This is a genomic window from Thermoanaerobacterium thermosaccharolyticum DSM 571, from assembly GCF_000145615.1.
Classification (GTDB): Bacteria; Bacillota; Thermoanaerobacteria; order Thermoanaerobacterales; family Thermoanaerobacteraceae; genus Thermoanaerobacterium; species Thermoanaerobacterium thermosaccharolyticum.
Map to the genome: position 1 here is coordinate 2,114,216 of NC_014410.1, position 115,343 is coordinate 2,229,558.

115 protein-coding genes, 3 tRNA genes and 3 riboswitches (1 of these 121 cut by a window edge) are annotated in these 115,343 nt (G+C 34.3%); of the genes, 20 read left to right on the forward strand and 98 right to left on the reverse strand.

Annotated elements, in window-relative coordinates; genetic code table 11:
• Nucleotides 1–12: 12 nt before the first annotated feature.
• Nucleotides 13–110, reverse strand: a riboswitch (purine riboswitch).
• Nucleotides 111–191: 81 nt separating this feature from the next.
• The 4 genes from groL to TTHE_RS10585 all read right to left on the reverse strand — a co-directional run bounded on the left by groL (nucleotide 192) and on the right by TTHE_RS10585 (nucleotide 4,097).
• Nucleotides 192–1,817: a chaperonin GroEL gene (gene groL / locus TTHE_RS10565; protein WP_013298560.1), complete on the reverse strand. Its 1,626-nt coding sequence runs from the start codon at nucleotides 1,815–1,817 to the stop codon at nucleotides 192–194.
• 13 nt (nucleotides 1,818–1,830) lie between these two features.
• Entirely contained in the window at nucleotides 1,831–2,115 is a 285-nt protein-coding gene (gene groES / locus TTHE_RS10570) for a co-chaperone GroES (RefSeq protein WP_013298561.1), read from the reverse strand.
• 198 nt (nucleotides 2,116–2,313) lie between these two features.
• Nucleotides 2,314–3,351 (reverse strand): hypothetical protein, encoded by a 1,038-nt coding sequence (locus TTHE_RS10575; RefSeq protein ID WP_013298562.1) that lies wholly within the window; start codon nucleotides 3,349–3,351, stop codon nucleotides 2,314–2,316.
• Nucleotides 3,352–3,911: 560 nt separating this feature from the next.
• Nucleotides 3,912–4,097 carry a hypothetical protein gene (locus TTHE_RS10585; protein ID WP_013298564.1) on the reverse strand — a complete coding sequence of 62 codons (186 nt, stop codon included), beginning with the start codon at nucleotides 4,095–4,097 and terminating at the stop codon, nucleotides 3,912–3,914.
• A gap of 298 nt (nucleotides 4,098–4,395) precedes the next feature.
• Here TTHE_RS10585 and TTHE_RS10595 point away from each other — a divergent pair, with 298 nt between their 5' ends.
• A complete protein-coding gene (locus TTHE_RS10595) occupies nucleotides 4,396–5,637 on the forward strand; it encodes a S8 family peptidase (protein WP_013298566.1) in 1,242 nt (413 codons plus the stop codon).
• A 21-nt stretch (nucleotides 5,638–5,658) separates the two neighbouring features.
• Here the strand turns inward: TTHE_RS10595 and TTHE_RS10600 are convergent, their stop codons facing one another.
• The 4 genes from TTHE_RS10600 to TTHE_RS10615 form a co-directional block, all read right to left on the reverse strand.
• On the reverse strand, nucleotides 5,659–6,183 hold the full coding sequence (locus TTHE_RS10600) for a hypothetical protein (RefSeq protein ID WP_013298567.1): 525 nt from the start codon (nucleotides 6,181–6,183) through the stop codon (nucleotides 5,659–5,661).
• Nucleotides 6,184–6,257: 74 nt separating this feature from the next.
• Nucleotides 6,258–7,049, reverse strand: a complete 792-nt coding sequence (locus TTHE_RS10605) for an ABC transporter ATP-binding protein (protein WP_013298568.1) — start codon at nucleotides 7,047–7,049, stop codon at nucleotides 6,258–6,260.
• A 15-nt stretch (nucleotides 7,050–7,064) separates the two neighbouring features.
• Nucleotides 7,065–7,925, reverse strand: a complete 861-nt coding sequence (locus TTHE_RS10610; RefSeq protein WP_013298569.1) for an ABC transporter permease — start codon at nucleotides 7,923–7,925, stop codon at nucleotides 7,065–7,067.
• A gap of 24 nt (nucleotides 7,926–7,949) precedes the next feature.
• Entirely contained in the window at nucleotides 7,950–8,939 is a 990-nt protein-coding gene (locus TTHE_RS10615; RefSeq protein WP_013298570.1) for an ABC transporter substrate-binding protein, read from the reverse strand.
• A 353-nt stretch (nucleotides 8,940–9,292) separates the two neighbouring features.
• Between TTHE_RS10615 and TTHE_RS10620 the strand changes: the two genes are divergently transcribed.
• From TTHE_RS10620 to TTHE_RS10640, 5 genes are all read left to right on the forward strand, one after another.
• Complete coding sequence (locus TTHE_RS10620; protein ID WP_013298571.1) at nucleotides 9,293–10,471, forward strand: ABC transporter substrate-binding protein; 1,179 nt, start codon at nucleotides 9,293–9,295, stop codon at nucleotides 10,469–10,471.
• A gap of 77 nt (nucleotides 10,472–10,548) precedes the next feature.
• The gene (locus tag TTHE_RS10625) at nucleotides 10,549–11,433 is read left to right on the forward strand and encodes a branched-chain amino acid ABC transporter permease (protein ID WP_013298572.1); all 885 of its coding nucleotides are present in this window, start codon (nucleotides 10,549–10,551) and stop codon (nucleotides 11,431–11,433) included.
• 9 nt (nucleotides 11,434–11,442) lie between these two features.
• Nucleotides 11,443–12,399 (forward strand): branched-chain amino acid ABC transporter permease, encoded by a 957-nt coding sequence (locus tag TTHE_RS10630; protein WP_013298573.1) that lies wholly within the window; start codon nucleotides 11,443–11,445, stop codon nucleotides 12,397–12,399.
• A complete protein-coding gene (locus tag TTHE_RS10635; protein WP_013298574.1) occupies nucleotides 12,380–13,180 on the forward strand; it encodes an ABC transporter ATP-binding protein in 801 nt (266 codons plus the stop codon). The genes TTHE_RS10630 and TTHE_RS10635 overlap by 20 nt, the downstream gene beginning before the upstream one ends.
• A 3-nt stretch (nucleotides 13,181–13,183) precedes the next feature.
• Nucleotides 13,184–13,885, forward strand: coding sequence for an ABC transporter ATP-binding protein (locus TTHE_RS10640; RefSeq protein ID WP_013298575.1), 702 nt, complete (start codon nucleotides 13,184–13,186; stop codon nucleotides 13,883–13,885).
• Between the two features lie 29 nt (nucleotides 13,886–13,914).
• Here the strand turns inward: TTHE_RS10640 and TTHE_RS10645 are convergent, their stop codons facing one another.
• From TTHE_RS10645 to TTHE_RS10730, 22 genes are all read right to left on the reverse strand, one after another.
• Nucleotides 13,915–15,231 carry a helix-turn-helix transcriptional regulator gene (locus TTHE_RS10645; RefSeq protein ID WP_013298576.1) on the reverse strand — a complete coding sequence of 439 codons (1,317 nt, stop codon included), beginning with the start codon at nucleotides 15,229–15,231 and terminating at the stop codon, nucleotides 13,915–13,917.
• Between the two features lie 103 nt (nucleotides 15,232–15,334).
• Nucleotides 15,335–16,984, reverse strand: a complete 1,650-nt coding sequence (locus TTHE_RS10650; protein WP_013298577.1) for an ABC transporter ATP-binding protein — start codon at nucleotides 16,982–16,984, stop codon at nucleotides 15,335–15,337.
• A 78-nt stretch (nucleotides 16,985–17,062) separates the two neighbouring features.
• A complete protein-coding gene (locus TTHE_RS10655) occupies nucleotides 17,063–17,590 on the reverse strand; it encodes a CPBP family intramembrane glutamic endopeptidase (protein ID WP_231292647.1) in 528 nt (175 codons plus the stop codon).
• A gap of 269 nt (nucleotides 17,591–17,859) precedes the next feature.
• Nucleotides 17,860–18,606, reverse strand: a complete 747-nt coding sequence (gene istB / locus TTHE_RS10660) for an IS21-like element helper ATPase IstB (RefSeq protein WP_013297222.1) — start codon at nucleotides 18,604–18,606, stop codon at nucleotides 17,860–17,862.
• 36 nt (nucleotides 18,607–18,642) lie between these two features.
• Entirely contained in the window at nucleotides 18,643–20,073 is a 1,431-nt protein-coding gene (gene istA, locus TTHE_RS10665) for an IS21 family transposase (RefSeq protein WP_013298579.1), read from the reverse strand.
• Nucleotides 20,074–20,150: 77 nt separating this feature from the next.
• Nucleotides 20,151–20,384, reverse strand: a complete 234-nt coding sequence (locus tag TTHE_RS10670; protein WP_013298580.1) for a hypothetical protein — start codon at nucleotides 20,382–20,384, stop codon at nucleotides 20,151–20,153.
• A gap of 35 nt (nucleotides 20,385–20,419) precedes the next feature.
• Nucleotides 20,420–21,247, reverse strand: a complete 828-nt coding sequence (locus TTHE_RS14925; RefSeq protein ID WP_013298581.1) for a CPBP family intramembrane glutamic endopeptidase — start codon at nucleotides 21,245–21,247, stop codon at nucleotides 20,420–20,422.
• Nucleotides 21,248–21,472: 225 nt separating this feature from the next.
• Nucleotides 21,473–21,637 (reverse strand): hypothetical protein, encoded by a 165-nt coding sequence (locus TTHE_RS14400; protein ID WP_013298582.1) that lies wholly within the window; start codon nucleotides 21,635–21,637, stop codon nucleotides 21,473–21,475.
• A 4-nt stretch (nucleotides 21,638–21,641) separates the two neighbouring features.
• Nucleotides 21,642–21,983 (reverse strand): SPASM domain-containing protein, encoded by a 342-nt coding sequence (locus TTHE_RS14025; protein WP_196793621.1) that lies wholly within the window; start codon nucleotides 21,981–21,983, stop codon nucleotides 21,642–21,644.
• A 14-nt stretch (nucleotides 21,984–21,997) separates the two neighbouring features.
• On the reverse strand, nucleotides 21,998–22,933 hold the full coding sequence (locus TTHE_RS10680) for a radical SAM protein (RefSeq protein ID WP_041587473.1): 936 nt from the start codon (nucleotides 22,931–22,933) through the stop codon (nucleotides 21,998–22,000).
• A gap of 228 nt (nucleotides 22,934–23,161) precedes the next feature.
• Nucleotides 23,162–23,305 (reverse strand): hypothetical protein, encoded by a 144-nt coding sequence (locus TTHE_RS14405; RefSeq protein WP_013298583.1) that lies wholly within the window; start codon nucleotides 23,303–23,305, stop codon nucleotides 23,162–23,164.
• Nucleotides 23,306–23,658: 353 nt separating this feature from the next.
• Nucleotides 23,659–24,075: a HutP family protein gene (locus TTHE_RS10685; protein WP_013298584.1), complete on the reverse strand. Its 417-nt coding sequence runs from the start codon at nucleotides 24,073–24,075 to the stop codon at nucleotides 23,659–23,661.
• Nucleotides 24,076–24,110: 35 nt separating this feature from the next.
• A complete protein-coding gene (locus tag TTHE_RS10690; RefSeq protein ID WP_013298585.1) occupies nucleotides 24,111–24,797 on the reverse strand; it encodes a DUF554 domain-containing protein in 687 nt (228 codons plus the stop codon).
• Entirely contained in the window at nucleotides 24,798–25,694 is an 897-nt protein-coding gene (locus TTHE_RS10695) for a DNA-3-methyladenine glycosylase family protein (protein WP_041587474.1), read from the reverse strand.
• A gap of 135 nt (nucleotides 25,695–25,829) precedes the next feature.
• Nucleotides 25,830–26,636, reverse strand: coding sequence for an Asp23/Gls24 family envelope stress response protein (locus TTHE_RS10700; RefSeq protein ID WP_013298587.1), 807 nt, complete (start codon nucleotides 26,634–26,636; stop codon nucleotides 25,830–25,832).
• 118 nt (nucleotides 26,637–26,754) lie between these two features.
• The gene (locus TTHE_RS14225; protein WP_155812177.1) at nucleotides 26,755–26,898 is read right to left on the reverse strand and encodes a hypothetical protein; all 144 of its coding nucleotides are present in this window, start codon (nucleotides 26,896–26,898) and stop codon (nucleotides 26,755–26,757) included.
• Nucleotides 26,899–27,081: 183 nt separating this feature from the next.
• Entirely contained in the window at nucleotides 27,082–27,891 is an 810-nt protein-coding gene (locus TTHE_RS10705) for a sensor histidine kinase (protein WP_231292648.1), read from the reverse strand.
• 63 nt (nucleotides 27,892–27,954) lie between these two features.
• The gene (locus TTHE_RS10710) at nucleotides 27,955–28,686 is read right to left on the reverse strand and encodes a LytR/AlgR family response regulator transcription factor (protein ID WP_013298589.1); all 732 of its coding nucleotides are present in this window, start codon (nucleotides 28,684–28,686) and stop codon (nucleotides 27,955–27,957) included.
• A 276-nt stretch (nucleotides 28,687–28,962) separates the two neighbouring features.
• Nucleotides 28,963–30,231: an Nramp family divalent metal transporter gene (locus tag TTHE_RS10715; protein WP_013298590.1), complete on the reverse strand. Its 1,269-nt coding sequence runs from the start codon at nucleotides 30,229–30,231 to the stop codon at nucleotides 28,963–28,965.
• A 44-nt stretch (nucleotides 30,232–30,275) separates the two neighbouring features.
• Nucleotides 30,276–30,935: a redox-sensing transcriptional repressor Rex gene (locus TTHE_RS10720; protein WP_013298591.1), complete on the reverse strand. Its 660-nt coding sequence runs from the start codon at nucleotides 30,933–30,935 to the stop codon at nucleotides 30,276–30,278.
• 80 nt (nucleotides 30,936–31,015) lie between these two features.
• A complete protein-coding gene (locus TTHE_RS10725; protein WP_013298592.1) occupies nucleotides 31,016–31,738 on the reverse strand; it encodes an OmpA/MotB family protein in 723 nt (240 codons plus the stop codon).
• Nucleotides 31,725–32,537: a flagellar motor protein gene (locus tag TTHE_RS10730; protein WP_013298593.1), complete on the reverse strand. Its 813-nt coding sequence runs from the start codon at nucleotides 32,535–32,537 to the stop codon at nucleotides 31,725–31,727. The genes TTHE_RS10725 and TTHE_RS10730 overlap by 14 nt, the downstream gene beginning before the upstream one ends.
• A 126-nt stretch (nucleotides 32,538–32,663) precedes the next feature.
• Here TTHE_RS10730 and TTHE_RS10735 point away from each other — a divergent pair, with 126 nt between their 5' ends.
• Nucleotides 32,664–34,556, forward strand: coding sequence for an ABC transporter ATP-binding protein (locus tag TTHE_RS10735; RefSeq protein ID WP_013298594.1), 1,893 nt, complete (start codon nucleotides 32,664–32,666; stop codon nucleotides 34,554–34,556).
• 9 nt (nucleotides 34,557–34,565) lie between these two features.
• On the opposite strand, the gene TTHE_RS10740 is transcribed toward TTHE_RS10735, so the two are convergent.
• The 29 genes from TTHE_RS10740 to TTHE_RS10880 form a co-directional block, all read right to left on the reverse strand.
• Nucleotides 34,566–35,516, reverse strand: coding sequence for a D-2-hydroxyacid dehydrogenase (locus TTHE_RS10740; RefSeq protein ID WP_013298595.1), 951 nt, complete (start codon nucleotides 35,514–35,516; stop codon nucleotides 34,566–34,568).
• 154 nt (nucleotides 35,517–35,670) lie between these two features.
• Nucleotides 35,671–36,684, reverse strand: coding sequence for a tRNA (adenosine(37)-N6)-threonylcarbamoyltransferase complex transferase subunit TsaD (gene tsaD / locus TTHE_RS10745; protein WP_013298596.1), 1,014 nt, complete (start codon nucleotides 36,682–36,684; stop codon nucleotides 35,671–35,673).
• Nucleotides 36,685–36,695: 11 nt separating this feature from the next.
• Nucleotides 36,696–37,142, reverse strand: coding sequence for a ribosomal protein S18-alanine N-acetyltransferase (rimI, locus tag TTHE_RS10750; RefSeq protein WP_013298597.1), 447 nt, complete (start codon nucleotides 37,140–37,142; stop codon nucleotides 36,696–36,698).
• A gap of 24 nt (nucleotides 37,143–37,166) precedes the next feature.
• Nucleotides 37,167–37,850, reverse strand: a complete 684-nt coding sequence (tsaB, locus tag TTHE_RS10755; RefSeq protein WP_013298598.1) for a tRNA (adenosine(37)-N6)-threonylcarbamoyltransferase complex dimerization subunit type 1 TsaB — start codon at nucleotides 37,848–37,850, stop codon at nucleotides 37,167–37,169.
• Nucleotides 37,850–38,308, reverse strand: coding sequence for a tRNA (adenosine(37)-N6)-threonylcarbamoyltransferase complex ATPase subunit type 1 TsaE (tsaE, locus tag TTHE_RS10760; protein WP_013298599.1), 459 nt, complete (start codon nucleotides 38,306–38,308; stop codon nucleotides 37,850–37,852). Before tsaE ends, tsaB begins: the two co-directional genes overlap by 1 nt.
• Nucleotides 38,309–38,431: 123 nt before the next feature.
• Nucleotides 38,432–39,016 (reverse strand): ECF transporter S component, encoded by a 585-nt coding sequence (locus tag TTHE_RS10765; RefSeq protein ID WP_013298600.1) that lies wholly within the window; start codon nucleotides 39,014–39,016, stop codon nucleotides 38,432–38,434.
• A gap of 61 nt (nucleotides 39,017–39,077) precedes the next feature.
• A riboswitch (FMN riboswitch) is annotated at nucleotides 39,078–39,204 on the reverse strand.
• A 64-nt stretch (nucleotides 39,205–39,268) separates the two neighbouring features.
• Nucleotides 39,269–40,225, reverse strand: a complete 957-nt coding sequence (gene arcC / locus TTHE_RS10770; RefSeq protein ID WP_013298601.1) for a carbamate kinase — start codon at nucleotides 40,223–40,225, stop codon at nucleotides 39,269–39,271.
• Nucleotides 40,226–40,338: 113 nt separating this feature from the next.
• Nucleotides 40,339–41,280 carry an ornithine carbamoyltransferase gene (argF, locus tag TTHE_RS10775; RefSeq protein WP_013298602.1) on the reverse strand — a complete coding sequence of 314 codons (942 nt, stop codon included), beginning with the start codon at nucleotides 41,278–41,280 and terminating at the stop codon, nucleotides 40,339–40,341.
• 38 nt (nucleotides 41,281–41,318) lie between these two features.
• Nucleotides 41,319–42,476: an amidohydrolase gene (locus TTHE_RS10780; protein ID WP_013298603.1), complete on the reverse strand. Its 1,158-nt coding sequence runs from the start codon at nucleotides 42,474–42,476 to the stop codon at nucleotides 41,319–41,321.
• 85 nt (nucleotides 42,477–42,561) lie between these two features.
• A complete protein-coding gene (locus tag TTHE_RS10785) occupies nucleotides 42,562–43,251 on the reverse strand; it encodes a TVP38/TMEM64 family protein (RefSeq protein ID WP_013298604.1) in 690 nt (229 codons plus the stop codon).
• 36 nt (nucleotides 43,252–43,287) lie between these two features.
• Nucleotides 43,288–44,031 (reverse strand): bis(5'-nucleosyl)-tetraphosphatase PrpE, encoded by a 744-nt coding sequence (prpE, locus tag TTHE_RS10790; RefSeq protein WP_013298605.1) that lies wholly within the window; start codon nucleotides 44,029–44,031, stop codon nucleotides 43,288–43,290.
• Between the two features lie 36 nt (nucleotides 44,032–44,067).
• Nucleotides 44,068–46,206, reverse strand: a complete 2,139-nt coding sequence (locus TTHE_RS10795; protein ID WP_013298606.1) for a Tex family protein — start codon at nucleotides 46,204–46,206, stop codon at nucleotides 44,068–44,070.
• Between the two features lie 82 nt (nucleotides 46,207–46,288).
• Nucleotides 46,289–47,387, reverse strand: a protein-coding gene (gene prfB / locus TTHE_RS10800) for a peptide chain release factor 2 (RefSeq protein WP_013298607.1) whose coding sequence is annotated in 2 segments (ribosomal slippage) — nucleotides 46,289–47,317 and nucleotides 47,319–47,387 — 1,098 coding nt in all. Because the reading frame shifts where the segments join, the coding sequence is not laid out codon by codon here.
• A 28-nt stretch (nucleotides 47,388–47,415) separates the two neighbouring features.
• Nucleotides 47,416–50,103 carry a preprotein translocase subunit SecA gene (gene secA / locus TTHE_RS10805; protein ID WP_013298608.1) on the reverse strand — a complete coding sequence of 896 codons (2,688 nt, stop codon included), beginning with the start codon at nucleotides 50,101–50,103 and terminating at the stop codon, nucleotides 47,416–47,418.
• A gap of 171 nt (nucleotides 50,104–50,274) precedes the next feature.
• Nucleotides 50,275–50,682 carry a bacteriohemerythrin gene (locus tag TTHE_RS10810; protein WP_013298609.1) on the reverse strand — a complete coding sequence of 136 codons (408 nt, stop codon included), beginning with the start codon at nucleotides 50,680–50,682 and terminating at the stop codon, nucleotides 50,275–50,277.
• A gap of 65 nt (nucleotides 50,683–50,747) precedes the next feature.
• On the reverse strand, nucleotides 50,748–51,260 hold the full coding sequence (locus TTHE_RS10815; protein WP_013298610.1) for a transcription repressor NadR: 513 nt from the start codon (nucleotides 51,258–51,260) through the stop codon (nucleotides 50,748–50,750).
• Between the two features lie 43 nt (nucleotides 51,261–51,303).
• Nucleotides 51,304–51,867: a DUF5317 domain-containing protein gene (locus tag TTHE_RS10820; protein WP_013298611.1), complete on the reverse strand. Its 564-nt coding sequence runs from the start codon at nucleotides 51,865–51,867 to the stop codon at nucleotides 51,304–51,306.
• Nucleotides 51,857–53,128: an HD-GYP domain-containing protein gene (locus TTHE_RS10825; protein ID WP_041587592.1), complete on the reverse strand. Its 1,272-nt coding sequence runs from the start codon at nucleotides 53,126–53,128 to the stop codon at nucleotides 51,857–51,859. The genes TTHE_RS10820 and TTHE_RS10825 overlap by 11 nt, the downstream gene beginning before the upstream one ends.
• 208 nt (nucleotides 53,129–53,336) lie before the next feature.
• On the reverse strand, nucleotides 53,337–53,978 hold the full coding sequence (locus TTHE_RS10830; protein WP_013298613.1) for a hypothetical protein: 642 nt from the start codon (nucleotides 53,976–53,978) through the stop codon (nucleotides 53,337–53,339).
• A 125-nt stretch (nucleotides 53,979–54,103) separates the two neighbouring features.
• Entirely contained in the window at nucleotides 54,104–54,643 is a 540-nt protein-coding gene (gene hpf / locus TTHE_RS10835) for a ribosome hibernation-promoting factor, HPF/YfiA family (protein WP_013298614.1), read from the reverse strand.
• Between the two features lie 176 nt (nucleotides 54,644–54,819).
• Nucleotides 54,820–55,542, reverse strand: a complete 723-nt coding sequence (locus TTHE_RS10840) for an amino acid ABC transporter ATP-binding protein (protein ID WP_013298615.1) — start codon at nucleotides 55,540–55,542, stop codon at nucleotides 54,820–54,822.
• A complete protein-coding gene (locus tag TTHE_RS10845; protein ID WP_013298616.1) occupies nucleotides 55,529–56,191 on the reverse strand; it encodes an amino acid ABC transporter permease in 663 nt (220 codons plus the stop codon). Before TTHE_RS10845 ends, TTHE_RS10840 begins: the two co-directional genes overlap by 14 nt.
• 27 nt (nucleotides 56,192–56,218) lie before the next feature.
• Nucleotides 56,219–56,995: a basic amino acid ABC transporter substrate-binding protein gene (locus TTHE_RS10850; protein ID WP_013298617.1), complete on the reverse strand. Its 777-nt coding sequence runs from the start codon at nucleotides 56,993–56,995 to the stop codon at nucleotides 56,219–56,221.
• A 192-nt stretch (nucleotides 56,996–57,187) separates the two neighbouring features.
• On the reverse strand, nucleotides 57,188–57,382 hold the full coding sequence (locus TTHE_RS10855; RefSeq protein WP_013298618.1) for a zinc-ribbon domain-containing protein: 195 nt from the start codon (nucleotides 57,380–57,382) through the stop codon (nucleotides 57,188–57,190).
• Nucleotides 57,383–57,526: 144 nt separating this feature from the next.
• Nucleotides 57,527–57,994, reverse strand: coding sequence for a flagellar export chaperone FlgN (gene flgN, locus TTHE_RS10860; RefSeq protein ID WP_013298619.1), 468 nt, complete (start codon nucleotides 57,992–57,994; stop codon nucleotides 57,527–57,529).
• A 6-nt stretch (nucleotides 57,995–58,000) separates the two neighbouring features.
• Complete coding sequence (fliS, locus tag TTHE_RS10865) at nucleotides 58,001–58,387, reverse strand: flagellar export chaperone FliS (RefSeq protein ID WP_013298620.1); 387 nt, start codon at nucleotides 58,385–58,387, stop codon at nucleotides 58,001–58,003.
• Nucleotides 58,388–58,424: 37 nt separating this feature from the next.
• Nucleotides 58,425–59,963 carry a flagellar filament capping protein FliD gene (gene fliD, locus TTHE_RS10870; protein ID WP_013298621.1) on the reverse strand — a complete coding sequence of 513 codons (1,539 nt, stop codon included), beginning with the start codon at nucleotides 59,961–59,963 and terminating at the stop codon, nucleotides 58,425–58,427.
• Between the two features lie 11 nt (nucleotides 59,964–59,974).
• The gene (locus TTHE_RS10875; protein ID WP_013298622.1) at nucleotides 59,975–60,304 is read right to left on the reverse strand and encodes a flagellar protein FlaG; all 330 of its coding nucleotides are present in this window, start codon (nucleotides 60,302–60,304) and stop codon (nucleotides 59,975–59,977) included.
• A 78-nt stretch (nucleotides 60,305–60,382) separates the two neighbouring features.
• Complete coding sequence (locus TTHE_RS10880) at nucleotides 60,383–60,565, reverse strand: aspartyl-phosphate phosphatase Spo0E family protein (RefSeq protein WP_013298623.1); 183 nt, start codon at nucleotides 60,563–60,565, stop codon at nucleotides 60,383–60,385.
• A 213-nt stretch (nucleotides 60,566–60,778) separates the two neighbouring features.
• On the opposite strand from TTHE_RS10880, the gene TTHE_RS10885 reads away from it, so the two are divergent.
• Both TTHE_RS10885 and TTHE_RS10890 read left to right on the forward strand, forming a co-directional pair.
• Nucleotides 60,779–62,053 (forward strand): putative DNA modification/repair radical SAM protein, encoded by a 1,275-nt coding sequence (locus tag TTHE_RS10885; RefSeq protein ID WP_013298624.1) that lies wholly within the window; start codon nucleotides 60,779–60,781, stop codon nucleotides 62,051–62,053.
• Between the two features lie 22 nt (nucleotides 62,054–62,075).
• Nucleotides 62,076–62,810, forward strand: coding sequence for a TIGR03915 family putative DNA repair protein (locus TTHE_RS10890; protein WP_013298625.1), 735 nt, complete (start codon nucleotides 62,076–62,078; stop codon nucleotides 62,808–62,810).
• On the opposite strand, the gene TTHE_RS10895 is transcribed toward TTHE_RS10890, so the two are convergent.
• The 17 genes from TTHE_RS10895 to TTHE_RS10975 all read right to left on the reverse strand — a co-directional run bounded on the left by TTHE_RS10895 (nucleotide 62,811) and on the right by TTHE_RS10975 (nucleotide 84,002).
• Nucleotides 62,811–64,106, reverse strand: coding sequence for a C40 family peptidase (locus TTHE_RS10895; protein ID WP_013298626.1), 1,296 nt, complete (start codon nucleotides 64,104–64,106; stop codon nucleotides 62,811–62,813).
• A 43-nt stretch (nucleotides 64,107–64,149) separates the two neighbouring features.
• Complete coding sequence (locus TTHE_RS10900; protein WP_013298627.1) at nucleotides 64,150–66,867, reverse strand: AAA domain-containing protein; 2,718 nt, start codon at nucleotides 66,865–66,867, stop codon at nucleotides 64,150–64,152.
• 134 nt (nucleotides 66,868–67,001) lie between these two features.
• Complete coding sequence (locus TTHE_RS13775; RefSeq protein ID WP_013298628.1) at nucleotides 67,002–72,425, reverse strand: glycosyltransferase; 5,424 nt, start codon at nucleotides 72,423–72,425, stop codon at nucleotides 67,002–67,004.
• Between the two features lie 11 nt (nucleotides 72,426–72,436).
• Complete coding sequence (locus TTHE_RS10910) at nucleotides 72,437–73,267, reverse strand: class I SAM-dependent methyltransferase (protein ID WP_013298629.1); 831 nt, start codon at nucleotides 73,265–73,267, stop codon at nucleotides 72,437–72,439.
• Complete coding sequence (locus tag TTHE_RS10915) at nucleotides 73,260–73,607, reverse strand: hypothetical protein (protein ID WP_196793623.1); 348 nt, start codon at nucleotides 73,605–73,607, stop codon at nucleotides 73,260–73,262. Before TTHE_RS10915 ends, TTHE_RS10910 begins: the two co-directional genes overlap by 8 nt.
• Before the next feature lie 471 nt (nucleotides 73,608–74,078).
• Nucleotides 74,079–75,350 carry a flagellin N-terminal helical domain-containing protein gene (locus TTHE_RS14845; protein ID WP_013298631.1) on the reverse strand — a complete coding sequence of 424 codons (1,272 nt, stop codon included), beginning with the start codon at nucleotides 75,348–75,350 and terminating at the stop codon, nucleotides 74,079–74,081.
• A gap of 123 nt (nucleotides 75,351–75,473) precedes the next feature.
• Entirely contained in the window at nucleotides 75,474–75,701 is a 228-nt protein-coding gene (csrA, locus tag TTHE_RS10925) for a carbon storage regulator CsrA (protein ID WP_013298632.1), read from the reverse strand.
• Entirely contained in the window at nucleotides 75,688–76,131 is a 444-nt protein-coding gene (fliW, locus tag TTHE_RS10930; RefSeq protein WP_041587476.1) for a flagellar assembly protein FliW, read from the reverse strand. The genes csrA and fliW overlap by 14 nt, the downstream gene beginning before the upstream one ends.
• 37 nt (nucleotides 76,132–76,168) lie before the next feature.
• Entirely contained in the window at nucleotides 76,169–76,726 is a 558-nt protein-coding gene (locus TTHE_RS10935) for a DUF6470 family protein (protein ID WP_013298634.1), read from the reverse strand.
• Between the two features lie 13 nt (nucleotides 76,727–76,739).
• Nucleotides 76,740–77,627 (reverse strand): flagellar hook-associated protein FlgL, encoded by an 888-nt coding sequence (gene flgL, locus TTHE_RS10940; protein WP_013298635.1) that lies wholly within the window; start codon nucleotides 77,625–77,627, stop codon nucleotides 76,740–76,742.
• Between the two features lie 17 nt (nucleotides 77,628–77,644).
• On the reverse strand, nucleotides 77,645–79,081 hold the full coding sequence (gene flgK / locus TTHE_RS10945) for a flagellar hook-associated protein FlgK (protein WP_013298636.1): 1,437 nt from the start codon (nucleotides 79,079–79,081) through the stop codon (nucleotides 77,645–77,647).
• Between the two features lie 35 nt (nucleotides 79,082–79,116).
• On the reverse strand, nucleotides 79,117–79,593 hold the full coding sequence (locus tag TTHE_RS10950; RefSeq protein ID WP_013298637.1) for a flagellar protein FlgN: 477 nt from the start codon (nucleotides 79,591–79,593) through the stop codon (nucleotides 79,117–79,119).
• Nucleotides 79,594–79,607: 14 nt separating this feature from the next.
• Nucleotides 79,608–79,886, reverse strand: a complete 279-nt coding sequence (flgM, locus tag TTHE_RS10955) for a flagellar biosynthesis anti-sigma factor FlgM (RefSeq protein ID WP_013298638.1) — start codon at nucleotides 79,884–79,886, stop codon at nucleotides 79,608–79,610.
• A 45-nt stretch (nucleotides 79,887–79,931) separates the two neighbouring features.
• On the reverse strand, nucleotides 79,932–80,339 hold the full coding sequence (locus tag TTHE_RS10960; protein ID WP_013298639.1) for a TIGR03826 family flagellar region protein: 408 nt from the start codon (nucleotides 80,337–80,339) through the stop codon (nucleotides 79,932–79,934).
• Nucleotides 80,340–80,347: 8 nt separating this feature from the next.
• Complete coding sequence (locus tag TTHE_RS10965) at nucleotides 80,348–81,037, reverse strand: ComF family protein (RefSeq protein WP_013298640.1); 690 nt, start codon at nucleotides 81,035–81,037, stop codon at nucleotides 80,348–80,350.
• 111 nt (nucleotides 81,038–81,148) lie between these two features.
• Nucleotides 81,149–83,362, reverse strand: coding sequence for an SF1B family DNA helicase RecD2 (gene recD2 / locus TTHE_RS10970; RefSeq protein WP_013298641.1), 2,214 nt, complete (start codon nucleotides 83,360–83,362; stop codon nucleotides 81,149–81,151).
• Nucleotides 83,363–83,429: 67 nt separating this feature from the next.
• Nucleotides 83,430–84,002, reverse strand: a complete 573-nt coding sequence (locus tag TTHE_RS10975) for a hypothetical protein (protein WP_013298642.1) — start codon at nucleotides 84,000–84,002, stop codon at nucleotides 83,430–83,432.
• A gap of 299 nt (nucleotides 84,003–84,301) precedes the next feature.
• On the opposite strand from TTHE_RS10975, the gene TTHE_RS10980 reads away from it, so the two are divergent.
• Entirely contained in the window at nucleotides 84,302–84,910 is a 609-nt protein-coding gene (locus TTHE_RS10980; RefSeq protein ID WP_013298643.1) for an HD-GYP domain-containing protein, read from the forward strand.
• Nucleotides 84,911–85,019: 109 nt separating this feature from the next.
• Here TTHE_RS10980 and metK read toward each other — a convergent pair whose 3' ends face one another.
• The 4 genes from metK to TTHE_RS11000 all read right to left on the reverse strand — a co-directional run bounded on the left by metK (nucleotide 85,020) and on the right by TTHE_RS11000 (nucleotide 87,920).
• On the reverse strand, nucleotides 85,020–86,207 hold the full coding sequence (metK, locus tag TTHE_RS10985; protein WP_013298644.1) for a methionine adenosyltransferase: 1,188 nt from the start codon (nucleotides 86,205–86,207) through the stop codon (nucleotides 85,020–85,022).
• Between the two features lie 75 nt (nucleotides 86,208–86,282).
• Nucleotides 86,283–86,385: riboswitch (SAM riboswitch) on the reverse strand.
• A 148-nt stretch (nucleotides 86,386–86,533) separates the two neighbouring features.
• Nucleotides 86,534–87,037, reverse strand: a complete 504-nt coding sequence (locus tag TTHE_RS10990; protein WP_013298645.1) for a rubrerythrin family protein — start codon at nucleotides 87,035–87,037, stop codon at nucleotides 86,534–86,536.
• Nucleotides 87,038–87,060: 23 nt separating this feature from the next.
• A complete protein-coding gene (locus TTHE_RS10995; RefSeq protein ID WP_013298646.1) occupies nucleotides 87,061–87,561 on the reverse strand; it encodes a peroxiredoxin in 501 nt (166 codons plus the stop codon).
• Nucleotides 87,562–87,834: 273 nt separating this feature from the next.
• Nucleotides 87,835–87,920: transfer RNA gene (locus TTHE_RS11000), tRNA-Tyr, on the reverse strand.
• 151 nt (nucleotides 87,921–88,071) lie between these two features.
• Here TTHE_RS11000 and TTHE_RS11005 point away from each other — a divergent pair.
• Nucleotides 88,072–89,514 (forward strand): transposase, encoded by a 1,443-nt coding sequence (locus TTHE_RS11005; protein WP_013297336.1) that lies wholly within the window; start codon nucleotides 88,072–88,074, stop codon nucleotides 89,512–89,514.
• A gap of 261 nt (nucleotides 89,515–89,775) precedes the next feature.
• Here the strand turns inward: TTHE_RS11005 and TTHE_RS11010 are convergent.
• Nucleotides 89,776–89,851, reverse strand: a tRNA-Val gene (locus tag TTHE_RS11010).
• A gap of 6 nt (nucleotides 89,852–89,857) precedes the next feature.
• Nucleotides 89,858–89,933 (reverse strand) — tRNA-Pro (locus TTHE_RS11015).
• A 477-nt stretch (nucleotides 89,934–90,410) separates the two neighbouring features.
• Between TTHE_RS11015 and TTHE_RS11020 the strand changes: the two genes are divergently transcribed.
• Complete coding sequence (locus TTHE_RS11020) at nucleotides 90,411–92,780, forward strand: phosphodiester glycosidase family protein (RefSeq protein WP_013298647.1); 2,370 nt, start codon at nucleotides 90,411–90,413, stop codon at nucleotides 92,778–92,780.
• 326 nt (nucleotides 92,781–93,106) lie between these two features.
• Here TTHE_RS11020 and TTHE_RS11025 read toward each other — a convergent pair whose 3' ends face one another.
• Nucleotides 93,107–93,748: a hypothetical protein gene (locus tag TTHE_RS11025; protein ID WP_013298648.1), complete on the reverse strand. Its 642-nt coding sequence runs from the start codon at nucleotides 93,746–93,748 to the stop codon at nucleotides 93,107–93,109.
• Nucleotides 93,749–93,822: 74 nt separating this feature from the next.
• Between TTHE_RS11025 and yyaC the strand changes: the two genes are divergently transcribed.
• On the forward strand, nucleotides 93,823–94,368 hold the full coding sequence (gene yyaC, locus TTHE_RS11030; protein ID WP_013298649.1) for a spore protease YyaC: 546 nt from the start codon (nucleotides 93,823–93,825) through the stop codon (nucleotides 94,366–94,368).
• Nucleotides 94,369–94,382: 14 nt separating this feature from the next.
• Here the strand turns inward: yyaC and TTHE_RS11035 are convergent, their stop codons facing one another.
• The 3 genes from TTHE_RS11035 to TTHE_RS11045 form a co-directional block, all read right to left on the reverse strand.
• The gene (locus TTHE_RS11035; protein WP_013298650.1) at nucleotides 94,383–95,837 is read right to left on the reverse strand and encodes a Gmad2 immunoglobulin-like domain-containing protein; all 1,455 of its coding nucleotides are present in this window, start codon (nucleotides 95,835–95,837) and stop codon (nucleotides 94,383–94,385) included.
• 102 nt (nucleotides 95,838–95,939) lie between these two features.
• Nucleotides 95,940–97,334: a sensor histidine kinase gene (locus tag TTHE_RS11040; protein ID WP_013298651.1), complete on the reverse strand. Its 1,395-nt coding sequence runs from the start codon at nucleotides 97,332–97,334 to the stop codon at nucleotides 95,940–95,942.
• A 9-nt stretch (nucleotides 97,335–97,343) separates the two neighbouring features.
• On the reverse strand, nucleotides 97,344–98,021 hold the full coding sequence (locus tag TTHE_RS11045) for a response regulator transcription factor (protein ID WP_013298652.1): 678 nt from the start codon (nucleotides 98,019–98,021) through the stop codon (nucleotides 97,344–97,346).
• A gap of 112 nt (nucleotides 98,022–98,133) precedes the next feature.
• Here TTHE_RS11045 and nagA point away from each other — a divergent pair, with 112 nt between their 5' ends.
• A complete protein-coding gene (gene nagA / locus TTHE_RS11050) occupies nucleotides 98,134–99,276 on the forward strand; it encodes an N-acetylglucosamine-6-phosphate deacetylase (RefSeq protein WP_013298653.1) in 1,143 nt (380 codons plus the stop codon).
• Nucleotides 99,277–99,285: 9 nt separating this feature from the next.
• On the opposite strand, the gene TTHE_RS11055 is transcribed toward nagA, so the two are convergent.
• From TTHE_RS11055 to TTHE_RS11060, 3 genes are all read right to left on the reverse strand, one after another.
• A complete protein-coding gene (locus TTHE_RS11055) occupies nucleotides 99,286–100,296 on the reverse strand; it encodes a LacI family DNA-binding transcriptional regulator (protein WP_013298654.1) in 1,011 nt (336 codons plus the stop codon).
• Between the two features lie 128 nt (nucleotides 100,297–100,424).
• A complete protein-coding gene (locus TTHE_RS14850; protein WP_013298655.1) occupies nucleotides 100,425–100,559 on the reverse strand; it encodes a hypothetical protein in 135 nt (44 codons plus the stop codon).
• A 63-nt stretch (nucleotides 100,560–100,622) separates the two neighbouring features.
• Nucleotides 100,623–101,444, reverse strand: coding sequence for a Cof-type HAD-IIB family hydrolase (locus TTHE_RS11060; protein WP_013298656.1), 822 nt, complete (start codon nucleotides 101,442–101,444; stop codon nucleotides 100,623–100,625).
• Between the two features lie 202 nt (nucleotides 101,445–101,646).
• On the opposite strand from TTHE_RS11060, the gene TTHE_RS11065 reads away from it, so the two are divergent.
• Nucleotides 101,647–102,318 carry a DUF421 domain-containing protein gene (locus TTHE_RS11065; RefSeq protein WP_013298657.1) on the forward strand — a complete coding sequence of 224 codons (672 nt, stop codon included), beginning with the start codon at nucleotides 101,647–101,649 and terminating at the stop codon, nucleotides 102,316–102,318.
• A gap of 5 nt (nucleotides 102,319–102,323) precedes the next feature.
• Nucleotides 102,324–102,707: a DUF4363 family protein gene (locus tag TTHE_RS11070; protein WP_013298658.1), complete on the forward strand. Its 384-nt coding sequence runs from the start codon at nucleotides 102,324–102,326 to the stop codon at nucleotides 102,705–102,707.
• Between the two features lie 35 nt (nucleotides 102,708–102,742).
• Here the strand turns inward: TTHE_RS11070 and TTHE_RS11075 are convergent, their stop codons facing one another.
• On the reverse strand, nucleotides 102,743–103,912 hold the full coding sequence (locus TTHE_RS11075; protein ID WP_013298659.1) for a DUF6612 family protein: 1,170 nt from the start codon (nucleotides 103,910–103,912) through the stop codon (nucleotides 102,743–102,745).
• A 95-nt stretch (nucleotides 103,913–104,007) separates the two neighbouring features.
• Nucleotides 104,008–104,586, reverse strand: a complete 579-nt coding sequence (locus TTHE_RS11080; protein ID WP_013298660.1) for an HDIG domain-containing metalloprotein — start codon at nucleotides 104,584–104,586, stop codon at nucleotides 104,008–104,010.
• Between the two features lie 291 nt (nucleotides 104,587–104,877).
• On the opposite strand from TTHE_RS11080, the gene TTHE_RS11085 reads away from it, so the two are divergent.
• The 4 genes from TTHE_RS11085 to panD are packed head-to-tail and all read left to right on the forward strand — an operon-like array spanning nucleotide 104,878 to nucleotide 107,741.
• A complete protein-coding gene (locus TTHE_RS11085) occupies nucleotides 104,878–105,723 on the forward strand; it encodes a Rossmann-like and DUF2520 domain-containing protein (RefSeq protein WP_013298661.1) in 846 nt (281 codons plus the stop codon).
• The gene (gene panB, locus TTHE_RS11090; protein ID WP_013298662.1) at nucleotides 105,716–106,540 is read left to right on the forward strand and encodes a 3-methyl-2-oxobutanoate hydroxymethyltransferase; all 825 of its coding nucleotides are present in this window, start codon (nucleotides 105,716–105,718) and stop codon (nucleotides 106,538–106,540) included. The genes TTHE_RS11085 and panB overlap by 8 nt, the downstream gene beginning before the upstream one ends.
• Nucleotides 106,537–107,388: a pantoate--beta-alanine ligase gene (gene panC / locus TTHE_RS11095; protein ID WP_013298663.1), complete on the forward strand. Its 852-nt coding sequence runs from the start codon at nucleotides 106,537–106,539 to the stop codon at nucleotides 107,386–107,388. The genes panB and panC overlap by 4 nt, the downstream gene beginning before the upstream one ends.
• The gene (panD, locus tag TTHE_RS11100; RefSeq protein WP_013298664.1) at nucleotides 107,388–107,741 is read left to right on the forward strand and encodes an aspartate 1-decarboxylase; all 354 of its coding nucleotides are present in this window, start codon (nucleotides 107,388–107,390) and stop codon (nucleotides 107,739–107,741) included. Before panC ends, panD begins: the two co-directional genes overlap by 1 nt.
• A gap of 25 nt (nucleotides 107,742–107,766) precedes the next feature.
• Here the strand turns inward: panD and TTHE_RS11105 are convergent, their stop codons facing one another.
• The 7 genes from TTHE_RS11105 to TTHE_RS11135 form a co-directional block, all read right to left on the reverse strand.
• Nucleotides 107,767–108,846, reverse strand: a complete 1,080-nt coding sequence (locus TTHE_RS11105) for a CapA family protein (RefSeq protein ID WP_013298665.1) — start codon at nucleotides 108,844–108,846, stop codon at nucleotides 107,767–107,769.
• Between the two features lie 117 nt (nucleotides 108,847–108,963).
• Nucleotides 108,964–110,181, reverse strand: coding sequence for a tyrosine--tRNA ligase (gene tyrS, locus TTHE_RS11110; protein WP_013298666.1), 1,218 nt, complete (start codon nucleotides 110,179–110,181; stop codon nucleotides 108,964–108,966).
• A 56-nt stretch (nucleotides 110,182–110,237) separates the two neighbouring features.
• Nucleotides 110,238–110,828, reverse strand: a complete 591-nt coding sequence (locus TTHE_RS11115) for an HD domain-containing protein (RefSeq protein WP_013298667.1) — start codon at nucleotides 110,826–110,828, stop codon at nucleotides 110,238–110,240.
• Between the two features lie 82 nt (nucleotides 110,829–110,910).
• The gene (locus tag TTHE_RS11120) at nucleotides 110,911–112,836 is read right to left on the reverse strand and encodes an aconitate hydratase (RefSeq protein WP_013298668.1); all 1,926 of its coding nucleotides are present in this window, start codon (nucleotides 112,834–112,836) and stop codon (nucleotides 110,911–110,913) included.
• Nucleotides 112,837–112,854: 18 nt separating this feature from the next.
• Entirely contained in the window at nucleotides 112,855–114,006 is a 1,152-nt protein-coding gene (gene nifV / locus TTHE_RS11125; protein WP_013298669.1) for a homocitrate synthase, read from the reverse strand.
• 135 nt (nucleotides 114,007–114,141) lie between these two features.
• The gene (locus TTHE_RS11130; protein ID WP_013298670.1) at nucleotides 114,142–114,618 is read right to left on the reverse strand and encodes a BglG family transcription antiterminator; all 477 of its coding nucleotides are present in this window, start codon (nucleotides 114,616–114,618) and stop codon (nucleotides 114,142–114,144) included.
• 97 nt (nucleotides 114,619–114,715) lie between these two features.
• On the reverse strand, nucleotides 114,716–115,343 hold the end of the coding sequence (locus tag TTHE_RS11135) for a methyl-accepting chemotaxis protein (protein WP_013298671.1). The gene runs 1,019 nt beyond the window's last position; the window shows 628 of its 1,647 coding nt (coding positions 1,020–1,647); its start codon lies off the right edge, out of view; its stop codon occupies nucleotides 114,716–114,718.

The following is a 115,343-nucleotide window of genomic DNA, read 5'->3' on the forward strand; positions in this document are numbered from 1 at the left end:
CAGGCAAAAAAGAGTACAACAATAACTCCCCATAGTAAAGAGTTACGGCTCTTTGTAGATACTCTAGTGCCTATTCACCAGATTATATGTGGATCAAATATTATAAAATTATTAAATTATTAAACAATATAACAGATTTAAGTGTCTATGTCAACAGGACAAAAAAATAACCGGGGATTGCCCGGTTATTTTTACATCATATCCATTCCTGCTCCTGGAGCTGGTGCTGGCGGATTCTTCTCTGGTATGTCTGCAACAACTGCTTCTGTTGTCAGTATCATCGATGCAACAGATGCAGCATTTTGCAGTGCTGATCTTGTAACTTTTGTAGGATCAACTATACCTGCCTTTAACATGTCTACAAAGTCTTCTTTGTACGCATCATAACCAAATGATGTATCTTTTGACTCTTTGATCTTCTCGATTATCACCGAACCATCTACGCCAGCATTTCTTGCAATTTGTCTTACAGGTTCTTCTAATGCTCTCAGCACAATTTGAGCACCTGTTCTGAAGTCACCTTCCAGTGAGTCAACAACCTTTTGCACATCTGGTATAACATCCAATAATGCTGTACCGCCGCCAGGTACTATACCTTCTTCAACAGCAGCTCTTGTAGCAGAGAGTGCATCTTCTATTCTGTGTTTCTTTTCTTTTAACTCTGTTTCTGTAGCAGCACCAGCTTGAATTACCGCAACACCACCAGATAGTTTTGCAAGTCTTTCTTGTAATTTTTCTCTATCGTAATCAGAAGTTGTTTCTTCTATTTGAACCTTTATTTGATTGATTCTATTCTTTATGTCTGCAGCATTTCCTGCGCCATCAACTATTGTAGTATTTTCTTTTGTTACTTTTACTTGTCTTGCACGACCAAGCATATCTAATTTTGCTTCTTTCAAATCGAGACCTACTTCTTCAGAAATTACTTGACCACCTGTTAAGATAGCAATATCTTGAAGCATTTCTTTACGTCTGTCGCCAAATCCCGGAGCTTTTACAGCAACACATGTAAATGTACCTCTTAATTTATTTACAACTAATGTTGCCAGTGCTTCACCTTCAACGTCATCTGCAATTATTAAAAGCTTCTTGCCTTGTTGCACAACTTGTTCAAGCAATGGCAACAAATCTTGAATGTTTGACAACTTCTTGTCTGTGATAAGTATTAGTGGATCGTCAAGAACAGCTTCCATCTTGTCTGTATCAGTTACCATATACTGTGAAATATATCCTCTGTCAAATTGCATACCCTCAACTATTTCAATTGTTGTATTCATTGATTTTGACTCTTCTACTGTTATTACACCGTCTTTACCGACTTTATCCATTGCTTCTGCTATCAAGTTACCGATCTCTTCATCTGCAGCAGAAATTGATGCAACATGTGCAATAGAATCTTTTCCTTCTACAGGCTTAGAAATATTCTTTAATCCTTCAACGGCAGCATCAACAGCTTTTGCCATACCACGCCTTAAAAGCATCGGGTTAGCTCCAGCAGCCAAGTTTCTCAAGCCTTCTAAAACCATAGCTTGTGCCAGCACTGTAGCTGTTGTCGTACCATCACCAGCAACATCATTCGTCTTTGTTGCAACTTCTTTTAAAAGCTGTGCACCTTGATTTTCAAAAGGATCTTCTAATTCAATTTCTCTTGCTATTGTAACACCATCATTTGTTATAGTTGGTGAACCGTACTTCTTATCTAATACAACATTGCGGCCTCTAGGTCCCAATGTAACTTTTACTGTATTAGCAACAGCATTAACGCCTCTTTCTAATGCCTTTCTTGCATCTTCACCGTATAATATTTTCTTCGCCATTTTTTCTACCTCCTTATTCAACTATAGCTAATATGTCGTTCTGTCTTAAAAGAAGATACTCTTCACCGTCTAATTTAACTTCTGTTCCAGCGTATTTCGAAAATATTACCTTATCTCCAACTTTGACTTCCAGCTCGACTCTTTTGCCATCTATGTATTCTCCAGAGCCGACAGCAAGCACTTCACCTTGTTGAGGTTTCTCTTTTGCAGTACCAGGTAATACGATACCGCCCTTTGTAACTTCCTCAGCTTCAGTAACTTTTACGACAACTCTGTCGCCAAGTGGTTTTAATCTCATAATATCCCTCCTTGAAATTTGTTAGCACTCATTCATGACGAGTGCTAATCATCACACTTTTTATATTAGTTTAATTACAAGTTCATGGCAAATCTCAAATTCCACTAATTTTTGCTGTTTTAAACGATTATTATAGATTTTTCCCATTTATCTTTTAATTATACCGTTAATATTCAATTTACGCAAAAAATGCAGGTTTTAGTTACCTGCATCATCTATATCCTTTTTATCGTTTATATCACTATTTGTATCGCCATTTGCACTTTGCTGTTTTAAATAATTAATCATATTGTACATAAACTGTTGCTGCTCCTTCGTAAGCATTGATTTCAGGCTATCTACAACAGCCGACTGCTGTGATGTCAAACCTAGATTTTGTTTTTCGCCATCTTCATTGCCATCGTCAGCATCCTCATGAACATCAGCAATTTCATTTAAATTATTTACATCCGACTCAATTTCTTCTGCTTTTTCAATGTTTTTAGGAGTATCCACTGAATCACTCCTTGTCTTGGATTCCGTATTGCCTTCTTTTTTATCTTTATCTACACTTTTTTTTGAATTCATTATGTTTTCTGCCTTATTTAAAGCCTCTACAAGTTTTATGTTTTTTATTATCTTCTCAGCCATGTCCTGTTTATCATCCGGAATAACTGGTTTTAAAGCTTCAAATATATCTAAAATTTTATCTATAACATTGTTTTTATTATCTTCTATCTCATATTTTTTCATCTTTTCATTGAGGTTTTGTATTCCTTCATGAAGCTTAATAAATTTATCTATTATTATTTGCTTGTCTTCTTTCATATAAGGTTTTACTGCTTTAAGCATTCCTATTTGGTCAAAATGGTCTTCTTGAATTTCTGTTCCTTGATTTTGATATTCAATCAACTGCTTATGGCACTCTAGTATTTCTGCTATCTTTGTAAAAATGTCTATATAATATTGTTCTCTTCTGTGCAAATATGGTTTTACACTTCCCATAAAGTTTTTCCCTTTTTCAATAATCTCAAATATATCTAAATTACTTTTTATTTCATCATCTGTTTTGCTTTCTAATTTATTATCTTGCTTATTCTGATATGTTTCTTCGTATTCAATCACTTCATTTTCTTCTTTTTTCTTTAAAAGCAGCTTTTCTTTCTCAAAGCTTATTCCGTCAAAAATTTGAAACCTAATAAAAAAAATTATAAACAGTTCAATTATTAACACCTTTAATAATCTTTCTTTATCCACAACCAATCCCCCACTTTTAAAATTATCTTCATAACCTAATATATGTATAGGGCAGGCTCATTATCACCTGCCCTATATTTTTTATTTCTCATCCAACACAAATATACCTGGGACGAGCAAGAAGATTATCAGGATCACAATGATAATCCAAATCCATCCGCCGCCCCACGCAGCTCCTTTCCCTTCAGGCATATGAAAACCCCCTTTATTTTTTGGCCTCATGGACCTAATACATTATACGTATTGAGTTTTATATTGTTACTAGATATTCATAGTCGCCAAAGACCATAAAAATCGTCTAGCTTTTTTGCGAGGTTTATCCTGTTGTAATACTACCAAAAGCACGAAAAAAAATAGTAAATCTTCAAATTCAAATTTGACATCTATTATAACTGTCAATATAACAAAGAAAAAAAGCAGTGAATTCCCTGATATAGTCATAAAATCAGCTCCAATTAATTAATTTTAATTCATTATATTCTAATTGCGACATTATTGATATTGATTTTAATTTTTATATGTAACAATAAATGGTCCTACCGTAAGATAGGACCATTTATTTATTTGACTTGATTTAAGAATAATCCCATTCCACCGTCCATAATTATGACTAATAATACGAAGAAGAACAGCAATGTTTCCATTGACCATGATCCGCCAAACCATCCGCCGCCCATTAGGACAACAAGTATTAAGAAGAAGAACAGCAAATTGCTCTCGCCAAATACTGAACTTGTTCCAGCCATAATAATCCTCCTTTAAAATTTTTAGATTTGTACTAAGCCTTAGGCTCTTCTAATATAAAACCAGGTACAAACAAGAAGATAAGAAGTATTATTAATATTATCCAAATCCATCCACCGCCAAACCATTCTGCACCTTTTTCTGTGGGCATATTAATATCCCCCTTTCGCAAGAATATATGTCAGGTCTTTTTGACCTAATACATAATATGACACCATCAATATTTGTGACACTTTTATTTTAAAAACTATCAAAAATTTGTCTTGAACATATTCTGATATAAGAAAGGGGGATTCAAGTATGGATATAGTTTCTGCTTTAATTTTGTCAGGCGCCATTAAAAACCTTTATCCGAAAAGTAAAATAGACAGTAGATTGCTTAAAAAATCTACCATATATAGAAACGAATGTGTAAGTGCAATTGTGTATTCCAACTTACCGTACGAAACCCTTAAAAAAAAGATAGAAACAATAGGAGGAACGATAAAATATGAATTGCCCATAGTAAATGGCTGGGCTGTTAACATACCATGCAACAAATTAAGCAACGTAGCATCAAACCGTGGAATCAAATTTATCGCTGAAGATTCAACTGTCAAAATGCAGTTAAACATCGCTACACAGGAAATAAAATCCAGAGAAGTAAACGAACAGGGTTATACAGGTAAAGGCATCACAATTGCCTTTCTGGATACCGGCATTTATCCACACGCAGATTTCACCAAACCAAAAAACAGAATAATTGCCTTTCATGATATTGTAAATGGAAAAAAGAATCCATACGATGACAACGGCCATGGAACACATGTAGCAGGTGATGCCGCTGGAAGTGGCTATATGTCAAGTGGAAAATATAAAGGGGTTGCACCTGAAGCAAATATAGTGTCAGTCAAAGTTCTAGATTCAAGAGGCAGCGGTTCTACATCTGATATACTGACAGGTATGCAATGGATACTGGACAACAAAGATAAATACAAAATAAGAATAGTATCACTGTCAATTGGCGAAACACCATCGTTGCCACCTTTTCTAGACCCTCTCGTTAAAGGCGTTGACAAACTGTGGAGAAATGGCATAGTTGTAGTAGTTGCAGCAGGGAATTCTGGACCTGCCCTAAACTCTATAACATCACCAGGAAACAGCATGAACGTGATAACCGTAGGCGCCGTAGATGATAAGAGGACTGTTGATGTTTCAGATGATGAAATTGCTAACTTCTCAGGCAGGGGATCTGCGTTTTTGCTAAAACCTGATATAGTAGCACCTGGTGTGAAAATTGTTTCAACAGCATCTGGAAATGTGCCTCTTGGCACTGATGACAGTATCCTTTTAAATAAGCCGTACAGAACTGCATCTGGAACATCTATGGCGACACCGATTGTAGCTGGTGCTGCTGCATTGCTAATTGAGAAAAACCCTTCTCTTACTAATAATCAGATTAAAAACATTTTGAAATCAACTTCAACAAATATTGACCACTACAGATATTACTCACAGGGATATGGAATGATAAATGTTGAAATGGCATTAAAAAAAGTATGAGGGCTGTAAGCTCTCATACTTCTAATTTGCTTTCACTATCATAGCAACATTTTTATCTGAATCTGCAGCTTCATTAAAAAAAATTGGCGGAAGGCCTTTTATCAAGTTAGCTGTTGCACTCGGTATAAAAGTATATGTTAATGCTGCATAAATTGCATATAAATATTGAAGATTAGAAAATCCCAGCAAGGTAAAAATTGAAAGCAATAAAAATCCAAAGAAAGATTCTTTTGTTATCCCTTGTGGAGGAGGAAACACCATCGGTGGTATCCTAGAATTTGTATCCGGCTTTTCTAATGAAATTGGCCCAGCTGAATAAATATTATATATTGCTGGGAAAAATGAAACAATATCAGACGCAGCAAGGAGTGCATTTAATGCAATAGAAGAGATTTTAGTGTCATTTACAAGAACAAACAAAAAGACAAATAGTATAAACTTCGCTATAAAAATCGGTTGTACGCCGCTTTCCATTTCATTTAAAAATGGTGATATAGCTTCTACAAGCTTCTCTACATCGTCTTTTTTCATTTCCTCCAGATCCATCAAAACACCTCATTTCCTGTTAAATCCTTTTTAATTATTATATTCACAACAGGAAATGTGTGTGATTATATACATTACGCCAGCATTACTCTATCATCAACAAATTCACTGCCATTAACCTCATTAAACATCTTTAAAAGCTTCTGTACTGTTAAATTTTTCTTCTCATCTTTTAAGTCGAGAATAATTCTTCCCTGATGCATCATAACGATTCTGTTGCCAAACTCTAAGGCATGTTCAAGATTGTGAGTAACCATCAACGTAGTAAGGTTATTTTCACTGATTATTTTATTTGTAATTTCATTTATAATGTTAGCTGTTCTTGGGTCGAGAGCTGCAGTATGCTCATCTAGCAAAAGCAGCTTTGGCTTTGCGAATGTCGCCATAAGAAGTGTCAATGCCTGTCTCTGACCACCTGACAAAAGACCTACTTTAGTCTTCATTCTATTCTCAAGCCCTAAACCAAGCTCTGCTAACTTTTCTTTAAATAAATCTCTATTCTTTTTATTAAGGCCCATCTTCAAACTTAAACCTGCACCTTTTGAATATGCAATCGATAGATTTTCATCTATTGTCATAGAAGGTGCTGTACCTAAAAGTGGATTTTGAAATACCCGCCCAATAAATTTTGACCTTTTAAACTCCGGATATGAAGTTACGTCTACATCGTCTATCATAATAGAACCACTGTCAACAGGATAAACTCCTGCAATCAAGTTAAGAAGAGTAGATTTTCCTGCTCCATTGCTTCCGACTATTGTAACAAAATCACCATCTTCTACTTCAAAATTTAAATCTTTAAATACTTGGTTTTCATTGGGCGTATTTTTATAAAATGATTTACTTACATTTTTAAGACTTAACACAATTTATGCCCCCTTTCAGTTAGAGCTTAGAACAATTTTCTTTAAGCCTGGCAGAGAAAGCGCTATAACTACCAGAATTGCAGTCAATAACTTAAGATCTGTCGGATTGAATCCTATAGTAAGGGCTACTGCTATTGCACCTCTATATACTATAGAACCCACAACAGCCGAAATTACTGCCCACAATATATTTCTCTCTCTAAATAAAACTTCTCCGATTATAACAGAAGCAAGACCTGCAACAAGTGTCCCTATACCCATTCCTGCATCAGCAAACCCTTGATATTGAGATACTAATGATCCTGCTAGCGAAATATAAGCATTTGATATTATAAGGCCCAATGTTATAGTCGTATTAGTGTTTATTCCCATGCTGCGAACCATCTGCTGATTGTTTCCAGTAGCTCTAAGAGCAAATCCTGTCCTGGTTTGTAAAAAATAGTTTGTTAAAAGCACCAAAAAAATCATTATAATTCCAAAAAACAATGTATTTCTATAGTTACCTGCAAAGTTGAAGTAATCAAAAATCGATTTATTGCTAAGCATTGGGATATTTGATTTCCCCATTATACGCAAATTTATAGAATAAAGTGCTGTCATCGTAAGTATACCAGCTAAAAGTTCAGTTATTTTTAACTTAGTATTTAAAAACCCAGTAATCAATCCAGCTAATCCTCCAGCTAAAAACGAAACCATAATTGAAAAAATAGGATTTACTCCGCTGGTAATAAGTTTTGCTGTGACGGCAGCTCCTAATGTGAAGCTGCCTTCAACAGTTAAATCAGCAAAATTTATAATTTTAAAAGATATATAGACACCAAGTGCCATTATACCATAAACTAGTCCCTGCTCTAATGTTGAAATGGCAAAAGACATACAAAATGACCTCCAATTTTATATCTATTTGATAACCTCTTGAGCCTTTTTCATTATCGAATCCGGAATTTTAAGGCCTATTGCATCTGCTTCTTTCTGATTGATAATAAGCTGCAAATTTTTTGCAGTTTCCACTTTTATGTTTGCCGGTTTTTCGCCTTTTAAAATTTTAATAGCCATCGAGCCGGCCTGATAGCCAAGATCACTATAGCTAATACCCAGCGTCGCCAGTGAACCTCCTTCTACCATTCCCTTTTCTGCTGCCACAACGGGTATTTTCGCAGAGTTGGCTACCTTTATTATAGCTGCAACGGACGAAGCTACTGTATTATCAGTTGGAAGCCAGATAGCATCCACCTTCCCTACGAGTGATTGTGCTGCCTGATTTACTTCGCTGCTGTTGGACACAGTCGCTTCTACTATGCTGTATCCGAGTGAGGCAGCATCATCCTTTGCAATCTTTACCTGTACAGTAGAGTTGACTTCTCCTGCATTGTATATAATGCCTATTCTCTTTGCACCTGGCACTAAATCTTTTATTAACTTAAGTTGATCATTTATAGGCTCCATATCAGACGTTCCCGTTACATTTCCGCCAGGTTTATCAAATGATTTTACAAGACCAGCAGCTACAGGATCTGTAACAGCAGTAAACACGATTGGAATAGTTGAAGTTGCTTTTTTAACCGCTTGTGTTGTAGGAGTAGCTATAGAAAATATTAAATCCACATTTTTATCGACAAATTTCTTTGCTATAGTCTGGGCTGTCGACATATCCCCCTGTGCATTTTCTTGGATAAATGTAACATTCTTTCCTTCTACATAACCATTGTCTTTTAAAGCTTTTATAAACCCTTCTCTAGCACTATCAAGTGCTGGATGTTCCACAATCTGCGTAATACCGATTGTTATCATCTTTTCCGTACTGCCACTTGATATTGTTCTACTTCCACAGCCAGATAGAACAACTGAGAAAATAAAAAAAGCTGCCAAAACAAAGATAAATCTTCTCATTGAAACTCCTCCCGTTACATGGCAACAAAAAGACATACTACCATGCTACCATGCTAAATTTCTATAGCGATTAATAATATGAAAAATTTATCAACGCTCACAAATTTCGCTTATGATAAATTTTTCATTTATTTAATAAAATAGTATGATAAAAACATTTATTAGTCAATAAAAGTTTTTTGTAATATTTATTAGAAAATTTGAATATGGCTTAAAATAAATAATCTTGAAGTGAATAATGAATTTAAAGTATAATTATAGTAAATTTATTGGCAGTATGTTTTTATTTTTACTACCGGTAGAGAAAAATTATATTAAAATTTTATTTATTTTTGAAAATGGGAGGATGTCTTATGAGAAAAAGGCTCAAAAAGTTGTCTTTACTCTTAATCGGTGTAATGCTGATTTCTTTATTTTCCGGATGCACGAAAAACACCAGCGCAACCAGCAGCAGCAAAATCAATGTGGGCGCCCTTTTTGAACTCACCGGACAAGTTGCTTCTTATGGCACATCCGAATACAATGCAGTAAAATTGTATATAGATAACATCAATAAAAATGGCGGTGTTCTCGGCAAGCAAATCAACCTAATAAAAGCTGATAACAAATCTGCGTCGGATGAATCAATAAACCAAGCTACAAAACTTATTGTAGAAAACAATGTTGTGGCAATATTAGGACCAGCTACAACAGGCAATACTAAAGCGGCTTCGTCAATTGCGTTAAGCAAAAACATACCGCTTATAACCCCGTCAGGCACGTCTTTAGATGTCACTGTTGATACCAACACAAACAAAGTAAAAAGTGAAATTTTTAGAGCGTGTTATACAGACCCATATCAAGGCAAAGTTATGGGAGAATTTGCGGCAAAAGACCTTAATGCAAAAACTGCTGTAATATATATTGATAATAAGAGTGACTACAGTAAAGGCCTTGCAAAAAGCTTCAAAGAGCAGTTTGAAAAGCTTGGTGGGAAAGTAATCGACCAGGAAGCATATGTAGCAGGAGATCAGGATTTCAAATCGACGCTTACAAAAATAAAAGGTATAAATGCCGATGTCATATTTATACCGGGATATTATCAAGATACGGCAAAGATAGCTAAACAAGCAAGAGAAATGGGTATAGAAGTACCTTTGCTTGGTGGAGATGGCTGGGATTCTCCTGATCTATTAAAGATAGCTGGTGCTTCTGCACTAAACAACGTTTATTACAGCAATCACTTTATATCAACAGACCCTGATCCAATAGTGCAAGATTTTATAAAGAAATATAAGGCAGCTTACGGCACAGAACCGGATGCTTTTGCAGCACTTGCATATGATTCAGCAGGCATGTTAGTACAGGCAATAAAAGATGCTAATTCAACTGATCCTGCAAAGATAACTGATGCCTTGGCAAATCTCAAAAATTTTAAAGGTGTAACTGGAACTATTTCAATAGATGCACAGCACAATCCTATAAAGCAAACAGTAATCATAGAATTGAAGGACGGCAAACAAACACTTAAGAAAAAAATAAGTGCTGAATAAATTTGTAAAACACGGCAATGCGGTCACATAGTGGCCGCTTATGTTCTTTTAATACATTTTAACTTGAGGTGATATTTATGAAGACATTTATTGAGCAGCTTATAAATGGTTTATCTTTAGGAAGTATATACGCACTTATCGCCCTTGGATATACTATGGTTTACGGCATAATGAAATTAATAAATTTCGCTCACGGTGATATATACATGGTAGGTGCCTTTACAGGATTCTTTGCATCCACTTACTTTCACCTTGGATTTATACCATCTCTCCTATTGGCAATGTTAGTAAGCCTTATACTAGGTGTGACAATAGAGCGAGTCGCATACAGGCCATTAAGGGATAAATCAAAAATCTCAATATTGATTACAGCCATAGGTGTCTCACTTTTGCTTGAAAACGGAGGCATAATCCTCTTATCACCGCAAGTCAGGACATATCCTCAGATCTTCAAGCAGCACATGTACTCATTTTTCAATGGAATAATCACAATATCCAATCAGCAAATTGTCATATTTGTCGTATCTATAATCATGATGGTTGGACTGCAGATAATAATCTACAAGACAAAGATTGGGAAAGCTATGAGAGCTGTGTCAACTGACGCAGATGCGGCAAAACTTATGGGGGTAAATGTAGATAGGACCGTTTCATTTACATTTGCAATAGGATCTGCCCTTGCTGCTGTTGCAGGTGTCTTAGTTGGCATATACTACAACTCAATAGATCCCCTAATGGGCATCATGCCAGGCTTAAAAGCATTCATCGCAGCAGTCTTAGGCGGAATAGGAATAATCCCCGGTGCTATGGTAGGAGGCCTTTTGATGGGTGTCATAGAAGCACTTGTTTCCGGTTACGGCAGCTCATTATACAGGGACGGTGTTTCATTTGCAATACTCATAATCATACTACTGATTAAACCAACAGGACTATTTGGCAAAAATGTAAGAGAGAAAGTGTAGGTGGTACAGTTGAAGCAAATATTGAAAAACAGATTGCTGATTTTTATAGGACTATTCGCCATTTACGGTATAATACAAATCTTGCTGTCAACAAGTATATTGAACGATTATTACGAAATAAACATAGTTCTTATGGGCATAAATATAATACTTGCTGTAAGCCTTAACCTTATCAATGGCTTTACAGGACAATTTTCACTTGGTCATGCAGGATTTATGTCAATCGGTGCATATACATCTGCCATCATAACTTACAAGCTAGGATTGCCGTTTCCTCTGGCTATATTAGTAGGTGGCATAGCAGCAGGTATAGCTGGAATATTGATAGGTATCCCATCATTGAGATTAAAAGGTGACTATCTTGCTATAACAACTCTTGGATTCGGAGAAATAATCAGGGTAATCTTTCTAAACACCGAATACGTCGGTGGAGCGAGCGGCCTTTCCGGTATTCCAAAGTACACAAACTGGACATGGGTATTCTGGATGGCAGTCATAACTATTGTATTAATCAGAAACTTCATAAATTCCAGCTACGGCAGATGCTGTGTTGCAATTAGAGAAGACGAGACAGCAGCCGAATCAATGGGCATAAACACAACTTTCTATAAGACATTGGCATTTACAATAGGTGCATTCTTTGCAGGAATAGGCGGTGCACTTTACGCTCACAACTTTTACATCATACAGCCAGAAACATTCAACTTCATGAAGTCATTCGATATCTTGACAATGGTTGTATTAGGAGGACTTGGAAGCATAACAGGATCTATCCTATCAGCAATTTTCCTCACATTCGTATACGCACTCTTGCAGGATTATGCTGCCTTAAGAATGGTAATATACTCACTCCTCTTAATTGTTGTAATGTTATTCAGACCGGAAGGATTGATGGGTACAAAAGAATTTTCTCTCAAAAAATTATTTAAGAAAGGAGAGAAAAGCAATGAGTTTACTCTCAATTAAAGATCTTTCTATAGATTTCGGCGGTATAAAGGCCTTGATAGATGTCAATATAGAACTGGAAAAAGGCTCTCTTACAGGTCTTATAGGACCTAATGGTGCAGGAAAATCAACAGTATTCAATATAATAACAGGAATATACAAACCAACATCAGGGAAAGTGATATTTGATGGAAAAAGCATATCTCAAAAGCCGTACAACAACACGAAGCTTGGCATAGCAAGGACTTTTCAAAACATACGATTATTTAAGAACTTAACTGTGCTTGACAATGTCAAAATAGCCCAGCACATTCATGTACAATACGGACTTTTTAGCTCCTTTCTGCAGTACAAAAAATACTTAGATGGAGAAAAATCGCAGAATATAGAGGCAATGAATTTACTTAAAATCTTCAATCTTGATAAACACGCCTACAATCTTGCTAAAAATCTGCCATACGGTGAGCAGAGAAGACTTGAAATAGCAAGAGCACTGGCAACAAAGCCAAAGCTTTTACTTCTCGATGAACCTGCAGCAGGAATGAATCCTCAAGAAACAAAAGAGCTTACAGACACAATCAGATTCATAAGAGACAAATTTGACATAACAATACTCTTAATTGAGCACGATATGTCGCTGGTGATGGACCTATGTGAAGACATATACGTCATGAACTATGGGAAAATAATCGCACATGGCACACCAGACGAAATCAAGAGAAACCCAGAAGTAATAGCAGCGTACCTTGGAGAAGAAGACATTGATGAAAAAGAAATTTTATCAATAGAAGGAGGTGCTTAAAATATGTTAGAGATAAAAAATCTAAATGTATCATATGGTATGGTTAATGCTTTAAAAGGCATAAACCTAAAAGTCAATGATGGTGAGATCGTGACTATAATTGGTGCAAACGGCGCAGGTAAAAGCACTACTTTAATGACAATATCAGGCATATTGAAGCCAAAAAAAGGCTACATCAAATTCGACGATGTAGACATAACGAAAAAACCTGCCCAAAATATAGTGGATATGGGCATCTGCCAAGTGCCAGAAGGAAGAAGAATATTTGCCAACATGACTGTGATGGAAAACCTTGAGATGGGAGCATATCTCAGGAAAGACAAAACTGTAAAAAGCGATATGGAAAAAGTTTTCCATCTATTCCCCCGCCTTCAGGAAAGACATAAGCAGATTGCCGGTACTTTAAGCGGAGGAGAGCAGCAAATGCTGGCCATAGGAAGAGCATTGATGGCAAAGCCAAAAATGCTTTTATTAGACGAACCATCGATGGGACTTGCGCCGATTGTAGTACAAGACATATTCAAGACAATAAAAAATATAAATGAAGACGGCACAACCATCCTTTTAGTAGAACAAAACGCTAAAATGGCACTATCTATTGCAGATAGGGCATACGTCCTTGAAACAGGAAATATCTCTCTTGAAGGTGCTGCATCTGTCTTAAAAAACGATGAAAGGGTTAAAAAGTCATACTTAGGAGGATAAGGGTATGTATTTACCCTTAACCTCCTATTTTAATGGTGTATTTCAGGAATTTTATCCACGGACCCGCTTATAATTTTATCAGCCTCACTCAAATGATTTTTACACTTGTCTACATTATCATCTTTTAAATACAATATGGATAACTTTATATGGACTTTTAGCAATTCTTTTATGCTGTTTATATTTTTGGCAATTTCTAATATTTTGTTGTATGTGTTTATTGCTTTTTCTCTATCGTTTAATTGCTTATAGATATCAGCCAATCTATAATTTCCCATTATGATGTATTCTATGTCATTGTTTTTATTAGCTATCGAAATGCCTTCTTCCATGAGACTTATAGATTTTTTGATATTTCCCATTTTAAATAACACATTGGCTTTTTCAATAAGTGTATGGGACAATAATTTTTCATCTTTGCTGCGCCTTATTTTCTCTGCTTTATCAAAATACTCTAAAGACTTTTCATAATCATTTATATCTGCGTAAATTTCGCCAATATTGCTGTAAATTAATCCTGCTAAAGAATTTTCATCAATAACATCGTTTAATAAATTTTTATATACGTCTATAGATTTTTCAAGAAGGCCCATCGCTCTAAAGCAATTGGCTTTTATAGAACTTGCATAAATATAGTTAATAAGTTCATCGGATTTATTACAATCTTTAAGAAATTTCTCAACATATTCTATTGCAACATCATATTTGCCAATGTGTTTATAGCATAATGAAGTATTATAAATCGCTTTATTTCTTATACTTTTATCGTTTGTTTCATCAGCAAAACTCATGGCTTTATCAAAGTAAAATATTGACTCTGCATAATCAGTTATATTCATCTTGCAAACGCCCAACATGTTATAAACGTATGGTATTTGTTCCTTGAATCCATACATCATCAATAGTTCAAGAGCCTTGTTGTAGTTTAGTATTGCATCTATATATTTATTTGCATTATACATTATGTCGCCAATTTTAATGTCAATTAGTGCGTTTACTCGATTTCTTCCGTATTTTTCTGCAATTTCAAGTAATTCATTTACTTTGCTTAAATCATCTTCATTGTTAATCTCTTTTAATTTTTGGATACAATAGTATTCGGCTTCTTCAGCAGGTGTCATTAAAAGGTATTTACCATCTATGTTTAGATTTATGCCAATTTCTTTGGCTCTTTTATTAAGTTTCTTTGCAATGGCAGAAGCTGTTTCTTTGCTCATAGTGCTTCTACCGCTTTCAATCATGCTTATAAAACCTCTTGTAATATTTTTATCCTGTAGTTCTCTTTGTTTCATCTTAAGCATTTTTCTGATTTTCTTTAGTCTTTCACCTTGAGTTAAAAATTCCATATAAATTTCCCACTTTCCTTCTTTATATACTGTCTTAAGTCTTAAATTAATATCTATTATACAATAAATGACTTCTAAAGACTATTATTTACCCTTTAACAAATCAAATATATTTTAATAATTCATACTCAATCTCTAATTCAAAGTCAACATCAATATATGGTACGTCTTCATGGGATATCAATATGATTATCTTATTTGCTCTTACCTCTTCTATGTATTTGCATAAATTCCTTTTTGACTCTTCATCTAAAAATGTCATTGCTTCATCAAGTATTATTATTTGAGGATCATGTATTAATCCTCTTAATATAGTTATTTTTCTCCTTTGACCACCCGATAAGTTTTCTCCATTATTTGCAAGCATGAGATTTAGATTTACTTTTTCACCATCAATAATATCATTAAATCCTAATTTATTTGCCAATGAAATTATTTCATTATCGTCTATGTCTCTTCCCAATTTAATATTGTTCTTAATTGTATCATTAAAAAGATATGTATCCTGAGGTATTATACCAATCAATTTTTTCATTGATGTATTTTTAATGTTATCAATATTTAAATCATCATATAAAACCATTCCATCCTTTGGTTTCAAAAGTCCGCATATTATATCAATTAATGTGGTCTTTCCCCTTCCGTTAGCACCAGTTATTCTTATTTCCTGTCCTTTATGAAATTCACATGATAAATTACTTATTATGTCGTTTTTCTCGTTGTACCCAAAGGTTATATTTTTTATTTTTATCTTATTTACATTTCTTTTCTCCATACGTGAAATATCATCTATTTCGGTATTTATATCAGCAATCTCCCTATATCTTCTAAAAGCTGCTAAAGATTTCTGTAAATCTATGTTTATATTTGCCAATGATTGTATCGGCTGAAAAAGTTGGTTTAAATACGATGATAAGGCTACAATACTGCCTATTGTTAATTTCCCTTGTATTACTAGCATACCGCCATATAATAGCAATACCATCGATGGTATAAAAAATAAAAATGAAAGAATCGAGTTGCTTATGCTTTGTATATAAAGATTTTCATACGTTTTATCTATATATTGATGCATCACAACTGAAAATCTTCTTTTGGAATACTTATATGTTTTTGTATATTTCAATAATTTTATGTTAGAAATATTTTCTTGTAAGACATTATTAATTTTAGCATATATGTGCATGAAGTCCATATTGATTTTCCTAAATATAGGGTTATAATATCTAAACAATATAAAAATAAACGGCGTTACTATCATTGAAATCAATGTTATTTGTTTATTTAAAATATACATAATGGAAAATGTTACTATCAATGTAACAACCTGAGTGATAATATTTATAAACGTTGCTGAAAATAAGTTTACTACGTTTGGCAGTTCATTTAATATTCTAGACATTATCTCACCTGTCTGTTTTTCGTTAAAAAATGTGATTCTTTGATTTATCACTGTTTCATACAATTTCATCCTTAAATTATACAACAACTTCTGCCCAATAAATGTAAAAATATAATTTTGGATTATTCCTAATAATGTTACTAAAATAAATATTGTAAAAAATATTAGATTAAATATAATCAAATTATGTACATTCTTTTGTGCTATAGAATTATCAATGATTAATTTTATTACAAATGGTTTAGCCAGAGATAAAACAGTCGATATTATGATCACTAAAAATCCAATAATCTCTTTAGCTATAAATGGCTTTATGATTTTAAATATGTACTTAAAATCACCTTTTTTCATAATAACGTGTCTTTCCTTTCTCGCAATATAAATAAACTTTTTAAAACTCAAAAAGCAATTACTTTAAATTGAAATTTTTTATTCATAGATTTTTTTATTGTAAAAATACTTGCAAATATTGTATATTTCAATTATTATAACAGAAATCACCATCATATTGTCTATAAAATATGCATAAATAGGCAATCTGTTATAAGTATAAATTCTTATAATCCTAGCATCTCCTATGAAATGCATGGCAGATGCGATATATATATTCCCCGTACGTAAATATAAATAACTTGCAAAAATACCTGAAATAAATACATTTAAAAAGTATGTTATATTCATATTTCCATGATGTACTAAATACGTTATGGGAAAATGTGATATCGAAAATATTGCATTTGTCAGAAGTATAGCAATTATTACTTTTAAAGCTTTATTCTTCAAAACAATTGTTTCCAAAACTTTATAATAAAGCACTATCCTAAATAAATATTCCTCTTCTAATGCTACAAGAACAAAATAAAAATTTTGAAATAATATCGTCACGAAGTTTCCAGTATTCCATACAAAATAATGTCCAATATGAAATGCATTTGATAATACTATTATAAGAATCATAAGCAACGTTGTATAGACAACCAATTCGAAAAAAGATTTTAAGGAAAACTTTATATATTTTATATAGTTAAATTTATTTGTGAATGTCAATAGAAATTTGAGCCACATGCTAATGAATTTTGAACCACTTTTGCTATTGAAAAGTGATCCATGTGCTAATGAATTTTTGAGCCATTACTAAAGGACTTTTCCCATGGTTGATACGTGTTCTTTTAAAAATAATTACTAAAATCGGTATTTGCAAAGTGACCATCTGAGCGGATAATAATCTACTCTATTTGCGAATTATCACGCCTGAAAGATTCTCCATTCATATTTAATACATGTGAACGGAAGGTTAGACGATCTACTAATGCTGCAACCATAGTAGTATTCTCAAACATTTCTGTCCATCTTGAAAATTCAAGGTTCGTAGATACTATTACACTTCCTTTTTCACTACGATCCGAAATTATCCTGAATAATAAATCAGCTTGGTTCCTATTAAAACATAGATATGATAGTTCATCTAGAATTAACAGGTCCACTTTTTCTAGCTGTTTTTCAAGTTTTAGAAGCTTTTTGTACTCTTGTGCTTCTGTAAGTTCTGTTACAAGATTTGCAACGGTATAGAATTTTACGTTATGCCCCTCTTTACAAGCCTTTAGCCCTAAGCCTATTGAAATATGAGTTTTGCCTGTGCCAGTGTTTCCTATCATAATGACATTTTGACGCTTGGATATAAATTCACATGTGGCAAGTTCCCATATAAAGGCTTGTTCGACGTATTTGAGTCTGGTATAATCAAATTCGTCAAGGGTTTTCAGGTAAGGAAATCCCGCTTTGTGTATGCGACGCTTTTGCTGATTTTCTTGCCTGGAAGCTACTTCTTTTTTCATTAATTCTATGAGAAATTCCTCATATCCCATATTGCTATCCATGCGTTTAATAATACTTGTGTATTGTGCAAAAGTAGGCAGTTTCAGCTGTTTGGCATAAAGTTTTATTGTTTCTTTAGCTACATTTATTTCACTCATTGTGCCACCCCGTATTGTCTATCGTATATACTTAAATCAACTTCTTCTACATTTACTGTGTCTATAATTTTTGTGTACTTTTTCTGGTATGCTGTGCTTTATTAGATAACTGCGGATTAAATCAACAGTAGGTGTAACACCTGCTGGAATTTGCTTTTTTATCTCTAGAAGCTTGTCTGAACCGTAGTCTACACAAAGTCTCAGAACTTTTACCATGTCTTTTGCTCCACCCGGAAGTGTTTGTCCCCACTCTAATAATTCTTGTTTTACATGGTCCTTTACGGGCTTCGCATTGAATACAGCTCTGGGTTTTCGTTCTAATAGATCTATGTAATGTTCTAGTTTGTAAGTTGTTTTGTTGGAACCATAGCTTCTGTTATGTTTAGCAATTTCCTGTCCACGATAAAAGATGGTTAATATATTCCCATATGCTTTGATACTGACATTTTTGCCTACATATTTTACTGGTACTGAATAATTGTTTCTATCAAAGCGCACTGTTGAATACTCGTCTACACTGACTGATATGCTTTTGCTCGAATCAAATACATATTTAGGAAGTGAGTATAATAATGATTTGTCTATTTCATACATTTGGCCGACTGTCTGTTCATGGCCGCGTATCTGATGGGAACGGTATTTCAAACAGTTTGTCATAAGAATCTGATTTAATTCATCAATATCCTTTACTCTTGGGACAGGAACTAAAATGTTGCGTCTTACCCAGCCTACCAGATTTTCTACCAATCCCTTTTCATTTCCTTTGCTTGGATTGCAGAATTCCATTTTAAATGCATAATGTGCACTCAATGCTTGATAACGGGCTTGAGGCTTGGCATGAGTTCCAAAACCTTCCTTTACTGCAACTCTCGCATTGTCAAAGATTAGTTTGTGTGGCACACCACCAAAATGTTCAAATGCTTTTACATTGCCTTCTAAAAATGATTCTTCATTTTGGCGATAAAATGCCATTACAAAAATATCACAACTATAGCAGAGTCGCATACAGAAAAGATTTATAGAAACTTTTTTGTTGTCAAGGTACACAGTAGCTTCACCCCAATCTACTTGTGCTGCTTCTCCAGGGTCGAATTGAAGTGGGATGAATGCTTTTGGCATCTCATCTTTAAGTTGTTGTACAGCCAATCTTACTGTGGATTCTCCACCTTTAAACCCTTTTTCTTCTACTAGACGATGATATATTCTTCTGGCTGTATGTCGTTGTTTTTTTATTCCTTCTGCTTCATCTTCTTTAATGCACTGTCTGATAAAGTCCATAACATCAGGAGTTAAGACATCAGGCTCACGGGAATATTCTTTTCTCTCCCAAGGAACATTGTCACCTTTGCAGTATTTTCTTACAGTATTCCTTGAAATTTTTAATTCCCTTGCTATAGCCCTTTGAGACATTTGATGTACTGTATACATTTCTCTAATCTTTTGGTATAAATTCACGTCGATAATCACACCTTCCAACCTCCTGTAAAATTTATCTTGTATAATAAATTTTACAGGTTTTTTATGAAAAGTGGATCACTTTTTCGTTAGCACAGAGCCACTTTTTGGCTCACTTTTATATTAGCATATACAAATTTATTTAACAAATATAATGCAATAACTAGCATCAAAAGCTGTATTCCATAATTCGTCATTGTTGTTAAATATAAGTTATTATATTTTAAGATGAAAATTTTCATTATGTATATAATTGAAAATACTATTGCGATAAAAGCACAAACTGTTAAAATTATTTTTGTTAATTCTTTTCCTTTTATCATATCAAATCCTCCATATCTTCATAAAAATAATATGGCTAACTCTGTTCGTATCTGCTAAATAGTCTAAGATAATAGTGTTTAACCATATAATAACTTTCTATTAACATAATCGAAATTATTAAAAGAATGATTTCCTCATAATAATATCCGATATTAACTGTTGTTAAAATCGGAAAGTCAAAACAAAAATGCATCATACAAGCTAAGTATATATTGCCAGTTCGTAAAAAAAGATAACTGAAATAGATACCTGTTATAAATATTTCAAAAAGTTTAGAAAAATTATAATGACGTATAGGATAATGGGCAATCGAGAATAAAATATTTGTTAATATTATACTAAATACTATTTTTAAGACGTTGCTTTTTAAATTTAATATTTCAGATATTTTAAAATAAAGAGTGACTCTATATAAATATTCTTCTGTTAAAGCAACTAAAATAAATAAAATCATTTGTGATATTGCAACAATATAGTCTATCTTGTTCCAACTTGCAATAATATTCTTAAAATCGGTCAACAAAAAAATATTATATATTTTAAATATATCTAGTATATACTTAGTAAATGTCAGCGATAATGACATAAATATGAATGCTTTGATTATAGATTTAAAAGACGTCTTAATATATTTTGTATAATTAAATTTTTTTAGTAGAAATAAAGCTAAAATTAACAACAAAATTTCCGTAATAAAATTGTAAACTAAATTACTACTTGTCATAACTAATGGATCATTATTTCTAATATTAAAAAAATAATATATACCTTCAAATAAATATATCATTATAAATTGATAAAAATATAAAGCCATGACAAAAATAAAAAATATTAAAATTAAAATATTAAATTTTTTAAACATATATTTCACCTCATTATTCAGTCTAATTTAAAAAAATACGGAATTTATTCGAGTGCACTGAAAAAATAGTTAATCTTTGAGTTGCTATACAATATGCGATATTATTTTAGATATTAATATCTATGCATTGTATGGCAAAACTATAAATTGACACTTTTTCAGGACTCTTTTATTCCGCTTTATTTATAAACAATAATACTTTGTTAAATCTTTAAATTTTCTCAATTATCCTCTGTATGCACACCAAGAACCACAAAAAGTACAATCACCACTGCCAATACCACCGTCTACCCAATCTAGCGGACAATAATAGACAGAACAACCTCCACCAGGACTTGGCTGTACCGATTCTGGCTTAACAATATCATTTGGTTTCATAATATACTCCATAATTTCACCTCCTTCCACTAATATCTTTAAATTGGTGATAATCTTTAAATAATTTTAATAAATTTATTATATTATACTTAATAGTGCTGCATTCATTATTATAAAATGTGTTATACGGACAACTGCTTTGACATATCGGCATAATTTCACATTTCAAGCATCTGTCTGGTAACTCCCAATTTGCCCATTCCAAAAATTCTTTTTGCTTAAACTTAATTCCATCCTTCAAATTGCCTATAGAAAACGATTTGTTACATACTACATTCCAGCATTTATATAAATATCCTTCTGGGTCTATTACAAATGAATTACTTGAAATCGAACTACATACAACAGGTTTGTACAATGGATAAAAATGATTTATATTAACTTTTTTTCTATTAAATATTTTATAAATTCTATTTCAATGTCTGCAAAATCACTTTTGTTAAGACACATGTATTGAATTTTTTTACTTTCAGTATTTTCTACACTCGAAACCGGAGCTATATAAATATGAATCTTATCTAAAATCCCTTCATCGTTCAGTATATCTAATAATTGAAATAATTGTTGATAATTATCTTTCGAAATATTAATTCTGATGGATACATTTAAAATTTCTATTATATTTCTTAAATTTTGAAAGATAACATCAAATGTACCTTGACCATTTTCTAACGGTCTATTAATATCATGAATCTCTCTTATCCCATCTAATGTTATCTGCACACTGCTAATTTTACATTCATCTTTTAATATTTGAGCTACACTTTTTGTCAATAAATAACCATTTGATATTATTCCTGACTCATATATAACATTATTTGCTTCTGCAATTTTTATTAATCTTTTGGATAAATCCCTTATAATAGATAGAGCTAATAATGGCTCACCACCATACCAAGAGACTGAAATATTTTTATACCTACTTATATTTTTAGTAACAAATTCAATCAATAATTTTTGTACATCATCAGACATAAATAAATTTTCGTGTATTTCATAACAATATTTACATCTGAAATTGCATTGCAATGTAGGGGCTATAGTCAAGCCTAATGAACTACTTCCATATCTCATAACTTTTTCAAAAAAATTCATATATCCAATTTCATCTTCATTATCATTAATGACAAATCCACCATTATATAAGTCTATCGACATTTTTTCGTCATAATCAGTATCATTATTCTTAATTTTTAAATATGTTTCATAATGGTCTTCATCAATTTTCGCATAAGCATTACTTAGCGAATTATATAAATATTTACTTCCATCAATATCAAGTTCAATTGTAAATCTTGATGGTTTCATTTATTATTCTCCTCACTCGTATAAATTCATTTATAATTTTGATTTTTAAACAAGGAGTTGTATTGATATTCATAAATGATTTTAGCTTAAAATTTAGCCAAGTCACTTTGGTAATTATTCATTAATCTATTTTAGTATTAAATAGTCGTACATAGTTCATTTCTATTTCTTAAAAAGTAATTAGTATCAAATTCTTTTCAATCACATATATTAGTGTTGTTTGTAGCACTATAATATGTCATAACCATTACAAACAATTGAATTATTCAATGTTAAAGCTGGTGGATCCTCCAATGGGTGTATATAAAATATTAGCACTAAAGACATGAACATCATTATAGATAAAATCAATATTTTCAATTTACTGTTCATTTGACATCCCCCTCCGACTAAAATTTTCTATTTGTTTATTATAATATCACTTATAAAAACAAAATGCAATATATTTTTAAAATTTTATTTCATTTTTAAAAGATATCTCATATTTTGAACGTTCAAAAACATCAAATCTGATAAATCAAAAATTAATTTTAACAAAGCAAAAATGCTTGTAAACCAATGATTTGCGTAACTTTCGTATGAAATAACAAAATCGTAGGCTTTCTTATAACCTACGATTTTTTCTTAAATTTGAAGAGATTTTTTCGTGGATCTCTAATGTAGCAATTTTATTATTTGCATCTACACTATGTAGATTGTATCACAAACACGGATACTTACAATTTTCAATACTTAAGAGATCTATGCCCTAATCCAATGGCAACTTCATTTAAATTTAACATTCCAACAGCAAAAAATGCACAGACGCACAAATGCTCACCATAAAATGCTATCCCAATTTTGCCACCTATATTAAGCCCCATAGCTTTATCTTTTATCTGCATTATGGCTTCATGTGTTGCACCTGCAACAGCGCCTTCACCCACATGGTTATCCTCCACAACACCTTCTCTTTTTGCCGCTACAACTGCCCTCTCTATTATCTTTGAAATTGAGTTAATGTATTCACCGCCATAATCTACTGCAGCTACCTTGATGCCTTCCTTTCCATACTCTTCCTTTAACAAAGCTTCATCCTCTCTCCTTGACATGGCCATCCTTATGGCTACTCTTGCAACATCTATGCTTCTTATTTCTTTCATACTAACAGCCCCTTAAAGGGCACCTCCTTCATCATTTAAAATATCTTTAGTATTGTTTCGTATACAATAGGTATAAATATTGACGGAAGCAGATTCCCAATCTTTATTTTCGTCAAATTCAGCATATTTAATGATATGCCTATTATCAAAACACCCCCAATGGCAGACATGTCCGCAATCACGTTAGCAGTCAGCAAGTCTTTAAGGATCGATGCGCATATAGTTATGAAACCTTGATACACAAGGACGCTAATGGATGATATCATGACGCCTATCCCTAATGTCGATGCAAATATTATAGATGATATGCCGTCAAGCATAGACTTAGCAAATAAAATACTGTGGTCTCCCTGCAAACCGTCTTTCAATGCGCCCACAATCGCCATCGCACCAACACAGTATATGAGGCTTGCTGTAACAAAGCCTTCGCTTATCTTATTTTCACTACTTCTCGCTAATCTTCTTTCTAAAAAATTTCCAAACTCATTAAGCTTTTTCTCAATATCTAATATTTCACCTAAAATACCGCCTATACTCAAACTTATTATCACAAGCAGTAAATTTTTAAATTTTAAGGCACTATCAAATCCTATTATCAATACACTTAAAGATATGGCATGCATAACTGTTGTTTTTACTCTCTCAGGAATACCAATCTTAAATAAAGTACCTGCAATACTTCCTGCAACTATAGAAGCTGCATTAACCAGCGTTCCTATCATTTAATTTTTCCTCTCTCTAAATATATCTTTTGAAACATGGTCTTTTGCATAGTTAAATAGATACTGCTGAGCAAAACCAGACAAATCTCCAAACTTCTCTTTGGCAAAACTTTGTACATCTGCATTATTTGTCTTTCTTTTAAGGTATAAAAACTCAACAACGCGCTTTATCCACACATCTGTTGGAAATGCTTCATATCTTCCGATTGAATAAAGAATTACACAGTCTGCAACTTTAGGCCCAACTCCTCTTATGCTCATAAGTATATTTCTTACTTCGTGTGTATCGTAAAGCTGCAGCTCAAAAAGATTGATTTCGTCATTAAATACTTTTAAAGCCGCATCAATTATATACTTTGATCTAAATCCGCACTTGCTGTTATTTAATGATTCTTCATCTGCCATTATTATGTCCTGCACTTTTGGAAATGTATAATAAGTCTTATTTTTATATACGATAGGATGCCCAAATGCCCTGCTTAAATTTTCTATGACTTTTTTTATCTGAGGTATTCTGTTATTTTGAGATATTATGAAGGATATGAGTGTCTCCCACGTATCCTGTCTTAAAATCCTTATACCTTCACCGTACTTTATAGCCGCTCTTAAGATTTCATCTTGCGAAAGGGCTTCTTTGATTTTTCCATAGTCTCTCCCTAAGTCAAAATAGTCATACCATATATCATTAAAATCTGCCAAAGTGGTATTATCAATCGTCAATATATCTCCATCTAATTTTACATTTATTACCCTGTCAAACGCAACCCCCGTATAACTTCCATCATCTTCTTCATTCCATCTGAAACATTGTCCACATTCTAATGTCTCTTTAAGGTTAAAATCCTTGATTCCATGCACTATAACCTTAGAACCGGACATTTCTACTAAATATCTCATTCTCCTCACCCACATATAGGTTTTTTACTTCCTTACTACATAATATTTACTGACCTCTACAAATATTATATAATTTTTTGAAGATAAAAAAAAGGCTTATTTGCCTTTATCAATATTTCTTATTCTATGCATTTTTTAATTATTGCTAATATAAAGTGCCTTTACATGAATTTTTATGTCCAGCACATTTAAAGACGTCATGTATTCAACGACACTTTTTATCTTCTTTATAGCTCCTCTTAAAACGCTGTTTATAGGTGTGCCATGTACCATGACAATCTCTATTTTTATTATTATCCCTTCAGGGTAGTTCTCTGTTATAACTTTATTTATTTTATAAATGCCATCAAATTTTTTTGCCTCGTTAACTACAATGCTGTTAATCACATTTTCAGATATTGTATATTTACCAAGATAACTGTAATATGGCCTTACTACCGTCTTTTCAAAATCCATCTCTTTGCGCCGAAATATCCTCAGTGGGTCTATAAAATATCCTGAAAAATGTTTTTTAACCTCAAATGTTGGCACTGGTATTACATGCTTTCCTTCTTCATACCTTTTTTTTCTGGCCACCTCTATTTCTTCAGGTGATAAAATATTTTCTATATAAATTCTCTCTGACACAGGCGGCAGCGATAGCCTTTCAGCAATCCTATCCACCATTTTATCTGATGTTCCAATTATCAATATTTTGTCCGGTTTAAGTTCATCCAACGATTTTTTTACCTCTTTTACATGTTCTTCTTCTGTAAATATTGCTCTCCTTATAGCTTTAAGCTTCGTCTTTTCCCTTTTTGCCGAAAATCCTGACACAATCCTGTTTTCGCATATCAAAAGCCCATCATCAATGATATACTTTATGCCATATTTTCCTGCGACAAAAGATGCATGATGGCTTTTACCACTTCCACTAGCACCGACAAAAGAATATACTTTCAATTGATACCCTCCAAAAATTAAAATAATGACTATAGGATATATTATACGGCAATTATTACGTTTTTCAATAAGAATTTCAAGACAACTCTTGTGACAAAAATTATAACAATAATTTATTTTATCTCTTCTTTTTTATACTTAGCTTTATCAAGGTCTGTAGAAATTTAACTGCAAATTCCATATCTATGTTGCTTTTAGAAAATGTTATTATGAATATTAGAATGACTAAACTGGAGGCGATTACAGTTAACTGCATATCCATGCTTTCACCTCACCTTCGCATAAAAACAGTAAAAATGAAAATTTGAATGTTAAAAATATATAAGTGGACTATAATGTTTTAGCATATCTAAAATGATATTTGTGCTTTCATCTAAATTATATACCTTTTTATAAAAAAATGTGGACATAGGAATTAAAATGTTATCTTCAGGAACAAAAATGATTATTTCTCATTTAATTTATAAGATGGTATTTCAACTGTTACATCAAAATATTTATCATCAATCTTTATGTTAATATCACCATTATAGCTATATACTATATCTTTAACAATAGATAATCCAGTTCCTCTTCCATCACCTTTTGTTGTAAAGCCACCACTTAAAATATTTCTTTTTACATCTTCACTAATTTCACCACATGTGTTTTTCACTATAAAGATGTAGTCAACTGGATCGCTTTTAAGCATTATTTCTATTCGCTTATTATTTTTTAACCTATCACATTCTTCAATGGCGTTATCTAACAAGTTTCCTAAAACTGAACAAATATCATTTGTTACTTTTTTCGAGTATTTTAAATCCACAGTACATATAAAGTTCACCGAAATATTTTTCTCTATAGCAGCGCTTATTTTTGAATATAAAAGCAGATCTATTATATCGTTTCCAGTATCTACTTTTATAAGGCTGTTATTTATATCATCTATATAAGTCATTAAAAACTCTTCGGCATCTTCATACTTCATCTGTCTTATCAATTCGTATAAAACTAAAATCTTATTTCTCAATTCATGTTTATTCTTTCTGTATAAGTTGTTTTGTTCTTCTATAAATCTTAGTTTAAAATCATTTATAATGTATTGATACTCATTTTCCCCATTTATATAAATCATCCTTATAATCGTAAAAACCAAGACATTTATAACTACAATCGTAAAAAATAAAAACAATTCAAAATCAGCCGGTATAATAATTTTCTGCTGATAATACATGCTATTGTTGAACATAAACGTTATAAAAATCATGTACATAAAAAATATTGCTATTATTTTGTTTAAACTTTTTCTTATCATGGTTTTCACCCATAAAGTTGGCTAATTTGCTTTCATTTCAACCGGCTGGTTTAATATATCTTTAAGACGATTCCTAAATTCATAGTACAGATTCTTTGATAGGTATGCCTTTTTATTTTTATTTCTAAAACTTATTTCTAAAGACGTTCTATTTACAGATTTTATAGAATACACCTTATACAAATTTACAATATAAGATCTGCTTGTCTTGAAAAAAATTTTTTTATTCAGGAGTTTATAAACATCACTTAGGGAAGTATTTGACAGGAAATCTTCATATGTAGTGTAGAAAAAAGTCTTTTTCCGATTAGCTTCAATAAAGTATATATCATTCGCATTGATAAGTTTTATATCATCACCACATCGTACTTCTATGATATTGGAAGAATCATTAAATTTCCTTTTTATTCTTTCTATTGTATTAAACAATCTTTCATAGTTTATAGGCTTTATTATATAATCAGCAGCATATAGTTTTACTGCATCCTTTATATATTCCTCATATGACGTTATAAATATTATCTCTGTATTTGGAAGCAAGTCCCGTATATTTTTGACAACTTCTAAACCCGTCATTTCTGGTAGTTTTATATCTAAAATAGCTAATTCAGGCTTTACCTTTAATATAGCATTTAACAAATCTTTTCCTTCGTTTGTGATGTATTCAACTTTCACATCGCTTATCCCCATAACTTTTCTGCTTATCTCTCTTCTAAGCGAATCCTCATCTTCTGCTATTATCGCTCTAATCATAAAATCACATCCTTTTATAAATTCTCGAATAATATAAATATTCGATATTCTTAAAAAAAATCCTTCAAAAATACCAATTTATGAAAAAATGAGAACAAGTCATACTCATTCCCATTTTCTCGTGTAGTATATATTAATTTTTATCTATTTTACATCTGTCTTTTTATTGCATATAAAATATATTTTTCTATATCTAATTATATAATGATTTTAAGAAAATTTAATGCTTTTGGAACAAAAATGCATAAATACGGAACGAAAATGCATCTAAATGCGTTACAATATTGTATCTATCAGCAATTTCACATTAAGTACAGTTATGATTATTGCCAAAAATATCAAAATTGCCTTGCTAAACTTCTCGTTTGCGTATCCTTTCATTACCCTCTTTGAAGATGTCAAATAAACCTGTGTAAATACGGTAATCGGCAACTGTATGCTAAGTATCATTTGAGATAATATTAAAACTCGAAATGAATCTTTCACTAAAAATATAACAACTAGCGCTGTTATCAGTGAAATAAATATTCCAGCTCTGGTATGTTTATCTTTTATGTTGTATGGTTCTTTAAATATACCTGCAAAAATAGAACCGCCAGCCATGCCAGATGTTACAGTTGATGAAAAACCAGAAAACAAAAGTGCAATGGCAAATACAATTGATGCTCCACTGCCAACGATTGGTTTCAGTAATTCTCCAGCTTGCTCAAGCCTATCAACGACAATACCTTTCTCATAAAATGTTGCAGCAGATAGTAGAACCATGGCACTGTTTATAGCCCAGCCTATCAGCATAGAAAATAGCGTATCAAGAAATTCATACTTAAGCTGCTTTTTTACAACTGATTCATCTTGTAGATTCCACTGTCTGCTTTGAATAATCTCAGAATGCAAAAATAAGTTATGAGGCATGACAACGGCTCCTAAAACGCTCATAATAATCACTATAGAGTTATGCGGTATGACTGGAATTACCCAGCTTAGTGCTGCGGTTCTCCAATTTACATTGACAAGATATACCTCAAATAGAAATGAAAGACCTATAAGCGATACAAACCCTATTATAATTTTTTCTAACCGCTTATATGAATTCGAATATAAAACAAAAAATATAACTAATGCTGATAAAGCTGCTCCAATCTTAATAGGAATTTTAAACAACATATTTAGTGCTATAGCAGTGCCCAAAAGCTCTGCCGTTGATGTAGATATTGATGCAATAACAGCAGAGGTTAAAATAATTTTTGAAAGTTTATTATTTATAAAAATCGATGTAGCTTCAGACAGACAATATCCTGTAACGATTCCAAGATGTGCCGCATTGTGCTGTAAAATTATAAGCATTACCGTAGATAATGTTATAACCCACAATAACTTATAGCCATACATTGACCCTGCAGAAACATTTGTTGCCCAATTGCCAGGATCTATAAATCCTACTGTCACCAATATCCCCGGGCCAACGTATCGCAAAAAATTCACAAAAGGCACAACATTTCTATCTTCTTTAACAAAATCTTCTATAATCTTTACAAGTTTTTTCATTTAAGCCTCCATAACTATACAAAAAAATAAATGGTAAAATCCATTTATTTTTCTTCAACTTTTGTCTTAAGTAAATTCTCCTCATTTATTCGATAAGACAACGTCAACAAACTGTCGCTTAAATGAACATTTTCAAGTATCACATCATCAGGAACTTTTAAATCTATCGGTGAAAAATTCCATATAGCCTTAATTCCTGATTTAATTAATCTATCTGCCATAATTTGTGAGTTATCCTTTGGAATGCACAATATAGCAATGTCTATCTTATTGCTAGCCAAAAAATCTTCCAAATTATCAACATCCATTATCTCTATATCTCTGATCTTAAGTCCAAACAATTTTGGATTAATATCGAATATTCCCTTTAAATTAAACCCAGTTCTCTCAAAATTTGTATAATTTGCAATAGCCTGTCCTAGATTACCAGCACCGATAATAATTGTACTGTAGGTTTTGTCAAGTCCAAGAATCTTAGTTAAAGTATTGTACAATTCTTCTACATTATATCCGTATCCCTGCTGCCCAAATCCGCCGTAATTATTGAGATCCTGCCTTATTTGTGATGCTGTAACACCCATCTTTTCACTTAATTCTCTGGAAGAAATCCTTTTTACATCATTTTTTAAAAGCTCTTCTAAATATCTATGATATCGCGGCAGCCTTCTTATTACCGGCATTGGCACTATTGTCTTTTTAGTCATAAAATCACCCCAGATAAAATCCTAATAATGAAATTATATTACATTGTAAATAATATGTCAACCTGGAAATATCTATTTTTTCACTGGTTTGGCTCCCATTTATTATAATCGCTGTTCATGATTACGATATCTACTCTTCTATTAAGTTGCCTGTTTTTATCACTGTCATTTGGCACTATTGGCCTATATTCACCATATCCAACAGCAGATATTTTAGCCGGATCAATCTTAACATCATTTACAAGTATCTCCACAACGTTAGTAGCTCTTATAACGGACAATTCCCAATTTGAATGAAACTGACTATTATTTATAGGCACGTTGTCTGTATATCCTTCAACGCGAATGTAATTAGGCATTGCCTTTAATATATTCCCAATTTTTATCAATGTTGCTTTTTGATCTGGTTTTACGTCTGCAGAACCAGTATCAAAGAGTAAAGTATCGTTTAAACTTATCACAAAGCCTCTTTCGTCAACTTTGTATGTAACCATATTCTGCAGGTTGTTCTGCTTAATAAGCTTGTCTAATTGAGACTCAATTGTGTTATCAGTACTTGTATTATTTGTTGTTTTTATACTATCGAGAATGCTATTTCCACTGTACTGACCTACTACATAATTAGTACCATCAAAAGTTTTTCCTAAAGATGCAGCAATTTGTTGGAACTTTTGTGAGTTAACTGTACTTATGGTGTATAAAACGATAAAAAATATCATAAGCAATGTTATCATATCAGAATATGTAAGCAGCCATCTTTCATTGTTGACTTTTTTTTCGTCATTATCATCAAATCTTCTCATTGGCAACTTCACCTTTCAAGCCTGATTCTTCGGAAACTGTATCTTTTTCTACCACAAAGGTCATCAGTTTCTTTTCAACGATCTTTGGATTTTCACCTGCCTGCAATGAAAGACTGCCTTCCAAAATTATTTCCTTTTCTGTTTTTTTGATTTGAGCTTTATTTTTAAGTTTTTCTCCTATAGGCAGCCAAACAAGGTTTGCCATACTAACGCCATATAATGTAGCTATAAAAGCAACAGCTATTGATGGTCCAAGTTTGTCAGGCTGGCTCAAATTACCTAAAACATGGACAAGTCCCATAACTGTACCTATGATACCCATAGTAGGAGAATACCCACCGGCTGCTTCAAACATGCTCGCTTCTTTCTTCAATGCTTTATCTTCTATGTATATTCTGTTTTCCATAGTAGTCTTTATTAACTCGATGTCAGCGCCATCTATAACTAGCTCTATGCAATCTTTTAAAATGGGATCGTAATTTTTTATCTCATCAGACTGCAACTCCTGCTCCAAGCTCAATAGTCCTTCGCTTCTGGCCTTTTGAGAAAGATAAACAAAATACTTAATTATATCTAAATACTTATTGCCTTCTTCTTTAAAAGCCTTGCCAATAAGTTTTGGCAATTTCAATATATCTTTCATTGAAAATGAAGTCATAGTGGCTCCTATAGTTCCACCCAAAACTATAATTGCTGCCGATAAACCAATAAGAGATGATACACTTCCACCTTCCAATACAAACGCAAAAATAAGTGAACCGAACCCTACAATTATTCCTAGTAATGTTGAAAAATCCATACACATTCACCTCGTTAATTTTGACATATATAATATCGGCAATCTTGAAAGAAAAATTAAATTCCATTTACACTTTAAATTAGATATAATCTTTGATATATTATATTATAACAGGAGGAATTACAAATGGCTATAATAACAGCAAACAACGTAAGTTTGTCATACGGAATAAATACAATTTTAGAAAATATATCTTTTATCGTAAATGAAGGCGATAAGATCGGAGTTGTTGGAGATAACGGGGCGGGAAAATCGACGCTTTTTAAGCTGATAGTAAAAGATTTGCAACCAGACAGTGGAAATATATCGATGCCTTTGATCAATATAGGTTACCTTGAGCAAAATGCATATATAAGCAGTTCTAAATCCATATACGATGAAGTTAAAACGGTCTTTTTAGACACTATAAATCTTGAAAAGAACATCAAGGATTTAGAAAAAGAGATAGCCTGCACAAAAGATGAATCTAAACTAAATAAATTGCTTAATGATTATTCAAAACTTACAGATGAGTACAACAAACGAGAAGGATATTCCATTGACAGCAGAGTTAGAGGCGTATTAATCGGGCTAGGTTTTCAACCTCAGCAATTTGATACACCTGTTTCAGTATTAAGCGGTGGACAGAAGACAAGGCTTATGCTGGCAAAGGCGCTACTTAAAAATCCAGATGTACTTCTTCTTGACGAGCCTACAAACCATCTTGACATACCTTCAATAGAATGGTTAGAGCAATACTTAAAGTTTTATAGAGGTACTGTTTTAGTCATATCTCATGACAGATTTTTCCTAGATAGGATTGCAAACAAGATATTTGAGATTGAAAATAAGACATTAAGATCGTATGAAGGCAACTATTCTGAATACGTAAAGAAAAAAAATGAAGAGCTAAATATTAAGATAAAAGCCTATGAAGAACAGCAAAAGGAAATAAAAAGAATTCAAGAAATGATAATGATACAAAAAAACCGGCGCCGTGAGAAATCTGTAAAAATGGCTGAAAGCAAGCAAAAATTGCTGGATAAAATGGAGAAAATTGATAAGCCAGTAATAAATAGTGGTACAATTAAGCTTTCGTTTGATTTTGATGAAAAAAGCGGAAATGATATATTAAAAGTCGCTGATCTATCACTAAGCTTTGATAGGCCTATATTTCACGATATAAGCTTTGAAGTTTACAAAGGCGATAGAATTGCTATTCTTGGTCCTAATGGAGTAGGAAAAACATCCCTCCTTAAAATCATTGTCGGTGAATTAAAGAATTACGAAGGCAGCGTAAATCTTGGCACAAATGTCATCATTGGCTACTATCAGCAGGAGTTTACGAACTTGAATGATGATAAAATGGTCATCGATGAAATATGGGACGAAAACCCCTATCTTTCCCAGACTGAAATAAGGACTTTATTAGGTTCATTTCTCTTCAGCGGTGATGATGTATTTAAAATAATAGGTAAGTTAAGCGGAGGCGAAAAGGCCCGCGTATCATTGTTAAAACTTATACTGTCAAAAGCAAATTTTCTCCTGCTGGATGAGCCTACAAATCACCTTGATTTAAAATCTAAAGAGGTACTTGAAAAAGCCTTGTTGGATTTTGGCGGTACGCTTTTGTTTGTATCCCACGACAGATACTTTATAGACAAAATAGCAACAAAAGTATTGGAACTGTCAAGTGATTCTATTAAAGAATATTACGGAAATTACTCATACTATGTGGAAAAGAAAAACGAGAATAATAAATCTGAAGAAGAGCAGGAAAAAAAGACAAAGACGCAAATTAAAAATGAAAAAATCCGGGAAAGGTTAAAACAAAAAGAGGCCAAAAAGCAAAAAGAATACTTATCAAGCATTGAAAATGAAATAATCGAGACTGAAGGTATGATAAAAGAATTGGAAGAAAAAATGTGCGATCCTGATATATATAAAAGTGGAGAAATAATTGATATACAGTCAAAATACAACATGTTAAAGGAAAAATTAGAAAATCTATATGAAGAATGGGAAAAATTAAGCGGGTAGGTACCCGCTTTAATATTGCTTTTCTAAATCAACTCGATTTATAAAGTCTCCGTCACCTAAATAAGCTTTTATGTTATGCTTTATTATCTCAATCCCTCTTTCCATGTAATGAGGCGATATGCCAGCAGTATGTGGCGTTATAATGACATTCTCCATATCCCAAAGAGGACTTTCTTTTGAAAGAGGCTCTTCCTCAAAAACATCCAGTGCAGCTCCCCTTATAGTCTTATTTTTTAATGCATCTATCAAAGAAGATTCATCTACAACTTTTCCTCTGCCAATATTTATAAAAACAGCATCATTTTTCATATTTTTAAAGAAATCTTTGCCCAGCAGATGATATGTTTCATCAGTCAACGGAAGGGCACAAATTACGTAATCAGCTTTTGAAACCGCATAAATCATATTGTCATTTGTATACATCTCGTCTATAAACTGGCTTATATTACCTGACTTTCTGACACCTATTGTCTTCATGCCAAATTCTCTGGCTATTCTGGCTATTTCTTCGCCTATGCTTCCGACACCCAATATACAAACAGACTTGCCATATAATTCTGAAACTCTTACAGACTTGTCCCATTCCCTATTCATTTGCTTTCTAATAAAGTAATTTAATGCCCTTTCAAATAAAAGCATGTATCCTAAAACTTGCTCTGATATCTGATACTTATGAACTCCTTTTGAATTAGTCAATATGATTTTTCGTTCTTTTAATACATCAAACGGCATTGCATCAGCACCGGCGCTTAACAGGTGAATCCACTTAAGATTTTCGGCGTTATGTATAAATTCAGCGTCTGCATCACCATCAAAACAAACTAATACTTCTGTGTCTTTTATATACTTGTAAGCATCTTTTTTATCATCCAAGCAAATCACATTAAACTGTGGCGCAATTTTTTGCATTTCTTCTATATACTTGCTATTTACTTTTGATAAAAAGAGTATGTTTTTCATCATCAACGCTCCTTTTTAATTTCCATTTCATTACATAATATCCAATGTATTTAAGTTAGTCACAGTATCCACAAAGTTATCCACAGTCTTAAAGCACCACTGTCTGATATTTAAAGACAATTTTCCACAATATGCACAGATTTTTCGCCAACAATCAAAAAAGTTTTAAATATGGAATGGCATTTAAGTCTAATCCTGAAACTTTTCCACTAATATAGTCAAAATATCCCGCGCTGGCTATCATGGCACCATTATCTGTACAGTATATTTGCTTTGGGTAGTGAAGCATAAATCCCTCTTCACTGGCTAATCTTGAAAGCTTCTCTCTTAAAAGGCTGTTGGAAGCAACCCCCCCTGCTATCGATATCTTATTTATATTTTTATATTTGGCAGCTTCTATAAGCTTAGAAGTCAATACATCTACAACATTCATCTGAAAACTAGCTGCATAATCTGCAATGTCTATCTGACTGCCTTTCTGTTTCTCTTTGTGCAGTTGATTTATGACTGCCGTCTTTAAGCCACTGAAGCTGAAATCAAAATTGTCTTTTTCCATAAAAGATTTAGGAAAATTATATTTATATGGATCTCCTTTTTTAGATATCTCATCGATCTTAGGCCCTCCCGGGTACCCTAGTCCCAATGCTCTTGCCACTTTGTCAAATGCCTCACCTGCAGCATCATCCACTGTCCTTCCTAAAACTTCATATTTGCCATAATCTTTTACGAAGACAATGTGGCTGTGCCCTCCTGATGCTATCAAACAAATAAATGGCGGTTCAAAATCGCCATCAAGGTAATTAGCTGAAATATGACCTTCAATATGATTTACACCCACAAAAGGAATTCCTTTTCCATATGCTAGTGCCTTTCCGTACGAAAGTCCAACAAGCAATGCCCCCACAAGTCCTGGCCCATATGTTGCTGCAACAACATCTACTTTATCAAGGTTTATAGATGCCTCATCTAGTGCCTCCTTAACCACTTTGCCAATTGCTTCTATGTGATTTCTAGATGCAATCTCCGGAACAACACCGCCAAATTTCTTATGTATATCTATTTGCGAATATATTACATTAGACATGACCGTTTTCCCATTCTTAACTACGCTTGCAGATGTTTCATCACAAGATGTTTCAATTCCTAAAACAATTATATCTTTTTTCATATAATCTCTCCTTACATATCGTACTTCCACATTATTATTGCATCTTCATTGTTGTCCTGATAGTAACCCCTTCTTCTGCCTACAGGTTTAAAGCCGTATTTTTTATAAAGAGATTGAGCAATTAGATTTGATGCCCTCACTTCCAACGTCATAGATGTTATACCTTTTTTCTTTGCCAAATCAATAAGTCCCTCAACAATTGCAGATCCTACCCCTTTTCCTCTGAAATCAGGATGAACGGCAATATTTGTTATATGACCTTCATCTATTACAACCCAGAATCCACCGTATCCAGCTATTTTCTCATCTGCTTCTGCAACTATATAGTGAGCACATTTATTCTTTGTAACTTCCATTGTAAAAGATTCTTTAGACCATGGAACAGAAAAACTTAAGCTTTCAATTTCAATTACATCATCTATATCGCTTTTTGTCATAGGGCGAATTTTAATAACCATATATTATATTAACCCCCAACAATATTAATTTATATTTTCCAAAGCCGCCGGCTTTCTTATATAATATGGCTTAAAATCAATATATGTGCTTAATTCGCCCCTTGCTATTTTTTCTAATGCTATCATCCCAATTGATGATGCCCTCGAGATATTGTTGACAGATGATGCAAAAAACACCTCTTTCGAAGATTCCCTGTTTAAGACATCTTTGTATGGAATTACGCCATCTCCTATGTATATAACATCATCGTTGTATTTATTTACAATGTCTGGCAGTGACTGCACTTCCTTTAATGTTACATCTGATAAAGATGTTAACTCAGCACCGCCTCTATATAAAGATGTATAGACATAACCTCTCAGTGCATCGACTACGGGACATATAATTCCTCTAAATTCCCTTACATTAAATGCAAGGCCATCAAGAGATGAAACTCCTACAATCGGAACATTCAGCGATTGTGCTAAACCTTTAGCAGTGGCAGCACCTATTCTAAGCCCTGTAAAAGATCCGGGACCTTCACATACAGCAATGTGAGTTATTTCTTCTTTTTTTATCTCAGCCATTTTTAAAAGCTCATCAATCATAGGCATCAATATTATAGAATGCCTTAAATGATTTATTGAAAATTCACCTATTACACCAGTCTCATCTACGAGTGCAGCCGTCGCTGTCTTTGACGATGAATCTATTGCAAGTACCTTCATCACTTCATCTCCTTAACTACTTCATCATATTTTTCGCCATTAGAGACAATCTCTATTGTTCTCTCATCGAAAGTATCACCCATATTCATGCGTATAAATATATTTTCTTTTGGGATAAGGGGCTTTATTTTTTCAGGCCATTCAATAACACATACGCCATCTCCATAAAAATATTCCTCATAACCTATATCGTATAATTCCGTATAATCATCTATCCTGTAGACATCAAAATGATACAGTGGAATATCTCCCAAATGCTCATTGACGATCATAAATGTAGGACTTGTCACATAATCGTCAATTCCCATTCCTTTAGCTATCCCTTTCGTTAAGACGGTCTTTCCCACACCTAATTCTCCAGAGATTAATACGATGCTGCCTCTTTTTAGTAAATTTCCTAATTTAAAACCTATCTTTTCAGTCTCAATAGGACTTTTTGTTTTAAATGACATTTTCATTAGTAACACCACCGTGAAATTTATACAATTATTATATACCAAGTATACCATAAAACAAACGCATAGTAAGTTAGTATTTGAGGTAAAAAAAATAACGGATTGGTTTCCGCTATTTTAAATACATTACATTTTAAGCATAGGTGACAATTTCTTGTAAATTAGAAATGTTAAAATAGATATTACAAATCCCTTTAATATGTTGAATGGGAAAATTCCATACGCAATCAATGTTTTTAAATCGATGATATGGCTATTTACTGCCTTTCCCATTCCTACTATGGCGCTTAATGGCCACCCCATTATCTTCTGGTATAACGGCAAAAATACGTAGTAGTTTAAGACCGATCCTGCGATAGCCATTGCAATAGTGCCAATAACCATTGCAATCACTGCTGATTTCTTTGATTTGCTCCTCATGTATATTATACCTACCGTGTAGACGTAAATCGATTCAACCACAAAATTTGCTACTTCTCCAATACCGGCAGACTGGCTTACAGGCAAGTGTATCACATTTTTCACAATCTCAACAAAAATCCCGTAAACAGGGCCTAACGCAAATGATGCTAGTAATGGCGGTATATCGCTAAAATCAAATTTTAAAAAGCTAGGAAATAACGGCAGCTGAAACTCCAGGTACATAAGCACAAATGCTATCGCAGAAAGCAGTCCCACAGTTACAATCACTTTCGTCCTGCTATGCTCCATAAATTACACCTCCATAATCAAAAATCCTGAAGAAATTATCTTCAGGACCACAACAACAAAAATAAATCTTCTTCCATCCAGACTTTACTGTCGGCCTTGGAATCTCACCAAGTCCACCGCATATGCGGGTCGCGGGCTCGCTTACGCTTACCGCCGGTCGGGAATTTCACCCTGCCCTGAAGATATTCTTCACAACTTATTAACTTCTACATAATATAATGTCACAAATATATCAATTTGTCAAGAAACTTTTTAGTCTTTAGCTGTTTTCTCTACGATAACAGTACCTGTCTTTCCACATAAAGCATCATATGCTTTTTCAAGAGATGTTATTATTGCACGCCTTCCATGCTTTGAATTTGCAAACCTTATTGCAGCCTTAACCTTTGGCAACATGCTGCCTGGTGCAAAATGGCCTTCTTCCAAATACCTTTGTGCTTCATCACTTGAAATTACATCCAGTGCTTTTTCATCTGGTTTTTTATAATTGATGTACACTTTTTCCACAGCTGTCAAAATCAAAAGGATATCTGCATCTAAATCCTCTGCAAGCTTCTCAGACGCAAGGTCCTTATCTATGACGGCAGCGACACCTTTCAAACTTCCATTTTCTTTTACAACAGGTATTCCTCCTCCACCTGCTGTTATGACTACAACACCATTATTTTCAAGCAACTTAATTGTACTTAATTCAACTATTTCCTTTGGCTCAGGAGATGCTACAACTCGCCTGTATCCTCTGCCGCTGTCCTCCACCATTTCATATCCTTTATTTTTTATAAGCATCTCTGCTTCTTCCTTTGAATAAAAAGGCCCAATTGGTTTTGTTGGATGCAAAAATGCAGGATCATCTTTATCAACAACTACTTGTGTCACTATTGTCGCAGCATCTTTATCTATGTTTCTCTCCTTAAAAACTTCGCCTAAACACTGCTGTATCATATAGCCTATCATACCTTGGCTTTCCGCACCGCATATGTCAAAAGGCATCGCAGGTATTATGTTAGAGGCCGTCTCATTTTGTATGACTATATTGCCAACCTGTGGGCCATTGCCATGTGTCACAATCACAGAATATCCTTCTTCTATAATATCTGCAATATATGAAGCTGTCTTTCTTATCGCATTTAATTGAGATTCTGCGGTGGGCACCATATCTTTATCTTGCAGTGCATTTCCCCCAAGCGCTATAACTACTTTTCCCTTCATCGTATCCTCCTACTTAAGCAAATAATAACATTTTACATTATATCATTTTATTCAGAATTTGAATAGTAGGTGAAAATTAAGCCAAGGCATGTAAATTTACCTTGGCTTGATTACTATAAAATTGTTGCAATCATGACAGCTTTTATGGTGTGTTTCCTATTTTCTGCCTCATCCCAAACTCTCGATTGCTTTCCTTCTATTACTTCATAAGTTACTTCTTGCCCTTTTACTGCAGGCAAGCAGTGTAAAAATATCGTATCAGATCTTTTTGTCTTTTTCATCATCTCATCATTTACCTGAAATGGTCTTAAAAGCATTTCCCTTTCTTTTTGCTTAGACTCTTCTCCCATAGACGCCCATACATCTGTGTAAACTGCATGTGCACCTTCTAATCCTTCGCCAGGTACATCTGTTATCATAAAGCTCCCGCCATTTTCTTTTGCCATATCTTTGATTTCTTTTATGTATTCTTCTGATGGCCAAAGCTCTTTTGGTGAATTTATCACGTAATCCATACCCATTTTAGCACATCCAACCGCTAGCGTATTTGCCATGTTATTTCTCCCATCGCCTACAAATGCCAGTTTTGTGCCTTTTAAATAACCAAATTCTTCTTCTATCGTCATCAAATCTGCCAAAACTTGCGTAGGATGATATTCGTCAGTAAGCCCATTGTAAACAGGCACACCGGAATATTTTGCAAGTGCTTCTACAGTGCTTTGATTGAATCCTCTAAATTCTATTGCATCAAACATCCTGCCAAGAACTCTTGCAGTATCCTCTATCGATTCTTTTGCTCCGAGCTGTATATCATCTGTCGACAAAAAAACCGGGTGCCCACCTTCCTCGCCAAAAGCCGTCTCAAATGCACATCTAGTTCTGGTGGAGCGCTTTTCAAATATCAATGCAATAGTCTTTCCTAAAAATCTTTGATGAACTATCCCTGCTTTCCTCTCAGCCTTTACCTGTTTTGCTATATCAAGAAGATATCTTATCTCTTGTGGCGTATAATCTTTTAAAGTTAATAAACTTCTGCCTTTTAAATTAAATGCCATTTAATTTCCTCCTATCAACCGATAAAATATATAAATTATTATGCTTCATAGACTAATTGTCCATTTACAAATACATACTTTGTCTTTGTTTTTATCTCAATTGGGCTACCGTCAAATACAGCTATATCTGCATCTTTTCCCTTCTCAATACTTCCTACCCTGTCAGATATGCCTACTATTTTTGCTGGATTTATAGTAATTGCTTTCAGAGCTTCCATCTCATCCATTCCTTCTCTCACTGCAAGACCTGCGCAGATGGGAAGGTAATTTAAAGGAATAACTGGATGATCTGTCATAATAGCCACATCTAACCCGGCTTTTGATAAAATTCCCGGAGTTTTAAAAGTAAGGTTTGAAAGCTCAACTTTTGACCTTTCAGAAAGTGAAGGACCTACAATGACTTTTGCATTCTCCTTCACAAGATAATCCACTATAAGGTGCCCCTCAGTGCAATGGTCCAGCGTTATATCCACATTAAATTCTTTTGCTATCCTTAAAGCAGTGAATATGTCATCTGCTCTATGGGCATGGGCTTTTAATGGTATTTCCCTCTTTAATACTTTAGCCAAGACTTCAAGTCCAAGGTCCCTTGAGGGCCTTTTCTCATCATCGTCAGCGTACTTCTCCATATCCTCTATGTACTCTTGCGCTTTTATGAGCTCTTGCCTCAGCAGTGCGGCTATGCCCATTCTTGTCATAGGCATTTTATGCTGCTCATTGTACACAGATTTTGGATTCTCACCAAAAGCCACTTTAACCGCAATCGGTTCTTTTATGATCATGTCATCAATTCTTTTGCCATATGTCTTTATGGCTGCAAATTGACCTCCAATTACATTGGCACTGCCAGGACCTGTTACAGCCGTCGTTACACCTGCCTCATACGCTTCTTGAAAATATTTGTCCATAGGATTTATCCCATCTATTGCTCGCAATTGAGGAGTTATGGGATCCGTCTCCTCATTTCCATCTGCACCTTCAAAGCCAACAGCATTTTCCCACATTCCGAGATGGCAATGTGCATCTATCATGCCTGGCATCACTGTAAGACCTGAAACATCTATCACCTCAGCATCAAGCGGTGCTATTATTTCTTCTCCCACGTCCAAAATCTTTCCATCGTCTATAAGAACATCTGCTTTATCGTAATTTTTTCCTGCCATCGTCAAGACTTTGCCGCCCTTTAAAAGATACACCGTAAAACCCCCCTGTCTTAAAACTTATCATAATAAAAAAAAGAACCTAAAAGATATTATACTACACTGATAAAAATAGTAAACATCATTCATCAAAGTGATTCATCTTTTTCATTATCTTATCCTTATTAATAATGCCGATGACGAATAAAATCACTGCAATGACTGATATTACCGCTGAAACTATGTAATTTTTATGCTCAATATTTGCACCTATGTACGAGGAAATTACTATGCCAGGAAGTCGCGCTGCTGCCGTTATAAGAAAAAAATTTAAAAATTTCACCGGCGTCAATCCTGCGACGTATGACAAGGCATCCTTAGGGAGGCCTGGCAGTAAAAATACCAAAAAGAGTCCAAGCTCCCCTTTCTTGTTGTTTATTAAATAATCAAATTTTTTTAGCTTCTCGTCTGACAGCATTCCACGTACAAATTCATATCCCAATACCCTTGCTATTGTAAAACACAAAAGAGAACCGATAGTAATTCCAATCAGAGAATACAGCGAGCCCAAAAAAGTCCCGTAAAGGTACCCTCCAGCTATTTGAACAACTTCACCAGGTATTACAAATATTAAAACTTGTAATATCTGTACTGCGATAAAAATCAGAATACCTTTTGTGCCAAAGCCCAAAATCCATTTTTCAAACTTAGCAGGATCTTTTAATAGATAAGTCAACTCATCTCCATATCGAAACAGTACCCAAAAAAACAAAAATACAAATGCTACAATAAATAGGCCATTTATCACAAGCTTCTTTTTATTTCTCTTCACCTAATTTATCCTCCTAAAATCCACATATTACAATATTCAGTCATCTAGATCTCTGAATCTACTTTCATCATAAGGCATAGAAGACTTTACGCTAGATACCTTCATCTCAGGATAGCTTAAAGCTGTAAGAGAGCCTCCAAATACGCATCCTGTATCGATATTGACGGTGTTATTTAAAAATCTTGGCTCCTTTACAGGCGTATGGCCGTAGACAATCAGAGATGGGCCTCTATAGTTTTTCGCCCAATCAAGCCTCACAGGTGTGCCGTCAGGATTTTTTTCACCTGTTATGTCGCCGTACAGAACAAACCGCCTAACATTTTTTCCATAGTGTCCTATGTACTTTTCAGGTATTCCCGCATGTGCTACAATTAACTTTTTATTGTCCAAAATAAGGTACATAGGTGAATCCTCGTACAACTCTTTAAACTGTGAAACAATTCTTTTTCTATGTGAATCGCTTAAAGCATTTAGCTCTTCCACAGTAGTCTCAAGTCCATGTATGATTTTAACATTGTGCCCTAACAAATACCTGTAAAGCTTATTGCAGTGATTACCTGGCGTGTAAAGAGCTTTTCCTGCTTTAACATTTTTATACACCAATTCTATAACACCTATAGAGTCAGGCCCTCTATCTGTAATATCCCCCAGAAATACAAGTTTTCTATCATCTTTATGTACATATATTCCGTCTTTACACGTGTATCCCAAAATATCGATTAATTTTGTCAGTTCTTCATAACAACCGTGAACATCGCCAATAATATCATACGCCGTCAAATTAAAACCTCCATGATATTTAGATCACACCATATATTATTTCATAGAAAGAGATATTCTATTTCTATCTATGTCCACATCAATGACTCTTACCTTTACTATATCACCTACAGAAACGACATCTAAAGGATGTTTGATGTAATTTTGAGACATCTCTGATATGTGAACAAGGCCATCTGTATGAACGCCAATATCTACAAAACATCCAAAGTCAACAACATTTCTAACTGTACCCATTAATTCCATGCCCGGTTTCAGCTGCTCTATCGTCATCACATCTGACATAAGAATAGGCTTTGGAAGCTCTTCTCTAGGATCTCTTCCAGGCTTTTTTAATTCGCTTACGATGTCATTAAGTGTAGGAAGCCCTATGTCGTATTCTTGTGATAGCTTTTCAAGGCCATATTCCTCCAGTTTATATGCAAATTCCCTCAAAGCTTTTGTATCTAATTTATTAATATCATAATCAAATTTTTTGAGAAGATTCTCTAATATCTCATACCTTTCTGGATGAACACCTGTTGAGTCAAATATATTGTCACCGTTTAATATCCTTAAAAACCCTGCACACTGAGTAAAAGTTGCATCGCCAAGTCTCTTTACATTCTTTAATTCGTTTCTATTTCTAAACTGTCCCACTTCATTGCGGTATTCAACGATATTTTTAGCTATAGACGCATTTATGCCTGACACATACTTTAAAAGCGATACTGATGCCGTATTTAAATCGACACCTACGCTGTTCACGCAATCTTCAACAACGCCATTTAAAGCTTCTCCCAACATCTTCTGGTTTACATCGTGCTGATATTGGCCGACTCCAATAGACTTAGGATCGATTTTAACAAGCTCTGCTAATGGATCCTGCAGCCTACGAGCCATAGATATTGCACCTCTTAAACTTACATTGATGTCAGGAAATTCTTCTGTCCCAAGCTCTGATGCAGAATATACTGATGCACCAGCTTCATTTACTATGACATACTTTAAGTCCCTGTCAACTTCCTTAATAAGCTCTGCTATAAAAAGCTCACTTTCTCTGGAGGCTGTTCCATTGCCAAGTGAAATCAAACCGACATTGTACTTTTCTATCAAACCTTTTAATACCGCTTTTGCTCCATCTACGTCATTTTGTGGAGGCGTAGGATATACGGTAGCCGTATCAAGCAATTTTCCAGTCTCGTCTACGACTGCGATTTTACAACCTGTCCTGTAGGCAGGGTCAAACCCCATAACTACATAACCTTTAACAGGTGGCTGCAAAAGAAGGCTTTTCAAGTTCATCTTAAATACTTTTATAGCCTTATCCTCAGCTATTTCAGTGAGTTTATTTCTTATCTCCCTCTCAATAGATGGCTTAATAAGCCTTTTATATGAATCATTTATTGCATTAACATGATAATCTTTAAAAATTGAGTCATTAATAACATTTGACGCAACTATGTTATTTATTATTTTTTCATCATCTACATCTACTTTAACAGAAATATACTCTTCTCTTTCTGCCCTGTTTATAGCCAATATTCTGTGTGGAGGTATTTTCTTTATAGATTCCTTGTAGCTATAATACATCTCATATGGGGATTTTTCATCTTTTAATTTTTCCGTCACAAGAAGTCCATTATTCCATATATAGTCTCTTATGTACTTTCTTATCTCAGCATTGTCTGATATGTCTTCCGCTACTATGTCCATAGCACCTTGATACGCCTCTTCAAGAGTTAAAACACTATCGTTCAAAAACTTCACAGCGTAATCATCCGGGTTTCCTTCTCTTAAGTCACCATCAGCAATTAATTTTGCTAAACCTTCCAATCCTTTTTCTTTTGCAATAGTTGCTCTAGTCCTTCTCTTAGGTCTAAATGGTCTATAAATGTCATCTATTTCCTGCAGTGTTTTACTATTCTCAATCTTTTCTCTAATTTCGTCAGTAAGTTTTCCCTGCTCATCAATCAAGCGTATAGTATCTTCTTTCTTTTCTTCTAAATTTCTTAAATACGTAAGCCTTTCATAGAAGCTTCTCAAAACTTCATCTGATAGGCTTCCTGTTGCTTCTTTTCTGTATCGAGCAATAAATGGTATCGTGTTGCCTTCATCAATAAGCTTAATCGTATTTAAAACCTGAAAATCCTTCAGATTGAATTCCTGCTTTAATGTTAAAGCTATCCTATCCATAAAATCTTCCTTTCATTTATTAAACTTAAAGGCCATCCCAAGCTAAATGAATTTAAAATAAGGGATATCCGTTAGATATCCCTTAAGACACTTTCTGCTTTAGGTATGCATTGATAAATTCGTCAATATCCCCATCCATTACAGCGTTGACATTCCCTACCTCAAAATTTGTTCTGTGGTCTTTTACAAGCGTGTACGGCTGAAATACATACGACCTTATCTGATTTCCCCATCCTGCTTCCTTGTGTTCACCTTTTAAGTCTTCGATTTTTTCCTTTTGCTCTTTTATCATAAGGTCCATCAATTTAGCCTTCAGCATCTTCATAGCAGTCTCCCTGTTTTGCATCTGAGATCTCTCTGACTGACATTGAACGATAATGCCTGTCGGTATATGAGTTATCCTTATGGCTGATTCCGTCTTATTTACGTGCTGACCGCCTGCACCAGAGGACCTGTACGTGTCAATTTTTAGATCTTCAGGTCTAATATCAACTTTTATATCATCGTCTATTTCTGGCAAAACCTCAACTAATGCAAATGATGTATGTCGTCTTCCTGCTGCATCAAAAGGGGAAATCCTTACTAGCCTGTGTACACCAGCTTCGCCCTTAAGATACCCATAAGCAAATGCACCTTTTACCATTATAGTTACGCTTTTTACACCTGCATCATCACCAGGTAAATAGTCCACCGTTTCAACTTCATAATTTTTTGATGATGCCCACCTCATATACATGCGAAGCAACATTTCAGTCCAGTCTTGCGCTTCTGTTCCACCTGCACCGGCATGTATTGAAAGGATAGCGTTATTTCTATCGTAAGGTCCGCTTAAAAGCGTTTTTATCTTCATGTCATTTATCTTCTTGGAAAGCGACTTGTACTCTTCGTGAACTTCTTGGGAAAGGGATTCATCTCCTTCCTCAATCCCTAATTCTATCAGGGCATTAAGGTCTTCACATAGTTTTTCTATCGACTCATACTCTGATATGAGTTCCTTCAAATCTTTCAATTTTTTAGATAATTCTTGTGATTTTTGCAAATCATTCCAAAAGTCCGGCTCTGCCATCTTTTTATCTATTTCTGCTACTTCTCTTTTCAATCCTTCGATGTCAAAGAGAAGCCCCCATTTCTTTTATAGTGTCTATCAAATTTAAAACTTCTGTCTTATAATCTGCTAACACTGCTTCATCTCCTTATCATTGAAATTTTTTAAAGATTAGCGCCGCAGCATTTTTTGTACTTCTTTCCGCTGCCGCATGGACATGGATCATTTCTTCCAACTTTTTTCTTCTTAACGATTGGCTTCTTAGGTTCATCGTTGCCGCTTTGATTTGTCGCAACAGGTTTCGCCACCTGCTCTCTATGTGGCATATTGTCATTCCTTATTTCTATATGATACAGGAATTTTACTGTATCCTCCTGAATGGAGTTAACCAAATCCTCAAACATATCAAAGCCAATCTTCTTGTACTCAATTACAGGATCTACCTGACCGTAAGCTCTCAAACCTATACCTTGGCGGAGCTGGTCCATTTCATCGATGTGATCCATCCACCTTGTATCGACTACTTTTAAGAGGACGACTCTTTCGATTTCCCTCATCTGTGGACCTATTTGCTGCTCTTTCTTCTCATACTGCCTTACAGCTTCTTCATAGATTATATCTGTAAGCATCTCCTTATCAAGCCTTCCGTAGTCAACATCTATTACTACGCTGTCTTTTTCAAGGAATAAATCGTACAAATGGTTTAACAATCCATCTATATCCCATTCTTCTGGATATTTGCTTCCTGCTGTGTATATCTCCACATTTCTTTTTATAATATCTTTTACCATATCAAGGATGTACTGTCTTAAATCTTCGCCTTCTAATACTTTTCTTCTCTCTTTGTATATTATCTCCCTCTGCTTATTCATCACATCATCGTACTCAAGGACATTCTTTCTGACGTCGAAGTTTATGCCTTCAACTTTCTTCTGTGCCTGTTCTATCTGCTTAGTCAATATCTTGTGCTCAATTGGTTGGTCATCTTCTATACCTAGCGAATTCATCATATTTTTGATTCTCTCAGAGCCAAAAAGCCTCATAAGATCATCTTCAAGGGAAATATAAAATCTAGACTCACCAGGATCGCCTTGTCGTCCAGCACGTCCTCTTAACTGATTGTCTATCCTTCTGGATTCGTGCCTTTCAGTGCCTATTATATAAAGCCCGCCAAGCTTTACGACCTCTTCGTGCTCTTTTTCCGTCTCCTTCTTTATCTCATTTAAAAGCTCTTGGTATCTCTCTCTGGCCTTTATCAATTCTTCGCTGTTTAGAGGGCCATACCCTGATGCCTCAGATATAACATCCGGAGCATAGCCCTCTTCTACCATCTTCTTCTTGGCTAAAAATTCCGGATTACCACCTAAAATGATATCCGTACCACGTCCAGCCATATTTGTAGCAATGGTGACAGCACCTTTTCGTCCTGCCTGTGCAATTATCTCAGCTTCTTTTTCATGGTACTTGGCATTTAATACCTGATGCTTTATGCCCAGCTTTTTAAGCATATTGCTTAGCTTTTCTGACTTTTCTATAGTAATAGTGCCTACAAGCACAGGCTGACCTTTTTTGTGATGCTCAACTATATCATCAACAACCGCTTTAAATTTTGCTTCTTCTGTCTTATATATCACGTCAGGATGGTCTATTCGTATCATCTCTTTGTTTGTGGGGATTACAACAACATCAAGTCCGTATATCGCCCTAAATTCCTGCTCTTCCGTCTGAGCAGTACCAGTCATACCAGATAACTTGTCGTACATCCTGAAATAATTCTGAAATGTAATTGTAGCAAGAGTCTTGCTTTCTCTCTCTACTTTAACGCCTTCTTTTGCTTCTATTGCCTGATGCAACCCTTCGCTGTATCTTCTACCAAACATTAATCTTCCAGTAAACTCATCAACTATTATAACTTCTCCATCTTTTACAACATAGTCCTTGTCTCTCTTCATTATGGCATGTGCTTTCAATGCCTGATTTATATTGTGTGAAATTTCTATATTTTCAAGATCTGCTAAATTGGCCAAATTAAAAAATCTTTCAGCCTTTTCAATACCTTTTTCAGTCAAGCTTACTGCCCGTGCTTTTTCATCAATCGTATAATCTTCCTCATTTTTTAGCGTCCTTACAAAAGTATCTGCCCTTTTATAAAGGTCTGTTGATTTTTCTCCTACACCAGAAATAATAAGAGGTGTCCTAGCCTCATCTATCAATATGCTATCTACTTCGTCAACAATAGCGTAATTTAGATGCCTCTGCACCATCTCTTCTTTATAGATAACCATGTTGTCCCTTAAATAATCAAAGCCAAATTCATTATTTGTACCATACGTTATATCAGCAGCATAAGCCTTTTTTCTCTCTTCAGAGTCCATGTCGTGAAGAATCACACCAACGCTCATACCGAGGAATTCGTAGATCTTCCCCATCCAGTCTCTGTCTCTTTTTGCAAGGTAGTCATTGACTGTAACAATGTGAACCCCTTTCCCTTCAAGGGCATTTAAATAAGCAGGTAATGTCGCAACAAGCGTTTTTCCTTCGCCTGTCTTCATCTCTGCTATCCTGCCTTGATGCAATACTATACCGCCTATTATCTGAACCCTAAAATGTTTCATCTTTAGAGTTCTCCAAGCTGCTTCTCTTACAACTGCAAATGCCTCTGGCAATATATCATCAAGTGTTTCACCATTTTTCAGTCTATCCTTAAATTCCTGTGTTTTTCCTCTTAATTCATCATCAGAAAGCTTTGACATCTCTTCCTCATATGACAAAACCTCATCTGCTATCGGTTCGATCCTCTTTACTTCTCTCTCACTGTAACTGCCAAATATCTTCTCTAAAACTCCTAACATCTAATCACCTTCTCAAGGTTATTCTCATTCAAGTATATATTATAACATTTTGACGGATATATATCAACAAAATGAATTTTGATTTAAAATACCTGTATAAAATCACCATTAAACAAGTAAAAATAAAAAAGGCCCATGTGACTTTATAACCTCAACATGGACCCTTTTATTTCAATCAATAGGATGTGCTTTTATGTATTCACCGTATTTTTTATCTACTTTGCTTATATGATTTATAAGCCAATCGACTAACTTGCGGTTTAAAGTAGTGATTATTGACACGCTTACGCCATTTTCTTTTACATCATCTTCTATCTCTTTTATGTCGTTTACGAACTTCTCATGAAGTTTTTTATGCTGAGGTAATTCTGGATATTTGTACTTCTCAAGAAGTTTTTCTTCGTCTCCAAAATGTTTTACTGTGTACTCTTTTAGAAATCCCAGTATCTCATAGATTTTTTCCTGCCCCTGCTGCTTCATGCAGGCATCGAAAACATCATTGACTCTCTTAAATAGCTCTTTATGCTCCTCATCTATCACGTCAATACCGACTGACAAGGATTGTCTCCATTTTATCATTTTCCTAATTTCCCCTCTCATAATTAAATTATACTCTAACACCCATATTAATTATAATATTAATTTTACCCTATTAAAAATTCTTTTCTTCTAAGCTCTCTTTCAATTCTCTCCAAAGTTTCATTGGAATCTGCTTCAATTGTATGCAAATGAACGCCTTCTGTAAGCGAAGACAAGAGCAATGCTTTGCCGTCTTTTATGCACTCCATAAATTTCTCTACGTCGTACCTTGAAGAAAGCATCAGAAGTCCTTTTAGCTCTCCATAGTAAGGATGCTCTACAATCACATCTAATACCTTCCCACCATTGTCTACAATGATATTTAGCTCCTCTTCCGTTCTGTCAAAATAATGCTTGCATGCTATTACTTTTTTATATCTATTCTTTTCTGTCGCATCCAGTAAATAGCCTTGCGGTGTTGACAAAACCTTTAGACCTTCCGCCCGTAATATTGCTATATCCTGGACAATTACCTGTCTTGTGACATCCATCATAGATGCAAGATAAGTGCCTTTAATCGGCTCCTTTGTGTTTTTAAGTATTTCCTTGATTTTTTCTCTTCTGTCTGACGAATTCATAAAACATCCACACCTTACAAAAATCCATTTTACATATACTATATCATATTTTTACTTTTTTCGAAGCTTTTATCATGGCATTTGAAACCATCAGAAAAATCCCAGTTGCTATAAATAGGTCGCCTATGCTAAATGTCTTAGGAAGTGGATACGGTTTTGGAAGATAAAGAATGTCACTTAAAAATTTAAGTTTTGTTGCTGCTGTCATAGCTTGATGCGTCGGAATTACATTTTTTTGCAGTTCAGGTACCAAATAGCTGATGCCTGCTGCATTAAGAGCATTTATAGAGACGGGCATTCTTCCTCCATTTACAAAAATTACAATGAAATTTAAGATGATACCAATAGCTATTACTTTCATGTACTTGTTTTGCCTATTGTACCACAAACCAATAAAAAGCATAAGGTAATCCAGAAAATGTATATATGCTCTATATGTCATTATTATCGGATACTTATCTGTCAAATTAAGAACTCCAAACTCCAATGCAAATCCTAAAACAAAAAAAATAGGCTTCTTTATGTCTATATCGGCTATACCGCTTAATTTTCCTCTTCTTATTAAAAATCCGTATATAAATGAAGCCCCAAGAGAATCAAAAATCATGCTTAAAATCCTCCTTGTTCTTTTCGTATGCTCTCTTAAAGAGTCTTATCACTCTTGGACTAAACTGTGTCCCTTCGCTGTCGACAATGATTTTGTACGCTTCTTCTCTTGTATACGCGTTTCGGTATGGTCTGTCAGATACAAGAGCGTCAAAAACATCAGCAACAGAAAGTATCTCAGCCTCCAGCGGTATCTGTCTTCCGCTTATGCCGTCAGGATAGCCATTTCCGTTGTACCACTCATGATGATACCTTACCCAATATCTTACATTTTTTAAAAAAGGTACATCCTTCAATATCTCGTACCCGCTGACTGGGTGCTGTTTTATATAATCGTACTCTTCTTTTGAAAGCTTACCAGGTTTATTTAAAATATTTTCTACTATGCCTATTTTACCTACATCATGCAAAAGAGCAGCGATACGCACCATTTCCGTATGTGCTTCACTGAATCCAGCTTCCCTGCAAAGATATACAGCTAATTTCTCAACACTTTTTGAGTGTCCCAAAGTATACCTGTCTTTTGCTTCCAATGCTTTTGTAAGAGCGTTTATTGTATCATAATACGACTGCTTCAAATCCATATAAAGTTTAAACATATATCTTACCATCAAAAGTGGTATGAAAAATACAACGAGTGCAATATATCCATATTTTATAAAGGCTGATGCCATCAAAATACCTATAAATGCTAGAAATAGAAAATTGATTGTTCCCCACTTAAAATCCATTAGCCAAACCGATAAAAAAGGCTTTTTTATTAAAAGTGATAAAAGTATAGCTACTATACCTGAATTAAATAAATAATAAACAGCCGAAGCAACTATTGCTACACCAACATATTTAGGATATATGTATTGTCCGGGAACACCCCCCAAATATTTATAAACCAATCCAGCCATAAAAACACTAATAGATATTTGCGAAATATTAAACAGAGTTTTATAATATGGTATATTTAATGCACATTTTATTTCCCCATTAACATTTCTAATCAAAAGTAAATTACCTATAGATGCTATTATTGCGCCTTCTAGAGGACCAAATAATAGTATAGCCATTAAATCCACTGCATAAGCAACAGAAACCGAAACATTGCTATTTATATATATTGGCAGAGATTCACAAATAGCTGAAAAAATTATTAAAATAACAACATTACTAATATGTTGTAAATTAACATTCAATATAGAATATCCTATGAGCGAAAGTCCGCTTATTATAATAAACGTTATGTATAAGATTAACTTTTTACTCAAAATATCATCCTCCATAAAAATATACCCAAACCGTTTATCCCCATGTATAATTTGCACCACCAGCAAGTGCTAATGCTAATAAAGCAAGAAGTACTTTTATAATTGTTGCTTTTTTCATCCTGAAACCCTCCTTTACCAAAGAAGCTCCTCAGCTCTCAAGCTTCAGGCGAAACGCTACGCTTAATAAAGGTTTGGGTAAAAAGTAAGCTATTTAATTATCAAGTATTGAGATGACACGCCTGTTTAAAGCATCTAATGTCGCTTTTATCAACGCTTCCCCATCATCTTTTTTCACAATGCTGGAACCTACAAGAAGTTCTTCGTTTTGAGGTGTAGCGTGTGTAACAGCGACAACTGCAATGCGCTTTTTGGCAAAAGAATATATATCAACATCTTCTAAAATGAGATTGTGATCTTCAGGAAGTATTTTAGATACGCATTCAAGTGTAGCATTAACGATTATCCTATTTCTATTTCTCTCAGTGTTGACACCTTTGTAAACACCTTCATATATTTCTGAACCTTTTGTCAGAGTCACTGTAGCTTCTAAATTTACTCCATTATTGGCAAATGTAAGATTTGTAAACGCAATTCTTTCATCATTAAAAAACCTACCGCTTGTCTCAATCTGAGCAACGCTTATTATTTTATAATTCACATCCACTTTAAATTCTGCCATCAAAACCGATTGTACATCCCTTGCAATTTGTTTTGCATTTCTAGAATTATCAGCCAAAACGTGAATTTCAGCTATTTGATTATTTTCAGCAACAACTCTGCTTGAGATGACGCTTTGTACCCTATTTATCAACTCTTCCATAGAATTGATAACTTCTTTTGTTAATTCAGTCAATGTGCTCACACTCCATTTATCCTATCCATTTTTACACATACAGGAATAATATTCTACAAAAATTTTTATTTTCCTTCTTTTACATAAAAAAAATTGAGGGTTTTTTGTACCCTCAATTTTTTTGCTCATATCGTTGGCTCTATTAAGCCATATCTGCCATCTTTTCTCTTATACACAACCGTAAAATCATCTGTATCAGAATTTGTAAAAACAAAGAAATTATGACCCAGTAAATTCATCTGCAGTATAGCTTCCTGCACAGACATAGGCTTTACAGGGAATCTTTTTGTCTTAACTACCTCAAACTCAGTTTCTTCTGATAAATCATTTTTTATGTAATCCTGCTGAACGTCAAATCTAATCGATTCTACAGCAAAATTATTTTTTAATTTCGTCTTGTACTTGAGTATTTGTTTTTCAAGCTTATCAACAACGTTATCTATAGATGCATACATATCATCACTTACTTCTTCAGCTCTAAATATCATTCCCTTAAAAGGTATCGTAACCTCTGCAATCTGATTATTCTTTTGAACACTCAATACTACTCGCGCTTCTGTGTCTTCCGTAAAAAACTTCTCAACTTTGTTTAAGCTTCTCAATGCTGCATTTCTTAACCCGTCTGTTATCATCATTCCATTTCTCCCGCTTACTGATATCCTCATATGATACAACTCCTTTCTTTATGTCTATATTATTATAATTCTACATAAAAACTAATATTCCTGCAAGTTTCACTATAAAGATTATTTGCTACCTATTATACTTTTTAAATCTTACAAGAACAATATTTCAGAAAATAAACTAAAAAAGTTAGGGAATCATTAACCCTAACTTTAAACTACAATATTTTGCTGAAAAACTCTCTCGTCCTGGGGCTCTTTGGATTTTCAAATACTTCCTTTGGTGTTCCTTCCTCAACAATTACGCCGTCATCCACAAATATAACTCTATCGGCAACTTCTCTTGCAAATCCCATCTCATGTGTTACCACTATCATGGTCATTCCTTCATTTGCCAATTCCTTCATGACATTTAAGACTTCCTTTACCATTTCTGGATCCAATGCCGATGTTGGTTCATCAAACAGCATCACATCAGGCTGCATAGCCAGTGCTCTAGCGATCGCAAGCCTCTGCTTCTGCCCTCCTGACAGCTTAACAGGATAAGAATCCCTTTTATCCTCAAGTCCAACTTTTTTTAGAAGCTTAATTGCAATATCTTCTGCGTCTTTTTTATCCATCTTTTTTACCTTTACAGGCGCTAATGTGATATTATCGATGGCTGTCATATTTGGAAATAAGTTAAAATGTTGAAAAACCATACCTACCTTTTGCCTTATCTTATTTATGTCGGCCTTTTTATCGTTGATTTTTTCGCCTTCGATGTATATATCGCCTTTTGTAGGCTCCTCCAATAGATTTATACATCTTAGTATTGTACTTTTCCCTGAGCCACTTGGGCCAATGATGACCAAAACTTCACCTTTTTTCACTTCCAAACTAACACCTTTTAGCACTTCTAAATTACCAAAATTTTTATGGAGGTTATCAACGCGTATCACCGGACCTCAACCTCCTTTCAAACTTGCTTAATAGCCTTGAAAATACTAGTGTCATTATGAAATATATAGCAGCTATTATTATAAGGGGTTCAAAAGCCCTATAAGTCACACTTGATACTATTTCTGCTTGTCTTGTAAGATCTGCAAAGCCTATTACAGATACTATAGATGACTCCTTTAACATGACGACAAATTCGTTGCCAAGGGCTGGCAGTATGTTTTTTATTGCCTGGGGAATTATGACATACCTCATAGCCATGCTGTGAGACATTCCAAGTGAGCGAGATGCCTCCATCTGCCCTGGATCAACTGCCTGTATTCCTGAGCGGATAATCTCTGCAACATATCCAGCACTATTCATTGATAGTGCTATTATACCTACTACAAATCCGGGAAATTTTATGCCAAACTGTGGCAATCCATTGTATATTATAAGTATCTGCACCAGAAGAGGCGTCCCTCTTATAATCTCTACATACGCTGAACCAATAAAGCTAATCACTTTCACGCTGGACATCTTCATCAAAGCTACAATTAATCCCAATACTGCACCAATAGCAACGGATATGAGTGTAAGCTCTATGGTCATTATGACGCCATTTATAAAAAGCTGTGTATATTGTGGCATACTTGAAAAATCAAGATTCATTAATAATTTATTCTCCTTTCAAGAGATCTATTTTCCCATCCATTTGTTTAACATCTTGCCATATTCACCGCTATCTTTAAGTTCTTTTATCACACTGTTTATTTGATTTACCAAATCTTGATTTCCTTTAGCGACAGCAACAGAATATCCGGGTACTGCTTCATTTATCTCTTTAACGTGAAGCATTTTCATGTCTTTATACTCTTTTAAATACGCATTTGCTATTGTGCTTTCCATCAATATAGCATCGACTCTACCATTTTCCAATGAAAGAAATGCATCACCTAGACGATTTAATTCATTTAAGTTTATCCCTTTTATCTTCTTTGCTGCATCATCAGATGTAGTACCTAGCTGTACCGCAACAGTCTTTCCATTTAAGTCTTTTAGATTATTTATTGAACTGGAGCTTTTGACAACTAAAACCTGCTCTGAATTGTAATATTCATCTGAGAAATCGACGTTCTTCTTTCTATCTGGTGTTGCATTCATGCCTGCAATAGCCATATCAATCTGTCCGCTTTGTAAAGCTGGTATCAATCCTGTAAAGTCCATGTCTTTTATCTCAAGTTTTACACCTAATTTTTTTGCAATAGCATTTGCCAAATCTACATCAAAGCCCATTATGGTATCTTTTCCGTTGACAACCTTGTGAAATTCAAATGGTGGAAAATCCGCACTTGTGCCCATCACAATGACGCCCGATTTTTTGACTCTGCTTAATGTAGATTGCTTTGAGCATCCACTTAAAATGATAGATAACATAACTATCAGCGATAATGATATGATTAGAACTTTTTTCATACTTTCTCCTCCCGCTATATGGATAATTTACTTAATAATTATACTATCACATGTATAATATTGCAACATATTTTTTAATATTACAAAATAATCTTTTGCGGAAGATTTTATAAAAAATTCTATAAATGATTAAAGGGCATTCGCGATTGAATGCCCTTGATAATCCTCTTTACTTCTTACAAGTGAAGGGGATTACTTATTTGCTCCAGCAGCTCTTCCTCTTCTGGAGTTAAACTGATTGTTCCTCTGCTTCTTAGCATCTCTACATGCTTTGCACCTTACTGGTGCGTTTTGAAAACCCTTTTGTGCATAAAATTCTTGTTCACCGGCAGTCCACACAAACTCTGCTCCACAGTCTTTGCAGACCAATGTCTTGTCTTGATACATAATAAATAATCCCCTCACTTTGATTATTAATTTACTGTACAGTCCTATAGACTATACAGTAATATTATACCACCAAGAAATATTTTTATCAATAAATTTAAAAAATTTTAAAATTGTATAAATATTACTCCAAAAATATATGCCTCAACGTTTTTTGTCTACAAAATAGCTGCCGGGTGTATAGTACTTTAAATATTCTATGTATCCTTTTTTCCCTTTAGATAAGTCGCTTAACTTATCTTCAAGATTTTTAAAAGCACTATTTATATCTTCAATATTTTTATCTTCTACATCTTTTATCCTCTCGAGAGTTGACCTTATTTCAATTAATATTCCTTTTAATACGCTTTTTTCTGCGTTATTATTAGGTGTATTAAAAATGCTATCAATCCTATTTACTTTTTTGTATAAATTATACATTGGTATAAATTCCTTGTCTATTTTATCAATATTATTTATAATGTCTTGCTTTCTTCCCAATATGCTTTTTATATCATCAAGATTTTGGGAATTTATTGCTTTATTTAACTCATTATTTAATAAAAGCATGTCATTTAGATATTTTAATTTATCTTCAGCTAACTCTATAAGCTTTTTTACATCACTAATCATATTCTATCAACCTTTTGAATAAACTTTTGCTCGAACTTTATCCATCGCTTTCCCCCATGTATCTTTAAGGTCACTTATCAATGATTCTACTTCATCCAAAGCAACTTTATCTTTTTTTAAATTTGCTTCTATGAGCCTTCTTGATATATAGTCATATATACTGTATAGATTTTTTGATATATCATATTTCATATCAAGAGTTGACATAAGTTCCAATACGATATCCTGTGCTCTTGTTATGCTGTTATGGGCTCTTTCGATATTTTTATCATCTATTGCTTGTTTCGCTTCATTCACAAAGCGAATAATACCATTATAGAGCATCATAACCAGTTCTTCCGGACTTGCTGTCATTATGGAATTCCGTTTGTATTCTAAATACGGATCAAACATGTAATAATTCCCCTTTCTACCTGTCGCATCAACTTTGCTAGCCGCCAAGTTGTTGGCTTAGCCACTGGCTCTGCGAATTCATCTGCGCCATATATATCTCTAACTGCGTAAATTGATTATAATACTGCTGCTCAAGCGTATTTAGGTGATCCTGCATATCTGACATCCTCTGATTTAAATCATTTATCTGTTGACCTAAAAAGCTATTATCATATAGTTGATATTGTCCCCCACCAGCTTCTTGTGTGATAGAGTTTATACCATTATTCACTATGTAGTAAAGCCTTGCTGCTATACCATCATTTTGACTAGAACCAGGTGTGGCATTTACATCTGTTGGCGATTCAGTCAATTTCGTGAATAAGTCCATTACTTCCTGCGGATTTTTTTGTATTGCATCTTTAAGCTTCGTATCATCTATATAAAGCTTACCGCCTTCATACCACTGCCCAGTAGTTATCCCAATAGAGCTTAATGTCATCTTAGTGCCGTCAGAAGCCGTCACAGTACCTGATATGGCATTTCTCATATTATAGTAGATAGATGTAAGTGTACTATTGCCGTTTAAGTCACCGCTTCTTGCTTTCTGCTCCCACAATGTAATATCACTATCTTTCATCTGCTCTTTCTGCGCATCTGTAAGCGGCTTATAATCATAATACCTTTCTTCCGTTAATTTTGAATTTATCTGAGTAATCACGTCATTATACGCATCAACAAAGCTTTTTATGCTGTTGTATATCGTATCTGTATCTGTCTGAACTGAGAGCGTTGTTTGGCCTATCCCTGTAAGATTGACATTTATCCCTGCGACTGTAACATTATTCGAAGATGTAGTTATATTCACCCCATTGAAGGAAAATGAAGCATCAGTACCAGTGACAGTAGACGTATTTAATTTCAATGTGTTCGTTAAAAAGTTAAGAGCATTTGAATCTGTGGTACCGCTAAAATCGATCTTTGCATTTGACCCTGTTGAATTTGTTATTAAAAACAACCTATCAGTAGTCGTATCATAAGTAGCATTAACACCTGCATTAGCTTTATTAATTGCAGAAACAATATCATTTATTGTCCAATCCTTGTCACTACTGCCAAGCGTAATTTGCTTACCATTTAAATTTATTGTACAAGTAGTTCCTGCAAGAATTAAAGAGTTATAAGTTATACTGCCATCAGAGTTTGTAGTATAGGCATTAAGTGCAGAATCACTGGCAGAAGTAGCTGCCGTCGCTAATTGATTTACATTTAATATATACGTCCCATTTACAGCATTTACACCTGCTGTCGCTGTCGCTATAGACGTATTTGATGAAACAGTCTTTGCTAGATACGTCCCTTGCAGTTTCATCTTAAACAAAGTGTTATCCCTAAGGGACAAAAGCTTTGTATTTATGTCCTGAAGATCTTCCTGCTGCCACTGAAGCCACTGCTTTTGCTGTTCCAATTCATAAAGTGGCTGGCTGGCTGCTGTCATGAGCTGTTTCACTATAGAATCGGTATCAATACCTGATGCAAGACCGCTTATTCTCAGTAAATTGCTTGTAGTAGAATTTTGCAAGCTAATAGGATCCATAATATTACCTCCTATACTTTTCTATCGACAAATAGACCTGCTATTTTCCACAAACCTGCCACCAAATCTAATATTTTTTCCGGCGGTATTTCGTCTATAACTTCATTTGTTTGACTATCCACAATCTTCACTACTATTGTATTTGTCGGCTTATGCACAGAAAATTCAAAATACGTACCATCGCTAGTTTTTATCTTATTGTTAACGTCATTGATTTCATCCTTAATAGAATTTTCATCAACTGGTTTTTTTAAAATATTTTTTACATCATTAAAATTGTCCGCCGATAAACTGTCATTGAACTTTGCCTTTCCTCCTTCTAGCGATATACTTTGAATCATATATGATACCTCCCAAAAATATTTATCATTTGTACGTTATTTTTTATATCGGCAAAATATTTGAAAAAATTAGCGAATTTATTTTGAGTTTTCTTTTCTGCCATTCGTCATATATTCTATGATAAGCTTATCCAGTTCTTGACTTATTTCAAGAGCTTTCGGCTTATCGACGATATGCTTATCCAGCTCACGTTTTAATAACTTTATTTTCTCCTCAACAAAATCATTTTTATAATAGTGTTCCTTTATAACCTTTGCCATTTTCTCCTCCATATAAGCTACTTTAACATTTACCTCAATTCTATATATCGGCTTTAACCAATTTTTATTAAATCTTTAGCATATTTTTGATGCTTATTTCAAGTATACTATTTTTGAAAAATTTATCAATCTCACTTAATGCAAATCACTACTTTCAGTGAACGTATGTTTGTGTTATAATATTTATATAAATTTATGTTAGAGGTGCAAAATATGGAGCTTCATGATAAAATAAGGATATTAGCTGATGCTGCAAAATACGATGTCTCTTGTTCATCCAGCGGAAGCAATAGAGAAAATAAAAATGGCGGTATCGGGAATGCATCGTTTTACGGAATATGCCATAGTTGGTCTGATGATGGAAGGTGCATATCACTTCTTAAAATATTATTTACAAATATATGCATATACAACTGCTCATATTGTGTCAACAGATGCTCAAATGACATAGAAAGGGCATTATTCACACCTGAGGAGCTTGCTGACCTTACGATAAATTTTTACCGCAGAAACTACATAGAAGGATTATTTTTAAGCTCAGCAGTTTACAAAAGTCCGGACTATACAATGGAGCTTCTGATTAAGACAGTCAAAAAACTTAGAGAAGATTATAATTTTAATGGTTACATACATTTAAAAGCCATACCTGGGGCAGATATAAATCTGATAAGATTAGCAGGGCTTTATGCCGACCGCATGAGCATAAATATCGAGCTTCCATCCGAGAAATCTCTAAAGCTATTGGCACCTCAAAAAAGCAAAGAATCAATAATAAAGCCCATGAGCTTCATACACAATCAACTGCTGGAAAGCAATGAATCAAAAAAATTAATGCGTTACTCAGATAAGTTCGTACCTGCAGGACAGACAACGCAGCTTATAATAGGTGCAACACCAGAAAGCGACAGAACTATATTGAAATTATCAGAAAATCTATACAAGCTTTACAACCTTAAAAGAGTATATTATTCTGCATACATCCCTGTTTCTAATGGCAACAATATTTCTGGAGTGACATCGCCACCTCTTTTAAGAGAGCACAGATTGTACCAAGCAGATTGGCTTTTAAGGTACTACAATTTCAAAGCAGATGAATTATTAAGTGAAGAAGCTCCAAATTTTAACATTTTACTCGATCCCAAAGTCGACTGGGCCCTAAAAAACTTAAGCCTATTCCCTGTAGAAGTAAACACTGCAGACTATAATATGCTTCTTAGGGTCCCGGGAATTGGTGTAAAAACAGCGAAACGGATAATAAAGGCAAGAAAGGAGTCTCCTCTAAACTATGATTCACTTAAAAAGCTGGGAGTCGTATTAAAAAGGGCAAAGTACTTTATAACTTGCAATGGAAAATACTACGGGGGATGCGAAATAGAAACTAACAAAATAAAAAATAGGCTTTTGCCAAAAAGCAATGTTTTAGAAGGCCAGCTCAGCATCTTTGACCCATTTTACAAAACAGAAAATAATCTACCTATAATCGTATGATTTTAGATAGGAGTACGTGAACATGGTAAACTACATTTTTGACGGAACATTTGATGGGCTCATGACAGTCATATATGTGTCATATTATAATCGTCAAATACCAAATGATATTTTATCAGAAAACAGTTATCAAAGAAATTTCTTTGGAGATGACGTATATATATCAACAGATATAGATAAATCCAATAAAGTACAAGATGCAATCAAAAATAAAATATCGCAAGAAGCCCTTAAAAATATTTTCTACGTCTATCTATCTGAATTAGAATCATCATATATGTTGATATATAAATATGTAAGATTGGGATTTAAGATAGGCAAAAAAATCGATAATTACCTTCAAAATGACATAGTGCACAACGTGATTAAATTAAGCCAAAGAGTCAATCATGAATCTTATAAAATGATAGAATTAATAAGATTCAAAGAGATAAAAAAAGGATTATTTTATGCTAAAATACATCCTGATTACAATGTGCTGCCTCTCATTGTGCCTCATTTTGCAGCAAGATTTCAAAATCAATATTTTGTGATACATGATGTCAAAAGAAACTTATCAGCGGTTTATGATAAAAAATCTTGGATAATAACTGATATATCTCCTGAAAAAACATTGATTACAAAAGAGGAGGAAGATTACGAAAACTTTTGGAAGATCTACTATAAAAATATCTCCATAGATGAAAGAAAAAATTTGAGGCTTCAAAAGCAGTATATGCCAAAAAAATACTGGGATATATTGATTGAAAAGCAATAACTACATCTCAAACTGAATGGCAGAAGAAAATCTCTCTATAAATGGTATCCCCATAGATGTAGGCAGAAGTGATGATGTAACCATGACTTCATTAACTGGTATAAAGTCATATTTGTCACCATTTCTTTTCGCATATCCAGTAAAGTCGTGTATGATGTATGGCATTCCGCCGTCCATTCCAACAAACATCATGGCATGACCAGGCATGTATAAAGCTGCACCAGGCTTTATGTTTTTAAAGGTTTCAATTCTATCAATCAATGACATATCATCAGAAAACTGATGTGCTATCCCTGGACATTTTTCCTGCTCATCAGCATTTCTGGGAAGAGCAAATCCAAATGTCTTGTATACATACATGATAAAACTGGAACAGTCCCTGCCATTAAGGCTGTCTCCCCATCCATATCTATCTCCTATTAGCTTAAAGGCCTGATTTAAAACATTCGCCCTTGTATATGGAATATAACCACGCCTCACATCCTCTTTTATCGATATTAGACCGTCTTTAAAGACTAGGTTGCCTTTATCATCCCTTGAAGGCAGCTTTATCACATAATTGCCATAAGTAGATTGATTTGCTACATTATCAGGCATATCCGTTTCCAATGGTATTCTCGTCCCCATATCAAACCGAATTTCAGACACATCGTCATCATATGGATTTGACTGTGTCCTTACATGATTTCCTGTAATAACTATGAAGTCATCTGCATCAAGATAATCAAATACTTCTTCTTTATCTTTTGCAATTGCTATATCACATGCCTTTACCCAACCTCTGTAGTTGTACATCTGTACAAAATACCATTTTTTATCTTTACTTTCGTGAAGTACTGCAACAGGCTCTATCGCATGACACGATGTCTCTTGAAATCTATCAAATTCGATATCGCCTTTTCTGCTGTATACCGCTATTTCCGTAGGAAAGCTTCTAAGAGATGTCTTTCTTATGGTAATGCCGTATTGTACTGGATTGACTTCTTTTATTTCAGTGATATTTAAATTGTCAGTTATATGATGATAAAAATCCCTTTTCACTAGTTCGCCGTTCCTAAAATACATCTCTTTTTCTGGTAACTTATATTCCTTTATCAAAGACAACAATTCATCGTAAGTAAAACTATCCCTATAGCTTTTTAAATCATAGACGCTATCACATTTTTCTACAATCTTTTGATTGAACTTCATAATATCATTTTGCGTCATTATAAGGCTATCAGCATCGGGTATTTTCTCTATCCAGTATTCAGCATCAAGCATCTCTAACTTTGTTCCGGGTATAATATAGAACACCCCCACATCTTCATAAGAATGAAAGGCTATGTTACAAACTTTTTTATTTCAATCCTACTGCACATTTGCAAATAGGATAATTACTACATCCCAAAAATATGCTGTACTTACCTTTTCTGATTATCATTGGATTTCCGCATTTTGGACATCTCTTATCAACAACATCACCTATACCATTAGATTTATTTAATTCAAGATACTTTATTATTTCTTCAACTGCAAGTTGATTTTTATATCTTATCATATTTATTTTATTTGGAACTCCATAAAATATATTTATGTTACCTGCCCATATAATAGAATCAATAATGTACATATTTATATTGAGTTTTTCTCTCTCAATTACTTTAATATTTTTATTTCTTATTTCCTCAATAACATCTTTTGCATTTCTATTTTTATATTTGAATGTAGGATTTGTATATATAGTAATGTTAACACCGTTTTCTGTCATTTTAGAAAATGGTTCATAAAATTTACAAATAACCTTCTCGGAAATCTGCGGGCACACAATTATAATGCGTTCATTTGCATTATCAATATCATGTAAAATATCTTGTTTAAAATCTCTTTTATCTACATTGCTCAAGTCATTTCCATTATATATTGTAAAGTTTTCTGCTTTACATTCTTTTAAAACTTCTCTTGATTTGACAGTGGTTGAATTTTGGCTAATATATAAAATCACTCTTTTAATCAATGAATTATTGCTAAGCCCTGATAATAAATATGGTATATTTCCTATAAAATAAAAACACGTCTTTGCTCTTGTCAATGCAACATTTAACAATAAATCCGCATCTGAATCGGTATATTCATCATTTAGCAAAGGAGATAACACTAATCCAGTGCTGTCAGAAGAATCAAAAATTATCGCATCACATTCACCACCTTGAAAACTATGAACAGTACTCGCTATTATTTTCTTCGACATATTGTTTTCTCTCATCATTTTATTTATTAACCGAGCCTGTGCTGAATAAGGCGTAATAATTCCTACCTGCCATTCATCGTTCTTGTTTAAAATGCTCTCAGCAATTTTAATGCTAACAAAAGCATTGTATATGTTAAATCTGCTGCCACTTGCTATATGATAACAAATAGGGTTTATATCTGAAGTATCAATCATAATAATTGAATCACTTTTGTTCTGATCACATCTATTTAAGACGCTATTGTCATCTTTCAAATATCCTTTATAATAAAATTTATTTGGTATCGACGATATATCTTGTACCATTCTATACTGAGTATCCAAGAGACAAACTAATGAGCTATTTATAGAATTATCTACTTTGTCTATATCAAGATGATTAAAAATATTTTTCCCCATAATATTCTTAGCTATCTCATCGTCTGTCATGCAGATTGGAGGCAATTGCAAAAAATCACCAGCTAAAGTTACAAAAGCATCCACCTTGCACCTGCTAATAACCCAATACAAATAAGGAAGTGAAATCATACTTATTTCATCTACTATTAAAACATCAAACTTTTCATTTGCCAATATGTCATCACAAAATGTCTTTGCCACAGTCGTAGCAATAAATCTTGCTCTAGATAAGATTTTATTTCTCTTTTCAGATATTTCATTTTCTATTTTATTTATGTCTTCATCAACCTTATATACACTATTTTCTAACCCTTTCAATTCTTCTTTTAATGCTAAGATCTCATTTTCTTTCGACTTTGCATCATTTAATTGTTTATCTACTATTATAAAATCTTCTTTTTTCCTTTTTATAGTTTCTTCTAACTTTTCAATATCTTCATTTGAGTTTGATATTTCATGGTGTTCTTTTAAGTGCATACTAAGTACATTTAGACTAAGCTCTAACCTATTACGTTCATCTGATAAATCATCAATTTTATTATAATGCTCTGATATTTTCCTTTTTAAATCTTCTATAGTATTAACTAAAGAAGACTTCTTTTTATTTAGTAATTCTTTTTCATTCATCAGCGAAGTATATTTTGAACCCAAAATATTATCAATTAATATATTCTCATAGTTTTTTTTATAATAATCAACAAATTTGCTTTGTGGATAGCCATATCTTAAAATTTTACCTTCTTCATATAAATTTAACTGCTTTAAATCTTTCATAGCATATTTCATAGCTTCATCAACTGCATTATTTGAAAAAGATAATAATAATACTCTCCTCTTTAATTTCAAATGTTCTTTTATTAATTTTGCTAAAGTCCTTGTCTTCCCTGTACCCGGCGGTCCCCAAATTATATTTAAATTTTTAGTTAATGACTTCTTAACAGCATTTATTTGTGCTTCATTAAGATCTCCTTTTGCTATTTTTACATTATTGTCTTTACTATCACACCATCCTTTAAAAATCATATTGCTCAGTTTAAAATCATTTTCCATTAGAATTTCGTCATAATTTTTATATCTATTTTTTAGTATTTCCAGTAGATACCATAATCTAAAATCAATTAATGCTTCCGATACTTTTTCACCAATAAATTCTAAAATACTAATCTCTATTTGTGATCCATATACTGATAAAATTTCTGCCGGAAAATTCTGGCCATTTATCATCATCTTTGCTTTTATTTCTTCAATATTGTAAAATTCATTGTCAAAAGAAAAAGTATAGATATAGCCAATACCACCTCTAGAAACATACTTGCCATCATATATCTTAATTGCGCTTATCGCATTTTCTCTTTTTTGCGCTTTTATCTCTTCTTCAATTGCATATATAAATAAATCTATAGTAGTCTTTATTTCATTTGAAAGCATTATGATCCCCCATTTTTAATGTTTTTCTATTTTTATATATCGGATATTTTAAGGAATTTATAAAAGAGGTTATTCGGTATAAAAAATAGGCCAATCAATGTTGACCTATTAATAATTATCATTTATTAAATACATTACGTCAATGCATATGACTCACTAAGATCTATTTCTGGATACAAACTTTTAACCATCTCATTTACTTCATCAGCACTTTCATCTTGTCCAAGCGCTTTGTAGATTTTATATATAAGTCTATAAATATCAACATCAGTTTTATCAATATTATATGCCCTTCCTACAATAGACAAAGCTTCATTAAACATATTTTGATCATATGCTTTTTGACCTAAATATTTATAGACTTCCGTATTTTGGCTGTTTAAATCAGCCGCTTTAATGTAGGCTTCCACTGCCAAATCTTCAAGGCCATTGTTTATCATCATCTGACCATATCTTTCATATTCTTCTCTTGTAAAAAGTCCTACATATAGGTTCAAAACTTCATTGTAGAAATCAAATTCTTTTAATTTTATAAGCAGGTCAAGAAGATTGAAAAAGCTATCCTTTACTTCATCAAATTTTGCTTTCATTTCCCCCACTATAGTCATGTATAGTTTTTTATCAGATGAGTCGGTAATTTTCCAAAGCAGATCTTTCGCTTTATCTATGTCTTTCAATATAATATAACACAATGCTTCTCGGTAATTTGCTTCTTCTTTTGCCTTGCCGTATTCCATCTCAAAATGTTTTATCGCATTTTCATAGTCCTTAAGCCCCATGTATATAATTCCTCTTAAGTTATTAAGGCCTTCCAGATCTATATCAATACTGTCAATGTACTGCTTTGCAATATCATACCTTCCTATGTTTATATATAATCTCGCTATCGCTATATAATTTATCGGCACTTTCGTATTAACATGCTTTCTAAAGAATTCATACACATCTTCCGGCTTTTCATTCCTGACAAACATATCAAAAACTTTTATAAAAACATCCTGATAATTTGGATGCTGTTTCAATATTTCCATATACTCTTTTACTGCATCATTAAGCTTACCTAATTTTTCATAGCATTGACCTATCATATACTTTGCCCTATAACTTCCAGTTCCACCCATCGTTACAAATTGTCCCTTATATTCACCCATCAAAGCACACTCTTTAAAAATTTCAAGCGCTTTTTCGTATCGTTTCTGATTGAAGTATATAGTTCCTTCAAGATATTTGTAATCTGGTATATCCTCGTAATATTTCTTGGCATCATTAATAATTCGTAATGCTGTATCATATTCCTTAAGTGCTATATACGTCATTATTAAGTATCTAAAAAGTCTCGGTGTAGCATATGAATTCAAATTCATGCTTTTTGTAGCAATTAAAAGATGCTTCAATGCCTTATTGTACTCACCAGCATTATAATATTCTACTGCAAGATTTCCTTGCTGGAATTTGTCGTTTGGATGCTTTGCAAGATACTTTGATATCATGTCGATATATCTCTGTGTCTTATTCTTTTCAATCCTTATTTCCGATAAATAGCCATAATGAAGTATCGTCACATCTGCATTCTTAAATATCGGTGCTCTGTCCTCTTCGATATTTTTAAGATTCTCATGTATTGGATAAACATATTTAAGTTTACCATTATTTCTAAAGAGCCTAAAGTTGTAATGTATCTCTGACAATCCGCTTGATACACTGGCACCAGAATAATTTATAAACTTAAACATGTACGCTTCAACAGTATCATCGTATAATAGAGGTTTTATCTTCTCTGCATCCTCTTTTTTAATCTCCTCATCAGCATCAAGGAATAATATCCAGTCAGATGAAGCATTCTCTATAGCAATGTTTCTCGCCTTACTGAAGTCATCCTCCCACTTGGCATTGATGACTTTAACCTTCTCACCAAAGCTCTTTGCTATCTCTACCGTCTTATCTTTCGATCCAGTATCTACAACTACTATCTCATCAACTATATCTTTGACACTATTGATACAGCGGGCAATATTTTTTTCCTCGTCCTTCGTAATAAGGCAGAGGGAGAGGGTACTCAACATTTTATTATTTTTTATAGATTCTTCATCATCTGGATTACATTTTATAGCTTTATCAAAATATATTTTAGCATTATCTTTATCACCATTATAGTAATAGTAAACCCCTAATAAATTATAATACTTTCCATATTCAACTTTTCCAGTTATAGTTAGTCCCTGATTTATTTCGCCATATTCCTTCAAAAGTAAATCACTTAATTTATTAATGTAAATAAATGCATCATCGAGTCGATTAAGATTTATTAAACATTCGATAACTTTTCTAATTAAAAATTTATTATTCGGATATAAGTTTAATCCCTTTTTGAAATAATTCAATGCTTCATTAGGGTTTATATAAATACAGTTCAAACCTTTATTAATCAAATCTAAAGTTTCTTTATCATCTAATGAAATATTATACCGTAATATTGGTGTATTTTTTAAATTTTCCAGGCGATCAACAATCAAATCCGCCATATGTTTCCATGTAAATCCTGCTAATATCCTTTCTCTACCTTTTTCACCCATTGCTTTTAATTTATCTTTTGATGTCATATAAACTTGTTTCAATATGTTGCACAAAGCATCTTTGTCGGGTTCAGCTACATATGGATAATCCACCGTAGGTAAATTTCCAACCATTTTTTCAGGCATCGTACATACCCCTGCTGAAATCAGGAAACTGTTACTCTCATCACAAAAGTCTAATGCTGCACCAAAATTTGTGACAATAACAGGCTTACCACATGCCATTGCTTCAGCAATTGGCATTCCAAATCCCTCACCACGGTACGGATGAACAAGGCAATCTATAGATCTATATAAAGCTGCCATCTCTTCGGTACTTAGATCATCACTGATATAAACTATCTCCGGTTTTTCAGGGTCATTCTGTAATTCCTTAATATATGCTGATAATGTTTGGCCTTTATAAAATGTGTTTGCGCCACTATCTTTTATAACCAACGTAACATTATCATCTTTTGTAAATGTCTTAACATACGATTCAAGCAAAATGTCTATTCCTTTTCTCCAGATAGTACCTCCTACAAAGCAAAATTTAAATTTTTTCGATGTGTTTAAAGGATATAATTCACCATCCGGCTTAAAAATATCTGTATTTACACCGTTAGGTATGACCTGTATTTTTTCTTCTGGTATTCCCGACTCAACATAACATCTTTTATTAAATTTGCTCGGAACCCATATCTCATCAATTTCATCTCTCATAGGAGCTACCCAGCTTTTTGGTATTGAACCAAACTCCCACGGTTGCATCAATATCCATTTACCAGAGTTTGGTGCTTTAAACTTGGGTGGCCATTGATGCCGTATATAAAAATCTATAAGTTCATCTGTAGATGGCAATTGTATTAAATGTTCAGTAATTTTTCGAAAACGCGGATCTACACTATCATCAAATTGGTTTGGCTCATATGGAATAAGTTTTAAATTTATATCATCATTCTCAATTAATTGTAATGCAATCTCACGATTTATATGTGCTAAGCTACTATACACAAACTGTGAACCTTCCCAAATGAGTTTAAGCTTTTTTTTGCAAGGAACTCCTTCTTCATTAATAATCCCCATGATTCTCCATTTATTAATTAGATACTTGAGATTTTCCTTTGATTTCTCAATTTTAAGTATATCAGGCTTTTGTGAAGATGATTTACTACCATAATGATATATGTTAGATTCAATAACCTTATTTATATATCCTTCTCCAACGCCCCTTATTGAATAGTCATCATCATCATGCAAATATAGACCTAAATTTTCATCAAATAAACCTAATTTATCAATTAAGCTTTTTTTCATAAACATACAATAGCCTGTAATAATGTCTGCTTCACCGTTCACAGCAGGTTTAAGATATCTTGAAAAATTTCTAATATATACTTTATAACCCTCAATGCCTAATATACCAATATTATCATTTTTGTTTATCTCATTATAAAATGGCACATACCAATTATCAAAAACTTCTACATCGTTATCTATAAATACAACATATTTATTTAAATTGGCTTGTTTAATTAATACATTTCTTCCTGCCGGAACACCTAAATTTTTATCACTGTAAATTACTTCAATATCTTTATCATTTTCTATACTCTCCAAATACTCTCTTGTACCATCGTTAGAGCCATTATCAAGTAAATGAATTTTATATGGCACTTTTGTTGTCTTGCGTATGCTGTTAATACATCGTTTTGTATATTCTAATGCATTATAACAAATAATACAAATTGATAAACTATCATATTTATCTATATCAATTTTAAAATTATTTTCGCTAATATTTAGAGAATTTTTTTCGTTATATCTTTTTATAACGTCTTTATACATTTCAACTATTTGCGGTACAACAACTTTTGCGTCAAACCGCTTAGATGCTTCTTTGGCATTTCTACCAATATAATCTCTTAAATTTTTATCCTTTAATAATTTTATAATATAACCTGCAAATTCCTCTGCATCATTATCTTTGCTTATAAAAGCTTCTTCTCCATGCTTTAAATAATAAGATATACCAGTGGATTTCGTTAGAACTACTGGCTTTCCACAAGAAAGCGGTTCAACAACAGTATAGGGAAAATTATCATATAAAGAAGGTATTAAACAAACATCTGAATTAAATATATGGCGAAACAACATTTCCTTATCCTGCCATTGATTTATTATTCTTATATTATGCGAACCCAAATCTAATTCTCGCATTTTTTTATATATCTGGCTCAAATATGATGAACCATTAGGACCGTACAGTGTATCCCTTCCAACCATAGTCAGCTTTACATCCGGTATTTCTCTTACGACATAACTCATAGCTTCTATCAGTAAATATAGCCCTTTTCGTGGTTCAAATCTACCTGTATATAATAATCTTGGGATTTTATCAAAACGTTTATAATTTAAATTAACATTATACTCAACTGGGTTTGGTATAAAATTTTGTGGTAAATCCATATCCCAAAGCTTCTTTGTCATTTCCAATACAGACGGTGTTGGACTAATTATCCTATCAACTTTTTGTGCAGCAACTTTCTCTATATAATTAATCATTATATCCTGTTGAATTGGTTTAACATTATTATAATATTGAGTAATAGCAGAACACGTATGAAGACGCACAATAGATGGTATATTCCCTTTAAATTGAAATGCTTCTGCGCCAAAGTCAGGAAATTCAATTATGTCAAATCCAACTCTTTTATGCAATTCCTGTATTTTGTCATTCACGGCTTGACTATATATTATATTATTTATATATGAGGCATTTTCAATATTAATACTACATGATAACGTAGGTTGTTTTATACGGTGTACTATGACATCACCATCCAGCGTTGTATAAGAATTATTTTTTATAGATCTTGTTACTACATGAACAATGTGCCCTAGTTTTGTTAAATTATGAGCTAAGGTATACACATATGTACTTATTCCACCCCAATCTGTATCTGGTGGATACTCTTGGGATACAAGACAAATTTTTAATGGCATAATACTACCTCCTATGCTTTAGTACAATGAACTGTTATATTATTTTCATGCGGACATTTACTTTCAATAATAACATATCCTATTTCTATTAACAATCTAATCAAATTTTCTTCATTAAATAAATGTACATGCTCAATTGGGTTCATTAAATCCCAAGAATAAGGATCTTCAAGATAAAATATACTATCTGTTGTTGGTGTTTCTATAAACAATAATCCTCCAGGCTTTAGAATCCTATAAATTTCATTAAGCTCTATACGAGGGTTAAATAAATGTTCTAAAACATCATATAATGTAATAACGTCAAAATAATTCTCACTAAAGTTTTGTTCTGTTAATAATCCTTCTCTAACACTAATATCAGGAAAACATTGATGAGCAAATTGAACCACATCTTTTGATACCTCTATCCCAATTGTATCAAATCCAAATTCCTTAGCGCATTTAACTAATGCACCATTTGAACAACCAATATCTAAAAACTTCCCATTCTGCTTGAAAGGTAAAATATCCCTTCTTAATTTAGCAACGGCATTTTGATAATCGAATTCGACTCGATCTGTTAATTTAACATTTCCTATTGCTGGTTGCAATGATTGCCAATATGACAAATCATATAATTTTTTTATCGCATCTCCTGTAAATTGCGGATTGACATAAACATGTCCACATTTATTACACCTAACAACTCGCATATTATATTTAATAAATAATTCTGTACAATCATTGCTGCCGCATACTACACAAGGTATCTTTATTCTTTCATATTTTAGTAATTCTTCAAAATCTTTTTTATACAACTCAAAATGCTTTTCTTTTTTAAAGAATTGGATACTATTCATTATTCGACCTCCTTATTATTGCTCTTGATAATATATCTGCTGAATATATAAATAAGCCTCTATTATTCACAAAAAAGTTGCCAGTATTGTTGTATTTTTGTAATACTATATCATTATTTGGTTCTTTTGCATACTTAAAAAATCTTTTTTCAAAATCATCGGAATCATAAATGAATATATTAACAAGCAAATTGAGGCCAGTTAATAGCAACTTTCTGATTAAAAGTAAATTTCCTATTTTTATTATTATAAATACAACACTAAATTTACTATTAAGTATACCACCTAGCTTATTTAATTTCTCATTTAAATTCTTTACTATATTTTTAAAATCGAGCATATCAGCAAAAGCGATATATTCTAAATTCCACCTAAAGATAAGAGATTTAAAATCAAGAATATGATTTAAGGGAGGCAAAGCCTCCCTCTTGTATTATCTTAGTAATTGTAGTACCGTTTGTGGTTGTTGATTTGCCTGAGCTCTTCCAGGCCGATATCTTTCGATATCGAATAGATCATATCTTCATCCTATATTCTGCCATATCATATAGGAGCCGGGCACTTCGGGATTTATCCCTACGGACTTCATCACCATGAGATTTTCTTTTAGGTGGTATGTCCTGATCGTTGAACCTTCCCCAACCTTTCGGTACAGGGGCTTGGCTGCTGATTGCCCAATCCTTATACTTTTTAACCTGTCACATCTATCCTTTCGGATTATGTTGTAGGGTATAAGGCTCTAAGGGTTTTCCAGCAATTCACCCGGTGATAATCCTGAAAATTGCTCTTCAGGACGCCTGTGTGAAACAGCTTATGCAGCCATTTCCTCAAGCATTGCTGTCGCTGCTTGGTTTAATATATTGTCTTTTGTAAATTCCATCATTTCTTGAGCCATATCTACATCTCTTATACGTGAGTTTGCAGCTGTCAAGTTTTCTGATGCTGTGCCAAGATTGTTTATTGTGTGCTCTAATCTATTCTGATATGCGCCTAACTTTGAACGCTCCATTGACACTTGGTTTATAGCATCTTGTATCTTCGTAATCGCAGAGTTTGCTGCAGATTGTGTTGATACATCAATACCGCCAACTGTAAATGTCGCACCATTGTTAGCACTATTTGCAAGTGTCAAAACTGTATTACCCTGACTATCAGTAAACGTCTTTCCATCTGTAGTTGTAGCAACAACATCACCTGACGAATTCTTAAGCTGTTTAGTCGAAGCATCATAAGTGTATGTTCCCGCATCTAGTTTTGAACTTTGTACGTTAAATAACTCCGTTGAAGATACCGTTACATTTGTATCAGTACCCGATATAGTAACCGTTCCGGCTGTAATTGTACTACTTAATGTGAATGTATCTACTCCTGTAGTAGTTACGCTTGTTCCTGCATTCCAAGTTTTACCATCAGCACTTACACCTACAATACTACCACTGCTGTTTAATAAATCATATATGCTGCTAGATGAATCAAAAGAAATTGTATATGTCCCATTAGAAAAAGTAGCCGAATTAGTTGAAGCACTAGTTAGAGTAGTCGTTATTGAACTAACCCCACTTGCACTTGTATTTCCAACAATACCTAAAGCTACACCTCTCATATCGCTTATATTTAATGATAAATTCTGATTTTCATTAGCACCAATCTGGAATACACTCTTAAATGAACCATCCAAAAGTTTCTGCGTATTAAACTCTGTCGTCTGACCAATACGACCAATTTCCTGCGCTAACTGATCCATTTCTTTCTGTATTGCAGCACGATCAGTAGCTGTGTTTGCACCGTTTGCTGATTGTATAGCTAGCTCATTCATTCTCTGTAATATACTTTGCGTCTCGTTTAGTGCACCTTCTGCTGTCTGTATGAGGGATATACCATCCTGCGCATTTCTCTGTGCCATATTCAGACCAGCTATCTGCGCTTTCATCTTTTCAGATATTGCAAGGCCTGCTGCATCATCTGCTGCACTGTTGATCCTGTAACCTGATGAAAGCTTCTGCAATGCTTTTTGTGTGTTTGTGTTGTTTGTCTCAAGTGCTCTCCATGCGTTTATAGCACTTAAGTTAGTGTTGATTACCATATTTTCTTCCTCCTTGAATTTTTATTTGGCATCCATGCCTTTTCGACCATAAGATTTTTCACAGTTGGCCAACTGTTTATCATTTGTTTTACACTATATATATCGATACGTCTTTGATTAACTTTAGTCTTTTTTTATAAGTTTTTCTAATTTTTTAAGTGATGATTTATCTATATTAATCGCCTTTTTATTTTCGTCTTTTACTTCTAAAAGCTCTTTTCTCATGACAGTTACATTCTTTGGAGCGGATATGCCTATTTTTACATTGTCACCATCGATACTAACGATCTTTATCTCTACATCATCCCCTATAATCAAAGACTGCCCTGTCTTACGGCTAAGTATCAGCATTTTTTAGCTCCTTAAGTATAGGATGCTTTATCATGTAATCATCATTGTCAAGAAGTATCTGCATCCCTTTGTTGTTTTCTGCATTTATGATTATAGGGGCTTTTAGGTTGGCAGTCATCTTTTCGATTTCACTAGGTATTACAACGATGGCAAAAACGAGAATATGATTTAAGTCCTTTATATCCAACAATTTTACCGTCTCTTCGTCTAATTCGACTTTATAATCTTTTATTATAGCTTTCGGGTCGACTATCACAAACGCTATATCCGTATCATCGAGGGACTGAAGCCATTTAAAGGGGGTAAATTCCTCAATGCTTAGAAGAATGAAGCTTTTAAGTCCCTCGAAGCCTGGTATACCTTCCTCAAAGTGAAGTACATCTTCTTCGTTGTAGCTGACAAGACCAAAGTTTTTTGTTTTTATATCCATCATCGTTTCCTCTCTTTCTCAAACTCTATGTCAAATTCTAAATCAATGTATCTACATTCTGTCCCAAGTAGTCAATCTTTATAGATGGGTACTGTAGCATGTATATGCTTACATTTGCCCTAGTTGCTTCTATCTCCGGCTTTTTAGGCTCAGCATTAACAGATAAATTTCCCTTCTGCCAATTAATATTCAAATATCCGTCAAACCATATCTTAGGCCTCGATTTCGGCATAAGGTCTACATTGAAGTCTATATCCTCTACACCTGCTTCCTGTGCCAGCTGTGGTATGGCATTTTGATGGTTCTCTATTGATGCCAATGCATTGCCATCATCGACTATTTTAGCTATTGCTTCAAGCCCTACTTGATAGCTTCTTTCTGCCTCGTCGTGTATAAGGTCAAATATGTTTTTTAGACCAGACTCATAAAAGCATTGATATTGATCTATGTGAACCTGTGGCAGCTTCTGATCAATCTCTATCTTAGGCATCTCCTGATGTATATTGAGGTCTGCATTTTGATTGTGTATATTAATTTCGGCAGGAGTAGTATCTATACCTATCCTGCCGAATGTTTGGTGTATTGCTATATCCATAGTACCCTCCTTTTTATCTCAGGAAGTCTACTAAAGACGGCTGAATGATCATGGCTCCAGACGCAAGTGACGCTCTATAGACATTCTCATCCATCTTGAGGTTTGTGATAACCTGTGCTATGTCTGCATCTTGGTTCTTTGACAGCAATGCTGTGAAGTTGTAGTTGTCATCACTAAGCCTATTTGCAGTCAAATCAATCCTATTTGCCTTTGCACCTGCATCCGCTCTAATCGCAAGAACATTTTGCAACTGATTGTCTATATCACCAATTATATTGCTGACAGTCTGATTATCACCTGATTTCAATGCATTTGATAGATTATCCATGACGTTGAGAAGTTGTGAAGTGCCAGATGTCACATCAAACACCTTATCTCCTGTCACATTCACCTGAATTGTATTGCCACCTGCACCTATCTCAAACTGTATAGCACCATCATCGCCAGCATATCTGTTTGTATCGCTAAAAGGCTTTCTATTAGTCTTGTAGCCGGCGAATATATACCTTCCATTGTACTGAGTGTTGCCTACTTGTATAATTTGCTGCTTTAGCTGGTCTACCTGCGCCGCTAAGTTTTGCATGTCGCTTTGAGTAAGCGTGCCGTTTGATCCTTGTACAGCTAAGTCTCTGGCACTTTGCAGCAAATCTCCTATTTGTCCCAAAGCTGTATCAGTTAAGCTAAGCCACGACTTCGCATCATCTGTATTCTTTGTATATGCATCATTTCTAGCAATCTCCGTCTTTATCTTTAAAGTGTTTGCAACTGCAACAGGATCGTCTGATGGCTTGCTTACTTTTTTGCCTGTGAATAGCATATTTTGATCTTTTTGCAATCTCTCAAGATTGCTGTTGTAATCACTCATAAAATTCATAACAAGCATATTATTTGTAACACGCATAATCTACACCTGCCTTTTTACGTTACACCCATTTTGTTTATCAATGTATCTAAAAGCTCATCCATAACTGTAATCATCCTTGCTGACGCTTCATACGACTTCTGATACTTAAGCATATTCGTCATCTCTTCATCAAGGGATACACCAGACACCGACTGTCTGTTGTAGTCCACCTGTTTTACCATAGCGCTTTGATTTGTCTGCATCATGTTAGCCTGCTGCGCATCAACTCCTAGATTTGATATTAATGAGCTTACAAAATCATCAAACGTCCCTCCGTTTAATCCGCTAATTTTTGCATCTCTAAGGGATATAAGGTTTAAGATATTTGTATTATCTCCAGGTAATGAATTGGGATCAGATGCTGCAGCGATCTTTTGAAGTCCATCATCTGCAAGTATGTCTGACGAAACTTTAATATTTTTTGCATACTCTGCTGTAGGATCATACGTAGAATCTGTTATATTAAAGAAATTAACACCAGTACTGCCGTCAATTCCATATCCTGCAGCATGCTGTGCATTAAAAACCGTCGCAATATTATATGCAAGCTTATTCAACTGCTCTTTATAATACGGTATGCCTTTTACACCGTTTGTTCCATCGCCGTCCCTCATGTCAAGAAGCCCTTTTAATATACCTCCCGTTGGATTTACAGGCGTACCTGCAAGATCCCACTTTACTGTTCCTGTACTGTCTACGCTCATCGTATACGCATTACTACCATCAACAAGAGCCTGTCCGCTTATATCTATCCTGAAGTTTTTATTTGAATCCTCATAAGTAGTTATATTGACTATCTCTGAAAGCTTATCTACCAGCAAATTCCTCTGATCTCTCAGGTCATTGGCAGTTTGCCCCGTAAGTTCAAAACGGTATATCTCATTGTTAAGCTTTGATATTCTATCAGCATAAGAATTGATTTCCTGCACGCGGCTCTCTATCGTACTGTTTAGTTCATTTTCTTTGTCATCAAGATGCTGGTATACTGAATTTATAGTATCTGTCAAAGACACGCCGTTCTCTCTTACTACTGCTCTCACTTCAAGGCTTTCAGGGTTTTTCGATAGTTCTTGAAGCGAATTGAAGAAATTATCTATGACAGTAGTAATTCCTGTATCAGACGGCTCATTCAATATGCCCTCTATCGCTGATAAAGTATCTGATTTAGTCTCCCACTCGCCAAGTGTGGTATTTTCTCTTCTGTACTGTTGATCAAGGTATTGATCTCTTATTTGACGGTAACCATCAACATTTACGCCACCTCCTATGGCTTTACCCCATTGATCGGCCATACCATAAGTTGTAGGTGGCGCAATGGCAGATAAGTCTATCACTTGCCTCGTGTAACCCGGTGTATTTGCATTCGATATGTTGTGCCCAGTCAAGTTCAGCGCCTGCTGACTTGCAAATAGGCCTGTCTTGGCTATCTCTAATCCTTGAAAAGTGGACAATGCGCTCTCATTCCTTTCATTGCAATATTAATATTTTAAGCTTTTCTGTCAATTATGCTGCTATATTGCTTTATAGATCCATTGTCGCCATAAATCCCGTTGTCTTGTACTAAATTGCTTGATATAAGACCAATTGAGTAATTGACATATTCAATCGATTGCTGTAAAAGTGATTTATTAAGTTCATTTCTATCATTAAGAGCTTTAAGCAAACTTTCAAACTCTTTCTGAATCTTTTTTAATTTTTTAGAATCATCTTCCGGCAACATCTTGCATAATTCACTTATAGTTATTTCACCAGTATCATCGTAGCCACTCAAAATTTTCTCTCTTTCTTCCTCCAGCTTTGAGAGCCTACATATTATGCTTCCCTCTACTTTTGTCATATTATCAAGTTCTTGTATTTTTCCGTGTATTATCACATCAGTCTTTTTTGTAGATATATCAAGCAGATCTTTATACAAAAGCATTTCCCCATCTAACACGTCAAAGAGGTCATTTATATCCGGCATAATCTATACCACCTTTATATTTTTTTATCAAGGAAGGCCCCTTTCAGTATAGACTCAGCGACTTCATCAGATTTTACATAATATGTCCCGCTATCAACTTTTTCTTTTATATCCTGCACTTTTTTCTCTCTTATCTGTTCATATTCAGCAAAATTTTTATTTATCTTTGACGCATTACTTGATATTTCTACTTTATCAATATTATTTGTCTTTTTTGCATCTACAGCCTTTGAACTTGCTGATTTATACATATCGTAAATATTATTAATATTGATATTGTTGTAAATTTTCATTCTTTCCCACCTTCCCAATATTATATCGGCTAAATAAAAATTCTTTTAATAATTTTTCTTTTGATTGTCTCTTATATATAGCTTTTCATATCTCGAATCTTTTTCTGTAATTCCATCGTTTAATGAACTTCTAAGCGTTTTTTCAAGCTCTTTCGAGCATGATTCGCAATACCTGCCCGATAAAATTTGTTTGCCGCATCTCTCACAAATCAATGTAATATTGGTATTTTTAGAACCCAATATCAGCCTTCCTTCTCTTAAAAAGTCCATAATTTTTTTTACTTCAACTTCTGTAGCCGCTGATACTTCTGCTACCGTCGCTTGTGGATTTTTTTCAATGTAATCCCTTATCTTGACAAAATCTTCTTCATCTTTGTTGAAGCATTCAGGACACAAGTCAAATCCAGTATAGTTGTACAGTTTTCCACATCTTTTACAATTCTTTATATTCATAGTACACCTCACACATTCCTTCCTGTAGCAATTGTCGTTGCAAAAACATCTTTTGCACCGCCTTCTTTTAAGACTTTTGCACATTCATCAAGTGTGGAGCCAGTTGTCAAGACATCATCGACAAGCAGTATAATCTTATTCTTAACCATATCTTCATATACTACTTTGAAGGCACCTTTTAAGTTCTTCATCCGCTCTTCTCTGCTAAACTCTGTCTGGGACTTTGTATTTCTGATACGCCTTAAAGGCTTTGACATCATTATGTCAAATCTGTACGATAGCTCTCTTGCCAGAAGCTCCGCTTGGTTATAGCCTCGCTCGTCTAACTTCGTTCGGTGAAGTGGTACAGGTACAATTACATCAAATTTTATATCGGCATCTTTAATGTATTTGTACATATACTCTGCAAAAAACTCAGATAAATTTCTCTCTTTGTAATATTTAAATCTGGCTATCAAAGATTTCATAGTTTCATCATATTCAAAAGCACTTATGCTGCGGCTAAAAATATGTTCATACTCCATACAGTCAGGGCATTTCTCGCCTGTATCAATCGGTTTTCCACATACGATGCACGTATTGCCACTTATAAATGGCAGCTTGCTTTCGCAGTCGTCGCATATTTTTCCTTCTCTTATCATCTTGCCGCACAGTATGCAATTTGTCTTTGGTGGAAATAACAGATCGAGAAATATCATAGTGCATCCTTCCGTCCATCTATTTAATTTCTATATCGGCATATTTTGAAATTTATTTAACTTTCATGAAAAATTTTATCTATATATAGAAATGCTGCATGAATTTAACAATTAATTCTCAATCATGAATCTAAGCGCCTTTTTAAGCTTTGGCAAAAGTCCGGAGTATCTCTTTGATATGAGATTATTGTCTATCATGTTTTTTAAATATTTTTCTTGTCCCACGATGACAACAAGTTTTTTTGCCCTAGTTACAGCCGTATACAAAAGATTCCTTGTTAAAAGCATTGGTGGGCCATAGCTCATTGGCATGATTACAGCCGGAAATTCGCTGCCTTGGCTCTTATGAACAGTAACACAGTAGGAAAGGCTCAATTCATCAATGTCTGCAAAATCATAAGTAGCCCGCTTATCATCATCAAATAAAACGGTGAGTTCCTGTGCATCATTATCTATTGACTCAATGATTCCCATATCGCCATTGAAGACGCCTTCGCCTTTTTCATCGCCTTTTATCCACTTCATCTTGTAATTATTCTTTATCTGCATGACTTTGTCTCTGACTCTGAAGGTAAAATCCTTCATTTGCCTTTCATTCAATCCTTTTTTTGGTGGATTAAGACATTTTTGCAGCTCGTTGTTGAGATTTATCATACCGATTAAACCCTTTCTCATGGGACTTAAAACCTGTATGTCTAAAAAAGGATTAAAGCCATAAGCCTCCGGCAGCCTTCTTTTGTTGAGATCCAATATTATCTTCAATATTTCTTCTTGTGTAGCAGCATTTATAAAGAAAAAATCATTTTCTCTATCATTTAATATGGGATATTCACCATTGTTTATCTTATGTGCATTTACTACAATTAGACTTTCTTTACCTTGCCTGTATATTTTATTAAGCCTTATTACCTTAACTAAACCACTATCTATTATATCCCTCAAAACATTGCCGGCTCCTACAGATGGCAGTTGATCAACGTCTCCCACAAGTATTAATCTAGAGCTTAAGGGAATCGCCTTAAGCAAAGCATTCATCAGCAATATGTCTATCATAGATGCTTCATCAATTATGATGACATCCTCAGATAATGGATTTTTATCGTCTTTACCAAATCCTCTGCCCTCTTCCTCCGTGTAAGAATATTCAAGGAGGCGGTGTATTGTCTTTGCTTCAAAGCCTGTAGCCTCAGTCATTCTTTTTGCAGCTCTACCCGTTGGAGCAGCAAGAGCAACTGATTTCCCAAATTTCATAAATAGCCTTATTATGAAATTTATTATCGTGGTTTTTCCTGTGCCAGGTCCTCCCGTTATTACTAGGATTGAATTTTTTACAGACTCTTCAACTGCAAGCCTCTGATTATCTGCAAGCTTAATACCCATATCAGCTTCTATCTTCGATATTTCGTTTTTTATATCGATGTCACCAGGCTTCACATCTGTCAATGTCATATTCATTATCTTATCTGCTGTATTGTTTTCTGCCGTAAAATATGGTATATAATAAACACCGTGAGATCCATCCTCAAATGTTTCAAACATTACCTTGCCGCTCTGAGCCAAAAGCACAAGGGAATCATTCACTTCTTCTTCAGATGCATCAAGGAGTTTAGCCGTTTCCCTTGATAATAAGTCAAGAGGTACATATGTATGTCCATTTGCAGCGTACTGCATTAAAACGTATTTCGTCCCTGATGAAACTCTGTAGCTTGAATGTGCATCAACCCCCATTGCAAAAGCGATTTTATCGGCAGTCCTAAATCCAATTCCAAATATCTCATCAGATAACCTGTACGGGTTTTGCTTTATAAGATTTATTGAATCATCGCCATACTGTTTGTAAATTTTTATGGCATTTGTGGTAGATATACCGTACCCCTGCAAAAACACCATCACATCTCTTAAACCCTTTTGCTTTTCATAAGACTCAGTTATCATCTTGACTCTTTCTTCGCCTATACCCGGTATTTCCATTAACTTCTCAGGATGTGTCTCTATTATATTAAGTGAATCGAGTCCAAATTTTGAAACAATCTTCTTTGCCATAACGGGTCCTATGCCTCTTATAAGCCCCGATGATAGGAATCTCTCCATGCCATACAATGATGAGGGTGCTATCATTTCATACTTTGATACTTTTACCTGTTCCCCATAATCAGGGTGCGTCATCCATTCTCCTTCAATCTTTAAAGTCTCACCGATTCCCACGTACGGCATATAGCCCACAACGGTAATAGAATCTGTTTTAGAATTAAGCTCTAATACAGCATATCCATTCTGCTCGTTTTTAAATATTATCTCCTCAACTGTACCTACTATTTCCACCATTCTTATCCCTACTTTGCCTTATTCTATTAACATTGTATATTATTTTTAGCTATATTTGAAGCACATATCACATTTTTTCAATTTTAAACTTTATCTTAACGATCTCTTCGTATAAAAGTGCTATGTCTGCTTTTGTTGCAGGAAGATTGTACATTGCTCTATTATCATCATAATTTAATGAATCTAAATTAGCAAAAAACGTCTTCATCATAGAAGCATCCCTCATGTGTTTTTCTATTGATGCTTTCTTTTGATAAACTTTTATGTCACATTCACCTACATATACTAAACTAAATGATGCACGTTCTTCTACCTTCTTTATTTTTTCATAACATATATATCCGTAAGCAGTGTCCTTTGCTACCTTAGGGATCCTCACCTTTAATTGTATCAAGGTAAAGTCACGAGCTAATGGGATTGGAAATGAATTTCTTATGCCAAGGCTTTTCGCATACTTTTCTCTTATAGCATTTAAGTCTACAGCATATCTTTTTAACGTCTTATTTAAGCAGCTTTTTACGCTGCACTTTATAAACGATACATTACCATCCAAGTCTATAAGTTCTGTCCCATTTCCGTATTCATCTATATAATAAGGTAAAATAGCAAGGTACACATCTGGCATCTCAACATTTCTCATCTCCATTACTCCTTTGTGCGAACTTATGTTTGTATTTATTATATAAGATAATTTTTCCAAAGTCAATATATGGTTGTCAAGAACTAATCATAATTTTCTGATTTTTTTTTTTTTTTTTTTTTTTTTTTTTTTTTTTTTTTTTTTTTTTTTTTTTTTTTTTTTTTTTTTTTTTTTTTTTTTTTTTTTTTTTTTTTTTTTTTTTTTTTTTTTTTTTGAATTTTATTACATCATATACATTTATTGACTGTTAACAAAATTTATAATATAATAGAAAATGTCGAAAAAAGGAGAAAAAGAATATGAATTATGGTGAAGATAAACTTATATCGCATCTTTTGCTGTCGCTAAAAAACTATAATTACGAGACATACAAACACAGTCTAAGAGTTGCAAAATTATCTTTTAAGATTGCTAATATGATTCATTTGAGCTTAAATGAGCAGCTCTCTATATACAAGGGTGCCTTGCTTCATGACATAGGAAAAACAATGATACCGATTAACATTTTATCAAAACCAGACAAACTTACAAGCACCGAATATGACCTTGTTAAATTGCATTCCAGTTGCGGCGCAAATATGCTGGAAGTGCTGTCTCCACTTATGTATTTAATACCTGCTGTTTTATACCATCATGAAAGACTGGATGGTTCGGGATACCCTTACGGTCTTAAGTTTATCCCGTTAAGTGCTCAAATTATAGCTGTCTGTGATTCTTTTGATGCTATGACAAATAAAAGATCTTATTCATATAAAAAAGTAAAAAGTTTTGATGAAGCGATACAGGATTTAAAGGATTGCAACAATAAATATAATCAGATGTTAGTTTCTGCACTAGAAAAAGTATTAAAAAATAATGAATCGGTTTTTCTAAGAAAAAATAATGAAAATAATGGAATTGCCATCTAATAGATTTTTTAAAATTATGTGTTATAATATTATTAGCGTAGCGTACATATTTTGATGCGGCAATAGATATATAAATGCCGCAAGCCCGGAATTTTTCCGGGCTTAAAATTTATTTATTAAAAGCAAGTTTCTTTAGTATTTCTACTCTATCAGTTCTCTCCCATGTAAGGTCAAGGTCTGTTCTTCCGAAATGTCCGTATGCAGCAACTTGTCTATAGATAGGCCTTCTGAGATCAAGATCTCTTATGATTGCAGCAGGTCTTAAATCAAATACTTTCTTTACAATATCCGATATTTCATCATCAGGAATCTTTCCAGTGCCAAAAGTATCAATATTTACTTCTAACGGTGTAGCAACACCTATTGCATACGCCAGTTGAACTTCGCACCTGTCAGCAAGACCAGCAGCAACGATATTTTTCGCAACATACCTTGCAGCATATGCAGCAGATCTATCAACTTTTGACGGATCTTTGCCAGAAAACGCACCACCGCCATGCCTAGCATATCCGCCGTAAGTATCAACTATTATCTTTCTACCTGTAAGTCCACTGTCGCCTTGTGGTCCACCTACGACAAACCTTCCTGTTGGATTTACGTATATTTTTGTGCCATCATCAATTAGCTCTGGCGGAACAATTGGCTTTATTACATATTCTTTTACGTCATTTTCTATCTTGTCATGGTCAACATCAGGTGAATGCTGTGTTGATACGACTATCGAGTCTACTCTCTTCGGAACATCGTCAATGTACTCTATTGTAACCTGTGTCTTTCCATCAGGCCTTAGATAATCTAATATACCATTTTTTCTGACCTCTGCCAGTCTACGAGCAAGTCTATGGGCAAGCGATATAGGAAGCGGCATAAGCTCAGGAGTCTCTGTGCATGCGTATCCAAACATCATGCCTTGGTCTCCAGCTCCTTGTTCTTCTAGGTCATTATGTGAAATACCTTTCTTTACTTCCAATGCTTTGTCAACTCCAAGCGCTATATCAGGAGACTGTTCATCAATAGATGTAAGAACAGAGCATGTATCTGCATCAAAACCATATTTTGCGCGAGTGTACCCTATCTCCTCTATAACTTTTCTTGCAATTTTAGGTATGTCCACATAGCATTTGGTAGAGATTTCACCCATAACTAAAACCATACCAGTTGTTACAGCCGTCTCACAAGCTATTCTTGCATATGGATCATTTTTAAGTATTTCATCAACTATTGCGTCAGATATTTGGTCACAAATTTTATCTGGATGTCCTTCAGTTACAGATTCTGAAGTAAAATACTTTTTCATTAGTATCCTCCTTTTTTAAATCACATAAAAAAACTTAAACAAAATAAAACCTCTCCAAAAGAAGAGGCATGTACACCCTCATCTTTCAGAAGTAACCTTCTGCGAGAATTAGCACCTTGTCACAAAGACAGGTTGCCGGGCTTCATAGGGCTCCTCCCTCCACCTCTCTTGATAAGAGTTCTCGTTATTTAACTTAAAATATAATAACACAGTATATTTGAGAAGTCAACTTAAAAAAATTTAATCTGCATGTAAAAAAGTGCTTGAGTATTCCCAAGCACTAATAAATTAACTATATACGAATAATGAAGGGGTTCTTTTGCCTTTTAGAATACAACAAACTTATCCCTTGGAGCTCCGCATACAGGACATTTTTCTGGTGCTGTATCAATTACAGTATAGCCACATACTGGACAAATATATACTTTAGAAATCTTTATGTCTTCATTTTTCAATGCTGCAGCTTTTGCATCTGTGTACATCTTAGCATGTATTTTTTCTGCTTCTAACGCATAATTAAAACTTCTATCTGCAGCTTTCTCTTCTTGCAGATCAGCAACTGCCTTATATGCAGGATACATTTCTTCTTCTTCAAACGTTTCACCTGCTATTGCTTTGTCAAGATTTGCTACTGTGTCTTTCACTTCTCCTAATGTCCTATAGTGATTTGTAGCATGAACCAGTTCTGCGTACGATATAGCTCTAAAAAGCTTCGCTATGTTTGGTTTGCCTTCCTTCTCTGCAACATCGGCAAATATTTGGTACCTCATATGTGCCTGGCTTTCACCAGCGTAAGCATCACTTAGATTTTTTTTGGTCATTTCTCTCATTTCAAATCTCCTCCTTAATTTTTTTAATCTAATACTTTATCCCCCGGTTTCCAGCCGACAGGACAAGCATGGCCTGTTTGAAGTGCGTTAAGCACTCTTAGTATTTCATCGACATTTCTGCCGATTACTGGCTCATGTACAACTTCATAATCAATGATTCCATCTGGGTTAATGATAAAAGCTGCTCTTAAAGCAATACCAGCTTCTTCAATCAGTATACCATACTGTTTGGTGACTTCTTTATTGTAATCAGATATAAGAGGATAATCTATCCCGCCAAGGCTTTCTATCCAGGCATTGTGAGAGTATACGCTGTCTGTGTTGATACCTAAAATCTCTGCATTCAGTTTTTCAAATTCTGATTTCCTTCTATTAAACTCTGGTATCTCAGTAGAACATACGGACGAAAAGTCCAGTGGATAAAAGAAAAGTACTACCCATTTTCCCTTATAATCGGATAAAGATATTTGACCTTTAGTGCTGTCTAATTTAAAATCAGGAGCTTTTTTCCCCACCAAAGACATATGTAACACACCTCTTCACATAAGTTATTATTTAACTACTAAAATTTCGTAAACATACAGGGAAAACTATTAATATCGCCTTTCCATTAATAATTATTTTCCCTTCACAAGTACTATTATACATCATTTATTTTTGATGTCAATATGTTTGTTGAAAATATTTATCAATTGTGATAAAAAATATCTTCTTAGAATATTTTATTTGAGATTTGAAAATTGATGATAGCAGGAAAAAATGGCAAAATAAAAAAAGGCCTTATAGCCTAACTTATATGGTGGAGGGAGATGGATTCGAACCATCGAAGGCACAAGCCAACAGATTTACAGTCTGCCCCCTTTAGCCACTTGGGTATCCCTCCATGAAATATTATATTAGCTTTTTGTAAAACCCCAAAATTATTGATTTTAAAGGGTTTTATTTTATATATCAGCAGGATTTTCCTCCACTTTTGCCGAATTATATATTATACCAAATATTCAAAATCAAACCAAAGTGAAAGGAGATCCTGCATGATAAAGCAACTTCATTTTTCTGATTTTATTGATGATTTTCATAAATTTGTTGTTGTTCAAAAACCTCAGTTGCTTGAGCTTCTTGACCAGTATATTAATATTTGTGAGTTAATCCCTGTAAATTGGTATTTTCACTATAATAAAGCTACTGGTCGCCCTCATGATAATTCTCTCGATTCAATTGTTTCAACCTTACTGTTGCAAAAGTTACTTTCTATACCAACTATTGATTTACTTATTACTTTTTTGTCATTTTCAAAAGAACTCCGTGATTTTTGTGGGCTTAATACTGTTCCTGATGCTTCTTTTTACTCAAGGTTCAAACAGGATTACTGTGATGACATTGAAGCCTTCTTTCATAAGTTAGTCGATATTACTGAACCTATTTGTCAGGAAATTGGCCAAGCCCTTGAAAAAGAATTAGGCATCAATCCTGCTGAAGTTTATATTATGGATACTACTGGTATTGAATGCTATGTTAAGGAAAACAACCCCAAATTCTTTAATGCTCTTGTTAAAAAGCTTCAATACTTTAACAAGGACAAGTCAAAAGAAGACATCTATAAAATGGCCTATAATCAAATGCCTAAAACTGCTTCTGTTGACCCTAATATTAAATTGCAATATATCAATGGTACTTTCTGTTATGCCCACAAAACTATAGTTGTGTCTAATGCCCTCGGCATTTTAAGACATATGGACTTTTGCGATTACCAGCCGGATTTTAATGATTATACTGATAGCTCTGAGCCCGCATCCCCTGAAGAAGTTAAACTTACATGGGATGGAAAACTGCTTATACCTGCTATGGAGAATTTTTTTGAGCGTCATCGTAACTTTAATATTTATGCTATGACTGCTGATTCTGGCTTCGATGATGTCCCAAACTATAAATATCTCTTTGAGAATCATGGCATTCTGCCTGTCATTGCTCTTAATCCTAGAAATACCAGAAAAAATTTCGGCAAGCCAGGAATTAATGAAGATGGTATTCCTACATGCCCAAAGGACCCATCTCTTCCAATGAAATGGGATGGCTCTTGTAAAGGTAAAAACCGTTCCTTTAGGAACAAGTTTATTTGCCCTAAAACTGAAAAGTTACCTGGTGGCAAATATGTTTGTTCCTGCGAGGATAAATGTACAACTTCCGATTGTGGCAGAATGTTTTATACATATCCCAAAGATAATTATAGAGTTCATACCCCTATTCCTAGAGATACAGAGCAATGGAATCAAATAGCTGATTTTCGACATATCATTGAGCAGGTTATCTCTAGGCTCAAACTTCCCCTGCAGCTTGGTAATCTCCAGGCTAGAGACCGCAAAACCATCAAGGCAGATTTCTTCATGGCTGGTGCTGCGCATCTTATTACTGTTTTACTAGCATACCGTATGGGAGCTATAGATAAAATTCGTTCTGTTAAGTCTATAGCTGCTTAATTCAACAGCCAGCTAAACTTAAGCATCTACCTCATTTGCATAAATCATTGGGGTCTATTTGTCATGCCTGTTTTTTTCTGTTTTCAATGTTCATCAATAAAATTCAGACCTTTCTTGATTAAATGTACTCTCTGGTATACTGTATCTTTCCTATATCTTCCTCTATTGATTGCTAGCTGTAAATTTTCGTCTCATAGTTTCACAATCACCTAATATTATATTCTAAACCAATAAAATTATCCTCTATCGACTTAATAAAAATGGTGGTCGCAATAGGGCTCGAACCTATGACCCCCTGCTTGTAAGGCAGGTGCTCTCCCAGCTGAGCTATACGACCAAATTATGGTCGGGGTGGAGGGACTCGAACCCCCGACCCCATGCTCCCAAAGCACGTGCGCTACCAACTGCGCTACACCCCGGCGTCTTGCGACATATTTGATTATAGTAGAAATCAAATAATTATACAAGATTTATTATTCTCCATTTTGGGCGATTTTTGATAAATAACTCGCTATTTTTTGATATTTTTCAATTATACTCGTTATTGCTATGACATCATTATTATACTCAAAAATGGCAATAATAATATCAGTTTTTATTATTTATTTATCAAATTGTAACATGGCTGTAATATATAGAAGGTAAAATTATGTTATATATTAATGGAAAATTTATCATAGGCGAACGATTAATGGAGCTTTCCTAATATGTCACGATGAATGTAGCGCAGTTTGGCGTATGAGCGAAAGCGAAAGCCATCACAATGCATAAACGGCGTCAGCCAAACAAGCGAAATGAATCGCTGACATATATGATAAGCGAAATTTGTGAGCATTGATAAATTTTCCATAATTATAAATTACTAAAGAATGTATATTTTTTTAGGAGGGATTTCATTGAACTGCCGAAAGCTGATAAGTTTAAGTTTAGTCTCACTACTCATATTTTCATCTGTTATTATGCAGAGCATTTCTGCCAATGCGTATTCTGTAATCACTACAAATGAGAACCAGCAAGTACTCAGTAAAGGAGTTACACAAAAAAATATTACATATTTCACTACAGATGGTTTTATAAATGTCAATGTTCTTTACATTGACCTAAATGACAGCAATACATCCATATCAACCATCTTCAATCCATCAGGTTTTAAAGACAGGATGAATGTTGAAGACATGGCAAACGGAAATGGTGCAATAGCAGCAGTAAATGGTGATTTTTTTGATACCAAGCAGGGATTTATTATAGGTGCATCAGTTAAGAATGGAAACCTTTTGACTGTTCCTTATTACAAAGGAAACTACGCTACGTTTGCAATTGATAAATACAACAATCCATCTATAGGCTATTGGAAAAGTACTTCATTAAATATAACACTTCCAGATGGAAGTCAAATCCCCATAAGTGCATTAAACAATATTGGTTCGTTAAGCAATGGCACATCATGTGTAATCTTTACAAAAGATTGGAATTCAAATACGCCTGGTGTCAGCAATAACTATAAGGACTTAGTTGAAGTCATCGTAGGCAGCGATAACAAAGTCATGGATGTAAGGCAAGGTAAAGGTCCTGCTTTAATCCCAGATGGTGGATACTCCATAGATGCCACTGGCAATATCGCTTCGACTTTATTAAATCTTAAACCAGGTGATACTGTAATCAAAAATATCTCTACAGATCCTCCATTTAACAATTTCAAAATGGCAATAAGCGGAGGAACTATTCTTGTATCAAACGGATCTATCCCACAGCAGTTTACTGATAACGTAGACGGCATCTACGCTAGAACAGCTATAGGATACACACAAGACAAGAAGCACGTAATCATAGCAACAGTTGACAATGCAAACACAAGAGGAATGACAGAAAAAGAATTAGCTCAATTGATGATTAATCTCGGCGCGTATGATGCAATGAATTTAGATGGCGGTGGCTCAACTCAAATGGCAGTTAGAGAACTAGGGGACAGTCAGGCAAAACTTCAAAATACCGTACCAGGCTATGAAAGAAATGTTGCAAATGGCGTAGGTGTATTTAACACAGCCCCAGCAGGAAACCTTTATGCACTAAAATTAGAAGCTGACAACACAAATGTCTTTGTAGGCACTCACAGAGCAATTACAGTAAAAGGCTACGATGAAAATTATCAGCCAGTAAAGATAGATCAAAATAACGTATCATTTTCTATAAACGGCATTGCAGGAAAATTCGACGGAAATGAATTTTTGGCAGAAAGTGCTGGTGATGGCGTAATCACTGCAAGAGTGGGAAATGTTACAGGCACATTAAAAATAAAAGCATTAGATACGCTTGCAGACATTAGATTTAACCCTTACTCATTAAATATAAATAAAGGTTCTACAGTATCTATTTCTGTAACAGGTAAAGATTTGAACGGATATAGGGCACCAATAGAAGACAGAGATATAAATTGGACAGTGTACAATAACGTAGGAACTATAAATAACGGTGTCTTTACAGCATCCAACGCAGACGTATCAGGTGCGTTATCAGCAAATATAAATGGCAAAGTCGGAAATCTTCTTGTAAAAGTTGGACAAGGGTCAGATTTTGACGCATCGCAACTTCCAAAGCCATTAGATTTTGTATCACTTGACAGCAGAAATAAAGAAATAAATGTTAGCAATACTAACGATTCATTTAAATTTATGGTATTTGGCGATACAGATTATGACACACTTTTAAGACTTCAAATTTCATTAAAAGCTGCAGATACAGCCAACAAAGATTATCCTCTTATAGTTTTTACAGGTGATGTAAATGACAGAGTTCTAAAATCGTTAAACATTCAATACATAAAAGCAGGTGATTCATACGGAGTATACGATTTTCGAAATTCTACATTTATAACGCTAGATGACACAAAAGGCGGCTTGCTTTCATCAAACAAAGACCAGTGGAGCTGGTTTCTAAATGTGCTAAACAACGTAAAAGGCGATAACTTATTTATAGTTTTGCCTAAACCTGTATGGGGCTCTGATGGATTTAAAGATACAAGAGAAGCTCAGTTGTTTGAAGATACCCTTCAAAAATTCAGAGAAAATACAGGCAAAAATGTGTGGATAATATATAACGGTAGTATTCCTTTTTACACAACATTAAATGACAACATAAGGTATATATCGAACTATGGTACAAATTATGGTGGAGGAAAAATGGATATATTTACTGATGCAAGGTATATATCAATAATGGTCAATGGAAAAGATATTTACTATCAAGATAAAGACTTATTCACAAAATAAAAGATGTGCTTCAATTGTGAAGCGCATCTTTTATTTTGTATTCGTACTTTCTGCAAAATACTTATTGACAATGCTTTGTGAACCTACTCCATCCTATAGAGGATGAAGCTTCCTACTTCATAGACCGTTGCCTACTGTTATTCACAGCAGGTCTTACACAATCTCCATAGGCGTAATTTCGGGAGGAACCTTCCCTACAAAAATATTACTCTTAGGCTGTTATGCCTAATTGTCTTTACTTTTTACTCCTGATAATATTATAGCATATAATGTTATGGAAAACAATAGAAATTCATCTCCCACCTATAGAGGATGGGAGACTTCTTTCAAGCCTTCGTTAAAAAATTTATATCTTTTTCCGAAAGGTGTTCTTTCAGGATATCCATCATTTTATACCCTTCTTCGGCAGTTACCCCATTTTGAGACATCTTCATAATCTCGCCAATGCCTGATGGCCCCAATTTCATCAATATACTAATCGCCTTAGACTTTGTTGTAAAATCTATTTCTTTTTGTACACTTAAAATTTTCTCAGGTGTAACTACAATCCTATTCATGTTTAAACTTTTGTCATTTTCTCTTATCGAACTATTTTCTGTAATTTTCTCAAAATTTCTCTCTCTTTGCTGAATAAGCTTATTAAGAGATTTTTCATTAAAATTCCTTAAGTCACTATCTTGATTATTTTTTTCTTTTGGATTTTCTTGTTTAATATCTATGCTCTCATTTACATTTTTCATTTCAAAATTATTACTTCCCTGTGATGCATAAGGCGTACTATTAAACACAGGTAGCTGCAAGTCGTCTTGCTGATATTCTTCAACAGGCAAAGTATATGTATTTTCCTGTGCAGAGGTCTCCTTATTATGTAATATTGGCTGTTCTTTTATAAAAAGATCAAGCATAAATATAATACTGACAGCCGTAACAGCGAAAATAAATAAACTGTAGGCAATGGTCTTTCTCATGCAATCACTCCCTTCGAATAATTTTATTATTTCTTTCTACATTACTTTTAATACAAATTTTGGAGGAAGATTTTATGGATGAATTGCGAGTAAAATATGATGATAGAGATGCTATAAAGCTTATTTCTGCATACCTGGCAGAACATCTAAATTTCGATTCTGTAATATTGTGCATAGGTACAGACAAATGCATAGGTGATTCTTTAGGTCCGATTGTTGGAGATATGCTTTCAAAAATGGTAAATGGCATAAATGTATATGGGACATTAAAAAATCCTATACACGCCATAAATCTTGAAGAAAACATTGCATATATAAAAAGAAAGCATCCTTACAGCAATATAATAGCTGTCGACGCTTGTCTTGGAGACAAGGATAATATTGGTAAAATATCAATAAAAAAATCACCAATATATCCAGGAAAAGGTGTAGGAAAAGTGCTTCCTGCTGTTGGTGACATATCTATAATAGGCGTCATAGATGCTTTTGATATTATTCCTGTACATAATACAAGGCTTGGATTTGTATTTGAAATGGCTGAAGTTATCGCAATGAGTATCCATAGAGCCTTTTACTTAAAAGCTTCTATAATAAATAACTCTGACATGAGTCAGAGTTAATTTTTGCTAACTGTTTACTTGAGATGCAAAGGTATTGATACTAGATCTTGAACAGAGCCATCTTTTGGGCTCAATGAAAATACCTGTAGTGTACCATCCTGTGGAGTTGATAATGGTTTATACTGTATGTCTGCCTCAAAATCTCCCCACGATGGTGCACCTGCACTTGCCTGTACAGATGTCTGCGATAAGATGTTTCCATTGGAATCCAAAATCCTAATATTCACAACTGCTTCAAAAACTCTAGCCTTCCCTACTACTTTAACAGGACTTGATACGCTATTATTTTTCATAGGTGATAAGACGATTATGTTTGCATTTTGGGTACTAGCGTTGGTAATGCTACTTTTATCAGAATCAATAATAGCTCTTGCCTCTTTATTTTTTGTCAAAATCATGCCAAGCTCATCACCTACTTTTATGTCAGAAAAGCTCATATCAGTTTCGGAGTATTGGTATCCGCCTTGACTGTCGTACCCAACTTTCGCTTGGCGATGAATTATAGCATTCGGTAACACCTTAATATCCGGACCTGCTTCATTATTTATATCACTTGAATCTTGATATTCCCTTTCTATAGTCACGACTCTTGTTTCATAATTTATAGCTCTAACTATACCGTAGATAAAAGTCTCTCCTTTTGTCGGATCTGCTTCCGGTATCTTTGTAAACTTAGCTTTGACATCACTTATCACCCATATATTGCCATCTTTGTCGCCTTCAGGTTGGATAAGTGTTATCATATACGACTTGTTGTCATGTGTGGCATTTATCAAGGCTATGCCATCTTTTTTAGAATCCAACGAAAAATCATCATCAGGTGAGAAACCAACAACTCCGCCTTCCTCTTGCATGACTTTTATTGGATCCAGCCTCCAAGACTCCTTTCCAAGAGATGCATTCTCTTGAAGCTTTTTAACTCTTTCTTTGTCAATATAGACTTCCCCTGTTAGCACAGTTCTATTTAATGGATCTAAGCCTATTTTGTACCCGTACAATGAATCTATTTTGTTCCCTTCAACTAATATCTGAACACTGTCAACATTCGGCAGCCCTGTCAGTGTATTTACAAGTGCAGCCACCATATATTTCGCTGTACTTTCATTAATATCTGTTGCTGACATATAATCTTTAGAAAAGTTTACATAAGCAGTTGTATCCTTCAACTGAACAGACAAAAGTTTAGTATTATCCGGAATAATTGGCTTTGAATACTGGTCAGAAGGTCCTTTCATCAATTCAGATATAACTTGTTTCAATAAATCGGCATTTTCCGATACACTTCTTATATCCATATTCAATCCCGACATTTTGCTATTCAGAAAATACAATGAAACTTCTTTCACGGCTTGCACGGTAGATTTCGGACTTATAGGGGCATTTTGTTCCGTTTTATTTTTTGGTTTGTTAAAGCATCCTGTTAACGAAATTGCCACGACTAATATCATAATAAGAAACGCCTTTTTCATTGTTAATCCCCTCCTCAATTATATGATACAGCATTTTTATTACAGCTGTATTAACAGAATCTTAAAATTTCTTAAATTTTAATAAATAATCAATGCCATCATTTAAACATTTTTAACAGGTATTGTTATGTAAAATTCAGTACCTTCCCCAACAGTACTTTTAACATCAATATGTCCTTTGTGAAGGTCTACAATCTCTTTTACAATAGCCAATCCAAGACCAAAGCCACCAGTTTTTTGCGATCTTGCAGTATCTCCTCTTGAAAACCTCTCAAACACCTTAGGGAGTGTTTCTTGACTTATGCCTATTCCTGTATCTGATATGGTTATGTAGACATTTTTATCATCAGAATCCAGATTTAGTTTCACAGTACCACCGCTTGGAGTATATTTTATGCCATTTTCCACTACATTGTATATCATTCTGTAAAATCTATCTGCATCTACGTCAGCAAAAATATTTTTATCACTTTCAAATATTAAAGAAACACCCTTTTGCCTTGCAATTGCTTCAAGATTTTCTACAACATTGTAAGCTATCTCACCAATATTTTCCGTTTTGTTTTCTATTGAATGAATTTTATCAATTCTAGCTAAGACCAGCAATTCATTTACAAGCCTAGTCATTCTATCTACTTCTGAATTTATATCCTTTAAAAACTCTTTATAAACAGATATATCCACATTGTCACTAGATATAAGTGGTTCAACAAGGGCCTTTATAGCAGCCAACGGCGTCTTTAATTCATGCGATGCATCTGATACGAACCGCTTCCTTTCATCATCAATCTTCATAAGCTTTGTACTCATATCATTAAATGCATCTGCAAGCTTTCCAATCTCATCATTTCCGCGTATTTCTACTTTGTAATCAAATTTTCCTTCTGATATTACTTTAGTAGCATCAGTAAGCCTTTTTAAAGGCTTTGTAATAAAAGCCGCAACAATTAGGCTTAGTATGCTTACAATAGAACCTATAGCCGTAAAAGTGTAAATCATCCTCATTTTTATGGAGTACAAAAAATTCATGACATCATCAATTGAAGTAGACAATAAAATACTACCTACAATTTCGTTTTTTATAGTCACAGGAACTGCCGAATACATGGTCCAGCCAGAACCTGTAATATAATGAATACTCGTAGATCCAGAACCCTTGAGAGCAGATTTTACATCGCTGTAGTTATTTATATCTTCACCTTCCATTTCTCCATTGCCTGCCGAATCCACGATTACCTTTCCTTTTACATCAGTAAAAAGGATCCTTGAATTTATCTGGTTGGAATAGTCCACAATAGTCGGCTCAATCAAGTACGATGAAACGCCTATAAATTTTGAAACCAAATTAGCAATCATGTTGGCCTGCGTCAAATTAGTAACTCTTTCATTTGAAAGATAGCTTTCATAAATATTATTAAAAAGATAAATACCTGTCGATGCTAGTGAAATAATAAGAATAATAAAATAAACAGAAAAAATCTTCCATCTTATACTCAATTTATCACCTTATTTCATGTAGTAACCTGAACCCCACTTTGTAAAAATATGTTTTGGATTTGCTGGATCATCCTCTATTTTTTCTCTAAGCTTTCTTATATGGACATTTACCGTATTTGTATCACCATAAAAGTCAAATCCCCATATCAGATCCATCAATTTGTCTTTTGAATACAATTTTCCAGGATTTGAAGCCAGTAAAACTAATAAATCAAATTCTTTATTTGTAAGATCGATTTCCTTACCATTTTTCTGCACAATCTTGTCTGGAATGTTGATGGTTATATCGCCTATCTTTATGATATCATGTTTTTTAACAAAAGGTGATGTTGTTCTTCTGAACAAAGCCCTGATTCTGGCTATGAGTTCTCTAGTATTGAACGGTTTTGCCAGATAATCATCAGCTCCCATCTCTATTCCTACAATTTTATCTACATCTTCGCCTTTGGCAGTAAGCATTATTATAGGTATATTTGAAAATGACCTTACTTCCTTGCAGAGAGTAAGACCATCTATTTTAGGCAGCATTAAATCAAGTATCACAAGGTCAAAATTGCCACTTTTGATTTTTTCCAATCCTTCTTCTCCGTCATACGCATAATCAACGGAATAGCCCTCTTGAATAAGAGACAACCTCAAACCTTTGACAAGCATCTCTTCATCATCAATAATTAAAATGTTTTCCATATTGAATACCTCCTTTTTTTAGTATATCATATTCTATGCAAAAATAGTATATATGTATAAAGTTAATTGATTTTACGTTTAAATAAGTCTACAATTTAATTGAGGTGATAATATGAGCACATTAATTATTAATGGAAGGTTACTCCTTGACAACAATATCGTAGATGGCAAAGACTTATTAATTGAAGATAATAAAATTGCTGCAATAGGAAAAGGACTTTCTGGCGACAATGTAATTGATGCAGATGGCAATTACGTATCACCTGGATTCATAGACATACATATCCATGGATCTGCAGGCTTTGATACGATGGATGGAACTTTTGATGCAATAAACGCTATCTCAAAGTCTATTGCAAAGCGCGGTACTACGTCATTTTTACCTACTACAATGACAGAAGATAAAAACAAAATAAAAAATGCCATTAAAAATGTATATGAAAATAAAAATCGTGTTGAAGGCGCCGAAATTTTAGGTATTCACATGGAAGGACCTTTCATAAACCCGAAGCAAAAGGGCGCACAGGATGAAAAATTCATACTTAAACCTACAATAGATAATTTCTTTGAACTAGGGGGCGACTATATAGATATAGTCAAACTTGTTACAATTGCACCAGAAATAGATGGCTCACTGGAGCTAATAAAGTTCTTAAAAGAAAAAGGCATAATTGTGTCAGTTGGGCATACCGATTCTACTTATGATGAAGTAGTTGCCGGGTTTAAAGCAGGCATAACTCATGCGACACACGTCTTTAACGCAATGAGAGGTTTCCATCATCGTGAAGTAGGAACTTTAGGAGCGATCTTCGACCTTGATATAAGCGCCGAATTAATCGCAGACGGCATACATTCTGTATTCCCAGCCATAAGGACACTTTTGAAGCTAAAAGGCAAAGACAACACAAATCTCATAACAGATGCAATGATGGCTGCAAATTTAAGCGATGGAGTATATCAGTTGGGTGGTCAGGACGTCTATGTAAAGAGCGGCGCTGCCAGATTAAAAAGCGGTGTTCTTGCAGGAAGCACACTTACATTAGATAAAGCTGTAAAAAATATTTTAACAAATACTGATTTATCACTTTACGAATCAGTTGCACTTGCATCATATAACAGTGCAAAAGTCATAGGAGTACAGGACAGAAAAGGCCTTATAAAAGAAGGATATGATGCGGATATAATAATTTTTGATGATGATATAGACATTAAAAAGACCATCGTTGGCGGAAAAATAGTTTATGAAAAAAAATAGCTTAAGTGGCTATTTTTTTTCTTCACCATATCCTGTAGATTCCCTAACAATAAGCTGATGAGGCAAAATAACATGCATGTCATCTATTGGTTCTTTCGCAAGAAGTTTCGTCATAAGCCTCATGCTAACGGCACCTATATCGTATGCTGGCCTTTGAATTGTAGTTATCGTAGGCCTAAACATATAAGATAGATATGTGTTGTCAAAACCGATAACATGAATATCTTCTGGAACGCTGAAACCCGAATCAAATATAGCATTTATTGCGGCAGCAGCCATTTCATCTGAAGCAGCAAATACTGCATCAACATTGTTTTCCAACAATTTAAGCATCGCAAGGTATGCTTGCCTTGCTTTGAAGTTACCCTCTACTACAAGAGAAGGTTTAAATCTTATTTTTGCCTCTGATAGCGCCTCTTTATATCCATTTGTCCTCTGAACGCCTCCAATAGGATCATCAAAAGGACCAGATATCATGCCTATTTTTTTGTGCCCCAAAGACAATAAATACTTGACGGCATCGTATGAAGCTTTTTTATTATCTATATTGACATTAGGAAACTCGGACTCAGCATCTTCTGTACCAGCTAAAACTATCGGTATCCCTATATCATGAAGCTGCTGCTTCACAGACTCTCTTATGATGTCCCCCATATATATGATACCATCAACCTGTTTTTCGCTTAAAATCTCTATATAATTCATCTCTTTATCTTCTTTTTGGTCTGTATTGCATAAAAATATATTGTAGGAATACATGCTAGCAATGTCCTCAATCCCTCGTACGACTTCAGGATAAAAAGGACTTGATATATCTGGTACGATAAGCCCTATAGTATGAGTCTTTTGAATCTTTAAACTTCTAGCGAGAGCATTCGGCTTATAGCCAGTCTTTTTTATAGCATCCAATACTCTTTGTTTTGTCTCATCAGTAACAACAGCACTATTATTTAAAACCCTGGATACTGTAGCTATAGAAACTTTTGCTTCTCTAGCTACATCTTTAATTGTAGCATTCACTATTAACCACCTCTAAGTTATCGTTTTCTCATACCTTATGGATATTTTACTTTTTAAATGAAAATTTGTCAATAGATTTTCGCAAAAATTTACATTGTTTTTCATAAATCAACAAAAAAAGACGAAGATCATTTGTCTTCATCTCCATCTTCATCTTTCTTAGAGTCTTTTAAAACAAGTATTGGAATAAACGACATGGCCATGTATATAATGCCTACAACTAAAACTACAAGAATGCTAAGTTTTAAAATCAGCTGCTCCACAAAAACCACCTCCGGCACTATAAAACCTAATATATTATATGCAAAAGGTGGTTTTCTGATATTCTACACAGCCAAACTTTGTTGCCTTGCAAAAATTTTGTTTATCGCAAAAGCAACACCATCATCATTATTTGACTTTGTAACAAAATCTGCCTTTATTTTGACAAGTTCCGGTGCATTTGCCATCGCAATGCCAAATCCAGCATATTCTATCATAGATAAATCATTTAGATTATCACCAACAGCTGCAACAAGATCTCTTTTTATATTGTACATATTTGCCAGTGTCTTTAATGCATTGCCTTTGCTAACTCCTTTTGCATTTATTTCCAGATGACCGCCTCCTGATGTGGATACTAAAACTATTTTTGATAACTCATCATAAACCTCAGGTTCTACAGGGGCAGGATTTTTTATGTCGCCTATAGCATATATTTTTGCAGTGCCTTTGCCAGTTTTTCTGATGTATTCAGCAAGATCACCAACAGCATCTACTTCGACCCTATTAAAAGACAAATACCATTCTACTTTTTCGTTAATCTCTTCTACAACTAACCTGTCATCAATATAGAGATTTACCTGATAGCCACTATCCTTTAATATATTGATGGCCTTAATAGCATCCTCAGACTGTATTGGATTATAATAGTACACTTTTTTAGTGTAGGCATCTTTTATAAGTGCTCCATTGAAACATATGACAGGTGCATTCACTTTAAGCTCTAAAGCATATGGTAATATTGATGAAAACATCCTACCTGTGGCAATTGTGTAAATGATCCCCTTTGATCTTAACTCGTTTATAGCATTAATATTTGCTTCAGATATTTTATTATTGCTATCTAAAAGGCTACCATCCGCATCTGTTACAAATAATTTACACATATATTTCAACCCCTATATTTATTTTTCTATACTATATTATAACAGTTTGTAAATTTACATACTATATCATAATCTAACATAAAACGTTAACACTGAAAATTTTACATTTTAATTTTTTATTTAACGATCTTTTCTACAACGTATATTTTATGATAATACTCTCAAAATATATTTATGACACATTAAAAGGAAGGATGGGATTATGCTTATAATATTTTTTCGCACGCTAATCCTTTATTTTTTGGTAGTAGTTGTCATGAGAATAATGGGAAAACAGCAAATTGGGCAGCTGCAGCCATATGAATTAGTGGTAGCGATAATGATAGCAGATCTAGTTGCCGTACCGATGCAAAACAAAGGCATACCGCTTTTGACTGGTATCATACCTATTTTAACTCTACTTATATCACAGCTTTTTTTGTCGTATATTTCAATGAAAAGCCTTCGTGGTCGGGAAATGATTTGTGGTAAACCTACAGTTTTAATAGATAAAGGTAAAATTTTGACAAAGGAGCTTCAAAAAGAAAGGTACAACATCAATGACCTCTTGGAAGAACTGCGAGTTATGGGCTATCCAAATATTGCTGACGTTGAATACGCAATTTTAGAGACAAATGGCTGTTTAAGCGTAATACCCAAAGTAGACAAAAGACCTGTAACGCCAAATGACTTAAATCTGACGCCTCAATATGAAGGTCTGCCTCTTCCAATCATAATTGACGGAAAAATCATACACAAAAATATGGAAATGGCAAATGTAGATATGAAATGGCTCAACGATCAATTAAAGATGTGGAACGTAAATAACATAGAGAATATAATACTGGCATCCCTTGATCCAAATAACATATTGACGGTATATAAAAAGGAGTGACATTGATGAAATATGTAGTTCCTTTGATTGTAACAATAACAATGCTGATAATATTTGTCGATATAACTTCTTACAATTACTTATATGTTTCATCTAGCAGTATAGAAAAAAAGCTTGAAGCCATAGAGAAAGATATAGAAAGTGAAAAATGGAGCAGTGCTAAATCATATGTCAATGATTTAGAAAAAACGTGGGGCAAAGTAAACAGCAAATGGGCAATTTTAATTGAACACAGAGAAATTGATGACATAGACATGAGCTTATCAAAGCTTAAAAGCTTCATTGACTCCAAAAATAAAGACTTAAGTCTTGCAGAACTAAAAACTCTAAAAGAATTGTACAGTCATATACCGTCAAATGAAAAACTTACCCTTGAAAACATACTATAAAAACCCGGTTTCCCGGGTCTTTATAGCATACACAATTAATTTTGTGCTGGAACTGTCAATTCTTTGGCGTTTTTAGCATCGTCAGGCAACACCACATTGACATTTTCATTAACATTTGAGTAAACCATAGAGCCACTGACCATTTCCCATTTCAATGGCATCTCGACTCCTCCGACCTTCGCTCCTTGCTTATAAGCGATTTTTAAAATCATATCAAGCTGATTCACCTGATTTGTATTTGCGTCTATATAATAGACACATTTTTCATACACCCCATCAACTAAATCGCTGTAGGTCATACCATTTAAGATGTTTCCAAGCCCAAGAGCTTTTATCAAATCATCGACTTTTGACATATCTGTAATTTTAGTGTATGCATATACTACATTTACTGTTTTGCCGTTTAAATAGCTTGTTCCTGCATACCTATAAAGTACGTCTTTGCTGAAGAGATTATTTTGTTGCTGCAATTTCTCCAAGTTCGTGATGTTAGACATGCCGGGAACACTCATATAACTCCACTGACCATCCGGTGATTTTACATAAACCTTGTCGCCCATCATGTACTCTTCTACGTTCATCGAACCTGCATTTGGAATAGTCATGCTTATTACTTCATGGATCCCCTGATCTAAATTGAAATCAGCGTATACCTGCGCAGAAACTGTGTCAAATGGCAATGCTACATCATTGTTAAAACCAACATTAATTTTCATATTGCCATTTAAGCTACCACTTTTAACCGTTGTATTCTTAGTATCATCTATCATATCTTTGACTTTGCTGTAATTGTCGAATATCTTTGACAATATCTGCTGCCCTTCATCCACCGTAACCTTCCTATTCAGCGGAACATCTTGAGGAATCAAACCTTCTTCTAAGGCATAGACGTATTCAGACCCTTCTACCTGATGTGCGTCGATCATAGACAGCCCATAAAATCTGCTTAATATCGTCGCTATCTGTTCATACGTAATAGGTTCTGAAAGCATCAAATTTCCTTTTCCATCACCTTCTAATATATGATTGTTTTTCACGTACTGTGAAATATCTTGTCCAGATAAATCAATTCCATATCCTTTTACAAGATCACTTACAAACTCTTGTCTTGTCATGTATGATGACGATGTCTGTGCTGCTAAGCCAAATACTGGTATGGCTGCAACCAACATAACTACTAAAAAGATAGTAATAAACTTTTTCAATAGTACTCCTCCTTGACTATTTTGTTAAGTTTTAATCAACTATATTTTACCACTTTACCATATTTTAATCAATAAAAATTTTCTAAATTTTTGAATCATAGATTGCCTTTTAAACCTATCTCATCTGCCACATTTCTCATGCCTATGATAGTTTCTTCTATCACTTTATCTAAATCCATACCCAATAACTCTGCACCTTCTGATATAACATCTCTATTTACTCCTGCTGCAAAACTTTTCTGCTTCCACTTTTTCTTTACAGATTTAACCTCTAAATCAAGTATGCTTTTGCTGGGGCGCATAAGCGCTGTAGCTGTAATAAGTCCAGTCAGCTCATCGATTGTGTACAAAACCTTTTCCATTTTATGTACTGGTTCTACATCTGAGCACAGCTTCCACCCATGGCTTTCTATTGCATGAATGTACTCTTCAGGCCATCCACGTTCCTCCAATATTTCTCTTACCTTTTTACAGTGCTCATTTGGATACATCTCATAATCTAGATCGTGAAGAAGCCCTATGATGCCCCATTTTTCCTTGTCTTCACCAAATAGCTCAGCAAAATGCCTCATAACTGCTTCAACAGCCAATGCATGTGTAATAAGGCTTTCGCTTTTATTGTACTCCTTTAATAACGCATATGCTTCATCCCTATTTATTAAAGCATTCTCCATAATGCAATACCCTCTTTCGTATAATATTATTTTTAAATAGAATTATACCATATGGATGGATATTATCAAAATTATGAATTCGTTAAGCAAATTTTATTGACTTTATCAAAGCAAAGTGCTATTTTATTTATGATGGTATCCGCAATGGAACCATACCCAAGACTAAGATTTTGAAAATTAAGCCTCGCCAGGATCATATGACCGGGACGGGAGATAAAAATTGGTGTATTATGCCTTCCGTACGGAAGGTTTTTTTATTATCTCCCGATCATATAGGAAGGGAGTGATAAATTGAAAATCGGTTTCATTGGAGCAGGTAAGGTTGGCACAAGCCTCGGCATTTTATTGTCAAATTCTTCAATAAAAGTCTCAGGATATTTAAGCCGTAATCTTAGTTCTTCACTCAAAGCATCATCTTTGACAAATTCCAATGCTTTCTTAAAATACGAAGACATCATTAATGAGTCAGAAGTGATCATAATAAGTACAAACGATGACAGCATATACCATGTCGTTGAAGAAACCTTGAAGTACAAAAATTTAATAAATAATAAAATCTTCGCACACTTGAGCGGCTCAATTTCTATTGATGTACTAACACCATTAAAGGAATATGGACACACAATGGTTTTACATCCTGTACAGACATGTCCGTCAATAGAATCCGCAGTCTCTCTGCTTCCTGAAAGTTATTTTACTGTTGAAGGCGACGACATTGCTGTAGATGCCGGAATAAATATAGTCAAAGCGATAGGGGCAAAGCCAATAGTGATTGATGGTGTAAACAAACCTCTATATCATGCATCATGTGTTGTGGCATCAAATTACCTTGTGACATTAATAAAAGCTGCCAATGAACTGCTAAAAGCTTCTGATTTTCCAATAGAAAAGTATCCAGATATGCTTTTGCCGTTGATACGCGGAACTTTGAAAAACATAGATGAAAGCGGATGTGACGCATCACTATCTGGTCCCATTGCTAGATACGACATAGATACGATAAAAAAACATATAGAAAATATAAAAGACGATGAAATCTTAAAACTTTACAAAGTTATGGGGTTAGCCACAATAAAATTTTTCAAAAATCCAGGTGATGCAAAAATGACTGAATTGGAGGAGATATTTAATGAATGATAAAGTTACTGTTTCTACTTTGAGAAAATATAAATCAGAGGGCAAGAAAATAACTGCTTTGACAGCATATGATTTCCCGACTGCAAAAATACTAGACGAATGTGGCGTCGATATGATATTGGTAGGTGATTCCCTCGGTATGGCAGTATTAGGCTATGAAAGCACGATACCTGTTACAATGGATGATATGGTTCATCACACAAAGGCTGTTACAAAAGCAGCGACAAGAGCTTTTATCATAGCTGATATGCCTTTTATGTCATACAACATCTCTAAAGAAGATGCACTAAAGAATGCGGCAAGGCTTATGGCTGAAGGCGGTGCGCAATCTGTAAAATTGGAAGGAGGTATTGAAGTAGCTGACACAGTAAAATCTATCGTAAATGCTGGCATACCTGTAGTAGGACACTTGGGCCTTACACCTCAATCTGTAAATCAATTGGGAGGTTACAAGGTTCAAGGCAAAGACGATAAAAAGGCATCAAAATTGAGAAGTGATGCAAAATCTCTTGAGGATGCCGGTATTTGCGCTCTTGTACTGGAATGCATTCCAATGGATTTGGCAAAAGAAATTACTGAATCTATCTCAGTCCCTACAATCGGGATTGGAGCAGGTCCTTATTGCGATGGTCAGATACTTGTCCTTCACGATATGATGGGGCTGACGCAAGGTCATAAGCCAAAATTTGTGAAGCAGTACGCCAATATTGATAAAATAATCAGGAATTCTGTCAACAATTATATTTCTGATGTACGGAATAGCCTATTCCCTACTGAAGAATACTCATTTACTTCAAGAAAGAGTGATGCAAAATGATAGTCGTTAAAAAGATAAGCGATGTAAGAGAAGCCATAAAAGCTCAAAAAGCACAAGGTAAGACAATCGGTCTTGTTCCAACTATGGGATACCTCCATGAAGGGCATCTTTCGCTTGTAAAAAAAGCCAGGGAAAATTCTGACTTCGTTTGTGCCAGCGTATTTGTAAACCCAATCCAGTTTGGTCCAAATGAAGATTATAATAAATATCCAAGAGACATTGAAAGAGATATTAAGCTTTTAGAAGAGAATGGCTGTGACCTCGTCTTTATACCATCAGTTGAAGAGATGTATCCAAATGAGAGGCTTACTACAGTAAGTGTAATTAAAATCACAAATAAACTGTGCGGCGCATACAGACCAGGGCATTTTGATGGTGTATGCACAGTAGTTACAAAGCTTTTTAACATCTTTACACCAGACATTGCAGTCTTTGGTCAAAAAGATGCACAGCAGGTAGCAGTAATCAAAAAAATGGTAGAGGATTTAAATATCCCAGTTAAAATAATTGCTTCACCTATTGTCAGAGATAAAGATGGATTAGCCCTAAGTTCAAGAAATGTGTACTTAAGCGATGATGAAAGACATGCTGCATTAATTTTAAACAAATCGTTAAAAGAAGCTGAAAAGATTCTTAAAAGCGGCGAAAGAAATGCAGAAAACATAATAAGTCGCGTCAAGAATATTTTAGAAAGTGAGCCACTCTGTAAAATTCAATACGTATCATGTGTTCATCCAGATACACTTGAAGATTTAACGGCAATAAACGATAAAGCATTGATTGCTATTGCATGTTATATAGGAAATACAAGATTGATTGATAATCTATTATGGAGCGTGGATGTATAATGCAGAGATTCATGATGAAGTCAAAAATTCACAGAGCAATTGTTACAGATGCCAACTTAAACTACATGGGCTCTATCACAATAGATAAAAAATTAATGGACCTTGCCGATATTTTGCCTGGAGAAAAAGTACAGATTGTAAATAACAACAATGGTGCAAGGTTTGAAACATACGTCATAGAAGGAGAGGAAAATTCAGGTACTATATGTTTAAACGGTGCTGCGGCAAGGCTTTGCATGCCTGGGGATATCATAATAATCATTTCGTATGCTGTAATGGAAGATGAAACAGCAAAAACGTATAAGCCAAGAATAGTATTTGTTGATGAAAAAAATAGGCCAAATAACATTTAAAAGGGTTCATTTAGAACCCTTTATTTTATAAACTTCTCGATAAATCATCAATCTTTTTCAATACGCGATCTTTTTCACCGCCTTCTAGTATCACAGGTCTAAAGTCATTTCTTTCTTTTACAGACGATATTGATATAGGTATCAAATTCATATTTGACGATTTAATTAAACTTTTCGTTTCATCAAATGTAAAAGTCTGTTGAAAAATGAATGCATCTTTGTCTGAAGGATTTCTGTTGCCACCAAAGACGAAATTGCCTAAAGAATAAACTATGTACTTGCCATTGTATTTTTCTATTCCTTCTATCACGTGCGGATGTGTACCCAATACAAGATCTGCGCCCTCGTCCACAGCATAATGTCCTATTGCAATCTGAGTCTTATTAGGATAGTACTTACCTTCATCGCCCCAGTGAAAACATACAACCACTAGGCTGACTTGTTTTTTCATATCAGATATATCCGCCTTTATCTGTTCTTTTAAGTCATTAGGGAAGCTCCATCCAGTATATCCCAGTACACCAATTTTTATTCCCTTTATATCTTTAATGTATTTATATCCATACCCAAAATAACCTACTCCCGCTTTTTTAAGTGTATACACAGTATCATCAAACCCCTGTCTTCCATAATCGAACGAATGGTTATTGGCAAGATTTACAGCATCAATTCCGCCATCTTTCAAAATATTCACATACAGTGGATTGCCTTTGAATTTGTACTCTTTGTCAGCTTCTTTTACTGCATTTGTAAATGTTCCCTCCAGATTGACTATTGTCAGATCGTCTCTTTTAAAGATGTCTTTCACATTTTGAGTAAAATATCCGTAATCTCCATTGTGCTTTTTAAATTCAGAGTCAAATGTGTACTCATCGCCAAAGCTTTCGTCAGATCCCAATGTCGTATCACCTGCAGCACTTATCGTTATATCTACACTGCTATTTTTATCTTTTTCATTGTTAAGTAAAGAAGAACTGTAAAAGGACTTACTACCTTTTAATTTAGAAGCTTCTTTGGCTGCATTTCCCTGTTCTCCTATTGTTATCTCATACGATATTGCAAAGGCGATAATCATTATTAACAAAGAAACTATGAATTTTTTCATCAATGCACTCCCCTTTAATCCCTCATTCCCATTATATAATATTTTACAAATCAGTAATAATTAATAAAATATTAAATTTATAAAAATATGAGCGTACACTTATGTACGCCCATGTACTTACTGAATGACTATTTTGTTATATGATTTTTTCCCTTTTCTAACAAGCATGTAGCCTTGTTTAAACATATCTTCCGTCACTACAGCATTTATATCTTTTACATTCTCATCATTTACATAAAGACCACCTTGAGTAATCAGCCTTCTTCCTTCACTTTTTGAAGGAATAATGTTGGTCTTTGTGAGGACATCAAGCAAACTAGATCCTAACATATCATGGGTAATTATCGATGTTGGTACATTGCTTAGGTCACCGCTGCCTTCAAACAGTGCCTCTGCTGCCTTTTGGGCTTTTCTAGCTTCATCCTCACCGTGTACAAGTTTTGTAACTTCGTACGCCAAAACTTTTTTAGCCTCATTTATCTCCTTATCTTTTAAAGAACCAAGCCTTCTAACCTCATCCATAGGCAAAAATGTCAACAATGAGAGGCATTTTTCCACATCAGAATCATCTATATTGCGCCAGTATTGGTAAAAATCATATGGAGGCGTCTTTTCCGCATCAAGCCATATCGCCCCTTTTTCAGTCTTACCCATCTTCTTTCCTTCGCTGGTGGTAAGAAGTGTAAATGTCATGCCGTATGCTTGTTTTCCTTCTTTTCTTCTTACTAGATCGACACCAGCTAATATGTTGGACCATTGATCATCTCCACCCATCTCAAGTACACAGCCGTATTCTTTATTAAGCATTAGAAAATCATACGCCTGCATAAGCATGTAATTAAACTCTAAAAATGACAGTCCCCTTTCAAGCCTCGTCTTGAAGCATTCCGCTGTAAGCATCTTATTTACAGAAAAATGTACCCCTATATCTCTCAAAAATTCTACATAATTTAGATTCAAAAGCCAGTCTGCATTATTGGCAAGAATTGCTTTCCCATCAGAAAAATCTATAAAGCGACTCATTTGCTTTTTAAAAGCTTCGGCATTGTGGGATATCTCCTCTTTTGTAAGCATTTTCCTCATGTCTGTCTTTCCTGTAGGATCGCCTACCATGGCAGTCCCACCGCCGATAAGTACGATAGGTCTATGTCCTGCCCTCTGCATATGCGCCATTACCATTAGCTGTAAAAAATGTCCAACATGCAAACTATCAGCAGTAGGATCAAAACCTATGTAAAAAGTCACCTTCTCTTTTTCAAGCAACCCTTTTATTTCATCTTCATGCGTCATCTGCTGGATAAAATTTCTCTCTTTTAGCACATCAAATACCGACATCAAATTGACCTCCTGTTTTTCTTTATATTTTATCAAAGATTTTGTGTAAATAAAAGCTATCTTTCAATGTACCCCATATTTATAGAGTCTTCCAATATATCATTTATAAATTTCCATAATTCTGGCGCTATTTCACTTACAATTTTATTTCTTTCAAGCACTTGATGACTTTTAACGCCGTGCTCTCTCCACGAATGTCCCTTCGTATAATAATTATGTATTATTGGCTGCATTCTATCAATGGCAGATGCAAACTTCGCATCAGGGGTTTTGCGCTCTTCAAATTCATCCCATAAAGCTCTTATCTCATCTGCCTGGTCTTTCGGCAAAATATTAAATATCCTCTCTGCCGCTTTCTTTTCCCTCTCCGACTTGTCTTCATAAGCCTTTTCGTCGTATACAAATGTGTCACCTGCATCAATCTCCACTATATCGTGTACAAGAACCATCTTAATCACATGGCTAACATCGATTTTCTCGCTTGCATATTCTGAAAGAACTATCGCCATCATTGCAAGGTGCCACGAATGCTCAGCATCATTTTCATGTCGTGTACCATCTATCAAAAGAGTCTGCCTAAAAACTTGCTTTATCTTATCGATTTCTTTTAAAAACTCTATCTGCTTTAAAAGCCTTTCATTATCCATTAATATTAACCCCTTTTCATGCATATATGTTTATTATATACCAAAGATTTGCTAAAAAAAAGCATGCCTCCGCATGCTTTAATCATTTAACTTTATCTTTTTTCTTAACGTAATTAATAAGTCCACCCTCTATCAAGATCTCACGATTTCTATCGGTAACATCAAGATTAACTTCAAATTTATACCCCTTTGTCTCATTTATGACTACAATTTTTTCTTTTGACTTAACTTGAGAAACAGCATCTTCAATCTTGAGCACATCACCAGCATCGATCTTGTCATAATCTTCATCATTTACAAATGTAAGCGGAAGAATGCCACTGTTTATAAGGTTTGCCTTGTGTATCCTCGCAAACGACTTTGCTATTACAGCTTTGATCCCAAGCTGAAGCGGCGCTAATGCTGCGTGTTCTCTGCTGGAACCTTGCCCGTAATTATTTCCTCCAATTATAATGCCTCCGCCATTTTCTGAAGCTCTCTTTGAAAAGTCAGGATCTATCGTCTCAAAGCAATGCTTCGAAAGCTCCGGAATATTTGATCTCAATGGCAAAAGCTTCGCATTTGACGGCATAATATGGTCTGTCGTTATGTCATCCCCAACCTTTATCAAAACCTTCTTTTGTATGTCAGATAGAGGCGTATTCAGTGGAAAAGGCTTTATATTTGGACCTCTTACAACCTCAAATTCATCAGCGTTGACTGGTGGCTTTATTATCATATTATCATTTACTAAAAACTCACTTGGCATCTCAACATTTATTTCATCACCTAGCTCACGAGGATCTATAAGGTATCCAGCCAATGCCGATGCCGCAGCTACTTCTGGGCTGACCAGATATACTTTAGCTGACTTTGTACCACACCTGCCGTAAAAATTTCTATTAAAAGTCCTCAAAGAAATAGCATTTGTAGCTGGTGCCTGCCCCATACCTATACACGGACCACAAGCAGTCTCCAAGATCCTTGCACCGGCTGATATCATATCAGATAATGCGCCATTCTTCGCAAGCATGTTGAGGACCTGCCTTGAGCCTGGCGATATTACTAAGCTAACACCCTCAGCTATGAGACCACCTTTCAATATTGCTGCGACTTTCATCATATCCATGTACGATGAATTTGTGCAAGAACCAATTGCTACCTGGTCAACTTTTAACTTACCAGCGTCTTTTACCTTTATGACATTGTCAGGACTGTGAGGCAGAGCAACCATCGGCTCTAATTCGTCAAGATTAATTTCTATCACACCATCGTATTCCGCATCATTATCTGGCAAAAGCGCTTCAAAGTCGTCTGCCCTCTTCTGCGCTTTTAAAAATTCATATGTCCTGAAATCGGATGGGAAGATAGATGTCGTTGCGCCAAGCTCTGCACCCATATTTGTGATTGTAGCTCTTTCAGGCACAGATAGTGTTGCGACGCCATCTCCAGAATACTCAAATATCTTGCCCACTCCACCTTTAACAGTAAGCCGCCTTAAGAGCTCTAATATAATATCTTTAGAAGATACCCACGGCCTTAGCTTTCCTGTCAATCTGACGTTAATGACCTCTGGCATTATTAATCTATAAGGCTCACCAGCCATAGCCAGTGCCACATCCAATCCCCCTGCACCTATTGCCAGCATGCCTATGCCGCCGCCTGTCGGTGTATGGCTGTCAGAACCTAAAAGGGTCTTCCCGGGTTTGCCAAACCTCTCAAGGTGAACTTGATGACATATGCCATTTCCCGGCCTTGAGAAGTATATCCCGTGTTTTGCAGCAACAGTCTGAATGTACTTGTGATCATCTGCATTCTCAAAGCCTTCCTGCAGCATGTTGTGATCTACATATGCAACAGAAAGCTCTGTCTTAACCTTATCAACTCCAAGTGCCTCAAGCTCCAAATACGCCATCGTGCCTGTGGAGTCTTGCGTCAGCGTCTGATCTATTTTAATCGCTATTTCATGGCCTTTTATAAGTTCGCCATCTACTAAATGTTTTTTCAATATTTTCTGCGTTAAATTCACTTGCCATCCCCCTTAATGCTAAATTGCCTTTATCTTAGAAATATGTTCTTCATACAAATATATCAATTCTTTATCAAAAAGCGGCCTCTTAAGCTGAATTGACAAACTTCTCACATATGGCAGCAATTCTTTTGCTTCATTTTCAGGCAATGTTCTGCCGTATTCTTTGAATTTGTTGATAAGTGCAGCCGTCCCTGAATGTTTGCCTATCACTATCTGTCTCTCTAAGCCTACTTCATCTGGATCAAAAATCTCGTAAGTATGTGGATCTTTTAGTGCACCATCAACGTGGATTCCAGATTCATGTGCAAAAACATTTGTTCCAACAATTGCTTTCCATGAAGGTAACTGTCTGCCAGATGCAGCAGATACGTACTCAGATAATTCTCTAAACCTTTTCGTATCTATTCCGATGTCATACTTATACACATGTTTTAGTGCCATCACCACTTCCTCTAATGCTGCATTTCCTGCTCTTTCTCCAAGTCCATTTACCGTAACACCTATAAAATTAGCTCCAGCTTTAAATCCGGCAAGCGCATTTGCTGTCGCCATTCCAAAATCGTTATGTGTATGCATTTCAATATCTATATCGATAGACTCTTTTATCCTTTTTATAACATCAAATGTCTTAAATGGGTCTAATATACCTACAGTATCACAAAATCTCAACCTGTCTGCACCGGCCTCTTTTGCACATTTTGCAAATTCTATGAGAAAATCTATGTCTGTTCTTGATGCATCTTCTGCATTTACAGATACATAGACGCCTTCTTTTTTAGCAAATTGGACAGCACTGGTCATGTGATCCAAAACCCACTGCCTTGAAGTCCTAAGTTTGTGCTCTATGTGTATATCTGATGTTGATATTGAAATCGCAACGGCATCAACACCGCATTCTAATGATTCTTTTACGTCATCTATAACTGCTCTGTTCCATGCCATTATGCTGGCATTCAGTCCAAGTTTTGCAATTTTAGCAATTGTTTCTTTCTCGTCGCCACCCATCGTTGGAATTCCGACTTCCAGTTGATTCACACCTATTTCATCAAGCATTTTCGCAATCCTAATTTTTTCACTATTAGCAAAAACGACACCTGCAGTTTGTTCTCCATCTCTCAGCGTTGTATCTACTAGGTACAATTTTCCATCCTCTTTTTTGAATTTCATCGAACTTCCCCCTTCACAAAACAAAAAAACTTATGTATATATTTTATTCATATAAAAAAATAAAGTCAATAGTTTTTGCAATTTTTTATATATAAAATTGCAAAAACCAGATTATATATGCTAATCTGGTTTTTATCAATCATTTATTAATCTTTGAATGTGTATGGCTAGATAGCCTATTTCATCTTCTGGTACATCCTTATCTAAGGAATTTCCTATTAGCTTTGCAACATTTGTCGCTATTTTATATGCTTTTTTAAATTTTCTCTTTATTGGTACAAGAAGTTCATTTGATATCGGCATGCCTCTCTCTATTCTGTCAATTGCAAATTTCAAATGCGTAATAAGCCTCAGATAATCAATAGAATCCGTCTCAATCTTCCTGTCTATCATGTCTTCTATGTTTTTCACAAGTTCTGAAACAAGTCGCGTATTTTTCATGGTAACAGATACGCCGGAATTTTCGAACGCTGCATGAAGGTGCAGCGCAATAAATCCTGCTTCATCTTCAGGAAGCTTAATATTTAATCTACCACTTATGATATCAATGGCTTTAAGTGCTATTTTATAGTCATCTTTATAAAGGGCACTTATCTCTTGGTTAAAAATCAAAAAGCCGGCAAGGAAAAAACCTCACCGGCTAATGCCTGCATTGCAGTTACACCTTCTTAATTTTATAATATCAAATTTACACAAAAATGTAAAGCATTTATAATTTTTTAACTGCACTTGTTATGCTTTCCATATTAGCTTTTTGCTCCTCAGTAAATGCTACTTGATTATTTACATAATCCAAATTCTTTGTGTTGTTTTCATCAACTTTATTTATTATTTCCATCAACTGCTCAGAAGATGCTAAAAGCTCCTCAACTTGTGCAGATATATTTTGCGATGCACCCATGACACTCTTTACAGCCTGCAATGTCTTGTCAGAGCCAGCGGCAGTCTCAGTAGTTACATCTGATATATTGCTTATAACCATCGAAATCTCATCAAAGCCCTTCTTAACGTCATTGAATATATCAAGAACTTTATTAACTTCTGATGCCGCTTTTGTAGAATTATCTATGTCATTGATGACACTGTCAATAGTCACTCCTGTATAACTTGTTATGTTTTCTATTATCTCACCAATCTTTACAACACTGTCTGTAGACTGCTTAGCCAGTTTTCTTATCTCCTCAGCAACAACAGCAAAACCTTTTCCATATTCACCTGCTCTTGCAGCCTCAATAGCTGCATTGAGAGATAAAAGATTTGTCTGATCTGCAATTTCAGATATTGCAGACAGTATTTCTTTTATTCCTCCCATCTTCTTATCCAGCTCTTTCAGCTCA

What these genes read in the sequence shown, in the direction of transcription:
- groL (WP_013298560.1), bottom strand. Translation starts at nt 1,817, where the DNA reads ATGGCGAAGAAAATATTATACGGTGAAGATGCAAGAAAGGCATTAGAA.
- groES (WP_013298561.1), bottom strand. Translation starts at nt 2,115, where the DNA reads ATGAGATTAAAACCACTTGGCGACAGAGTTGTCGTAAAAGTTACTGAA.
- TTHE_RS10585 (WP_013298564.1), bottom strand. Translation starts at nt 4,097, where the DNA reads ATGGCTGGAACAAGTTCAGTATTTGGCGAGAGCAATTTGCTGTTCTTC.
- TTHE_RS10595 (WP_013298566.1), top strand. Translation starts at nt 4,396, where the DNA reads ATGGATATAGTTTCTGCTTTAATTTTGTCAGGCGCCATTAAAAACCTT.
- TTHE_RS10600 (WP_013298567.1), bottom strand. Translation starts at nt 6,183, where the DNA reads ATGGATCTGGAGGAAATGAAAAAAGACGATGTAGAGAAGCTTGTAGAA.
- TTHE_RS10610 (WP_013298569.1), bottom strand. Translation starts at nt 7,925, where the DNA reads ATGTCTTTTGCCATTTCAACATTAGAGCAGGGACTAGTTTATGGTATA.
- TTHE_RS10615 (WP_013298570.1), bottom strand. Translation starts at nt 8,939, where the DNA reads ATGAGAAGATTTATCTTTGTTTTGGCAGCTTTTTTTATTTTCTCAGTT.
- TTHE_RS10620 (WP_013298571.1), top strand. Translation starts at nt 9,293, where the DNA reads ATGAGAAAAAGGCTCAAAAAGTTGTCTTTACTCTTAATCGGTGTAATG.
- TTHE_RS10625 (WP_013298572.1), top strand. Translation starts at nt 10,549, where the DNA reads ATGAAGACATTTATTGAGCAGCTTATAAATGGTTTATCTTTAGGAAGT.
- TTHE_RS10635 (WP_013298574.1), top strand. Translation starts at nt 12,380, where the DNA reads ATGAGTTTACTCTCAATTAAAGATCTTTCTATAGATTTCGGCGGTATA.
- TTHE_RS10640 (WP_013298575.1), top strand. Translation starts at nt 13,184, where the DNA reads ATGTTAGAGATAAAAAATCTAAATGTATCATATGGTATGGTTAATGCT.
- TTHE_RS10645 (WP_013298576.1), bottom strand. Translation starts at nt 15,231, where the DNA reads ATGGAATTTTTAACTCAAGGTGAAAGACTAAAGAAAATCAGAAAAATG.
- TTHE_RS10650 (WP_013298577.1), bottom strand. Translation starts at nt 16,984, where the DNA reads ATGAAAAAAGGTGATTTTAAGTACATATTTAAAATCATAAAGCCATTT.
- TTHE_RS10655 (WP_231292647.1), bottom strand. Translation starts at nt 17,590, where the DNA reads ATGATTCTTATAATAGTATTATCAAATGCATTTCATATTGGACATTAT.
- istB (WP_013297222.1), bottom strand. Translation starts at nt 18,606, where the DNA reads ATGAGTGAAATAAATGTAGCTAAAGAAACAATAAAACTTTATGCCAAA.
- TTHE_RS10670 (WP_013298580.1), bottom strand. Translation starts at nt 20,384, where the DNA reads ATGATAAAAGGAAAAGAATTAACAAAAATAATTTTAACAGTTTGTGCT.
- TTHE_RS14925 (WP_013298581.1), bottom strand. Translation starts at nt 21,247, where the DNA reads ATGTTTAAAAAATTTAATATTTTAATTTTAATATTTTTTATTTTTGTC.
- TTHE_RS14400 (WP_013298582.1), bottom strand. Translation starts at nt 21,637, where the DNA reads ATGGAGTATATTATGAAACCAAATGATATTGTTAAGCCAGAATCGGTA.
- TTHE_RS10680 (WP_041587473.1), bottom strand. Translation starts at nt 22,933, where the DNA reads ATGAAACCATCAAGATTTACAATTGAACTTGATATTGATGGAAGTAAA.
- TTHE_RS14405 (WP_013298583.1), bottom strand. Translation starts at nt 23,305, where the DNA reads ATGAACAGTAAATTGAAAATATTGATTTTATCTATAATGATGTTCATG.
- TTHE_RS10685 (WP_013298584.1), bottom strand. Translation starts at nt 24,075, where the DNA reads ATGAAAGAAATAAGAAGCATAGATGTTGCAAGAGTAGCCATAAGGATG.
- TTHE_RS10690 (WP_013298585.1), bottom strand. Translation starts at nt 24,797, where the DNA reads ATGATAGGAACGCTGGTTAATGCAGCTTCTATAGTTGCAGGAAGTATT.
- TTHE_RS10695 (WP_041587474.1), bottom strand. Translation starts at nt 25,694, where the DNA reads ATGAGATATTTAGTAGAAATGTCCGGTTCTAAGGTTATAGTGCATGGA.
- TTHE_RS14225 (WP_155812177.1), bottom strand. Translation starts at nt 26,898, where the DNA reads ATGGATATGCAGTTAACTGTAATCGCCTCCAGTTTAGTCATTCTAATA.
- TTHE_RS10705 (WP_231292648.1), bottom strand. Translation starts at nt 27,891, where the DNA reads ATGTACATGATTTTTATAACGTTTATGTTCAACAATAGCATGTATTAT.
- TTHE_RS10710 (WP_013298589.1), bottom strand. Translation starts at nt 28,686, where the DNA reads ATGATTAGAGCGATAATAGCAGAAGATGAGGATTCGCTTAGAAGAGAG.
- TTHE_RS10715 (WP_013298590.1), bottom strand. Translation starts at nt 30,231, where the DNA reads ATGAAAAAACTTGTAAAGATTATAGAAGATTTTGTTAAAGAAGATAGA.
- TTHE_RS10720 (WP_013298591.1), bottom strand. Translation starts at nt 30,935, where the DNA reads ATGACTAAAAAGACAATAGTGCCAATGCCGGTAATAAGAAGGCTGCCG.
- TTHE_RS10725 (WP_013298592.1), bottom strand. Translation starts at nt 31,738, where the DNA reads ATGAGAAGATTTGATGATAATGACGAAAAAAAAGTCAACAATGAAAGA.
- TTHE_RS10730 (WP_013298593.1), bottom strand. Translation starts at nt 32,537, where the DNA reads ATGGATTTTTCAACATTACTAGGAATAATTGTAGGGTTCGGTTCACTT.
- TTHE_RS10735 (WP_013298594.1), top strand. Translation starts at nt 32,664, where the DNA reads ATGGCTATAATAACAGCAAACAACGTAAGTTTGTCATACGGAATAAAT.
- TTHE_RS10740 (WP_013298595.1), bottom strand. Translation starts at nt 35,516, where the DNA reads ATGAAAAACATACTCTTTTTATCAAAAGTAAATAGCAAGTATATAGAA.
- tsaD (WP_013298596.1), bottom strand. Translation starts at nt 36,684, where the DNA reads ATGAAAAAAGATATAATTGTTTTAGGAATTGAAACATCTTGTGATGAA.
- rimI (WP_013298597.1), bottom strand. Translation starts at nt 37,142, where the DNA reads ATGGTTATTAAAATTCGCCCTATGACAAAAAGCGATATAGATGATGTA.
- tsaB (WP_013298598.1), bottom strand. Translation starts at nt 37,850, where the DNA reads ATGAAGGTACTTGCAATAGATTCATCGTCAAAGACAGCGACGGCTGCA.
- tsaE (WP_013298599.1), bottom strand. Translation starts at nt 38,308, where the DNA reads ATGAAAATGTCATTTAAAACAAAAAGTCCTATTGAGACTGAAAAGATA.
- TTHE_RS10765 (WP_013298600.1), bottom strand. Translation starts at nt 39,016, where the DNA reads ATGGAGCATAGCAGGACGAAAGTGATTGTAACTGTGGGACTGCTTTCT.
- arcC (WP_013298601.1), bottom strand. Translation starts at nt 40,225, where the DNA reads ATGAAGGGAAAAGTAGTTATAGCGCTTGGGGGAAATGCACTGCAAGAT.
- argF (WP_013298602.1), bottom strand. Translation starts at nt 41,280, where the DNA reads ATGGCATTTAATTTAAAAGGCAGAAGTTTATTAACTTTAAAAGATTAT.
- TTHE_RS10795 (WP_013298606.1), bottom strand. Translation starts at nt 46,206, where the DNA reads ATGGATAGGATAGCTTTAACATTAAAGCAGGAATTCAATCTGAAGGAT.
- secA (WP_013298608.1), bottom strand. Translation starts at nt 50,103, where the DNA reads ATGTTAGGAGTTTTAGAGAAGATATTTGGCAGTTACAGTGAGAGAGAA.
- TTHE_RS10810 (WP_013298609.1), bottom strand. Translation starts at nt 50,682, where the DNA reads ATGATAAAATGGAGACAATCCTTGTCAGTCGGTATTGACGTGATAGAT.
- TTHE_RS10815 (WP_013298610.1), bottom strand. Translation starts at nt 51,260, where the DNA reads ATGAATTCGTCAGACAGAAGAGAAAAAATCAAGGAAATACTTAAAAAC.
- TTHE_RS10820 (WP_013298611.1), bottom strand. Translation starts at nt 51,867, where the DNA reads ATGATTTTTGATTCTCTTGGGGCTTCATTTATATACGGATTTTTAATA.
- hpf (WP_013298614.1), bottom strand. Translation starts at nt 54,643, where the DNA reads ATGAGGATATCAGTAAGCGGGAGAAATGGAATGATGATAACAGACGGG.
- TTHE_RS10845 (WP_013298616.1), bottom strand. Translation starts at nt 56,191, where the DNA reads ATGAATCTTGATTTTTCAAGTATGCCACAATATACACAGCTTTTTATA.
- TTHE_RS10850 (WP_013298617.1), bottom strand. Translation starts at nt 56,995, where the DNA reads ATGAAAAAAGTTCTAATCATATCATTATCGCTGATAGTTATGTTATCT.
- TTHE_RS10855 (WP_013298618.1), bottom strand. Translation starts at nt 57,382, where the DNA reads ATGTATCAAGACAAGACATTGGTCTGCAAAGACTGTGGAGCAGAGTTT.
- flgN (WP_013298619.1), bottom strand. Translation starts at nt 57,994, where the DNA reads ATGATTAGTGATGTAAAAAAGCTTATAGAGTTAGCTGAAGATAAATTA.
- fliS (WP_013298620.1), bottom strand. Translation starts at nt 58,387, where the DNA reads ATGTTTGATCCGTATTTAGAATACAAACGGAATTCCATAATGACAGCA.
- fliD (WP_013298621.1), bottom strand. Translation starts at nt 59,963, where the DNA reads ATGGATCCTATTAGCTTGCAAAATTCTACTACAAGCAATTTACTGAGA.
- TTHE_RS10875 (WP_013298622.1), bottom strand. Translation starts at nt 60,304, where the DNA reads ATGATTCAAAGTATATCGCTAGAAGGAGGAAAGGCAAAGTTCAATGAC.
- TTHE_RS10880 (WP_013298623.1), bottom strand. Translation starts at nt 60,565, where the DNA reads ATGGCAAAGGTTATAAAGGAACACTATTATAAAAATGATTTTGTTGAG.
- TTHE_RS10885 (WP_013298624.1), top strand. Translation starts at nt 60,779, where the DNA reads ATGGAGCTTCATGATAAAATAAGGATATTAGCTGATGCTGCAAAATAC.
- TTHE_RS10890 (WP_013298625.1), top strand. Translation starts at nt 62,076, where the DNA reads ATGGTAAACTACATTTTTGACGGAACATTTGATGGGCTCATGACAGTC.
- TTHE_RS10900 (WP_013298627.1), bottom strand. Translation starts at nt 66,867, where the DNA reads ATGCTTTCAAATGAAATAAAGACTACTATAGATTTATTTATATATGCA.
- TTHE_RS13775 (WP_013298628.1), bottom strand. Translation starts at nt 72,425, where the DNA reads ATGCCATTAAAAATTTGTCTTGTATCCCAAGAGTATCCACCAGATACA.
- TTHE_RS10910 (WP_013298629.1), bottom strand. Translation starts at nt 73,267, where the DNA reads ATGAATAGTATCCAATTCTTTAAAAAAGAAAAGCATTTTGAGTTGTAT.
- TTHE_RS10915 (WP_196793623.1), bottom strand. Translation starts at nt 73,607, where the DNA reads ATGCTCGATTTTAAAAATATAGTAAAGAATTTAAATGAGAAATTAAAT.
- TTHE_RS14845 (WP_013298631.1), bottom strand. Translation starts at nt 75,350, where the DNA reads ATGGTAATCAACACTAACTTAAGTGCTATAAACGCATGGAGAGCACTT.
- csrA (WP_013298632.1), bottom strand. Translation starts at nt 75,701, where the DNA reads ATGCTGATACTTAGCCGTAAGACAGGGCAGTCTTTGATTATAGGGGAT.
- fliW (WP_041587476.1), bottom strand. Translation starts at nt 76,131, where the DNA reads ATGGATATAAAAACAAAAAACTTTGGTCTTGTCAGCTACAACGAAGAA.
- TTHE_RS10935 (WP_013298634.1), bottom strand. Translation starts at nt 76,726, where the DNA reads ATGGATATAGCAATACACCAAACATTCGGCAGGATAGGTATAGATACT.
- flgL (WP_013298635.1), bottom strand. Translation starts at nt 77,627, where the DNA reads ATGCGTGTTACAAATAATATGCTTGTTATGAATTTTATGAGTGATTAC.
- TTHE_RS10950 (WP_013298637.1), bottom strand. Translation starts at nt 79,593, where the DNA reads ATGCCGGATATAAATGACCTCTTTGACGTGTTAGATGGGGAAATGCTT.
- flgM (WP_013298638.1), bottom strand. Translation starts at nt 79,886, where the DNA reads ATGAAAATTTACAACAATATCAATATTAATAATATTTACGATATGTAT.
- TTHE_RS10960 (WP_013298639.1), bottom strand. Translation starts at nt 80,339, where the DNA reads ATGAATATAAAGAATTGTAAAAGATGTGGAAAACTGTACAACTATACT.
- TTHE_RS10965 (WP_013298640.1), bottom strand. Translation starts at nt 81,037, where the DNA reads ATGATATTTCTCGATCTGTTATTTCCACCAAAGACAAATTGCATACTG.
- recD2 (WP_013298641.1), bottom strand. Translation starts at nt 83,362, where the DNA reads ATGGTGGAAATAGTAGGTACAGTTGAGGAGATAATATTTAAAAACGAG.
- TTHE_RS10975 (WP_013298642.1), bottom strand. Translation starts at nt 84,002, where the DNA reads ATGAGAAATGTTGAGATGCCAGATGTGTACCTTGCTATTTTACCTTAT.
- TTHE_RS10980 (WP_013298643.1), top strand. Translation starts at nt 84,302, where the DNA reads ATGAATTATGGTGAAGATAAACTTATATCGCATCTTTTGCTGTCGCTA.
- metK (WP_013298644.1), bottom strand. Translation starts at nt 86,207, where the DNA reads ATGAAAAAGTATTTTACTTCAGAATCTGTAACTGAAGGACATCCAGAT.
- TTHE_RS10990 (WP_013298645.1), bottom strand. Translation starts at nt 87,037, where the DNA reads ATGAGAGAAATGACCAAAAAAAATCTAAGTGATGCTTACGCTGGTGAA.
- TTHE_RS10995 (WP_013298646.1), bottom strand. Translation starts at nt 87,561, where the DNA reads ATGTCTTTGGTGGGGAAAAAAGCTCCTGATTTTAAATTAGACAGCACT.
- TTHE_RS11005 (WP_013297336.1), top strand. Translation starts at nt 88,072, where the DNA reads ATGATAAAGCAACTTCATTTTTCTGATTTTATTGATGATTTTCATAAA.
- TTHE_RS11025 (WP_013298648.1), bottom strand. Translation starts at nt 93,748, where the DNA reads ATGAGAAAGACCATTGCCTACAGTTTATTTATTTTCGCTGTTACGGCT.
- yyaC (WP_013298649.1), top strand. Translation starts at nt 93,823, where the DNA reads ATGGATGAATTGCGAGTAAAATATGATGATAGAGATGCTATAAAGCTT.
- TTHE_RS11035 (WP_013298650.1), bottom strand. Translation starts at nt 95,837, where the DNA reads ATGAAAAAGGCGTTTCTTATTATGATATTAGTCGTGGCAATTTCGTTA.
- TTHE_RS11045 (WP_013298652.1), bottom strand. Translation starts at nt 98,021, where the DNA reads ATGGAAAACATTTTAATTATTGATGATGAAGAGATGCTTGTCAAAGGT.
- nagA (WP_013298653.1), top strand. Translation starts at nt 98,134, where the DNA reads ATGAGCACATTAATTATTAATGGAAGGTTACTCCTTGACAACAATATC.
- TTHE_RS11060 (WP_013298656.1), bottom strand. Translation starts at nt 101,444, where the DNA reads ATGTGTAAATTATTTGTAACAGATGCGGATGGTAGCCTTTTAGATAGC.
- TTHE_RS11065 (WP_013298657.1), top strand. Translation starts at nt 101,647, where the DNA reads ATGCTTATAATATTTTTTCGCACGCTAATCCTTTATTTTTTGGTAGTA.
- TTHE_RS11070 (WP_013298658.1), top strand. Translation starts at nt 102,324, where the DNA reads ATGAAATATGTAGTTCCTTTGATTGTAACAATAACAATGCTGATAATA.
- TTHE_RS11080 (WP_013298660.1), bottom strand. Translation starts at nt 104,586, where the DNA reads ATGGAGAATGCTTTAATAAATAGGGATGAAGCATATGCGTTATTAAAG.
- panB (WP_013298662.1), top strand. Translation starts at nt 105,716, where the DNA reads ATGAATGATAAAGTTACTGTTTCTACTTTGAGAAAATATAAATCAGAG.
- panC (WP_013298663.1), top strand. Translation starts at nt 106,537, where the DNA reads ATGATAGTCGTTAAAAAGATAAGCGATGTAAGAGAAGCCATAAAAGCT.
- panD (WP_013298664.1), top strand. Translation starts at nt 107,388, where the DNA reads ATGCAGAGATTCATGATGAAGTCAAAAATTCACAGAGCAATTGTTACA.
- TTHE_RS11105 (WP_013298665.1), bottom strand. Translation starts at nt 108,846, where the DNA reads ATGAAAAAATTCATAGTTTCTTTGTTAATAATGATTATCGCCTTTGCA.
- tyrS (WP_013298666.1), bottom strand. Translation starts at nt 110,181, where the DNA reads ATGTCGGTATTTGATGTGCTAAAAGAGAGAAATTTTATCCAGCAGATG.
- TTHE_RS11115 (WP_013298667.1), bottom strand. Translation starts at nt 110,828, where the DNA reads ATGGATAATGAAAGGCTTTTAAAGCAGATAGAGTTTTTAAAAGAAATC.
- nifV (WP_013298669.1), bottom strand. Translation starts at nt 114,006, where the DNA reads ATGAAATTCAAAAAAGAGGATGGAAAATTGTACCTAGTAGATACAACG.